The 114,982-nt window shown below is 72.5% G+C and carries 99 protein-coding genes and 1 riboswitch (2 of these 100 cut by a window edge); of the genes, 33 read left to right on the top strand and 66 right to left on the bottom strand.

From position 1 onward, the window contains the following. The 5 genes from ACFZAT_RS06760 to ACFZAT_RS06740 form a co-directional block, all read right to left on the bottom strand. Positions 1-1,396 carry the 5' portion of a DEAD/DEAH box helicase gene (locus tag ACFZAT_RS06760; RefSeq protein ID WP_391261096.1) on the bottom strand. 131 nt of this gene lie to the left of the window's left edge, so 1,396 of the gene's 1,527 nt are visible here — the first part of the coding sequence; its start codon is at positions 1,394-1,396; the stop codon falls past the left edge of the window. A gap of 89 nt (positions 1,397-1,485) precedes the next feature. After that, entirely contained in the window at positions 1,486-1,689 is a 204-nt protein-coding gene (locus ACFZAT_RS06755) for a cold-shock protein (RefSeq protein WP_018104519.1), read from the bottom strand. Between the two features lie 206 nt (positions 1,690-1,895). Beyond that, positions 1,896-2,390, bottom strand: coding sequence for a pyridoxamine 5'-phosphate oxidase family protein (locus tag ACFZAT_RS06750; protein WP_391261093.1), 495 nt, complete (start codon positions 2,388-2,390; stop codon positions 1,896-1,898). A 41-nt stretch (positions 2,391-2,431) separates the two neighbouring features. Continuing rightward, entirely contained in the window at positions 2,432-2,845 is a 414-nt protein-coding gene (locus ACFZAT_RS06745; RefSeq protein ID WP_391261090.1) for a hypothetical protein, read from the bottom strand. A 40-nt stretch (positions 2,846-2,885) separates the two neighbouring features. Next, positions 2,886-9,383, bottom strand: coding sequence for an RHS repeat-associated core domain-containing protein (locus ACFZAT_RS06740; RefSeq protein WP_391261704.1), 6,498 nt, complete (start codon positions 9,381-9,383; stop codon positions 2,886-2,888). A 263-nt stretch (positions 9,384-9,646) separates the two neighbouring features. Between ACFZAT_RS06740 and ACFZAT_RS06735 the strand changes: the two genes are divergently transcribed. Genes ACFZAT_RS06735 through ACFZAT_RS06725 form a run of 3 tightly spaced genes read left to right on the top strand, consistent with a single transcriptional unit; the run spans position 9,647 to position 13,164 of the window. Beyond that, positions 9,647-10,933 carry a phospholipase D-like domain-containing protein gene (locus tag ACFZAT_RS06735; RefSeq protein WP_391261087.1) on the top strand — a complete coding sequence of 429 codons (1,287 nt, stop codon included), beginning with the start codon at positions 9,647-9,649 and terminating at the stop codon, positions 10,931-10,933. Positions 10,934-10,981: 48 nt separating this feature from the next. Continuing rightward, positions 10,982-11,905: a rhomboid family intramembrane serine protease gene (locus ACFZAT_RS06730; RefSeq protein ID WP_391261085.1), complete on the top strand. Its 924-nt coding sequence runs from the start codon at positions 10,982-10,984 to the stop codon at positions 11,903-11,905. Positions 11,906-11,943: 38 nt separating this feature from the next. Then, the gene (locus ACFZAT_RS06725) at positions 11,944-13,164 is read left to right on the top strand and encodes an SLC13 family permease (RefSeq protein WP_391261082.1); all 1,221 of its coding nucleotides are present in this window, start codon (positions 11,944-11,946) and stop codon (positions 13,162-13,164) included. A gap of 118 nt (positions 13,165-13,282) precedes the next feature. Here the strand turns inward: ACFZAT_RS06725 and ACFZAT_RS06720 are convergent, their stop codons facing one another. From ACFZAT_RS06720 to ACFZAT_RS06710, 3 genes are all read right to left on the bottom strand, one after another. Continuing rightward, positions 13,283-14,743 (bottom strand): glutamate synthase small subunit, encoded by a 1,461-nt coding sequence (locus ACFZAT_RS06720; protein ID WP_391261079.1) that lies wholly within the window; start codon positions 14,741-14,743, stop codon positions 13,283-13,285. After that, positions 14,736-19,295 carry a glutamate synthase large subunit gene (gene gltB / locus ACFZAT_RS06715; protein ID WP_391261077.1) on the bottom strand — a complete coding sequence of 1,520 codons (4,560 nt, stop codon included), beginning with the start codon at positions 19,293-19,295 and terminating at the stop codon, positions 14,736-14,738. Before gltB ends, ACFZAT_RS06720 begins: the two co-directional genes overlap by 8 nt. Before the next feature lie 411 nt (positions 19,296-19,706). Then, positions 19,707-20,441 (bottom strand): VIT1/CCC1 transporter family protein, encoded by a 735-nt coding sequence (locus ACFZAT_RS06710; protein ID WP_018518742.1) that lies wholly within the window; start codon positions 20,439-20,441, stop codon positions 19,707-19,709. 392 nt (positions 20,442-20,833) lie between these two features. Between ACFZAT_RS06710 and ACFZAT_RS06705 the strand changes: the two genes are divergently transcribed. Genes ACFZAT_RS06705 through ACFZAT_RS06675 form a run of 7 tightly spaced genes read left to right on the top strand, consistent with a single transcriptional unit; the run spans position 20,834 to position 28,698 of the window. Then, positions 20,834-22,117: an ADP-ribosylglycohydrolase family protein gene (locus ACFZAT_RS06705; RefSeq protein WP_391261701.1), complete on the top strand. Its 1,284-nt coding sequence runs from the start codon at positions 20,834-20,836 to the stop codon at positions 22,115-22,117. Continuing rightward, positions 22,114-23,307, top strand: coding sequence for an ADP-ribosylglycohydrolase family protein (locus tag ACFZAT_RS06700; RefSeq protein ID WP_391261073.1), 1,194 nt, complete (start codon positions 22,114-22,116; stop codon positions 23,305-23,307). Before ACFZAT_RS06705 ends, ACFZAT_RS06700 begins: the two co-directional genes overlap by 4 nt. After that, on the top strand, positions 23,234-24,436 hold the full coding sequence (locus ACFZAT_RS06695) for an ADP-ribosylglycohydrolase family protein (protein ID WP_391261072.1): 1,203 nt from the start codon (positions 23,234-23,236) through the stop codon (positions 24,434-24,436). Before ACFZAT_RS06700 ends, ACFZAT_RS06695 begins: the two co-directional genes overlap by 74 nt. Further along, positions 24,433-25,812 carry an ADP-ribosylglycohydrolase family protein gene (locus ACFZAT_RS06690; protein WP_391261068.1) on the top strand — a complete coding sequence of 460 codons (1,380 nt, stop codon included), beginning with the start codon at positions 24,433-24,435 and terminating at the stop codon, positions 25,810-25,812. The genes ACFZAT_RS06695 and ACFZAT_RS06690 overlap by 4 nt, the downstream gene beginning before the upstream one ends. Further along, complete coding sequence (rbsK, locus tag ACFZAT_RS06685; protein ID WP_391261066.1) at positions 25,809-26,693, top strand: ribokinase; 885 nt, start codon at positions 25,809-25,811, stop codon at positions 26,691-26,693. The genes ACFZAT_RS06690 and rbsK overlap by 4 nt, the downstream gene beginning before the upstream one ends. Then, entirely contained in the window at positions 26,690-27,889 is a 1,200-nt protein-coding gene (locus ACFZAT_RS06680) for a CoA transferase (protein ID WP_391261064.1), read from the top strand. Before rbsK ends, ACFZAT_RS06680 begins: the two co-directional genes overlap by 4 nt. Continuing rightward, a complete protein-coding gene (locus tag ACFZAT_RS06675) occupies positions 27,886-28,698 on the top strand; it encodes an aldolase/citrate lyase family protein (protein WP_391261061.1) in 813 nt (270 codons plus the stop codon). The genes ACFZAT_RS06680 and ACFZAT_RS06675 overlap by 4 nt, the downstream gene beginning before the upstream one ends. A 155-nt stretch (positions 28,699-28,853) precedes the next feature. Here the strand turns inward: ACFZAT_RS06675 and lgt are convergent, their stop codons facing one another. The 11 genes from lgt to hisI form a co-directional block, all read right to left on the bottom strand. Next, the gene (lgt, locus tag ACFZAT_RS06670) at positions 28,854-29,819 is read right to left on the bottom strand and encodes a prolipoprotein diacylglyceryl transferase (protein WP_391261058.1); all 966 of its coding nucleotides are present in this window, start codon (positions 29,817-29,819) and stop codon (positions 28,854-28,856) included. A gap of 105 nt (positions 29,820-29,924) precedes the next feature. After that, a complete protein-coding gene (locus ACFZAT_RS06665; RefSeq protein ID WP_391261055.1) occupies positions 29,925-30,743 on the bottom strand; it encodes a thioredoxin domain-containing protein in 819 nt (272 codons plus the stop codon). Between the two features lie 75 nt (positions 30,744-30,818). Then, a complete protein-coding gene (gene trpA, locus ACFZAT_RS06660; protein ID WP_391261053.1) occupies positions 30,819-31,631 on the bottom strand; it encodes a tryptophan synthase subunit alpha in 813 nt (270 codons plus the stop codon). Beyond that, a complete protein-coding gene (gene trpB / locus ACFZAT_RS06655) occupies positions 31,628-32,914 on the bottom strand; it encodes a tryptophan synthase subunit beta (RefSeq protein ID WP_391261051.1) in 1,287 nt (428 codons plus the stop codon). Before trpB ends, trpA begins: the two co-directional genes overlap by 4 nt. 118 nt (positions 32,915-33,032) lie before the next feature. Beyond that, positions 33,033-33,197 (bottom strand): tryptophan biosynthesis modulator TrpM, encoded by a 165-nt coding sequence (gene trpM, locus ACFZAT_RS06650; RefSeq protein WP_365685313.1) that lies wholly within the window; start codon positions 33,195-33,197, stop codon positions 33,033-33,035. Between the two features lie 7 nt (positions 33,198-33,204). After that, positions 33,205-34,014 (bottom strand): indole-3-glycerol phosphate synthase TrpC, encoded by an 810-nt coding sequence (gene trpC / locus ACFZAT_RS06645; RefSeq protein ID WP_391261047.1) that lies wholly within the window; start codon positions 34,012-34,014, stop codon positions 33,205-33,207. 127 nt (positions 34,015-34,141) lie between these two features. Next, complete coding sequence (locus ACFZAT_RS06640; RefSeq protein ID WP_391261699.1) at positions 34,142-34,576, bottom strand: DUF2752 domain-containing protein; 435 nt, start codon at positions 34,574-34,576, stop codon at positions 34,142-34,144. Between the two features lie 146 nt (positions 34,577-34,722). Then, entirely contained in the window at positions 34,723-34,971 is a 249-nt protein-coding gene (locus ACFZAT_RS06635; protein ID WP_391261696.1) for an HGxxPAAW family protein, read from the bottom strand. 122 nt (positions 34,972-35,093) lie between these two features. Continuing rightward, a complete protein-coding gene (locus tag ACFZAT_RS06630; protein WP_391261044.1) occupies positions 35,094-35,750 on the bottom strand; it encodes a TIGR02234 family membrane protein in 657 nt (218 codons plus the stop codon). Between the two features lie 61 nt (positions 35,751-35,811). Beyond that, complete coding sequence (locus ACFZAT_RS06625; protein WP_391261042.1) at positions 35,812-37,299, bottom strand: anthranilate synthase component I; 1,488 nt, start codon at positions 37,297-37,299, stop codon at positions 35,812-35,814. Between the two features lie 11 nt (positions 37,300-37,310). Next, complete coding sequence (hisI, locus tag ACFZAT_RS06620) at positions 37,311-37,694, bottom strand: phosphoribosyl-AMP cyclohydrolase (RefSeq protein ID WP_391261039.1); 384 nt, start codon at positions 37,692-37,694, stop codon at positions 37,311-37,313. Positions 37,695-37,779: 85 nt separating this feature from the next. On the opposite strand from hisI, the gene ACFZAT_RS06615 reads away from it, so the two are divergent. Beyond that, positions 37,780-38,412: a TIGR03085 family metal-binding protein gene (locus tag ACFZAT_RS06615; protein ID WP_391261036.1), complete on the top strand. Its 633-nt coding sequence runs from the start codon at positions 37,780-37,782 to the stop codon at positions 38,410-38,412. A 41-nt stretch (positions 38,413-38,453) separates the two neighbouring features. Here the strand turns inward: ACFZAT_RS06615 and ACFZAT_RS06610 are convergent, their stop codons facing one another. The 12 genes from ACFZAT_RS06610 to hisD form a co-directional block, all read right to left on the bottom strand. Beyond that, a complete protein-coding gene (locus tag ACFZAT_RS06610; protein WP_391261033.1) occupies positions 38,454-39,701 on the bottom strand; it encodes an MFS transporter in 1,248 nt (415 codons plus the stop codon). A gap of 24 nt (positions 39,702-39,725) precedes the next feature. Beyond that, on the bottom strand, positions 39,726-40,313 hold the full coding sequence (locus ACFZAT_RS06605) for a helix-turn-helix domain-containing protein (protein WP_391261031.1): 588 nt from the start codon (positions 40,311-40,313) through the stop codon (positions 39,726-39,728). A gap of 99 nt (positions 40,314-40,412) precedes the next feature. Then, entirely contained in the window at positions 40,413-41,699 is a 1,287-nt protein-coding gene (locus ACFZAT_RS06600; protein ID WP_391261693.1) for a helix-turn-helix domain-containing protein, read from the bottom strand. Between the two features lie 177 nt (positions 41,700-41,876). Further along, positions 41,877-44,579: an AAA family ATPase gene (locus ACFZAT_RS06595; RefSeq protein ID WP_391261690.1), complete on the bottom strand. Its 2,703-nt coding sequence runs from the start codon at positions 44,577-44,579 to the stop codon at positions 41,877-41,879. Positions 44,580-44,706: 127 nt separating this feature from the next. Continuing rightward, positions 44,707-45,462, bottom strand: a complete 756-nt coding sequence (hisF, locus tag ACFZAT_RS06590) for an imidazole glycerol phosphate synthase subunit HisF (RefSeq protein ID WP_391261029.1) — start codon at positions 45,460-45,462, stop codon at positions 44,707-44,709. After that, a complete protein-coding gene (locus ACFZAT_RS06585; protein ID WP_391261026.1) occupies positions 45,459-45,863 on the bottom strand; it encodes a Rid family hydrolase in 405 nt (134 codons plus the stop codon). Before ACFZAT_RS06585 ends, hisF begins: the two co-directional genes overlap by 4 nt. Further along, the gene (priA, locus tag ACFZAT_RS06580) at positions 45,860-46,585 is read right to left on the bottom strand and encodes a bifunctional 1-(5-phosphoribosyl)-5-((5-phosphoribosylamino)methylideneamino)imidazole-4-carboxamide isomerase/phosphoribosylanthranilate isomerase PriA (RefSeq protein ID WP_391261023.1); all 726 of its coding nucleotides are present in this window, start codon (positions 46,583-46,585) and stop codon (positions 45,860-45,862) included. Before priA ends, ACFZAT_RS06585 begins: the two co-directional genes overlap by 4 nt. Continuing rightward, on the bottom strand, positions 46,585-47,226 hold the full coding sequence (gene hisH, locus ACFZAT_RS06575) for an imidazole glycerol phosphate synthase subunit HisH (protein ID WP_073864622.1): 642 nt from the start codon (positions 47,224-47,226) through the stop codon (positions 46,585-46,587). Before hisH ends, priA begins: the two co-directional genes overlap by 1 nt. A 17-nt stretch (positions 47,227-47,243) precedes the next feature. Next, on the bottom strand, positions 47,244-47,411 hold the full coding sequence (locus ACFZAT_RS06570) for a hypothetical protein (protein ID WP_199879176.1): 168 nt from the start codon (positions 47,409-47,411) through the stop codon (positions 47,244-47,246). Next, positions 47,408-48,004 carry an imidazoleglycerol-phosphate dehydratase HisB gene (gene hisB / locus ACFZAT_RS06565; RefSeq protein WP_391261019.1) on the bottom strand — a complete coding sequence of 199 codons (597 nt, stop codon included), beginning with the start codon at positions 48,002-48,004 and terminating at the stop codon, positions 47,408-47,410. Before hisB ends, ACFZAT_RS06570 begins: the two co-directional genes overlap by 4 nt. Beyond that, positions 48,001-49,137, bottom strand: coding sequence for a histidinol-phosphate transaminase (locus tag ACFZAT_RS06560; RefSeq protein ID WP_391261017.1), 1,137 nt, complete (start codon positions 49,135-49,137; stop codon positions 48,001-48,003). The genes hisB and ACFZAT_RS06560 overlap by 4 nt, the downstream gene beginning before the upstream one ends. Next, the gene (gene hisD, locus ACFZAT_RS06555) at positions 49,134-50,456 is read right to left on the bottom strand and encodes a histidinol dehydrogenase (protein ID WP_391261014.1); all 1,323 of its coding nucleotides are present in this window, start codon (positions 50,454-50,456) and stop codon (positions 49,134-49,136) included. The genes ACFZAT_RS06560 and hisD overlap by 4 nt, the downstream gene beginning before the upstream one ends. A gap of 146 nt (positions 50,457-50,602) precedes the next feature. Here hisD and ACFZAT_RS06550 point away from each other — a divergent pair, with 146 nt between their 5' ends. The 4 genes from ACFZAT_RS06550 to ybaK all read left to right on the top strand — a co-directional run bounded on the left by ACFZAT_RS06550 (position 50,603) and on the right by ybaK (position 54,722). Further along, on the top strand, positions 50,603-52,204 hold the full coding sequence (locus ACFZAT_RS06550; protein WP_391261011.1) for an oxidoreductase: 1,602 nt from the start codon (positions 50,603-50,605) through the stop codon (positions 52,202-52,204). 223 nt (positions 52,205-52,427) lie between these two features. Further along, the gene (locus tag ACFZAT_RS06545; protein ID WP_391261008.1) at positions 52,428-53,468 is read left to right on the top strand and encodes a hypothetical protein; all 1,041 of its coding nucleotides are present in this window, start codon (positions 52,428-52,430) and stop codon (positions 53,466-53,468) included. A gap of 5 nt (positions 53,469-53,473) precedes the next feature. Beyond that, positions 53,474-54,217 carry an LON peptidase substrate-binding domain-containing protein gene (locus ACFZAT_RS06540; protein ID WP_391261006.1) on the top strand — a complete coding sequence of 248 codons (744 nt, stop codon included), beginning with the start codon at positions 53,474-53,476 and terminating at the stop codon, positions 54,215-54,217. 4 nt (positions 54,218-54,221) lie between these two features. Next, on the top strand, positions 54,222-54,722 hold the full coding sequence (gene ybaK, locus ACFZAT_RS06535; RefSeq protein ID WP_391261003.1) for a Cys-tRNA(Pro) deacylase: 501 nt from the start codon (positions 54,222-54,224) through the stop codon (positions 54,720-54,722). 173 nt (positions 54,723-54,895) lie between these two features. Here the strand turns inward: ybaK and ACFZAT_RS06530 are convergent, their stop codons facing one another. The 4 genes from ACFZAT_RS06530 to ACFZAT_RS06515 form a co-directional block, all read right to left on the bottom strand. Then, entirely contained in the window at positions 54,896-55,627 is a 732-nt protein-coding gene (locus ACFZAT_RS06530) for an ABC transporter permease (protein ID WP_391261000.1), read from the bottom strand. Positions 55,628-55,661: 34 nt separating this feature from the next. Beyond that, a complete protein-coding gene (locus ACFZAT_RS06525) occupies positions 55,662-56,447 on the bottom strand; it encodes an ABC transporter permease (protein WP_391260997.1) in 786 nt (261 codons plus the stop codon). Then, a complete protein-coding gene (locus ACFZAT_RS06520; RefSeq protein WP_391261687.1) occupies positions 56,444-57,418 on the bottom strand; it encodes an ATP-binding cassette domain-containing protein in 975 nt (324 codons plus the stop codon). The genes ACFZAT_RS06525 and ACFZAT_RS06520 overlap by 4 nt, the downstream gene beginning before the upstream one ends. A gap of 154 nt (positions 57,419-57,572) precedes the next feature. Further along, the gene (locus ACFZAT_RS06515) at positions 57,573-58,913 is read right to left on the bottom strand and encodes an NYN domain-containing protein (protein ID WP_391260995.1); all 1,341 of its coding nucleotides are present in this window, start codon (positions 58,911-58,913) and stop codon (positions 57,573-57,575) included. 222 nt (positions 58,914-59,135) lie between these two features. Here ACFZAT_RS06515 and ACFZAT_RS06510 point away from each other — a divergent pair, with 222 nt between their 5' ends. Next, positions 59,136-59,315 carry a hypothetical protein gene (locus tag ACFZAT_RS06510; protein WP_161206519.1) on the top strand — a complete coding sequence of 60 codons (180 nt, stop codon included), beginning with the start codon at positions 59,136-59,138 and terminating at the stop codon, positions 59,313-59,315. A gap of 81 nt (positions 59,316-59,396) precedes the next feature. On the opposite strand, the gene dnaE is transcribed toward ACFZAT_RS06510, so the two are convergent. Continuing rightward, entirely contained in the window at positions 59,397-62,933 is a 3,537-nt protein-coding gene (gene dnaE / locus ACFZAT_RS06505; RefSeq protein ID WP_391260991.1) for a DNA polymerase III subunit alpha, read from the bottom strand. Positions 62,934-63,124: 191 nt separating this feature from the next. Between dnaE and ACFZAT_RS06500 the strand changes: the two genes are divergently transcribed. Genes ACFZAT_RS06500 through ACFZAT_RS06490 form a run of 3 tightly spaced genes read left to right on the top strand, consistent with a single transcriptional unit; the run spans position 63,125 to position 66,130 of the window. Then, positions 63,125-64,450: a DUF2252 family protein gene (locus tag ACFZAT_RS06500; protein WP_391260988.1), complete on the top strand. Its 1,326-nt coding sequence runs from the start codon at positions 63,125-63,127 to the stop codon at positions 64,448-64,450. A gap of 58 nt (positions 64,451-64,508) precedes the next feature. Beyond that, entirely contained in the window at positions 64,509-65,228 is a 720-nt protein-coding gene (locus ACFZAT_RS06495; RefSeq protein ID WP_391260985.1) for a hypothetical protein, read from the top strand. Positions 65,229-65,278: 50 nt separating this feature from the next. After that, complete coding sequence (locus ACFZAT_RS06490) at positions 65,279-66,130, top strand: thioredoxin domain-containing protein (protein ID WP_391260983.1); 852 nt, start codon at positions 65,279-65,281, stop codon at positions 66,128-66,130. Positions 66,131-66,182: 52 nt separating this feature from the next. Here ACFZAT_RS06490 and ACFZAT_RS06485 read toward each other — a convergent pair whose 3' ends face one another. Then, the gene (locus tag ACFZAT_RS06485; protein ID WP_391260981.1) at positions 66,183-66,761 is read right to left on the bottom strand and encodes a dienelactone hydrolase family protein; all 579 of its coding nucleotides are present in this window, start codon (positions 66,759-66,761) and stop codon (positions 66,183-66,185) included. Positions 66,762-66,798: 37 nt separating this feature from the next. On the opposite strand from ACFZAT_RS06485, the gene ACFZAT_RS06480 reads away from it, so the two are divergent. Then, positions 66,799-67,938 (top strand): mechanosensitive ion channel domain-containing protein, encoded by a 1,140-nt coding sequence (locus tag ACFZAT_RS06480; protein WP_391260979.1) that lies wholly within the window; start codon positions 66,799-66,801, stop codon positions 67,936-67,938. Between the two features lie 2 nt (positions 67,939-67,940). Here the strand turns inward: ACFZAT_RS06480 and ACFZAT_RS06475 are convergent, their stop codons facing one another. The 5 genes from ACFZAT_RS06475 to ACFZAT_RS06455 form a co-directional block, all read right to left on the bottom strand. Then, positions 67,941-69,527, bottom strand: a complete 1,587-nt coding sequence (locus tag ACFZAT_RS06475) for a Na+/H+ antiporter (RefSeq protein WP_391260977.1) — start codon at positions 69,525-69,527, stop codon at positions 67,941-67,943. Positions 69,528-69,635: 108 nt separating this feature from the next. Further along, a complete protein-coding gene (locus tag ACFZAT_RS06470) occupies positions 69,636-70,112 on the bottom strand; it encodes a GNAT family N-acetyltransferase (protein ID WP_391260974.1) in 477 nt (158 codons plus the stop codon). Further along, positions 70,109-71,050, bottom strand: coding sequence for an RluA family pseudouridine synthase (locus ACFZAT_RS06465; RefSeq protein WP_383298506.1), 942 nt, complete (start codon positions 71,048-71,050; stop codon positions 70,109-70,111). Before ACFZAT_RS06465 ends, ACFZAT_RS06470 begins: the two co-directional genes overlap by 4 nt. Before the next feature lie 52 nt (positions 71,051-71,102). Further along, entirely contained in the window at positions 71,103-71,756 is a 654-nt protein-coding gene (gene lspA, locus ACFZAT_RS06460; RefSeq protein ID WP_391260970.1) for a signal peptidase II, read from the bottom strand. A gap of 57 nt (positions 71,757-71,813) precedes the next feature. Further along, positions 71,814-72,470, bottom strand: a complete 657-nt coding sequence (locus ACFZAT_RS06455) for a TraR/DksA C4-type zinc finger protein (RefSeq protein WP_391260967.1) — start codon at positions 72,468-72,470, stop codon at positions 71,814-71,816. Between the two features lie 550 nt (positions 72,471-73,020). Between ACFZAT_RS06455 and ileS the strand changes: the two genes are divergently transcribed. Beyond that, positions 73,021-76,164 (top strand): isoleucine--tRNA ligase, encoded by a 3,144-nt coding sequence (ileS, locus tag ACFZAT_RS06450; RefSeq protein WP_391260964.1) that lies wholly within the window; start codon positions 73,021-73,023, stop codon positions 76,162-76,164. A 261-nt stretch (positions 76,165-76,425) separates the two neighbouring features. Here the strand turns inward: ileS and ACFZAT_RS06445 are convergent, their stop codons facing one another. The 16 genes from ACFZAT_RS06445 to rsmH all read right to left on the bottom strand — a co-directional run bounded on the left by ACFZAT_RS06445 (position 76,426) and on the right by rsmH (position 94,166). Then, on the bottom strand, positions 76,426-77,553 hold the full coding sequence (locus tag ACFZAT_RS06445; RefSeq protein WP_132902200.1) for a DivIVA domain-containing protein: 1,128 nt from the start codon (positions 77,551-77,553) through the stop codon (positions 76,426-76,428). A 49-nt stretch (positions 77,554-77,602) separates the two neighbouring features. Next, positions 77,603-77,887, bottom strand: a complete 285-nt coding sequence (locus tag ACFZAT_RS06440; RefSeq protein ID WP_018104460.1) for a YggT family protein — start codon at positions 77,885-77,887, stop codon at positions 77,603-77,605. A gap of 72 nt (positions 77,888-77,959) precedes the next feature. Beyond that, a complete protein-coding gene (locus tag ACFZAT_RS06435; RefSeq protein ID WP_391260959.1) occupies positions 77,960-78,577 on the bottom strand; it encodes a cell division protein SepF in 618 nt (205 codons plus the stop codon). Between the two features lie 124 nt (positions 78,578-78,701). Then, complete coding sequence (locus tag ACFZAT_RS06430; protein WP_391260956.1) at positions 78,702-79,421, bottom strand: YggS family pyridoxal phosphate-dependent enzyme; 720 nt, start codon at positions 79,419-79,421, stop codon at positions 78,702-78,704. Between the two features lie 6 nt (positions 79,422-79,427). Beyond that, positions 79,428-80,186, bottom strand: a complete 759-nt coding sequence (pgeF, locus tag ACFZAT_RS06425) for a peptidoglycan editing factor PgeF (RefSeq protein WP_391260953.1) — start codon at positions 80,184-80,186, stop codon at positions 79,428-79,430. Then, entirely contained in the window at positions 80,183-81,409 is a 1,227-nt protein-coding gene (gene ftsZ / locus ACFZAT_RS06420) for a cell division protein FtsZ (protein WP_391260950.1), read from the bottom strand. The genes pgeF and ftsZ overlap by 4 nt, the downstream gene beginning before the upstream one ends. 276 nt (positions 81,410-81,685) lie before the next feature. Further along, the gene (locus ACFZAT_RS06415) at positions 81,686-82,480 is read right to left on the bottom strand and encodes an FtsQ-type POTRA domain-containing protein (RefSeq protein ID WP_391260947.1); all 795 of its coding nucleotides are present in this window, start codon (positions 82,478-82,480) and stop codon (positions 81,686-81,688) included. A 51-nt stretch (positions 82,481-82,531) separates the two neighbouring features. Beyond that, the gene (gene murG, locus ACFZAT_RS06410) at positions 82,532-83,626 is read right to left on the bottom strand and encodes an undecaprenyldiphospho-muramoylpentapeptide beta-N-acetylglucosaminyltransferase (protein ID WP_391260944.1); all 1,095 of its coding nucleotides are present in this window, start codon (positions 83,624-83,626) and stop codon (positions 82,532-82,534) included. 6 nt (positions 83,627-83,632) lie between these two features. Then, positions 83,633-84,967, bottom strand: a complete 1,335-nt coding sequence (gene ftsW / locus ACFZAT_RS06405) for a putative lipid II flippase FtsW (RefSeq protein ID WP_391260941.1) — start codon at positions 84,965-84,967, stop codon at positions 83,633-83,635. A 49-nt stretch (positions 84,968-85,016) separates the two neighbouring features. Continuing rightward, positions 85,017-86,444, bottom strand: a complete 1,428-nt coding sequence (gene murD, locus ACFZAT_RS06400) for a UDP-N-acetylmuramoyl-L-alanine--D-glutamate ligase (protein WP_391261683.1) — start codon at positions 86,442-86,444, stop codon at positions 85,017-85,019. Continuing rightward, positions 86,441-87,511, bottom strand: coding sequence for a phospho-N-acetylmuramoyl-pentapeptide-transferase (mraY, locus tag ACFZAT_RS06395; RefSeq protein WP_093709222.1), 1,071 nt, complete (start codon positions 87,509-87,511; stop codon positions 86,441-86,443). Before mraY ends, murD begins: the two co-directional genes overlap by 4 nt. Further along, positions 87,508-88,914 carry a UDP-N-acetylmuramoyl-tripeptide--D-alanyl-D-alanine ligase gene (murF, locus tag ACFZAT_RS06390; protein ID WP_391260938.1) on the bottom strand — a complete coding sequence of 469 codons (1,407 nt, stop codon included), beginning with the start codon at positions 88,912-88,914 and terminating at the stop codon, positions 87,508-87,510. Before murF ends, mraY begins: the two co-directional genes overlap by 4 nt. Positions 88,915-88,918: 4 nt before the next feature. Then, positions 88,919-90,637: a UDP-N-acetylmuramoyl-L-alanyl-D-glutamate--2,6-diaminopimelate ligase gene (locus ACFZAT_RS06385; RefSeq protein WP_391260936.1), complete on the bottom strand. Its 1,719-nt coding sequence runs from the start codon at positions 90,635-90,637 to the stop codon at positions 88,919-88,921. A 17-nt stretch (positions 90,638-90,654) separates the two neighbouring features. Next, a complete protein-coding gene (locus tag ACFZAT_RS06380) occupies positions 90,655-92,628 on the bottom strand; it encodes a penicillin-binding transpeptidase domain-containing protein (protein WP_391260934.1) in 1,974 nt (657 codons plus the stop codon). Between the two features lie 4 nt (positions 92,629-92,632). Beyond that, positions 92,633-93,106, bottom strand: coding sequence for a septum formation initiator family protein (locus ACFZAT_RS06375; protein ID WP_391261680.1), 474 nt, complete (start codon positions 93,104-93,106; stop codon positions 92,633-92,635). 94 nt (positions 93,107-93,200) lie between these two features. Continuing rightward, a complete protein-coding gene (rsmH, locus tag ACFZAT_RS06370) occupies positions 93,201-94,166 on the bottom strand; it encodes a 16S rRNA (cytosine(1402)-N(4))-methyltransferase RsmH (protein ID WP_391260931.1) in 966 nt (321 codons plus the stop codon). A 378-nt stretch (positions 94,167-94,544) separates the two neighbouring features. Between rsmH and ACFZAT_RS06365 the strand changes: the two genes are divergently transcribed. The 4 genes from ACFZAT_RS06365 to ACFZAT_RS06350 all read left to right on the top strand — a co-directional run bounded on the left by ACFZAT_RS06365 (position 94,545) and on the right by ACFZAT_RS06350 (position 100,188). Continuing rightward, positions 94,545-95,075, top strand: coding sequence for a carbonic anhydrase (locus tag ACFZAT_RS06365; RefSeq protein ID WP_391260928.1), 531 nt, complete (start codon positions 94,545-94,547; stop codon positions 95,073-95,075). Positions 95,076-95,334: 259 nt separating this feature from the next. Then, complete coding sequence (locus ACFZAT_RS06360; protein ID WP_391260925.1) at positions 95,335-96,384, top strand: AAA family ATPase; 1,050 nt, start codon at positions 95,335-95,337, stop codon at positions 96,382-96,384. Then, positions 96,384-97,751 (top strand): DUF58 domain-containing protein, encoded by a 1,368-nt coding sequence (locus ACFZAT_RS06355; protein WP_391261677.1) that lies wholly within the window; start codon positions 96,384-96,386, stop codon positions 97,749-97,751. Before ACFZAT_RS06360 ends, ACFZAT_RS06355 begins: the two co-directional genes overlap by 1 nt. A gap of 25 nt (positions 97,752-97,776) precedes the next feature. After that, complete coding sequence (locus ACFZAT_RS06350; RefSeq protein ID WP_391260922.1) at positions 97,777-100,188, top strand: transglutaminaseTgpA domain-containing protein; 2,412 nt, start codon at positions 97,777-97,779, stop codon at positions 100,186-100,188. Between the two features lie 406 nt (positions 100,189-100,594). Here ACFZAT_RS06350 and ACFZAT_RS06345 read toward each other — a convergent pair whose 3' ends face one another. From ACFZAT_RS06345 to ACFZAT_RS06335, 3 genes are all read right to left on the bottom strand, one after another. Continuing rightward, the gene (locus ACFZAT_RS06345; protein WP_018104441.1) at positions 100,595-100,993 is read right to left on the bottom strand and encodes a DUF3040 domain-containing protein; all 399 of its coding nucleotides are present in this window, start codon (positions 100,991-100,993) and stop codon (positions 100,595-100,597) included. 281 nt (positions 100,994-101,274) lie between these two features. Further along, positions 101,275-102,033: a bifunctional 2-polyprenyl-6-hydroxyphenol methylase/3-demethylubiquinol 3-O-methyltransferase UbiG gene (locus ACFZAT_RS06340; RefSeq protein ID WP_265544812.1), complete on the bottom strand. Its 759-nt coding sequence runs from the start codon at positions 102,031-102,033 to the stop codon at positions 101,275-101,277. 97 nt (positions 102,034-102,130) lie between these two features. Then, positions 102,131-102,658, bottom strand: a complete 528-nt coding sequence (locus ACFZAT_RS06335) for an SAV_6107 family HEPN domain-containing protein (RefSeq protein ID WP_391260918.1) — start codon at positions 102,656-102,658, stop codon at positions 102,131-102,133. 166 nt (positions 102,659-102,824) lie between these two features. Here ACFZAT_RS06335 and ACFZAT_RS06330 point away from each other — a divergent pair, with 166 nt between their 5' ends. The 5 genes from ACFZAT_RS06330 (at position 102,825) to ACFZAT_RS06310 (ending at position 108,797) form a co-directional block, all read left to right on the top strand. Next, the gene (locus ACFZAT_RS06330) at positions 102,825-103,589 is read left to right on the top strand and encodes an ATP-binding cassette domain-containing protein (protein ID WP_391260915.1); all 765 of its coding nucleotides are present in this window, start codon (positions 102,825-102,827) and stop codon (positions 103,587-103,589) included. Continuing rightward, positions 103,561-105,648 carry a YhgE/Pip family protein gene (locus tag ACFZAT_RS06325; protein WP_391260913.1) on the top strand — a complete coding sequence of 696 codons (2,088 nt, stop codon included), beginning with the start codon at positions 103,561-103,563 and terminating at the stop codon, positions 105,646-105,648. The genes ACFZAT_RS06330 and ACFZAT_RS06325 overlap by 29 nt, the downstream gene beginning before the upstream one ends. A gap of 29 nt (positions 105,649-105,677) precedes the next feature. After that, positions 105,678-106,289, top strand: a complete 612-nt coding sequence (locus tag ACFZAT_RS06320) for a TetR family transcriptional regulator (RefSeq protein WP_391260911.1) — start codon at positions 105,678-105,680, stop codon at positions 106,287-106,289. A 331-nt stretch (positions 106,290-106,620) separates the two neighbouring features. Next, a complete protein-coding gene (locus ACFZAT_RS06315) occupies positions 106,621-107,250 on the top strand; it encodes a DUF4126 family protein (RefSeq protein WP_391260908.1) in 630 nt (209 codons plus the stop codon). A gap of 38 nt (positions 107,251-107,288) precedes the next feature. After that, positions 107,289-108,797 (top strand): FAD-dependent oxidoreductase, encoded by a 1,509-nt coding sequence (locus ACFZAT_RS06310; RefSeq protein ID WP_391260905.1) that lies wholly within the window; start codon positions 107,289-107,291, stop codon positions 108,795-108,797. A 13-nt stretch (positions 108,798-108,810) separates the two neighbouring features. On the opposite strand, the gene ACFZAT_RS06305 is transcribed toward ACFZAT_RS06310, so the two are convergent. From ACFZAT_RS06305 to ACFZAT_RS06285, 5 genes are all read right to left on the bottom strand, one after another. Next, positions 108,811-109,677: a hypothetical protein gene (locus tag ACFZAT_RS06305; protein WP_391260902.1), complete on the bottom strand. Its 867-nt coding sequence runs from the start codon at positions 109,675-109,677 to the stop codon at positions 108,811-108,813. Between the two features lie 50 nt (positions 109,678-109,727). After that, positions 109,728-110,645, bottom strand: a complete 918-nt coding sequence (metF, locus tag ACFZAT_RS06300; protein WP_391260900.1) for a methylenetetrahydrofolate reductase [NAD(P)H] — start codon at positions 110,643-110,645, stop codon at positions 109,728-109,730. Positions 110,646-110,795: 150 nt separating this feature from the next. Further along, positions 110,796-111,449, bottom strand: coding sequence for a thiamine phosphate synthase (thiE, locus tag ACFZAT_RS06295; RefSeq protein WP_391260897.1), 654 nt, complete (start codon positions 111,447-111,449; stop codon positions 110,796-110,798). A gap of 98 nt (positions 111,450-111,547) precedes the next feature. Beyond that, positions 111,548-111,913 (bottom strand): Rv2175c family DNA-binding protein, encoded by a 366-nt coding sequence (locus ACFZAT_RS06290; protein WP_073968171.1) that lies wholly within the window; start codon positions 111,911-111,913, stop codon positions 111,548-111,550. Between the two features lie 65 nt (positions 111,914-111,978). Next, positions 111,979-113,211, bottom strand: coding sequence for an FAD-dependent oxidoreductase (locus ACFZAT_RS06285; RefSeq protein ID WP_391260893.1), 1,233 nt, complete (start codon positions 113,209-113,211; stop codon positions 111,979-111,981). A gap of 97 nt (positions 113,212-113,308) precedes the next feature. After that, positions 113,309-113,421, top strand: a riboswitch (TPP riboswitch). Here ACFZAT_RS06285 and thiO point away from each other — a divergent pair. The 3 genes from thiO to ACFZAT_RS06270 form a co-directional block, all read left to right on the top strand. Beyond that, positions 113,419-114,594 carry a glycine oxidase ThiO gene (gene thiO, locus ACFZAT_RS06280; protein ID WP_391260891.1) on the top strand — a complete coding sequence of 392 codons (1,176 nt, stop codon included), beginning with the start codon at positions 113,419-113,421 and terminating at the stop codon, positions 114,592-114,594. (Overlaps the previous riboswitch by 3 nt.) Further along, positions 114,591-114,809 carry a sulfur carrier protein ThiS gene (thiS, locus tag ACFZAT_RS06275; RefSeq protein WP_391260888.1) on the top strand — a complete coding sequence of 73 codons (219 nt, stop codon included), beginning with the start codon at positions 114,591-114,593 and terminating at the stop codon, positions 114,807-114,809. The genes thiO and thiS overlap by 4 nt, the downstream gene beginning before the upstream one ends. 2 nt (positions 114,810-114,811) lie before the next feature. Then, positions 114,812-114,982: the 5' portion of a thiazole synthase gene (locus ACFZAT_RS06270; protein ID WP_391260885.1), read on the top strand. Its footprint extends 624 nt past the window's final position; the window shows 171 of its 795 coding nt (coding positions 1-171); its start codon is at positions 114,812-114,814; the stop codon falls past the right edge of the window.

Here is a 114,982-nt window from a genome sequence, read left to right as displayed (position 1 = left end):
GCTTCGGCTGCGTCGGCTGGGGGGCCTCTATGACCACCGCGACGCCGGACGGTTCACGGGCGCCCGTGATGCGGGTCAGTTCCTCGTCGCTCGAGCGGATGCGGGTGGTGCGCGGGGCGATGCCCGCGTCGCGCATCAGGCGGGTCATGTCCCGCTTCTCGTCGGGCAGGACGAGGGTGACGACGCTGCCGGACTCCCCGGCGCGGGCCGTGCGGCCGCCCCGGTGCAGGTAGTCCTTGTGGTCGGTGGGCGGGTCCACGTTGACGACGAGGTCGAGGTCGTCCACGTGGATGCCGCGCGCGGCCACGTTCGTCGCGACGAGGGCGGTGACCTGGCCGTTCTTGAACTGGTCCAGGGTCCGGTTGCGCTGCGGCTGCGAGCGCCCGCCGTGCAGCGCGGCGGCGCGCACCCCGCTGGCGAGCAGCCGCTTCGCGAAGCGGTCGGCGGCACGCTTGGTGTCCACGAACATGATCACGCGTCCCTCACGGGCGGCGATCCGCGTCGCGACGGCCTTCTTGTCGGTCTCGTCCAGGACGTGGAGGACGTGGTGCTCCATGGTGGTGACCGCACCGGCGGACGGGTCGACCGAGTGCACGACGGGGTCGGTCAGGAACATCTTGACCAGGCGGTCGATGTTCTTGTCCAGGGTCGCCGAGAACAGCATCCGCTGGCCGTCCGCCTCGACCTGCTTGAGCAGGGCGGTGACCTGGGGCATGAAGCCCATGTCGGCCATCTGGTCGGCCTCGTCCAGGACCGTGATCGCGACCTGGTCCAGCCGGCAGTCGCCGCGCTCGATGAGGTCCTTGAGCCGGCCCGGGGTCGCGACCAGCACCTCGGCGCCGCGCCGCAGCGTGGCGGACTGCCGGGTGATCGACATGCCGCCGACGACGGTGGCCAGGCGCAGGTTGACCGAGGTGGCGTACGGGGTCAGCGCGTCGGTGACCTGCTGGGCGAGCTCGCGGGTCGGGACGAGGACGAGGGCCAGGGGGGCCTTCGGCTCGGCGCGGCGGCCCGAGGTGCGGGCCAGGAGCGCGAGGCCGAAGGCGAGGGTCTTGCCGGAGCCGGTGCGGCCCCGGCCGAGGATGTCGCGGCCGGCCAGCGAGTTGGGCAGCGTGGCGCCCTGGATCGGGAACGGCTCGGTCACGCCCTGCGCGGCAAGGGTCTTCAGCAGGGCTGCGGGCATGTCCAGCTCGGCGAACGCCTCGACGGCGGGCAGTGCGGGGGTGATGGTCTCGGGCAGCGCGAATTCGCCCTGCGGCGGCGTGGCCCTGCGACGGGGCGACGCCTTTCCGGTTCCCTTGCCGGAACCCTGTGCGGTTGCCTGTGCCCGGTCCGTGCCGCGCGCCCTGGACGGGCGGTTGCGGGCGGGACGGTCCTGGCGTTCGGAGCGGGTCATATCGGGATTGTCCTCCTGGGACAGCACGAGCCGGGGCCCGCACCATGACGGTGCGGGCCCCGGCTGCGAGGTACGCGTCCGGCGAATAATTAGGCCGGGACGATGTTCTCCGCCTGCGGGCCCTTCTGGCCCTGCGTGACGTCGAAGCTGACCTTCTGGCCCTCGACGAGCTCACGGAAGCCCTGGGCGTTGATGTTCGAGTAGTGGGCGAAGACGTCGGCGCCGCCGCCGTCCTGCTCGATGAAGCCGAAGCCCTTTTCGGAGTTGAACCACTTCACGGTTCCAGTAGCCATGTCGATCTCCTAAGGAGGTGCAGTGCCGGAAATTCGCACTTTACGAATTCCAAGTCGCCGCATTGAGCCCCATCCGGAGAAAGCCGGAAAACAATAAAGCGCCTGACGAAGCATTCCCGTCAGGCGCACATAAAGTTCATGGGTACCAAAACTGCAACACGACCACCGTAGCACGTACCGCCGCCGGATGTCGGGAGGCGGCCCGGTCAGCCTTCGTTGCCCCTGCGGATCGTGCGCAGCGGGCGGCCCGGGCGCCAGGTGCTGATGACGATGGTGTCGCCGCCCTCCAGCCCCACCCGCACCACCTCGGTGGGCTCGACGCGGAACAGGTGGAAGGGCTCGGGCGGGGTGCGCTCCTCGATGAAGCGGGCCAGGACGGCGGGGTCGGTGACCTCCACGGCGTGACCGGAGATCCGGACGTCCCCGTCGGCCATCCGGGCGTCCGGCCCGGGGTTGGCGTGCACGGCGAAGCGGGGATCGCGGCGCAGGTCGAGGGCCTTGCGGGAGTTCGGCATCATGCCGAGGTGCGGCTCGCCCTCCCAGAAGTCCACCTCCAGGCCGGTGAGCCGGGGCGATCCGTCCGTGCGGAGGGTGGCGAGGACATGGTGCTTGTACAGCGCGAACCTCCGCCGCACGGTGTCGGCGAAGTCGGGTTCGGCGGTCGCGAAGTCGGTCCAGGTGTGTGTCGTGCTCGGTGTCATGCCGTCATCGAACCAGGGAAAGACGACATCTTCTGTCCGGTTTACCCTGGGCCCGGCGTGAAGTAGCAGGTGGTGTCCTCTTCGTCCAGGTGCATCTTCTCGATGTTGCCCCGGGAGTCGTTGACGAAGTAGAGCGACAGCGTCTTCCCCTTGAACGTCAGGTCGAGGGACGCGGGCAGTGCGCCCTTCCCGCCGCGGTAGAGGTACCACTCGCCGCTGCCGTTGAGCCGGCGCTTGTCGTGCGGCCCCTGCCCCGACGGGAAGTCCGCGAAGGTGAAGCGACCCCCCTCCGCGACATCGAGGGTGGCTCCGCAGTCGCTCCGCCAGTGCCCGAGCAACGCGTCGGACGAGGCAGGTGCCCCGGTGTCCGGCTGGTCCCCGCACCCCGTGGCGGTCGCGACGACCGCCGCCACGGCCACGATCAGTCCGGTCCAGCCGGTTGGCACCTGCCTCATCCCATCCTCTTTCGCTCTCGGTCGGTCGTGCCTGTGCGGGCTAGAAGAAGAGGCTCAGCAGCCACAGCGCCAGGGCCAGCGCGGCAGCGAGCAGACCGCCGCCACCCCCGCCCCCGCCGCCGCCTCCGCCGCCTCCGCCGAAGCCGCCGCCACCTCCACCGGAGCTGGAGGAACCGTAGTGGATCGTCTCCGTCCACGTGATCGTCTGGCTTCGCTTGGACATCACGCTCTTCTTGAACAGCTCGTTGTTGAGCGGTTCAGCGATGTTCTTGTCCCACCAGTCCCCGTAGCCGACCCCCGGAAGGTGGGTCGCGGAGTTGATCGTACTGTTGTTCTTGACCGAGAACCGCACGCGCGCGGTCCCCTCCGACTTGTCGATCGAGGTGACCTTGTAGTTGAGCGTGTACGACCCGAGGAAGGCCGCCGCGGAGTTCCCGGTGAAGTCACCGAAGAGCTTCTTGGCGCTCTGCGCGACCCCGCCGCCCAGGCTGTAGTTCGCCGTGCCGTCGATGTCGGTCTTGCCGGCCCGCAGCATCTGCGTGATCTTGGCGCGCGTCTCCTTCACGTGCGCGTGCGACTTGAGCGTCTTGGTGAAGCGGTTGTTGCCGGTCAGGTCACGGTGGCGCGGCCCCGAGTCGGTGGCCCACTCCCAGCCGATCCGGAAGGCGTTCGGGTCGTCCGGCGGCCCTCCGATGGTGTTGGCGATGGGGTCGGGCAGATCGACGAGGGTGTTGACGGCCTTGAGGCTGTAGCCGACGCCGTGACCGACGACGTTCACCCCCTGCACCCAGGTGGCCTTGAAGACCGCCTTGCCCGTGCCCTTGATGTCGTCCCCGAAGTCGTCCCACGAGTACAGACCGGTCGCGTCGGTCAGATTGACCGGATTGTTCCGGGCGTAGCTGTACAGGTTCAGGGTCTGCGGCTGCTCGGGGGTCGTCACGGGGTCGGTGCTCAGGAACCGGCCCAGGCTCGGGTCGTAGACCCGTGCCCCCATCAGGGACAGCCCGGTGCTGTCGTCCTCGGCCTTGCCGACGAACCCGCGGTCGATCTCGGCCGGCAGACTGGCCGTCGTCCCCCGCTGCTTCCCGAAGGGCGTGGTACGCCTGCGCAGCACCACACCGCCCACCGCTGTGATCATCAGCTGGGTGGACGCCTGTCCGTCGGAGAGCAGCCAGGTGACCTTGCCCTTCGGGTCCGAGTCGGTCGCCGTACGCACGGCGACGTTGCTGCCCTCCACGGAGTAGTAGCGGGTGGCCCTCGTCTTGTCGGTCCGGTGGAGTTCGTGGCCCTCCAGGTAGAGGACCTTCTCCTTGGCCGATGTACGGACGATGGCGGTGCCGTCGGCGTCGTAGACGTAGGTGGAGACCTCGTCCCCGCCCGCCTTCTTCTGCGTCACCTTGGCAAGCTGCCCCCGCGGGTCCCATTCCAGGACGGAGGACACGGAGCCGACGGTGCGGCCCGTCATCCGGCCCGCGTCGTCGTAGCTGTAGCTGTCCGTCCCGCCGCCGCCGCTGCGTGCGACGGACGTCACGGCGTGCGGGCGGGGCTGGTCGGGGGTGTAGGTGGACTCGTCGGCGCTGTAGCCGGGGTACTTGTAGTCGCTGGTGACGGCGGCAGCCGAGGCGGATGCCTTGTCGGTGACCGACTGCAGGTTGCCGATCCGGTCGTAGGAGTAGCTGTTCTGGTACGGGTCCGGGCCGGCGAAGTCCGATGCCGGCGTGGCGGTGCAGCTGGTGGCGGCCGTGGTCCAGGCTCCGGTGAGCCGGCGCAGGTCGTCGTAGGTGAAGCACTGCTGCTGATTGTCCGACCCTTCGCGCAGCGCGGTGACCTCTCCACCGTTGTTGCGCGCGTAGGTGTCGTTCTGCACGGTCTTGGTCGTGCCGCCCGTGGTGGTGTCGGTCGTGATGCTCTTCAGCCAGCCGGAGCCATTGGCGTCCTCGTAGCCGAAGCGCCGCACGACGCTCGTGTCGGTGCCGGCCGTTCCCAGGCTCCGCGACGTCAGGCGGCCGGTGTCGTCGTAGCCGACCCCTGACACGTAGGTGGCCAGGGGGCTCGAGACGCTGGTCGCGCGGCCGTCCTTGTAGGCCGTGGTGACGGTTTCGGCGGGCAGCCCGCCGAGTGCGGGATAGTCGACGGCCGTCACGTGGTCGGCCAGGTCGTAGTGGTACTTCGTCTGGTACGAGCCGTTGAGACCGGACCCGTCGTCGGGCATGACGAAGGTCTTGGCGGTCGCCCGCCCGCGCGCGTCGTAGCCGTCGACCCGGGAGGTGTACGCCTTGCCCCCGCTCCAGCTGGTGGAGGTGGCCTGCAGGCCCTTGCCCGTCGGCACCGTGTCGTAGGTCTTCTCCGTCAGGAGCGTCGATCCCTGCTTGACGGTGGTGGACCGGTTCAGGGCGTCGTATCCGTAGGTGAGAGTGCCCTTCGCGTCGGTGATGCTCTGGATCTGGCCGTTGGCGTCGAAGACGGTGCTGGTCCGGCCGGTGTCGGGCTCCTCACTGAGAACCCGCTCGTTCGCCCAGTCGTACGCGTAGTGGCTCGTGTTGCCCGCCGAGTCGTGGACGTACTTGAGCTGGCCCTTGCGGGTGTATTCGTAGGACGTGGTGAGCTGCTGGGCTCCCAGGTTCTCGATCACCTTGCTCGTGAGGCCGAAGGCGTCCCGCACCGTCTTGGTGGGGCTGCCCGTGGGCGGGAAGACGGTCACCTCGTCGGCGCCCTGGTACTGCGTGACCGTCTTGTTGGACGGCTGCACCACACCCTTGGCCTGGATCTGCGCCACGATGGTGCGCCCCGCCCAGTCGCTCTTGAGGTCGCTGTAGGAGGGGATGGCGGTGACAGCGGGGTTGACCAGGCCGGTGCCGGGGGCCCCGCTGTTGTAGAACTGGCCGGAGGTACCGGCCACGTTGCCGGAGGAGTCGTAGCGGGTGATCATGACGTCCCGCCCGGTGCCGTTCGGGGCAAGCGTCTGCTTCTCACGCTCGCGGCCCAGGCCGTCGCTGTACGCGTAGGACGTCAGGTACGTGGTGCCCGACTGCAGCACGCGCGTGGTGGTGCGCACCGGGTCACCGGTGGCCACCCGCGGCACGCCCGTCTCGGACGCCGCGGTGGGGATCTGGTAGGCGAACGACATGGAGGCGGTGCCGTCCGGGTAGTTCGCCGCCTCGGTCGGCTTGAAGACCTGGGACAGCCGGCCGACCGCGTCGTAGACGAGCCGGGTGGTGCTGCCGTTGGCGTCGACCGTCTTCCACGCCTCGCCCCAGAAGCGGGACAGGTAGCGGGTGGTCGTCAGGGCGGTGCCCGGGCCGGAACCGTCGGGGTCGGGTGTGGTGCTGGTGATGCCGTCCACCGGCCAGGAGGTCGCCGGCTGGTAGGCGATGGTGGTGACCTGGTTCTTCCCGTCCCACGTCTTCGTCTGCCGGCCCGCCGCGTCGAACTGCGCCTTCGCGGTGTGCCAGGCGGTCTCCGCGGTGTAGGTGCGTACCTCGGTGACGTTGCCGTCGACCAGCTTCTGGTCGTTCTCGGCGAAGGACAGGGCGCCGTCGTAGAACGTCGTCACCCTCTTGTCCATGTGGGCGGCGGGGGTTCCGGCGGTCTCGTCGTCGTTCACCGCGCTGCACGAGACGCTGTAGTGGCGCTCGTCGTCCTGGTAGACCATCCAGCGCTTCGCACCGTCGGCGTCGTCGGTCAGGTCGTCGGTGTTGTAGGCGCGGCCGTACTCGGTGCAGCTGTTGTCCGAGACGCCGCTCTCCCCCCAGTCGTCGACGCGCATCGGCAGCCCGAAGACGCTCGACGCCTTCTCGTCGTCCTCGTACTCGGTCTCGACGATGTGTTCGCGCCAGCCCGAACCGTCGGCGGACACGGCGACCTTCTCCAGGTTGCGGACCTTGTCCTCACGCACCATGCGGGCGTCGGGCATGCCCGTGTACTGGGCGGTGTTGTGGGACCAGTACTCGTGCCACTCCCGTTCCTGGGAGTCGCCGTTGTGGTCCCGGCTGGAGGTTTCGAGGGTCTGTCCGGCCAGCCACGCGCTGTCGGTCCACTCGGTCCCGTCGGAGTCCGCCACCTTGACACTCGCGGTCTTGGTCGCGTCGGTCTTCGACGTCCGGCCGCCGTCCAGCCCCCGGTACAGCCAGTGGTAGGTGGAGTGACGGTTCTCGTTGGCGCCTGTGGTGACCAGCACCTTCCCGTAGCCCCGCCAGTCCGACCACGTCTCGTCGTCGTCGTCGACCAGTGGGTCGTCGGTGTAGCGCCAGCCGGGGGCCCCGTCGTACTCGTAGTCCGTGATCATGGGCGGGTCCCCGTCGTTCGCCTTGCCGGGGTCCACCTGGATGCGTTTGGTGACGAACTTCTTGAACCACCCGGTGTGTTCCTCGTCGGCTCCCTCGGGAACCCACTTCTGCCAGAAGCACTCGTAGTGGTTGTCGGACTGGGAGGGGGCGCCGCTCTCGGGACAGGTCCGGTCGATGGCGCCGTCCTCGTCGGTGGCGTGTCCGTACGTGGCGGTGATGGTGGCGCCGGTGTCGGTGAAGACCTTGTTCACCCGGCGGAAGTTGAGTTCCCCAGCGCCGACCTTGTTGTCCTGCCACTCGCCGTTGAAGTTGATCGTCGGCGGGTCGATGTCGTCACCCGAGTAGCCGCGGCGCTGGATGTAGTCCAGCCACAGCTGGTCGCCGACGGCGCCGGACGGATTCATCAGGGCGTACTTGAACTGGTACTGCTTGACCAGGTCCCAGCCGGAGGTGTTGGTGTCCCGGACGTGGATGTTGATGTCCCAGAGCAGATCGCGCTGGAAGAACGTGGGGTAGTACGTCTTCCCCGCGCAGTTCTCCCCGTCCTCGGGCCCGTCGCAGATCAGGTCGACCGGTACGTCCGGGTAGGAGGCCGGCTTGGCGTCGATGGTGGGACAGGCGGCCGGGGTGTTGTTGAGGGGGTCCTTCTCCTCCATGCGCTCGACGCAGCGGTTGACGTGCTGCAGGTCGATCATCGCGGGCAGCTGGGCTCCCGGGATCTGGGAGGACCAGCCGTAGTCGATGCGGGAGAGGTACGAACCGGAGTCGTAGCCGCGGGCCTTGTCGGCGGCGGCGACCGAACGGTAGTAGTTCGTCTCCTTGTTGTAGAAGTAGGAGTTCTCCACCTCGTTCCCGGTCACCACCCGGTCCAGGCTCCAGCGCCACGCCTGCTTGCAGGGCTCCGGGTACGAGCTGTGGCAGGGTTCGCCCTCGTCGTCACCGATGACCGGCACGGTGAGGACGGAGTTCGTCTTCTCCTTGGCGTTGTCGAGGTTGGTGCGCTCGGTACGGCCCCAGCCGAAGTAGTAGCGGGTGCCGTCCTGCTTGGTGACGACCCAGTACTCGTCCGTGTTGTCCGAGCCGTATCCGCCGTTGAGCTTCTGGACCCGCCATCCCGGGTCGTCCTTGATGCGGAAGGAGCCGGTGCCGGTGCCGTCCTGGATGAGCTCGGACGAGACGCCGTCGAGCTGAATCGTGTAGACGGCGCCGTTGGGGTCGGACGTGGAGTGCGGCGAGTCCCAGCACAGGTCGCCGAAGGTCTTGTGACCGTCCTCGGCGCAGTTGATGTAACGGCGCTCGATGGCCCCTACGTTGAGGTCCCACCCCATGCCGACCCAGGACGCCTGGTTGTTGGAGGCGGACGTCCGGCCGTCGACGCTCTGGCTGTTGTACGACAGGGAGAGGTCGGGTGCCATTCCCATGGGGGGCGCCGGAACGTCGATGGGCACGGAGTAGGTGAACGCGCCGGAGGACAGGGCGACATCCCACTTGCCCGAGGGCTTGACCGCGGTCGCCCGGTAGTCACCGGTGTCCGAGGACGAGCCGGAGGCCAGGGCGTAAACGGCGGCGGTGGCCGAAGCACCGGCGGCAGCCGCCTGGACCGGCGCCGTCAGCTTGCCCGACGCGGCGTCGTTGTGCTGCCCCTCGACCGTCCGGGGCACGTCGCAGCCCCGCTTGCGCGGGGTGGTCAGGGCGCAGGACGGGTACTCGACGAGCCGCAGGCGTGAGGCGAAGCCGCCTCCGTACGCCCGGGCGAAGCCCGAGTAGTCCAGCGTCGCGGAGACGATTCCGGCGGACGCAGCACCGTCCGCACGTGTCACCGTCAGCCCCATGCCGATGCCGCCGACGGGCTCGACTTCCGCCCGGTCCAGGACGTCCACCCGCACCGACGCGGGCGGCGAGGACATGGGTCCGACGGCCGACCTGAACACGGCCGAGGTGGCGGCACCGATGGACACCACCGGGTCGGGACCGGCCGACCGGGCTCCCGCCGCACCGCTGCCGGCCACCTCGCGCGGCGCCGCGCCGGCGGAGGGCACGGCGACCGTGGCCGACTGGGCCTGCGGCCAGGTCACCTTCGGCGCGCTGACCATGCCCGGCTCCGCGGGCTGCGTCAGAGCCGCGCCCGTCGACCGGCCCGGGACGCTGGGCATGTGCTCCGCGGCGACGGCCGCGGGCGCCAGCGCGAGTGAGGACACCATCCCGGCCAGCATCATTTTGACCATCGCCAGAGCGGCGGCCCTTCGTCTCACACTCAAGTGGACTTCCCCCATATTTGTACGTTTGTCGACGGTGAGCGCGCGACAGCACGAAAAGCTGTCATGAACTCGGCACACCGGCGCAGGAGGCTACATGCACGAACACGGGATGGTCGAACGGAAAGTTCGTGTGACGAGAGTGACTTGAGTGAATCCTGTGAAAATTGTTGCGTCGTCGGAACGTCTGGCATGATCTCCCCGGCGCACGACCGCTCCGGGGGAGAGAGCGGTGTGCAGGCACCCTGGGAGGGGAACCCATGCGTCTTGGCGCACGCGGGAAGATCGCGTCCACAGCAGTCGCCGCAGCGGTGTCGCTGCTGACCGCCGGAATGTCGTCGGCCACGGCCACGGGCGCCGGGACGGGCGCCACGCCGCTCGCCGTCCAGCAGTCCGGGCCCATCTTCAACAACCCGCTCGGCTCGGCCGCGGAACAGAACGCCATCCGGACCAAGATCCTGGAGTACGTGGGCTCCAGCCCCGCCGGATCGTCGATCAAGGTCGCGCTGTACCACCTGTGGGACAGCGGCGTGGCGCAGGCACTCGTCGACGCCCACGAACGCGGCGTCGACGTGCGCATGGTGCTGGACGAGTCCACGGTGAGCTCACGGACGAGCGACCCCAGCTACGGCCTGCTGCGCGACGCACTCGGGACCGACAGCTCCCAGAACTCCTTCGTCACGCTGTGTCCCGAGGGCAGGTCCTGTCTGGGCCGTCCCGAGTTCGGCACGTCGATCAACCACAACAAGTTCTGGCTCTTCTCGCAGGTCGACGGCGCATCGGACGTGGTGCTCCAGACGTCGTCGAACATGTCGCCCTCGGCGTACAGCGCGTTCTGGAACGACGCGTACGTCGTCGCGTACAACAGCGGCATCTACCAGGCCTACAGCGGGTACTTCTCCGCGCTCGTCGGCAAGGACTGGGAGAACTGGCGCTACACGTCCAGCTCGTGGAGCCCTTACAAGGCCTACTTCTTCCCCTACTACCCGGGCACGGGCAATTCCAAGGACACCATCTGGAACACCCTGGACAACGTCACCTGCACCTACACGCAGGACGGCGCGACCAAGCACACCAAGGTGCGGGTCGCGATGTTCAAGTTCACCCGGCAGGGCGTGGCCGACAAGCTGGTCGAGCTGAAGAAGGCCGGCTGCTCGGTGGAGCTGGTGTACACCTCCACCGACAGCAAGGACGCCACCGGGACCGCCGGCACCTGGGAGACGCTCCACTCGGTGTCGGGCTTCTCCCCCGTCTGCTACTACGACGACCACGACAACGACCCGGCCACGGCGGCCCGCATCGTCCACAGCAAGTACCTGCTGATCGACGGCAAGTACGACGGGTCGGTGAACAAGGTTCTCTGGACGGGCAGCCACAACTACAGCGGTCCGGCCCTCCGTGAGAACGACGAGGCGCTGCTCAAGGTGGACGACTCGGCCGCCCACGACGCGTACGTGGCGAACTTCAACGCCGTCAAGGCTGCCGCCCGCCCCGGCGTGAACGACAACACCCCCGCCTGCAAGGGTGTCGTCAACCAGCCGGAATAGTCCGCCCGCGAGCCCGTACGGACGCTCGTACAGTCGAAGGAGTCGGCCATGGAGGCCGCCGCCACCACGTGCTACCGCCATCCCTCGTACGAGACGTATGTGAGCTGCGTCCGCTGCGAGCGCTTCATCTGTCCGGACTGCATGCGCGAGGCGGCCGTCGGCCACCAGTGCGTGGAGTGCGTGAGGGAGGGACGGCGCTCGGTCCGGCAGGCGCGCACCGCCTTCGGCGGGACGGTGTCGCGGACGGCGGTGCCGGTGGTCACGTACGCGCTGATCGCCCTCAATGCGCTGGCGTACCTCGCGGAGCTGATACGCCCGGGGGTGGTCGACCGGTTCGCGATGACGGGGGCCGGGCTGACCGGCCCGGACGGCGGGCAGTACGTCTACGTGGACGGCGGCTACCCCGGGTTCGATGTGGTGGGGGTGGTGGACGGCGAGTGGTACCGGCTGCTGACCGGGTCCTTCCTCCATCTGCCGCCGGACGGCTCGTCGTTCGGCTCGCTGCCGTTCGGCGTGCTGCACATCGTGTTCAACATGTACGCCCTCTGGAATCTCGGCCGGGTCGTCGAGGAGCAGCTGGGCCGGGTCCGTTCCCTCGCCCTGTATCTGCTGTCCGCGCTGGGCGGTTCTGTGCTGGTGTACCTGGTGGCACCGGGGGACCAGGTGGTGGGCGCGTCGGGCGCGGTCTTCGGTCTGGCCGCCGCGTTCTACGTCATCGGCCGCCGCCTGGGCCGGGACATGCGGGCGGTCAACAACTTCCTGGCCGGGTTCCTGGTGTGGATGCTGCTCTCGGCGGCCTTCACCTCCTGGGAGGCGCACCTGGGCGGTCTGGTCACCGGTGCGGCGGTGACCGTCGTGTACGCCTACGCCCCCGCCGGGCGGCGTACGGCGGTGCAGGCGGCCGGGGGTGTGGTGCTGGCGGCGGTGCTGGTGCTCCTGGTGGTCCTCAAGACGTCGGCGCTGACCGGCTGAAGGGGGGCCGGGCGCTCCCGGTCTGACACGATGAGCGCATGCGGAACGATCACTTCACGGAGCGCTCGCGTGCCCTGGTGCACCGGTTGCATCCCCTGGACTGGCTGGCCGGAGCACTGCTCCTGCTCGGAGTGATCGCCGCGGCGACCGGGCTGCTGCCCGCCGGTCCTGCCGAGGACCAGCTGCGGCGCATCGGGCCGCTGCTGGCGTTCCTGGCGACGGTGATCGTGCTGGCGGAGCTGGCGGGCCGGGCCCAGGTCTTCGACGTGGTCGCGGCGTGGGTGGCGCGGGCCGGGTGGGGGCGCTATCCGCTGCTGTTCGGGCTGTGCGTGGCGTTCGCCTCGCTGACCACGATCACCCTGAATCTGGATACGACGGCTGTGCTGCTCACCCCGGTGATGCTGGCGCTGGCCGGGCGGGTGGGCATCGCTGCGGTGCCGCTGGCGATGACGACGGTGTGGCTGGCCAACACGGCGAGCCTGCTGCTCCCCGTATCGAATCTGACCAATCTGCTGGCGGCGGACCGGGTGGCGCTGTCCCCGGCCGGTCTGGCCGGGGTGATGTGGCTGCCGCAGCTGGCCGCGATCGGGATGACGGCGCTGTGCCTGTGGGTGTTCTACTGGCGCCGGGGCCGGCGGGGCGCCGACTCGTACACCCCGCCGCCGGTGCCCTCGCCCGAGGACCGGGTGCTGCTGGGGGTCTGCTCGGTGGCGTGTGCCGGGTTCCTGCTCGCGATCCTGGTGGTGGACGTGCCGCTGTGGTCGGCCTCGCTGGTGGCGATGGTCGTCGTGGTGGTGGCGTACGCGGTGCGGCGGCGCGAGGAGCTGCGGCTCTCGCTGATCCCGTGGCGGCTGCTGGTCCTGGTGCCGGGGATGTTCCTGGTGGTGGAGACGGTCAACGCGCACGGGCTGCACGAGGTGCTGGTGCGGGGGCTGGGCTCGGACGACGGCCTCGCGGGCATGCTGCGCACCGCCGGGGTGGGCGCCGGGCTCGCCAACGTACTCAACAACCTTCCGGCGTACGTGGCGGGCGAGGCGGTCGTCCCGGCGGACAACCACCATCAGCTGCTGGCCCTGCTGATCGGGGTGAACGCGGGCCCGCTGGTCACCCCGTGGGGGTCGCTGGCGACGCTGCTGTGGTTCGAGCGGTGCCGGTTCCAGGGGACGCGCATCGGGGTACGGCGCTTCGCGCTGACGGGCCTGGTCCTCGCGGTGACGGCGACGGCGGCGGCGACCTGCGCGCTGGCGCTGACCGTCTGAGCCCCCGGCGTCGCCCGGCTCCGAATGCGCCACGGCGCCTGCCGAATCGTCCGGTCGGGGACGGGCAGGCGCCGCGTTCAGTTCCGCACGCCGTTGTGCGGGACGTCTGTGTGCCGTATCAGACCGTCAGGGCACGGTCCGTCGGGCGGATCGGGGCCGGCAGGGCGCTGGCTCCGGTCAGGAAGCGGTCCACGCCGCGTGCCGCGGAGCGGCCCTCGGCGATGGCCCACACGATGAGGGACTGGCCGCGGCCCGCGTCCCCGGCGACGAAGACGCCGTCGACGTTGGTCGCGTAGTCCTGGTCGCGGGCGATGTTGCCGCGCTCGTCGAGCTCCAGACCGAACTGCTGGACCAGACCGTTGGCCTGGTCGGTGCCGGTGAAGCCCATCGCGAGCGTGACCAGCTGCGCGGGGATGACCCGCTCGGTGCCGGACTTCTGCTCCAGCTTACCGTCCTTGAACTCCACCTCGACCAGGTGGAGGGCCTGGACGTTGCCGTCCTCGTCGCCCTCGAAGTGGGTGGTCGAGACGGAGTAGACCCGCTCGCCGCCCTCCTCGTGCGCGGAGGTGACCTTGTAGAGCATCGGGAAGGTCGGCCACGGCTGGTTGCTGTTCCGCTCCTCGCCCGGCCGGGGCATGATCTCCAGCTGGGTGACGGACAGGGCGCCCTGGCGGTGCGCGGTGCCGACGCAGTCGGCGCCGGTGTCGCCGCCGCCGATGACGACGACGTGCTTGCCCTCGGCGGTGATCGGGGAGACCGTCAGGTCGCCCTCCTGCACCTTGTTGGCGAGCGGCAGGTACTCCATCGCGTAGTGCACACCGTTCAGCTCCCGGCCCGGGACGGGCAGGTCGCGCGAGACGGTGGCCCCGGCGGCGATGACCACGGCGTCGTAGCGGCGGCGCAGCTTCGCGGCGTCGATGTCCCGGCCGATCTCGGTCTCGGTGCGGAACTTGGTGCCCTCCGCGCGCATCTGTTCGATGCGGCGGTTGATGTGCGACTTCTCCATCTTGAACTCGGGGATGCCGTACCGGAGGAGACCCCCGATGCGGTCCGCGCGCTCGTAGACGGCGACCGTGTGACCGGCCCGGGTCAGCTGCTGGGCGGCGGCGAGACCGGCCGGACCCGAGCCGATGACGGCGACGGTCTTGCCGGACAGGCGCTCCGGCGGCTGCGGGGTCACGTCGCCGCGGTCCCACGCCTGGTCGATGATCGAGACCTCGACGTTCTTGATGGTGACGGCCGGCTGGTTGATGCCGAGCACGCACGCCGACTCGCAGGGCGCCGGGCACAGCCGCCCGGTGAACTCCGGGAAGTTGTTCGTGGCGTGCAGCCGCTCGGACGCGGCGGTCCAGTCCTCGCGGTAGGCGTAGTCGTTCCACTCGGGGATGAGGTTTCCGAGCGGGCAGCCGTTGTGGCAGAACGGGATGCCGCAGTCCATGCAGCGGCCGGCCTGCTTGCTGATGATCGGGAGCAGCGAACCGGGAACGTAGACCTCGTTCCAGTCCTTGACGCGCTCGCCGGCCGGGCGGGTCTGCGCGACCTCGCGGCCGGTGGTCAGGAAGCCCTTGGGGTCAGCCATTGGTCGCCGCCTCCATCATCTTCTCGGTGGTCTCCTGCTCGGAGAGACCGGCGAGCTCAGCGGCGTCCTTGGCGGCGAGCACTGCCTTGTAGGTGGACGGGATGATCTTGCTGAAGCGGGCCACCGCGGTGTCCCACTCGGCGAGGAGCTTCTCGGCGACGGTGGAGCCGGTCTCCTCCTGGTGGCGGCGCACGACGTCGTGCAGCCACTGCTTGTCGGTGTCGGTCAGCTCCTCGACCGCGCCGAGGTTGCCGGCGTTGACGTTGTCGCGGTCGAGGTCGATGACGTACGCGACACCGCCGGACATGCCGGCCGCGAAGTTGCGCCCGGTCTCGCCGAGCACCACGGCGTGGCCGCCGGTCATGTACTCGCAGCCGTGGTCGCCCACGCCCTCGGAGACGACGGTGGCGCCGGAGTTGCGGACGCAGAAGCGTTCACCGGTGCGGCCGCGCAGGAACAGTTCGCCGCCGGTGGCGCCGTAGGCGATGGTGTTGCCCGCGATGGTGGAGTACTCGGCGAGGTGGTCGGCGCCGCGGTCGGGGCGGACGACGACACGCCCGCCGGACAGGCCCTTGCCGACGTAGTCGTTGGCGTCGCCCTCCAGGCGCAGCGTGATGCCGCTGGGCAGGAAGGCGCCGAAGGACTGGCCCGCGGAGCCGGTGAAGGTGATGTCGATGGTGTCCTGGGGCAGGCCCGCACCGCCGAACTTCTTCGTGACCTCGTGGCCGAGCATCGTGCCGACGGTCCGGTTGATGTTCCGGATCGCGATCTGCGCGCGGACCGGCTGGGCGGCCTCGGGGCTGTCGGCCTTGAGGGCGTCGGCGGCGAGCTTGATCAGCTCGTTGTCGAGCGCCTTGTCGAGGGCGTGGTCCTGCTCGGTGTTCCGGTACCGGACCGCGCCTTCGGGCAGCTCGGGGACGTAGAACAGCGGGGCGAGGTCCAGGCCCTGCGCCTTCCAGTGCGTGACCGCCCGGTCGGTGTCCAGCAGCTCGGCGTGGCCGACGGCCTCCTCGATCGTGCGGAAGCCGAGCTCGGCGAGGAGCTCGCGGACCTCCTGCGCGATGAACTCGAAGAAGTTGACGACGTACTCGGCCTTGCCGGAGAAGCGGTCGCGCAGCACCGGGTTCTGGGTGGCGATGCCGACGGGGCAGGTGTCGAGGTGGCAGACGCGCATCATGACGCAGCCGGAGACGACGAGCGGCGCGGTCGCGAAACCGAACTCCTCGGCGCCGAGCAGCGCGGCGATGACGACGTCGCGGCCGGTCTTGAGCTGGCCGTCGGTCTGCACGACGATGCGGTCGCGCAGGCCGTTGAGCAGCAGGGTCTGCTGGGTCTCGGCGAGGCCGAGCTCCCAGGGGCCGCCCGCGTGCTTGAGGCTGGTCAGCGGGGACGCGCCCGTGCCGCCGTCGTGGCCGGAGATCAGGACCACGTCCGCGTGCGCCTTGGAGACGCCCGCCGCGACGGTGCCGACGCCGACCTCGGAGACCAGCTTCACGTGGATGCGGGCCTGCGGGTTGGCGTTCTTGAGGTCGTGGATCAGCTGAGCCAGGTCCTCGATGGAGTAGATGTCGTGGTGCGGCGGCGGGGAGATCAGGCCGACGCCCGGGGTGGAGTGCCGGGTCTTGGCGACCCACGGGTAGACCTTGTGGCCGGGCAGCTGGCCGCCCTCGCCGGGCTTGGCGCCCTGGGCCATCTTGATCTGGATGTCGTCCGCGTTGACCAGGTACTCGCTGGTGACACCGAAGCGGCCGGAGGCGACCTGCTTGATGGACGAGCGCCGGGCCGGGTCGTAGAGCCGGTCGGCGTCCTCGCCGCCCTCACCGGTGTTGGACTTGCCGCCCAGCTGGTTCATCGCGATGGCGAGGGTCTCGTGGGCCTCGCGCGAGATGGAGCCGTAGGACATGGCACCGGTGGAGAAGCGCTTGACGATCTCCGAGGCGGGCTCGACCTCCTCGATGTCGATCGAGGGGCGGTCCGACGTGAAGCCGAACAGGCCGCGGAGCGTCATCAGCCGCTCGGACTGCTCGTTCACCCGATCCGTGTACTTCTTGAAGATGTCGTACCGGCGGCTACGGGTGGCGTGCTGGAGGCGGAAGACCGTCTCCGGGTCGAACAGGTGCGGCTCGCCCTCGCGGCGCCACTGGTACTCGCCGCCGATCTCCAGCGCGCGGTGCGAGGCGGAGATGCCGGAGGCCGGGTAGCCCTTGGTGTGCCGGGCGGCGACCTCCTTGGCGACGACGTCGAGACCGGCGCCGCCGATCTTGGTGGCGGTGCCGTTGAAGTAGCGGTCCACGAAGGACTGGTCGAGGCCGACCGCCTCGAAGACCTGGGCGCCGCGGTAGGAGGCGACCGTGGAGATGCCCATCTTGGACATGACCTTCAGGACGCCCTTGCCCAGCGCGTGGATCAGGTTGCGGATGGCGTCCTCGGCCTCGATGCCCTCGATGAAGGTGCCGGCCCGGACCAGGTCCTCGACGGACTCCATGGCGAGGTACGGGTTGACCGCGGCGGCGCCGTAGCCGATCAGCAGCGCGACGTGGTGGACCTCGCGGACGTCACCGGCCTCGACCAGCAGGCCCACCTGGGTGCGCTGCTTGGTGCGGATGAGGTGGTGGTGGACGGCGGAGGTGAGCAGCAGCGAGGGGATCGGCGCGTGCTCGGCGTCGGAGTGCCGGTCGGACAGGACGATCAGGCGGGCGCCGTCCTCGATGGCGGCGTCGACCTCGGTGCAGATCTCCTCGATCCGGGCGGCCAGCGCGTCGCCGCCGCCGTGCACCCGGTAGAGGCCGGAGAGCGTGGCGGCCTTCATGCCCGGCATGTCGCCGTCGGCGTTGATGTGTATGAGCTTGGCCAGCTCGTCGTTGTCGATCACCGGGAAGGGCAGCGCGACGCTGCGGCAGGACGCGGCGCCCGGCTCCAGGAGGTTGCCCGAGGGGCCGAGCACGGAGCGCAGCGAGGTGACGAGCTCCTCGCGGATGGCGTCCAGCGGCGGGTTGGTGACCTGCGCGAACAGCTGGGTGAAGTAGTCGAAGAGCAGCCGGGGGCGGGCCGAGAGCGCGGCGATCGGCGAGTCGGTGCCCATGGAGCCCAGCGGCTCGCCGCCGGTGCGGGCCATCGGGGCGAGGATGACGCGCAGCTCCTCCTCGGTGTATCCGAAGGTCTGCTGGCGGCGGGTGACGGAGGCGTGCGTGTGGACGATGTGCTCCCGCTCGGGGAGGTCCTCCAGCTCGATCTCGCCGCTCTCCAGCCACTCCTGGTAGGGGTGCTCGGCGGCGAGGGACGCCTTGATCTCGTCGTCCTCGATGATGCGGTGCTCGGCGGTGTCCACGAGGAACATCCGGCCGGGCTGCAGGCGGCCCTTGCGGACGACCTTGCCCGGGTCGATGTCCAGGACGCCGACCTCGGAGGAGAGCACGACGAGGCCGTCGTCGGTGACCCAGTAGCGGCCGGGGCGCAGACCGTTGCGGTCGAGGACCGCGCCGACCTGGACGCCGTCGGTGAAGGTGACGCAGGCCGGGCCGTCCCAGGGCTCCATCATCGCGGAGTGGTACTGGTAGAACGCGCGGCGGGCCGGGTCCATCGAGTCGTGGTTCTCCCACGCCTCGGGGACCATCATCAGCACCGAGTGCGGGAGCGAGCGGCCGCCGAGGTGGAGCAGCTCCAGGACCTCGTCGAAGGAGGCGGAGTCGGAGGCGTCCGGGGTGCAGACGGGGAAGATCCGGTCGAGCGGCGCGTCGCCGAAGAGGCCGGAGGCGAGCTGGGACTCGCGGGCCTTCATCCAGTTCCGGTTGCCCTTGACCGTGTTGATCTCGCCGTTGTGCGCGACGAAGCGGTACGGGTGGGCGAGCGGCCAGCTCGGGAAGGTGTTGGTCGAGAAGCGGGAGTGGACCAGGGCGACCGCGGTGGCGAACCGGGGGTCGGAGAGGTCCGGGAAGAAGGGCTCCAGCTGACCGGTGGTGAGCATGCCCTTGTAGACGATGGTGCGGGCGGAGAGCGACGGGAAGTAAACCCCGGCCTCGCGCTCGGCGCGCTTGCGCAGCAGGAACGCCTTGCGGTCCAGCGCGATGCCCGTGTTCTCGCCGTCCGAGACGAAGAGCTGGCGGAACTCGGGCATCGTGGCGCGGGCGCCGTTGCCGAGGATGTCCGGGCTGACCGGGACCTCGCGCCAGCCGAGGACCGTCAGGCCCTCCTCGCCGGCGATCTTCTCCAGCTCGCGGACGGTGCCGGCCGAGTCGTCGGCGGGCAGGAAGGCGATGCCGACGGCGTAGCCGCCGGCCTCGGGGAGCGCGAAGGGGACCTCGGCGCGCAGGAACGTGTCCGGGACCTGGAGCAGGATGCCGGCACCGTCACCGGAGTCGGGCTCCGATCCGGTGGCACCGCGGTGTTCGAGGTTGCGGAGCACGGTCAGAGCCTGCTCGACCATCTCGTGGCCGGGCACACCGGTCAGGGTGGCTACGAACCCCACGCCACAGGCGTCGTGCTCGTTGCGGGGGTCGTACATCCCCTGAGGGGCGGGGCGACCGTCCATGGGCGACCAGGCGTCGGTGCGCATCGGCTCTCCCGTCGTCGTCGTGGCATATGCAGTGCCGAGGGACGACGTTGGCCCTCTGCGAAATTTCGTGCAGATTACATGATGGGGCGCTTCTCAAAAAGCGGATGAACCATTCCAACATGCGGACACCGTCGACGACGGTGGAGTGGGTCGCTGTCGGAGGATCGGCGCCCGGGAGACGCGGAGAGCAGGCGTCGTTGCCTGCGGTGTCTACGGCTCATGCCCGGTGGCGGAGAAAACGAAACCGCCGGGTAGTGGCTACTTATGTGCAGCCCTGCATAGGGACTCATTTTACGGTGCGCGGTGCGGTCGTGCCCAGGGGCGCGGGCCAAGACGTACGTCACACGCATGGCATACGCGTAACGGGCCGATTGCGTGAACCGGCCCGTTACGCGTACGAAGCAAGCGGGGTCAGCCGCCCACCGCCACGCCGAACAGGGCGCCCAGGCCGTACGTGATCGCGGCGGCCGCACCGCCCAGCGCCAGCTGGCGCAGTCCGCTGAACCACCAGCTGCGGGCGGTCACCCGGGCCACCACCGCGCCGCAGCCGAACAGTCCGGCGAGCGCCAGCAGCACGGCCGGCCACAGCGCACTGGCACCGAGCAGGAACGGCAGCACGGGCAGCAGGGCACCCAGTGCGAAGGCGCCGAACGAGGAGAAGGCGGCCACCAGGGGCGACGGCAGGTCGCCCGGGTCGATGCCCAGCTCCTCGCGGGCGTGTATTTCGAGGGCCTGCTCCGGGTCGCGCGAGAGCTGGCGGGCGACCTCGCGGGCGAGCGCGGGCTCGACGCCCCGGGACTCGTAGAGCGCGGCGAGCTCCCGCTCCTCGTCCACGGGGTGCTTGCGCAGCTCGCGCCGCTCGACGTCCAGCTCGGCCTCGACCAACTCGCGCTGGGACGCGACGGAGGTGTACTCACCGGCCGCCATGGAGAAGGCGCCGGCGGCCAGTCCGGCGAGGCCGGTGATCACGATGGTGCGGTGCGAGACGTCGCCGCCGGCGACGCCGGTCATCAGGGCCAGGTTCGAGACGAGGCCGTCCATCGCACCGAAGACCGCGGGACGCAGCCAGCCGCCGTTGACGTCCCGGTGGGTGTGGTTGTCCCGGTGCGCCTCGTGCAGTACGGCGTCGGTCTCGATGATGGCCACGGCTTATCCCTCTCCCCTGGTCCGGGTGTTCCGGAGACGGACCTCCTGCCCGCCCGCCCCCGCTCGACACCATCGAAAATACGCACGAAAAATCGCTCCTGCCAGCAAGGCAGGCCGTACTTACCACCCTGGGTAATCGGATAGGTACGGCTTCCCTTGCTGTCCGGAAGGCTTCATCCGAGTGGCCCTTTTGTGTGGATAACCGGCCTTCGTCGCGGCTCCGCGTGGAACGGATCCCACAGGCACGAGTACTGGCTCGGTACGAGCGAAGGGTCGACGCGATGGAGACGGTCGCAGGAAATCCGACGGAGCCGCGGGCGGGCGGCACACAGACGGCACGGCTTCCGGACGACCCGGCCCCGGGCGGCCCCCGCGACCGGGCCAGGGGCGCGATGCTCGGCCTCGCGGTCGGCGACGCGCTCGGCGCCCCGGCGGAGAACATGCGGCCCTCGGAGATCCGGCGCCGCTGGGGCCGGATCGAGGGCTTCGTCAGCGACGACCCGGCGGGCACCGACGACACGGAGTACGCGATCTTCTCCGGGCTGCTGCTGGCCCGGCACGGCTCGGAGCTCACCGTCACCGATGTCGAGCGGGCCTGGCGGCTGTGGATCGCCGATCTGGACGAGGGGCCGTTCCGGGGCGCCGGCTTCAGCGAGCGCGGCACGCTGGAGAACCTGCGCCGGGGTCTGGCCGCGCCGATCTCGGCCCAGCACCGGCACGCCTGGAGCGACGGCCTGGCGATGCGGGCCGCGCCCTTCGGCGTCTTCGCGGCCGGCCGCCCCGCCGAGGCGGCCCGCCTGGTGGCGGTCGACGGCCGGGTCAGCCACGAGGGCGAGGGCATCTACGGTGGCCAGGCGGTGGCCGCCGGGGTGGCCGCCGCGATGGCCGGCGCCTCGGTCACCTCGGTGATCGCCGCCGCGCTCTCGGTCGTCCCCATGGACTCCTGGACGGCCCGCTCCCTGCGCCGCGCGGTGACGGCGGCCCAGCGCCCGCACCCCGACCGCCTCACCGGCGAACGCGCGGTCCGCTCGGCCGTGGTGGTCGGCGGCTACCCCTGGACGGACCTGGCCCCGGAGGCGGTCGGCCTCGCCTTCGGCGCGTTCGCCTCGGCCCGCGGCGACTTCCGTACGGCGGTGCTCATGGCGGTCAACATGGGCCGCGACGCCGACACGACGGCCGCGGTGGCGGGGGCCCTCTCCGGCGCCCTGCACGGCGCATCGGCCATCCCCCGCCTCTGGGCGGACGCGATCGGCCCGGTCCGCGGCAGCTGCCTGCCGTCGATGCGCGGATACCACGTGGCGGACGTGGCGGACCTGCTGGTGGCGGGAACCGCCGGGACGGCCACGGCCGGACCACCGCCCCGCACCCCGGCACGGGCCGCGGGTCCGGCCCGGTCGACTGCCCCGGCCGGCCACGCGGGGCACGCCCCGCCGGACACGGACCACCCACCGCACCACACCCCGGCACCGGCCAACACGCCGTACCGGGCGGACCCGGCAGCGCCGCCGAGAGCGGCCGACGCGGCAACAGCCCCCGCCGCCCCGGCGGGCCACGTCGCGGCGGTCCCCGTGGCACCCCCCGGCGGCCCGCCGGGCCACGCGCCGTCCGCCGGGCCGGCGGCGCTCCCCGCCGGGGAGCCGCACCGAAACCTCGGCGCCGGCGCGGTGGACCGGTGAGCGGGGACCGGCGCGCCCGCGTCGAAGGGCTGCTCATCGGGCTGGCCGCCGGGGACGCCGCGGGGTGGCCCGCGGCTCGGCACCGGGCGGCGCGGATGCCGGAGTGGACCCGGCGCCTCACCCGGGAGCTGGACACCTTCGCCGAGCAGAACGCGACGACCACGCTCCCCGTCCCCATCGCGCTCAACCAGCCCCCCGAGCCGCTGCGGCTCGGCCCGTCCGACGACGCCGAGTGGGCGGCGTTCGCGGCGGGGACCGTGCTGGCGGCGGCCGGACCCGGGCGGGTGCGCGCCGCCGTCGCCGGGGCCTGGAACTCCCTCGCCGCCGAGGTCGCCGCCGCCGCGGCGCGCGCCACCGAGGTGGAGGCGGCCGTGCTGCCGCTGCGGGCACGGATCTCGGTGCGGGCCGGGCTCGGGAACCTCGCGGCCGGGCTGCGGCCGCCCGCCACCGGGCACGACAACCCGCACTACTTCGACGACGCGGCGTGCGTCAGGGCGGCCGTGCTGGCGGTCGTCCACCCGGGCGACCCGCTCGCGGCGGCGGAACTCGCGGAGTTCGACGCGCGCTTCACGCAGGACGGCGACGGGGTGCACGGGGCGCGGGCGATGGCCGCCGCGAGCGCCGAGGCGCTGGGCGGGGCGGACGTGGACACGGCCGTGACCGCCGCGCTCGCCCAGCTCCCCGACGGCACCGAGATCGCCCGCAACGCGGCCCACGCGGTCCGGATCGCCCGGGAGTTCGCCGGGGAGCGGGCCGGGGCGTTCGCGCTCGTCCCGGTCCTGGAACACCAGATCGTGGACCACGTCTACAGCTACGGGATCGCCGCCGCCGAAACCGTACCGGTCGCCCTCGCGCTGGCCACCGCGTCGAGGGGCGACATCGCGCAGGCCGTGCCCGCGGCGGCCTGCCTGTCCCGGGTCGCGGACTCCGCGCCCGCCCTGGCCGGGGCGCTGACCGGGGCACTGGGGACCATCCGCTCCGTGCCCGACGGCTGGCGCGAGACCTGCCGGACCCTGGCCGGCTGCGCGCTGCCCCGGTTCGCCGGCATCGATCTGCTGGAACTCGCCGGGCTGCTGGCAGCCACGGAACCGGCCCCCATGGGTGGACAATTCGGGCATGACCTCCACCGTGCCCCTGGCGCCCACGACGTCCCCCTCCCCCACGACAGCCACGACGCCCACGCTCGATGACCGGATCGCCGGCGCTCTCGTCGGCGCCGCCGTCGGCGACGCGCTGGGCGGCCCGGTCGAGGGCCGCTCCCCGGAGCAGATCACGGCCCGGCACGGCGGCAGGATCACCGGGATCGTCGGCCCCTGGGACGGCGACGACTGGCGGACTGCCCGCCCGATCGCCCCGTACCACAAGGGCGATGGGCACGTCACCGACGACACCTTGATGACGCACGCGCTGGTCCGGGTGTACGGGAAGGTGCGCGGCCACCTCGACGCGTACGCGGTCGCCGACCACCTCGTACCGGAGATGATCGGCGAACCGCGCTGGATTCCCGAGCTGGAGGCCGAGGCGCTGCCGCTCCAGCGGGTCTTCCTCGCGGAGAAGTGGATCGTCGCCCGGCTGCACTACGGCCACGTCGACCCGCGCGAGGCGGGCTCCGGAAACATCGTCAACTGCGGTGCGGCGATGTACATCGCCCCGGTCGGCCTGGTGAACGCCGCCCATCCGCGGGCGGCGTACGCCGAGGCGATCGACGTCGCGGGCGCCCATCAGTCGAGTTACGGCAGGGAGGCGGCGGGCGTCTTCGCGGCCGGGGTCGCCGCCGCCTGCGCGCCCGGGGCGACACCCGCCACGGTGGTCGAGGCGTGCCTGGCCCTCGCCAAGGACGGCACCCGCGCCGCGATCGAGGCCGTCTGCGAGGCGGCCTCCCGCCACCGGGACGTCGAGTCGGCGCTCGTCCCGCTGCGCGCGGCCGTCGCCCCCTTCGACACCGTCGGCCCCGACTACCGCGCCCCCTCGCTCGGCGCCCGCCGCCCGTCCCGGCTGCACGCCATCGAGGAGCTGCCGGTCGCCCTCGGCATGCTGCTCGCCGCCGGCGGGGACTACCGGCAGTCGGTCCTCGGCTCGGTCAACTACGGCCGCGACTGCGACTCGATCGCCACCATGAGCGGCGCGCTCGCCGGCGCCCTGCACGGCGAGAGCGCCGTCCCCGCCGACTGGGCGGCCACCGTCGCCGAGGCCAGCCGCCTCGATCTGCGTGCCCCGGCCCGGACCCTGGCCGAGGTGGCCCGCGAGGTGTTCGCCCGGGACACCGCCGCCCGCCGGGCCCACGAGGCCGCCTTCGCCGCGCTGGCGGGCACCCCGTGACCACGGCGGTGCGGGTGACCTGGGTGCAGCCGGAGGACCTGGTGGGCCACGAGCTGCGGCAGGCCGCCGAGGACGGCCGCGACGCGCGCGACATCGCCCGCCGGTGGTACGAGGCCGGCGGCTCCCCCGCCCCGGAGCGCGCCGGAGCCTCGTCCCCCGGCGCCCCGCCCGGGCTGCGCGCGGTCGCCGAACGGCTCCTGGACGAACTCGCCCTGCTGGAATCCCCGCTGGCCGGTGACGAGCCGGACGGCCTGGACGGGATCAGGGCGGCCTGCCCGCAGTGGCCGCACGACCGGCGCGTGCGGCCGGCGGCCCGGGAGCGGCTGCACGCCGCCTGGCTGGGCCGCGCCGCCGGCTGCCTGCTGGGCAAACCGGTCGAGAAGCTGCCGCTGGAAGGCATCCGCGCCCTGGCCCGGGCCACCGGCAACTGGCCGCTGAACACCTGGTTCACCGCCCGGGGCCTGCCCGCCGCGCTGGCCGCCACCTATCCGTGGAACCGGCGCTCCGCACCCACCTCGCTGGCCGAGAACATCGACGGGATGCCCGAGGACGACGACCTCAACCACCCGCTGCTCGCCCTGCTGCTGATCCAGCGTCACGGCACCTCCTTCACCACGGCGGACCTGGCCAGGCTGTGGCTGGACGAGCTCCCGGCCGGGCGCACGTTCACCGCCGAGCGGGTCGCGTACCGCAATCTGCTCGACGGCATCGAGCCCCCGGACACGGCCCGGCACCGCAACCCGTTCCGGGAGTGGATCGGCGCCCAGATCCGGGCCGACGTGCATGGCTGGACCCGGCCCGGCGACCCGGCGGGCGCGGCGGAACAGGCGTACCGCGACGCGGTCCTCACGCACACCGGGAACGGCGTCTACGGCGCGATGTTCACGGCGGCGGCGCTGGCCGAGGCGGCCACCGGCGAGACCGATGTGCACGGCTGCCTGGCCACCGGCCTGCGCGTGGTGCCGCCGCGCTCGCGGTTCGCGGCGGCGGTACGGGACGGCATCGAGGCCGCCCGCGAGGAGCGGGACTTCGATACGGTCGTGGACCGGCTGCACGCGGCGTACGGCAGGTACCACTGGGTGCATGTGCTGCCCAACGCGGCCCTGCTGGCCGCCGCGCTCACCCACGCCGACGGCGACTTCACCGGCTCCGTCTGCAAGGCGGTGTCCGGCGGCTGGGACACCGACTCCAACGGCGCGACCGCCGGTTCGCTCGCCGGACTGCTCGCCGGGCGGCCGGACGCGCTGCCCGACCGGTGGACGACCCCGCTGAAGAACCGGCTCGCCACGTCCGTCCCCGGTTTCGACGGGACCGGCTTCGACACCCTGGCCGCCCTGACCCACCGGCTCACCCACGAGGAGGCACTCCGCCCATGACCAGAATCGCGGTGCTCGGCAGCACCAATATGGATCTTGTGGCCTACGTCGACCGGGCCCCGGAACGCGGCCGGACCGTCACCGGACGGGAGTTCCGCACCGTCCCCGGCGGCAAGGGCGCCAACCAGGCCGTCGCCGCATCCCGCGCGGGCGGTGACGTGCTGATGATCGGCGCGGTCGGCGACGACGAGTACGGCGTACGGATGCGGGAGAACCTGGAGCACTCCGGCGTCGACACCGATCTGCTGCACACCGCCGAGGGCCCCAGCGGCACCGCGCACATCGTGGTCGACGCCAAGGGCTCCAACGCCATCGTGGTCATCCCCGGCGCCAACGGCACCATGACCTCGCTCGGCCCGGGCGAGGTGGCCGCCATCGCCGAGGCGGATCTGCTGCTGCTCCAGCTGGAGCTGCCGATGTCCGCCGTCATCGAGGGCGCCCGCGCCGGTCACGCCCAGGGCGTGCGGACCGTGCTCACCCCCTCCCCCGTGCAGGAGCTGCCCTCCGAGCTCCTGGACCACGTCGACCTGCTGGTCCCCAACGAGCACGAGGCGGCCGAGCTGTCCGGCTACGACGACCCGCACGCGGCGGCGGAGATCCTGCTCGGCCAGGTCCCCGCGGTACTCATCACGCTCGGCTCGAAGGGCAGCCTGTACGCGGCCCGGGGCAGCCGCACCATCCACTTCCCGGCCCCGGACGTCACCGCCGTGGACACCACCGGCGCAGGGGACACCTTCGTCGGCACCCTGGCCGTGGCGCTCGGCGAGGGGCGCCCGATCCCGCAGGCCGTCGCCTGGGCCTCGGCCGCCGCCGCGCTCTGCGTACAGAAACCGGGCGCCTCGGTCTCCATGCCGTACCGCAGCGAAATCGACGGCGCGTGAGCGCCCCCGCGGCGCCGCCGCTCACCGGACTGCGGGTCGTCGACCTCGCCACGCTCTTCGCGGGCCCGCTCTGCGCGACGATGCTGGGCGACTTCGGCGCCGAGGTGATCAAGGTCGAGCATCCGGTCCGCCCCGACCCCTCGCGGGGGCACGGGCCCGCGAAGGACGGCGTGGGCCTGTGGTGGAAGCTCCTCGGCCGCAACAAGCGCAATCTGACGCTCGACCTCTCCGCCCCGGAGGGCCGCGACCTGCTGCTGCGGCTCGCGGCGGACACCGACGTGATCATCGAGAACTTCCGGCCGGGCACGCTGGAGCGGTGGGGCCTCGGTCCCGATGAGCTGCACGCGGTCAACCCCCGCCTGGTGCTGGTGCGCGTCACGGGCTTCGGCCAGTTCGGCCCGTACTCCCACCGGCCCGGCTTCGGGACGCTCGCCGAGGCGATGAGCGGCTTCGCGGCGATCACCGGGGAGCCGGACGGGCCGCCGACCCTGCCGCCGTTCGGCCTGGCCGACTCGATCGCCGCGCTCGCCACGGCGTACGCGGTGATGGCAGCCCTCGCCGGGCGCGACCGGACCGGGGAGGGGCAGGTGGTCGACATGGCGATCATCGAGCCGATCCTGACCGTGCTCGGCCCGCAGCCGCTCTGGTACGACCAGCTCGGTTACGTACAGCCGCGCACCGGGAACCGGTCGCGCAACAACGCCCCGCGCAACACTTACCGCACCTCGGACGGGCAGTGGGTGGCCGTCTCCACCTCCGCGCAGTCCGTCGCGGAACGGGTGATGCGGCTGGTCGGGCGGGCGGACCTGATCGACGAGCCGTGGTTCGCCTCGGGCGCCACCCGCGCCGAGCACAGCGACGAGCTGGACGAGGCCGTGGGCCACTGGATCGCCCGGCACAGCCGGGAGGAGGCGCTGTCCGCGTTCGAGAAGGCGGAGGCCGCCATCGCCCCCATCCACGACGTGCGGGACGTGATGGAGGACCCGCAGTACCGGGCGCTGGACTCGGTCACCGAAGTGGACGATCCGGAGCTGGGTCCGCTGCGGATGCAGAACGTCCTCTTCCGGCTCTCCCGGACCCCGGGCGCGATCCGCTGGACGGGCCGCCCGCACGGGGCCGACACCGAGGAGATCCTGACCGAGCTGGGGCTGAGCGGGCCCGAGATCTCGGCGCTGCGGGCGGAGCGGGTGCTGTGAGCGCGGCGGCCCCCCTCACCCTGCTGTACGTGCCCGGCGACCGGCCGGACGTCGTGCGCAAGGCGGCCGCCTCGGGGGCGGACGTGGTGATCGTGGACCTGGAGGACGCGGTCGCCCCCGACCGCAAGGAGTACGCGCGTGCCGCGACGGTGGAGCTGCTGTCGGACCCGCCGGCCGACACCGCGCCGCCGACGCATGTCCGGGTCAACGACGAGGCGGACGTGCTGGCGCTGGCCGGGCTGCCGGGGCTCGGCGGGCTGCGGCTGCCGAAGATCACCCACGCCGCGTCCGTCCACCACATCGCGGCGCGGGCCCCCGGGGTGGACCTGTGCCCGCTCCTGGAGTCGGCCCTCGGCATCGAGCACGCGTATTCGGTGGCCTCCGCCCACCCCCAGGTCCGCGCCATCGCCCTGGGCGAGGCGGACCTCCGGGCGGATCTGGGGGTACGGGAGGACGCGGGGCTCGACTGGTCGCGCAGCCGGGTGGTGGTCGCCGCCCGGGCGGCGGGCCTGGCGCCGCCCACGCAGTCGGTGTTCGCGGACGTCCGGGACCTGGACGGCCTCTGGTCCTCCTGCGCCCACGGCCGGGCGCTGGGCTTCCTGGGCCGGGCGGCGATCCATCCCCGCCAGCTCCCGGTGATCGAACGCGCCTTCCGCCCGACGCCGCAGGAGGTCGAAGCGGCCTGGGAGATCGTGGAGGCGGCCCGCGACCAGGCAGGCGCCCAGGCCCTCCCGGACGGCCGCTTCGTCGACGCGGCGGTGGTTGCGCAGGCGCGGCGGACGCTGGCGCTGGCCCAGCGGAAGCGGTGACCCGGCGCTCCGCCTGAACGCTGTGTCCTCGATCGCCGGACGGGCTGGATTTCCGCCGCACCCCCACATCGGGCCCGTCCGGCGATCGAGGACACCCCACGACGGCGAAGGGGCCGCCGAATACCTCGGCGGCCCCTTGCTCAGCTTGCGCGGCGTCAGCCCTTCGCGGTCTCCGCCGTACCGTCCGCCTTCGGCGCAACCGCGTCCTCGTCCGCGTCCGCCTTCGGCGCATCGGTGTCCGCCTGCGCGGCCTCCGGCTCGTCCGCCTCGGACGCGTCCGCGTCGTCCGTCTTGTCCGAGGGCTCCGGCGCCCCGGGCTCGACGATCTCCTCGCGGCCCGGGCGGACCTTCGCCGAGACCACGATGTACGTCACCGCGAGCACGAACACGATCAGCGCGGTCCACACGTTGAGCCGCAGGCCCAGGATGTGATGGGCCTCGTCCACGCGCATGTACTCGATCCACGCGCGCCCCGCGCAGTACGCCGCGACGTACAGCGCGAACGCCCGCCCGTGGCCGAGCTTGAAGCGGCGGTCGGCCCAGACCACCAGGAGGGCCACGCCGACGCACCACAGCGACTCGTACAGGAAGGTCGGGTGGTAGGTGCCGGCCACCCGGTTCGGGCCGTCGCTGATCTTCAGCGCCCACGGGACGTCGGTCGCCTTGCCGTACAGCTCCTGGTTGAACCAGTTGCCCCAGCGGCCGCACGCCTGGGCGAGGGCGATGCCGGGGGCGAGGGCGTCGGCCCAGGCGGGCAGCGGGATCCCGCGGCGGCGGCAGCCGATCCAGGCACCGACCGCGCCCAGCGCGATCGCACCCCAGATGCCGAGGCCGCCCTGCCAGATCTTGAAGGCGTCGACCCAGTCCTCACCGTCGCTGAAATACAGCTGGTAGTCGGTGATGACGTGGTAGAGCCGGCCGCCGACAAGCCCGAAGGGCACGGCCCAGACGGCGATGTCGGCAACGGTGCCGGCGGTGCCTCCTCGGGCGACCCAGCGCTTGTTGCCGAACCAGACGGCGACGAAGACACCGATGATGATGCAGAACGCGTAGCCGCGGAGCGGGATCGGTCCGAGATCGATCACGCCGGTCGACGGGCTGGGAATGTAGGCAAGGTTCATGGCAGCGTCGACGCTACCCTGCCGGGCGGGAGGTAGGACAACCCGCCCGGCAACGTCTGGGTAACGAGCGGGTCATCGATCGCCCGACCGGCCCTGCTGCAGGCCTTACGGCGTCGCCGTGGCGGTGGCCGGTTTCTTGCCCTTGTTGGCCTCGGCGACCCACTTCTTCAGATTGGCCACGGTGATCGGCTCGTCGCCCTTCTTCGGGAAGATCGACTCCCCGTTGAGCAGGGCCGTCGGCGTGCCCTGGAAGCCGCCGTCGCTGAAGGCCTTGTTGGACTTCTCCACCCACGCGTCGTGCTTGCCGTCCTCGACACAGCCGCGGAAGTCGGGCGTGTCCAGGCCGGGCACCTTCTTGGCGAGCTCGATCAACTTGTCGTTGTCACCGAAGGCGTCCTCGGTCTCCGCCGGCTGGTTGCTGTACAGCACGTCGTGGTAGGCGGAGAACTTGCCGGCGTCCTGCGCGCAGGCGGCCGCGTTGGCCGCCTTGAGGGAGCCGCTGCCGCCCATGTTGCCGTCGATGATCGTGGCGAGGTGGTAGTCGACCTTGATCTGGCCGTCGCGCTCCATCTCGTGGATCGTGTCGCGGAACGCGGTCTCGAACTGGGCGCAGACCGGGCAGCGGAAGTCCTCCCAGATGGTGAGGGTGGACGGGGCGTCGTCCGCGCCGACCCGGATGGCCAGGGCGTCCTTGCCGGTCGCTCCGGACGGGGCGACGGCGGGGCCGGACGCCTTGGACTTGTCGCTCTTGCCGCCGGTGTTCGCCGCGATCACGCCGACGACGGCGGCCAGGCCCAGGACCCCCACCACGGCCGTGGACACGATCAGCGTGCGGCGCCGGCGGTCGCGCGCCTTCGCCTGCTCGCGCTGCTGGATCAGCCGGTCTCGCGCGGCCCTCTTACCCTGTTCGTTCTTCTCGCTCACACCGCGCAAACGACCCGGGGAGGCACTCGCGTGCCTCCCCGGACCGAGGTCCACCCGTTCGGGTTACCCCAGGTGTCAGCGCTTTCGAACACCTTCGGCAAGCTCGGCCGCCAGTGAACGGACACCGGCGAGCCCGGCCGCCTCGTCGGGGGCGTCCAGCATGCACTTGACGAACGCCGAGCCGACGATGACGCCGTCGGCGAAGCCGGCGACCTCCGCGGCCTGGGCGGCGTCGGACACGCCGAGGCCGACGCAGACCGGCAGCTCGGTGGTGGCCCGGGTCCGCCGGACCAGGTCCTGGGCCTGCGCGCCGACCGAGGCGCGGGTGCCGGTGACGCCCATCAGGGACGCGGCGTAGACGAAGCCGGAGCCCGCGTCGGTGATGGTGGCGATCCGCTCGTCCTTGCTGCTGGGCGCGACGACGAAGACGGTGGCCAGGCCGTGCCGCTCCGCGTGCTCGCGCCACAGCGCGGACTCCTGGACCGGCAGGTCGGGCAGGATGCACCCGGCGCCGCCCGCCTCGGCCAGCTCGGCCGTGAACCGCTCGATGCCGTACCGGTCGATCGGGTTCCAGTACGTCATGATCAGGATCGGCGCCCCGGTGGCCTCGTGGGCCTCGCGCACCGAGCGCATCACGTCGGCGATCCGCACGCCGCCGCGCAGCGCGATGTCGTCGGCGGTCTGGATGACCGGGCCGTCGAGCACCGGGTCGCTGTGCGGCAGCCCCACCTCGATGACGTCGGCGCCGCCCGCGACGGCGGCCTTGATGGCCTCGATGCCGCCGTCGACGGTCGGGAAGCCGGCCGGCAGGTACGCGATGAGCGCCGCCCGGTTCTCGGCCCGCGCGGCGGCAAGCGTGCTGTTCAGCAGTTCGATGTTGCCGCTCACTGCGCGTCCCCCTCGATCTCCGCGTTCCGGCTGCCGGCGTCGGCCTCGACGGCCGCGTCGGTGTCGTACAGCCCGAAGTAGCGGGCCGCCGTGTCCATGTCCTTGTCGCCGCGCCCGGAGAGGTTGACCAGGATCAGCCCGTCCTTGCCCAGCTCCTTGCCGACCTCCAGGGCCCCGGCCAGCGCGTGCGCGCTCTCGATGGCCGGGATGATGCCCTCGGTACGGGAGAGCAGGCGCAGCGCCTGCATCGCCGCGTCGTCGGTGACGGCGCGGTACTCGCCCCGGCCCACGTCCTTGAGGTAGGCGTGCTCGGGGCCGATGCCCGGGTAGTCCAGACCGGCCGAGATGGAGTACGGCTCGGTGATCTGGCCCTCGTCGTCCTGGAGGACATAGCTGCGCGAGCCGTGCAGGATGCCGGGCTCGCCCGCGGTCAGGGTCGCCGCATGCTCGCCGGTCTCCACGCCGTGCCCTGCGGGCTCGCAGCCGATGAGGCGGACGTCCGCGTCGGGCACGAAGGCGTGGAAGAGGCCGATGGCGTTGGAGCCGCCGCCGACACAGGCCACGGCGGCGTCCGGCAGCCGGCCGGCCTGCTCCAGGATCTGCCGTCTGGCCTCGACGCCGATGACGCGGTGGAAGTCGCGGACCATCGCCGGGAAGGGGTGCGGGCCGGCCACCGTACCGAAGAGGTAGTGGGTGCGGTCCACGTTGGCGACCCAGTCGCGGAACGCCTCGTTGATGGCGTCCTTGAGGGTGCGGGAGCCGGACTTCACGGCGATGACCTCGGCGCCGAGCATCCGCATGCGCGCCACGTTCAGCGCCTGGCGCTGGGTGTCGATCTCGCCCATGTAGATGGTGCAGTCGAGGCCGAAGAGGGCGCAGGCGGTCGCGGTGGCGACGCCGTGCTGCCCTGCGCCGGTCTCCGCGATCACACGGGTCTTGCCCATGCGCCGGGTCAGCAGCGCCTGCCCCAGCACGTTGTTGATCTTGTGCGAGCCGGTGTGGTTGAGGTCCTCGCGCTTGAGGAAGACGCGAGCGCCGCCGGCATGCTCGGCGAAGCGCGTCACCTCGGTGAGGGCGCTGGGCCGTCCGGTGTAGTGGACCATCAGCTCGCCGAGCTCGGCCGCGAACGCGGGGTCGGCCTTGGCCTTCTCGTACTCGACGGCGACCTCGTCCACGGCGGCGACCAGCGCCTCCGGGATGAACTTGCCGCCGTACGCGCCGAAGTAGCCCTCGGCGCTGGGGATCAGACCCTCCGGGTCCGGGATGAAGAAGTCGGAAGACATGCGGAACGTGCTCCTCGTCGTCACAGGGGTGGTCGCACCGTCTGCGCCGTGAGCGGAGCGCCGCCCCGGTCCGGGACCGGGGCGGTTTCGGGCACGCGGGAAGGCGGCCGGGCTCGCTCTACAGCGCGCGTCCCGTGCGCCATCGCATGCCGTTGACCTGACCGGGCTCGGCACCGATCACGTACCGCACCCGCCGGCCGTGCACCCGGCGCGCGGGCGCCCGGCAGCCGCGGTGCCACGAGGGCAGCGCGCAGCGCATCGGCTCGGGGTGCGGGAGGGACACGGCGGGGTCAGCCCCGTCCGTGGCGCAGGGCCGGGTGGGCGCCGGCGGCGACGAGGTCGGCGACGGCGGTCCGCGGGTCGCGGCCGGTGACCAGGGACTCGCCGACCAGCACGGCGTCGGCGCCGGCGTTGGCGTAGGCGATCAGGTCGTGCGGGCCGCGGACGCCGGACTCGGCGACCTTGACGATGTGGTCCGGGATCTCGGGGGCGACGCGCTCGAAGGTGGAGCGGTCGACCTTGAGGTCCTTGAGGTTGCGCGCGTTGACGCCGATGATCCGGGCCCCGGCCTCGGCGGCGCGCTCGGCCTCCTCCTCGTCGTGCGCCTCGACCAGCGGCGTGAGGCCGATGGACTCGGCGCGCTCGATGAGGGAGACCAGCGCCTCCTGTTCGAGGGCGGCGACGATCAGCAGCACGAGGTCGGCGCCGTAGGCGCGCGCCTCCCACAGCTGGTACGAGGTGACGATGAAGTCCTTGCGGAGGACGGGGATGTCGACCTTGGCGCGGACGGCCTCCAGGTCGGCCAGCGAGCCGCCGAAGCGGCGCTCCTCGGTGAGGACCGAGATGACGGAGGCACCGCCGGCCTCGTAGTCCGCGGCGAGCGCGGCCGGGTCGGCGATGGCGGCCAGCGCGCCCTTGGAGGGGCTGGAGCGCTTGACCTCGCAGATGACGGTCACGCCCTCGCCGCGCAGCGCGGCGACGCCGTCCTTGGCCCGGGGGGCACGGGCGGCGCGTTCCTTGAGCTCGTCGAGGCTGACGCGCGCCTGCCGCTCCGCGAGGTCGGCGCGTACGCCGTCGATGATCTCGTCGAGCACACTCACGCGAGCGGCCCCCTTCCGGAACGGTGACAAAAAAACCTAACAGGCCACAGGATCAGCCACTCCGATGTTATCCGCAGGAGGGCGCTGGGCCCGCATCCGGCCTGCGGCTGTCCCACTACCTGGGACTTCACGGAGCGAGCGCGGAGCCGAAGGGAAGGTTCCGGATGACGGTGAAGAGCAGCAGTACGGCGCCGACCGCCCACCAGTGCACGGGTCGCAGCCCGATCCGCAGGGGCTTTCCGCGAGCCTCGCGGATCAGCCATACGGCCCACAGCACGGCGAAGATCCCGTACCCGACGACGGCGAGCGCGTTGGCGCCGAAGGCGGCGGCCAGGTCGCCGGTGGCGAAGTCGTGTGCGCTGCGGAGGCCACCACAGCCGGGGCAGTAGATGCCGGTGAGGCGCAGCAGCGGGCAGACGGGGTAGTGGCCGGGCTCGTTCGGGTCGACGGTGGCGACGTAGGCGAAGGCGCCGACGACGGCAGCGAGCACGCCGGCCGGAACGGCGATCCGCCGCAGCCGCGAGGCACCGGCGGGGGCCGTCGGGAAGAGCGGGGCCCGCACGGGCGCGAAGGGCGGCGGGACCGGGGCGGGGTCCGACGGGGCGGCGGAGGGGGTTGGCGTTGCGTCCACCCGGTGATTGTCGCCGCTGACGCGGAAAGGCGCAGCCCGGTCCGGGCCGCGCCTTTCCGGCGTACGTGGTGCGGGGGTCAGGAGGTCTGCGCCTGGCCGGCGCGCGCCCGGGCGGCCGTCAGCTCGGCCGGCTCCTTCGGCATGCCGAGGCCCGCGGCCTTCATCCCGAGGCCGACGACACCACCGAGCAGGACGACGGCCATGCCGGCCCAGAAGCCGAGCGGGTTGGCCGCGACCATGAAGACGCCCGCGACGCAGAAGCCGATGAAGGCGATGATGACACCGGTCCAGGCGGCCGGGGTGTGTCCGTGGCTGCTGCCCGCCATGAGTTGCTCCTCGTTGGTGTTGCGCTGTTGGAATCGCTCGGGTCGCTGTACCGACGGCCCGTGCCGCTGTGCCAGCTCACCGTCATTGTCCCGTACGTGCGGGTAGGACGTGAGCTGGGGGGTCATGCCTCGCGCGTCGGGTCCTCGCCGCGGTCCAGGGCCTTCCACAGGTCTTCGGGCCGGTCGGGGTCGAGCGGGCGCGGGGCCTTGCGGGGGCGGGGGGTGCCGTCGCGTTCGTAGCGGCCGGACATCGTGGGCCACCGGCTGCCGTAGCGCAGGGCGAGCAGCCCGGCGAGCAGGATCAGCAGGCCGCCGGTGGCCGTGACGTACGGCCAGGCGGTGTGGCTGAGGGCCGTGATGGTGGCGGCGCTGTCGCCGCTGGTCTGCGCGGCCTTCTCGTCCAGCGCCCCGCTGTCGGACGCGCCGATGAAGGCGCTGAGCGCGGCGCCGAGTCCGCTGAGCGCGAGGAGTCCGGCGACCACGCGCCGGCCGCCGCCGCGTACGGCGAAGACGGCGACGAGGGCGGCCAGGCCGACGATCGCGAGGGCGGCCGGGAGTCCGGTGACGTCCTGCCCGTCGGCGCTCAGCGGGAGGCTGCCGCCGCCGACGGGGGCCTTGCCCTCGGCCCAGGTCTGCCCGGAGGCGAGCAGGACGACGGTCGCACCGGCCGCCCCGAGGAGCAGGCCGGCTGCCAGGGTGCGGCGGCTCCCCGCACTGTCGGGCGCGGCGGCGGCTTCGGTACGGGGCTGGGGTACGGGGACGGCACTCACGTACTCCACTATCCCTCACCGGCCCGCAACGCCCCACCGCGCCCCTGGCCGGGACGCGTGGGGGTGGGGCTCAGGCGCCGCCGAGGCGGTTGGCGGTGTGGACGGCGCGGAGGACGGCCGCCGCCTTGTTGCGGCACTCGGTGTCCTCGGCGACCGGGTCGGAGTCGGCGACGACACCCGCGCCCGCCTGGACGTACGCGGTGCCGTCGCGGAGCAGGGCGGTGCGGATGGCGATGGCGGTGTCGGAGTCCCCGGCGAAGTCGAGATAGCCGACGCAGCCCCCGTACAGGCCCCGGCGGGTGGGTTCCAGCTCCTCGATGATCTGGAGCGCGCGGGGCTTGGGGGCGCCGGAGAGGGTGCCGGCGGGGAAGCAGGCGGTCAGCACGTCGAAGGCGGTGCGGCCCTCGGCGACCTTGCCGGTGACGGTGGAGACGATGTGCATCACGTGCGAGTAGCGCTCGATGGACATGAAGTCGACCACCTCGACGCTGCCCGGTTCGCAGACCCGGCCCAGGTCGTTGCGGCCGAGGTCGACCAGCATCAGGTGCTCGGCGCGCTCCTTGGGGTCGGCGAGGAGTTCGTCGGCGAGAGCCTGGTCCTCCTGCGGGGTGGCGCCGCGGTGCCGGGTCCCGGCGATGGGGTGGACCATGGCCCGGCCGTCCTCGACCTTGACCAGGGCCTCGGGGCTGGACCCGGCGACGTCGAAGCCGTCGAACCGGAAGAGGTACATGTAGGGCGAGGGGTTGGTGGCGCGCAGCACCCGGTAGACGTCGAGGGCGCTCGCGGTGCACGGGGTCTCGAAGCGCTGGGAGGGCACCACCTGGAAGGCTTCGCCGGCCCGGATGCGCTCCTTCACGTCCTCGACGGCGTCCTGGTAGGCCGGGCCGCCCCAGAGCGCGGTGTACGGGGGCAGCTCGGAGGGCGGCAGGGCGGCGGGGGCGTTCTCGACGGGGCGCCGCAGGTCGCGCTCCATCGCGTCGAGCCGGGCGACGGCGTCGGTGTGCGCCTCGTCCACCCCGGTGGCCAGGTCGTTGTGGTTGATGGCGTTGGCGATGAGCAGGACGCTGCCGTCCCAGTGGTCCAGGACCGCCAGGTCGGAGGTGAGCAGCATGGTGAGCTCGGGCAGTTTCAGGTCGTCGCCGCCGCTCTCGCCGATCTTCTCCAGGCGGCGCACGATGTCGTAGCCGAGGTAGCCGACCATGCCGCCGGTGAAGGGCGGGAGGCCGGATTCCCGGTCGTGCGGGGTGTGCAGGGCCTCGATGGTGGCGCGCAGGGCGTGCAGCGGGTCGCCGTCGACGGGGACGCCGACGGGCGGGGTGCCGAGCCAGTGGGCCTCGCCGTCGCGGGTGGTCAGCGTGGCGGCGCTGCGTACGCCGATGAAGGAGTAGCGCGACCAGGTGCGGCCGTTCTCGGCGGATTCCAGGAGGAAGGTGCCGGTGCGCTCGCCCGCCAGCTTGCGGTAGAGCCCGACGGGGGTGTCGCCGTCCGCGAGGAGGCGGCGGGTGACGGGGATGACGCGCCGGTCGACGGCCAGCTTGCGGAAGGTGTCGAGGTCCATGGCGGGAGACCCTACTGTCCGAGAAAGAGGACGTCGGCGTCGAAGCAGGTGCGGTCGCCGGTGTGGCAGGCGGCACCGGTCTGGTCGACCTTGACGAGGACGGTGTCGGCGTCGCAGTCCAGGGCCACGGACTTGACCAGCTGGATGTGGCCCGAGGTGTCGCCCTTGACCCAGTACTCCTGGCGGCTGCGGGACCAGTAGGTGCAGCGGCCGGTGGTGAGGGTGCGGTGCAGCGCCTCGTCGTCCATCCAGCCCAGCATCAGTACCTCGCCGGTGTCGTACTGCTGGGCGACGGCCGGGACCAGCCCGTCGGCGCCGCGCTTGAGGCGGGCGGCGACGGAGGGGTCGAGGTCGCTGGCGGTGCGGGGGGTGCCGGGCTGGGGCGTGCTGCTCATGGGCTCCATTGTGCCGTGGTGGCGAGGGGTGTCCGGGCGGGCGTCCACTGGGCGGACGGGGCACGGCGGTCGTACGCTGGCGGGCATGTCGACCCATGCGAAGCGCGAACGTCTTCTGCTCGCCGACCTGTTGGAGGCGGCGGGTCCGCAGGCCCCGACGCTGTGCCACGGCTGGACGGCCCGTGATCTCGCGGCCCATGTGGTGGTGCGGGAGCGGCGGCCGGACGCCGCGGCGGGGACGCTCATCGGGCCGCTGAAGGGCCGCCGGGACCGGGTGATGGCCGAGTTCACCGAGAAGCCGTACGAGGAGCTGATCCAGCTCATCCGGACCGGCCCGCCCCGGATGTCCCCGTTCGGCCTGAAGCAGCTGGACGAGGCGGCGAACACGGTGGAGTTCTACATCCATACGGAGGACGTGCGCCGGGCGCAGCCGGAGTGGACGCCCCGTGAGCTGGACCCGGTCTTCGCGGACGCGCTGTGGGCGCGTACGGAGAAGGCGGCGCGGATGCTGGGCCGGAAGGCGCCCGTGGGCCTGGTGCTGCGCCGCCCGGACGGGCAGACCGCGGTGGCGCACCGGGGGACGCCGGTGGTGACGGTGACCGGTGAGCCGGGCGAACTGCTGCTGTTCGCGTTCGGGCGGCAGGACGCGGCCCGGGTGGAGCTGGAGGGCGAACCGGACGCGATCGGCCGGGTGACCCGGGCGAAGCTCGGCATGTGACCCGCGTACGCCCCGGTCCGTGACCCGCGTGCACGCCCCGGTCAGCGGGGGAGTTCCGCCCGGCGGAGCGGGGCGAGGACGAGGCCGGTGACCGCACCGGCGGCGCACAGGGCGGCGCTGGCGACGAAGACCGGGCCGGTGCCCCAGAGGGCGACGGCGGCGCCGGTGACGGGGTAGCTGAGCGGCGCGAGCGCGTGCGTGAAGAGCGTGGAGACCGAGGTGACGCGGCCGAGGTAGGCCGGGTCGGTGACGGTCTGCGTGAGCGCGCCGCAGAGCGAGCCGCCGAGACCGGCGAAGAGTCCGACGAGGACCGCGACGGCCGCGGCGAGCGGTACGGACGGCACGTACGCCAGGGCCGCGATGGCGAGGGCCCCGACGAGGACGGTCAGGCACATGACCAGTCCGGCCCTGGGCACCCGGCCCCGTACGGCGAGAAGGAGGGCGGAGGCGCCCGCGCCGACGCCGAAGGCGGCGACGACCCAGCCCATGCCGGAGGCGCCCCAGCCGCGTTCGCCGCTGAGCAGGATGAGGCCGAGGTTGAGGGGCCCGACGAAGCCGAGTTCGCTGACGGCGACGACGAGCATCAGGGGCCCGAGGAGCGGGTGGCGGCGGATGTGGCGCAGCCCGTCCGCCAGTTCGCGCCAGGCCGTGCCGGTGGGCGCCGCCGTTTCCGGTGCGGGCAGCGGGCGCATGCGTACGGCCAGCAGGAGCGGGAGCGACACGGCGAAGAGGATGCCGGCCGCGCCGAAGGCGAGGACCGGGCCGCCGAGGGCGACGGCGACGCCGCCGAGCGGGGCGCCGACCACGTTGGCGGTCCGGGCGGCGAGGCCGCGCATGCCCTGGACGCGGGCGAGCTGGGACGCGGCGGTGATCCGGGGCGGCAGGGCGCCGACGGCGGGCAGGAAGAGGGCTTCGACGGCGCCGAAGACGAGCGCGACGGCGATCAGCATCCACACCGTGGGCGAGGTGAGGAGCAGGGCCCCGGCGAGGCCGAGGATGACCAGGCAGCGGGCGGTGTCGCTGCCGACGACCACGCGGCGCGGCCCGAACCGGTCGGCGAGCACTCCCCCGCCGAGCAGGAGCGCGGCCCGGGGTATGGAGCCCGCGGCGAGCACGAGGCCGGTCTGCGAGGCGTTGCCGGTGCGGGCGGCGGCCCAGGCGAGGGCCATGTAGTACACGCTGTCGCCGATCATGGACGCGGTGTACGCGCCGAGCCAGCGCAGGACGTTGCCGTCGCGGTGGGCCGGGCGGGTGGTGGCCTCGGCGGGGGCGGGCAGGGTCGCGGTCACGGTCTCGTCCTCTCGGGGGGCGGGTCAGGTGCGGAACGGGAAGCCGTACACGTGGAATGCGACGTTCTCGCGGTTCTCGCCGTCGCCGGCCTCCTCACGGGTGCGGCCCTGCTGCTCGTAGCGCTTGATGAGGTCGTTCATCTCCGACGCCAGCGCGGCGAGTTCGTCGGCGGTCAGCCGGGCGAGGAATTCGGAGCTGAAGGCGGCGCGGCGCCACTCGGCGGGCCAGGCGCGGTTCGCGTCGAGGTGGCGGCGGTACATCTCGACGTGCTGGTCGAAGGAGAGCCGGGTGACGGCGGAGTGCGTCGCGGCCTTCTCGGGCGCGTCGCTGAAGTCCTCGTCGTGGAAGGTCAGCCCCTCCGAGGCGGGCTGCCACCAGCGCTCGCGGCCGTCCCGGCCCTGCCGGTCGGCCTCCTCGATCAGCCCGTGGTCGGCGAGCTTGCGCAGGTGGTAGCTGACGAGCGAGACCGCCTCGTCCACCTGCTCGGCGAGCTGGGACGCGGTGGCCTGCCGAGCGATGTAGAGGGCCCGGTAGAGCTTCATCCGCAGGGGGTGCCCGAAGGCCTTGAGGGTGCCGAGGTCGGAGACCCGGCGTGATGCGTCGCTTGCCATGCCCCGATCGTAGATACGAAAGGAAACTTGCGCAATATTTGTTGCGAAAGAAATGTTGCGCTTCCTGGTATGCGGCCGACGGGCGGATCTCGCGGGGTCTCAGCCCGCCAGCAGGCGGCGGGCCGTCAGGGCCAGGGAGACCTCGGTCGCGTCCGAGGGGCGGGTCAGACAGCGGCCGGTGAGCTGTTCGAAGCGGCGGAGGCGGTTGAGGACGGTGTTGCGGTGGCAGTAGAGGCGGGCGCCCGCCCGGGGCGCCGAGCCGTCCGCGTCGAACCAGGCGGTGAGCGTGTCGATGAGCACGCCCCGGTCGGCCGCGTCCAGCCGGTCCAGGGGGCCGAGGACCCGGTCGGCGAGGGCCGCGCCGAGCACCGGGGACGAGACGACCAGGGCGGCGGGCAGCTGCTCGTCCAGCAGGACGGTCCCGCCGCCCGCCGGGCAGGCCCGCAGCGCCGTGTCCGCGAGGCGGCGGGCGTCCCCCACCGCCGCGAGACCGTCCACCGCCGAACCGATACCGGCCCGGGCCCCGGGCGGCACGCACAGTCCGGCGGCCAGCTCGGCGAGTCCGTCCGCCGGGTCCGCGCCGTCGGCCCGGCCCAACGACAGGACGGCGTAATCCGCTTCGGCCCCCGCGTGCCACACCGCCTCGGTGCCGGCGGGCAGTTCGAGGGGCGGGTGCGCCGCGCCGTGCGGGGAGCGGCGGGCGTCGCACAGCGCGAGCACCGCGTACCGGCCGTCCTCCGGCATGCCGAGGGCCGCCGCCGTGTCCGGGAGGTCGGCGACCCGGGCGGTGCCGTCGAGCAGCGCGGCCGTCATCAGGCGGTGCCGGTTCTCCCGGCGCCAGGCGAGGCGGCGCTCGGCCCCGCGATAGGCGTCCGCGACCACCCCGCAGTGCTCGTCCACGAAGTTCCACACGTCCGCGGCGACATGGACGAGGAGCCGGATGTCCTCGGGGTGGCGGCGGGCCGTCTCGTCCACCAGGTCCTGCCAGACCATCGCCCCGCCCATCCGGAACGCGTGCAGCACCGCGTCCAGCGGCACCCCCTGCTCGGCCCGGACCTCGCCGATCCGCCGCGAGGTGCGGTGCGCGGCCTCCCGGAACTCTCGGGGCTGGATGAGCGAACCGACGTTGTGGCGCAGCGACTGGTGCACCTCCTGCCGGATCTCCGCCGGGTCGGCCTCGATCGCCGCGCGATAGCCGGGCTCCCGCTCCCGCAGCGCCTCCACCATCCGGTCCGTCAGCTCCGGGAGCGCCGCCACCAGCACCCGGGCGGCCCGGTGCAGGACGGCGACGGCCTCGCGGTCGGCCAGCGAACGGAAGCGGCGCGGGGCCGGGGCGGCGGGCGGCGGCGCGTGCAGCGCCCTGAGTGGACGTACGACCTGCGGCATGGCGGCCTCCACCGGGATGCGGCCGGTTCGGTGCACGGCCGGTTCCGGCACGCCCCGCCCGGGACGGGGCCGCGGGCGCACCGAATGATCCTGACGCCCGCAGAATGGCATACCGCCCAGTCGGTACCTAGAGGTGTGCGGCCTCCTTCTCATCACGTTCCCGCAACTCCGGTGGTGTCAGCGCCCGTTCCCCAGCAGCCCGGCCAGCTCCGTCCGTGAGCGCACGCCCAGGGCGGCGAAGACGTTGCGCAGGTGGTGGTCGACGGTCCGGGTGCTCACCGAGAGCCGCCGTGCGACCTCCCGGTTGGTGGCCCCTTCGGCCACGCACCGGGCGATCCGCGCCTGTTGCGGGGTGAGCCCGGCCAGCGGCGCCCCGGCCCCGGACGGCCCCGGGGCCTCCACCGCCGCCCCGGCGGCCCTCAGTTCACCGCTCGCCCGGGCCGCCCAGACCGGGGCCCCGCACCGCTCGAAGCCGACGAGCGCGTCCCGCAACGGCTCGCGGGCCTCGCGGGTGCGGCGGCGCCTGCGCAGCCAGGACCCGAACAGCAGCCGGGTCCGGGCCTGTTCGAAGTCCCCGCCGGCCCGGTCGTGGTGGGCGAGGGCCTCCTCGTACCGCCCGTCGGCCTCGGCGTCCGGCGCCAGCAGGGCCCGGCAGCGCGCGAGTTGGGCGGGGACCTGGGGGTCCGTGGTGCGCGTCGCCCACACGGCGAACTCCGCCACCGCCTCGGCCACCGCTCCCCCGTCCCGGACCGCCCGCCCGGCCGGCACGGACGCCTCGACATAGCAGGGCACGGCGAGCATCCGGGTCGCGAAGTGGCCGCGCCGGGGCCCGGGCCGGACGAGCGGATCGAGCCGTGCCGCCGCCTCCGCGGGGCGCCCGGCCGCCAGATCGGCGCGGGCCGTCGCCCAGGTGGCCAATGTCTCCGCCTGGACGAGCCCGTGCGGTGCGGCGCCCGCGAGCGCGGCCTCGGCGTGCGCCGCGCACTCCCGGGCCCCGGCCTCCACGGACGCCGCGAGGGCGAGTACGGCGTGCAGATGGGCGGCGGTGTTGGGCCGCCCGGTACGGCGTGCGGCGCGCAGGCCGTCCAGCGCGTGGGCCCGGGCGCGGGCGTGCCGTCCGGCGCGCAGCTCCGCGTAGGCCAGGTGCTCCAGGACCTGCGGCAGCAGGGCGTCGGCCCCGCTCGCTCGTACGGCGGCGAGGGCGCGGGTCCCGGCCCGGCAGGCGGCGTCGAGGTCGCCGAGGACCAGACCGGCCGCCCCGGCCCGTAACAGCGCCCCCGGCTCGCGGGCGCCGGAGTCGAGACAGCGGCGCAGCAGCAGGTGCCCGGCACCGATCCGCCCGCGCAGCACGGCGCGCATCCCGTCCCGGTAGTGGGCCAGGTCCCGGTCGGCGGCGTCCCCGGGGATACGGGTCAGCGCGTCGAGGTACCCGAGGGCGTCCCCCGCCGCCCAGGCGGCCTCGGCGGCCCCGAGCAGGGCGTCCCGGGCGCGCCCGGGGTCGTGCGGGGCGAGCAGGGCGGCGGCGGTGAGCAGGGCCTCGTGGGCGTCGGGGACGGGCCCGTCGGCGAGGGCGAGCAGGCCCCGGGTGTGGTGGGCGGGGCCGTGGCCGGGCGCGGCGGCCGCCCGTGCCAGCAGGGCGCGGGCCCGCCCCGGGTCCCCCGCGAGCCGGTGCTCCTCTGCCGCCGCCACCCATCGGGCGGACCTCGCCGCTTCGTCTGGGGTCAGCGCCGCCGCGTGGGCGAGGGCGGTCGCGCGGTCGGCGTGCGGGCGGGGCGGGGCGGCGGCGGCCTCCAGTGCGGCGGCGAGCGGGGCGTCGGGGCCGGGGGACGCGCAGGCCCGCTGGATCAGGGCGGCGTACCCGGGCGGGAGGAGACCGGCGAGCAGGGCGTGCACCGCGCGGCGGCGGTCCGGGGGCGCGCGGTGCAGGAGGGCGCGGCGCATCAGGGGCTCGGCGAAGTGGACGCGGTCGCCGGTCCGCCGGAGCACACCGGCCGTGCCGCCCGGGGTGTGGAGGGCGAGGTCGGACGCGGCGGGCGGAACGGCGGCCGAGGCGGCGGCCCGGCGTACGAGGGCGAGGTCCGCCCCCGTGCCCTCGGGCTCGTGCGCGTGGGCGGCCGCCGCGACGAGGAGCAGGGTCCGGGTGGCGGCGGGGAGGTGGCCGACGCGGTCGGCGTGGGCGGCCAGGACCTCGTCGCCGCCGGGCAGTGGATGGGGCAGCGGGGCCCGCCCGGCGAGCTGGTCCGGGGTGAGGCGGGCGGTGAGGGCGGTGAGCAGCCCGGGGTTCCCGGCCGCCTCCCGGAGCAGCGCGTCCCGCACGACCGGGTCGGTCGGGTCCGCCCCGGTGAGCCGGTCCAGGAGCCCGGAGGCCGCCTCGTCGTCCAGGCGGCCGGGGCGGAGGGCGGGCAGCCCGGCGAGGCCGGCCTCGTCCCCGGCGGCGATCAGCACGGCGACCGGGGTGCCGGGACCGAGCCGGCGGGCGGCGAAGGCGAGGGCGGCACGGGAGTCCGGGTCCCAGAGGTGGGCGTCGTCCACGCACACGAGGAGCGGCCGCCCGCCGCCGAGCCGCCGGAGCAGGGTGAGGAGGCCGTCGCGCGGCACTCGGGCGGGGGCGCCGGGCGCGGGGCCCGCCGCGCACCGCAGCGCGTGCAGCCCGCTGTACGGCACCCACCGTTCGTCGGGGGCGCCGACGACGTGGAGGACGGGCCCGCCGCCCCGGTCGCGGTGCGCCGCGACGGCGTGGGCCAGCAGGGCCGTGCGGCCCGAGCCCGGCGGGCCCGTGAGGACCAGCGCCGCGCCTTCGCCGCGCCGAAGACGCGTCAGCAGGGCTTCCAGGGCGCCGGTTTCACCGCTGCGGCCGTACAGCCGGAGCGGACGGTGCACGGTCGTGGGGGGAGTCACGCCCGGCACGCTAGGCCCGTGTGCCGGGTCCGTGAAGGTGCGCGTACGACGGTGGGGCGCCCTCCCAGGGGAGGACGCCCCATGTCTGTGCACGCGCACAGCCGGCCGGTCAGCGCACCGGGTGCCCGGCCTCCGCGAGCGCGCCCTTGACCTCGGAGATGCGCAGGTCGCCGAAGTGGAAGACGGACGCGGCCAGGACCGCGTCGGCCCCGGCGTCGATGGCCGGTGCGAAGTCCGCGAGCCGGCCGGCGCCGCCCGAGGCGATGACGGGGACGCGGACGTGCTCGCGGACGGCGGCGATCATCTCGGTGTCGTAGCCGTCCTTCGTGCCGTCGGCGTCCATCGAGTTGAGCAGGATCTCGCCGGCGCCGAGCTCCGCCGCCCGGTGGGCCCACTCGACGGCGTCGATGCCGGTGCCCCGGCGGCCGCCGTGCGTGGTGACCTCGAAGGTGCCCTCGGGGGTGCGGCGGGCGTCGACCGAGAGCACCAGGACCTGGCGGCCGAAGCGCTCGGCGATCTCCCGGATCAGCTCCGGCCGGGCGATGGCCGCCGTGTTGACGCCCACCTTGTCCGCCCCGGCCCGCAGCAGCTTGTCGACGTCGTCCGGGGTGCGGACGCCGCCGCCCACGGTGAGCGGGATGAAGACCTGCTCGGCGGTGCGGCGCACCACGTCGTAGGTGGTCTCCCGGTCGCCGCTGGACGCGGTGATGTCCAGGAAGGTCAGCTCGTCGGCGCCCTCGGCGTCGTACAGCTTCGCCATCTCGACGGGGTCGCCCGCGTCCCGCAGGTTCTGGAAGTTGACGCCCTTGACGACCCGGCCGTTGTCCACGTCGAGGCAGGGGATGACGCGTACCGCGAGGCTCATCGCGCACCCGCCCGGTAGGCCTCGACCTCGACCTCGACGACCAGGCCCGGGTCCACGAAACCGGAGACCACGACCATGGTGGCGGCGGGGCGGACGGCGTCGAACAGCTCCTTGTGGGCGCGGCCGACCTCGTCGGTGTCCCTGGCGTGCATGACGTACATCCGGGTGCGGACGACGTCCTCGCGGCCGAGGCCCAGCTCCTTCAGCGCGTCGAGGGCGACGCCGAACGCGGTGACCGTCTGGTCGTACGGGCCGCCCGCGGCGATCTCGCCGCCGACCACCGACGTGCAGCCGGAGACGAGCACCAGGCCGTTCGGCAGTTCGACGGCGCGCGCGTAGCCGAACTTCTCCTCCCAGGGGGCGCCGGAGGAGACGCGGCGCACGGATGCGGAATCGGTCATACGGAGACCGCCTCCAGCGCCTCTTCGAGGGTGAACGCCTTCGCGTACAGGGCCTTGCCGACGATCGCGCCCTCGACGCCCGCCGGGACCAGCGAGGCGATGGCGCGCAGGTCGTCCAGCGAGGAGACGCCGCCGGAGGCGACGACGGGCTTGTCGGTGGCGGCGCAGACGTTCTTCAGGAGCTCCAGGTTGGGGCCCTGGAGCGTGCCGTCCTTGGCGATGTCGGTGACGACGTAGCGGGTGCAGCCCTCGGAGTCGAGGCGGGCCAGCGTCTCGTAGAGGTCGCCGCCGTCGCGGGTCCAGCCCCGGCCGCGCAGGGTGGTGCCGCGCACGTCGAGGCCGACGGCGATCTTGTCGCCGTGCTCGGCGATGACCTTGGCGACCCACTCCGGGGTCTCCAGGGCGGCGGTGCCGAGGTTGACGCGGCGGCAGCCGGTGGCGAGGGCGGCGGCGAGCGAGGCGTCGTCGCGGATGCCGCCGGACAGCTCGACCTTGATGTCCATGGCCCCGGCGACCTCGGCGATGAGGTCGCGGTTGTCCCCGGTGCCGAAGGCGGCGTCCAGGTCGACCAGGTGCAGCCACTCGGCGCCGGCGCTCTGCCAGGCGAGTGCGGCCTCCAGCGGGGAGCCGTAGGAGGTCTCGGAGCCGGACTCGCCGTGCACCAGGCGGACCGCCTGGCCGTCGCGGACGTCTACGGCGGGGAGCAGTTCAAGCTTCGGCATTACAGCGTCTCGATCCAGTTGGTCAGCAGCTGGGCGCCGGCATCGCCGGACTTCTCGGGGTGGAACTGGGTGGCCCACAGCGCGCCGTTCTCCACGGCCGCCACGAACCGTTCGCCGTGCGTGGCCCAGGTGACCCTGGGGGCACGGATCTTCGGGTTGGTGACTTCGAGGTCCCAGTCGTGCGCCGCGTACGAGTGCACGAAGTAGTACCGGGCACCGGCGTCGAGTCCGGCGAACAGCTGGGAGTCCTCGGGGGCTTCGACGGTGTTCCAGCCCATGTGCGGGACGACGTCGGCCTTCAGCGGGCCGACCGTGCCGGGCCACTCGTCCAGGCCCTCGGTCTCCACACCGTGCTCGATGCCGCGCTCGAACAGGATCTGCATGCCGACGCAGATGCCCATGACGGGGCGTCCGCCGGCCAGCCTGCGGCCGATGACCCACTCGCCGCGGGCCTTCTTCAGCCCCTCCATGCACGCCGAGAACGCCCCGACGCCGGGCACGAGCAGCCCGTCCGCGTTCATCGCGGCGTCGAAGTCGCGGGTGATCTCGACGTCCGCGCCGACGTGGGCGAGGGCGCGTTCGGCGGAACGGACGTTGCCGAAGCCGTAGTCGAAGACGACGACCTTCTTCTTCGTATCCACGTGTCGCTCGTCGCTTCCTAGTCCCAGAGACCTTGAATGCGCAGGACGCCCGCCACCAGGCACATCAGCGATGCGATGGAGAGCAGGACGATGACGCCCTTGGGCATGCCCTGCTTGGAGAAGGAGTAGACCCCGCCGGCCAGGAACAGGCCGAGCAGGATCAGGATGGTGTTGAGGCCGGTCACAGCGCGCCCTTCGTGGACGGGAGGATTCCGGCCGCGCGCGGGTCGCGCTCGCTGGCGTAGCGCAGGGCGCGGGCGAGCGCCTTGAACTGGCACTCCACGATGTGGTGCGCGTTGCGTCCGTACGGGACGTGGACGTGCAGGGCGATCTGCGCCTGGGCGACGAACGACTCCAGGATGTGCCGGGTCATCGTCGTGTCGTAGGCGCCGATCATCGGCGCCATGTTCTCGGGCTCGGTGTGCACCAGGTAGGGGCGGCCGGAGAGGTCGACGGTGACCTGGGCGAGCGACTCGTCCAGCGGGACGGTGCAGTTGCCGAAGCGGTAGATGCCGACCTTGTCGCCGAGGGCCTGCTTGAAGGCGGCTCCGAGGGCGAGGGCGGTGTCCTCGATGGTGTGGTGCGAGTCGATGTGCAGGTCGCCGTCGGTCTTGACGGTGAGGTCGAACAGACCGTGCCGGCCCAGCTGGTCGAGCATGTGGTCGTAGAAGCCGACCCCGGTCGCGACGTCGACCTTGCCGGACCCGTCGAGGTTGATCTCGACGAGGACGGACGTCTCCTTCGTGGTGCGTTCCACGCGGCCTGTGCGGGGGTTCATGCGTCGTGCTCCTTCTTCAGTCCGCGCACCGCATCGAGGAACGCGTCGTTCTCTGCCGGGGTCCCCGCGGAGACCCGCAGCCATCCCGGTACGCCGTTGTCCCGGACCAGGACGCCCCGGTCGAGGATCTGCCGCCACGCGGCGTGGCTGTCGGCGAAGCGGCCGAACTGGACGAAGTTGGCGTCCGATTCGGTGACGTCGAAGCCGAGTCCGCGCAGTTCGGTGACGATCCGGTCGCGCTCGCTCTTGAGCTGCGCGACGTACCCGAGGAGCGTATCGGTGTGCTCCAGGGCGGCGAGCGCGGTGGCCTGGGTGACGGAGGACAGGTGGTACGGCAGCCGGACCAGCTGCACCGCGTCGACCACGGCCGGGTCGGCGGCCAGATAGCCGAGGCGGAGCCCGGCCGCGCCGAACGCCTTCGACATGGTGCGCGAGAGCACCAGGTGGCGACGGCCCTCGATCAGTGGGAGCAGCGAGGGGTGGTGGCTGAATTCGCCGTACGCCTCGTCCACGACGACCATCGACGGCTTGGCGGCCTGCGCGGCCTCGTACAGCGCGAGGACGGTGTCCGCGTCCACGGCGGTGCCGGTGGGGTTGTTGGGCGAGGTGATGAACACGACGTCCGGGCGGCGCTCGGCGATGACGGCGCACGCGGCGTCGACGTCGATGGTGAAGTCCTCGTTGCGCGGACCGGAGATCCAGCCGGTGCCGGTGCCGCGCGCGATGAGGGCGTGCATCGAGTACGAGGGCTCGAAGCCGATCGCGGTGCGTCCGGGCCCGCCGAAGGTCTGGAGCAGCTGCTGAAGGACCTCGTTGGAGCCGTTGGCGGCCCAGACGTTGGCGGCCTCGACGCGGTGCCCGGCGGTGCGGGTGAGGTAGCGGGCCAGCTCGGTACGCAGCTCGACGGCGTCCCGGTCGGGGTAGCGGTTGAGGTTCCGGGCGGCCTCGCGGACCCGTTCGGCGATGCGGTCGACCAGGGCGTCGGGCAGCGGGTAGGGGTTCTCATTGGTGTTGAGCCGTACGGGAACGTCGAGCTGGGGCGCGCCGTACGGGGACTGGCCGCGCAGTTCGTCGCGGAGGGGCAGGGTGTCCCAGGGGTTGGCCGTGGGGCCGCCCGCGTTGTTCTTCGTCACTGCTGGGGAACCTTCCACCCGAACCTGGCCTTGAGCGCGGCGCCGTGGGCGGGGAGGTCCTCCGCCTCGGCGAGGGCCACCACGTGGTGGGTGACCTCGGCGAGCGCGTCGCGCGTGTAGTCGACGATGTGGATGCCGCGCAGGAAGGACTGCACGGACAGGCCCGAGGAGTGGCAGGCGCAGCCGCCGGTGGGCAGCACGTGGTTGGAGCCGGCGCAGTAGTCGCCGAGCGAGACGGGCGACCAGGGGCCGACGAAGACCGCTCCGGCGTTGCGGACGCGGTCGGCGAGCGCGGCGGCGTCGGCGGTCTGGATCTCCAGGTGCTCGGCGGCGTACGCGTTGACGACGGTGAGGCCGTCCTCCAGGTCGTTGACGAGGACGATCGCGGACTGCCGGCCGGCCAGGGCGGGCTCGATGCGCTCCTCGACGTGCTTGGTCGCGGCGACCTGGGTGACCAGCTCGGCCTCGGTGGCGGCGGCCAGTTCCTCGGAGTCGGTGACGAGGACGGCGGCGGCCATCGGGTCGTGCTCGGCCTGGCTGATCAGGTCGGCGGCGACGTGCACCGGGTCGGCGGTGGCGTCGGCCAGGATGGCGATCTCGGTGGGCCCGGCTTCGGCGTCGATGCCGATGCGGCCCTTGAGGAGGCGCTTGGCGGCGGCGACGTAGATGTTGCCGGGGCCGGTGACCAGGTCGACGGGCAGGCAGTCCCCGGTACCGTACGCGAACATCGCGACGGCCTGGGCGCCGCCGGCCGCGTAGACCTCGTCCACGCCGAGGAGGGCGCAGGCGGCCAGGATCGTCGGGTGCGGCAGTCCGCCGAACTCCTTCTGGGGCGGCGAGGCGACGGCGAGACCGGGGACGCCCGCCTCCTGGGCCGGGACGACGTTCATCACGACGGAGGACGGGTAGACCGCGCGGCCGCCCGGCACGTAGAGCCCGACGCGGTCGACGGGCACCCACTTCTCGGTGACCGTGCCGCCGGGGACGACCTGGGTGGTGTGCGTGGTACGGCGCTGGGCGCGGTGGACGAGGCGGGCGCGGCGGATGGACTCGTCGAGGGCCGCGCGGACGGCCGGGTCGAGCTCGTCCAGCGCCCGGGCGAGGGCGGCGACGGGCACCCGGACCGATTCCAGCCGGACGCCGTCGAACTTCTCCCCCCAGTCGATCACTGCCGCCGAGCCACGATGGCGTACGTCCTCGCAGATGGGCCGCACCGTCTCCAGGGCGGCTTCCACGTCGAACTCGGCACGGGGCAGCAGGTCGCGCAGGGCGCCACCCTCGGGGAGGGCATCGCCGCGCAGATCGATTCGAGAGATCACACCGCAATTCTCGCAGACCGCCGCACGCGGCCGGACGGCCGTATCACTGGCTGATACATGCCGACGCTGTGACGGCTGACTATGTGCGTTCATTCCGTCACTCAGAGGGAATAACGGGATCACGCCTCCGAACGAAAGGGGCACCGGTGACGGAGCGGCACGACGATGATCTCCCGGACGGCCTCAGCGCGGCGGAGCTGGGCATGTGGCAGTCCTTCCGGAACGGCACGACCTACGACCTCCGGTCCCGGGACCGGGCCCTCGACGACCCCTTCGCCCCGCACGAGTGGGGCCCCGAGCGCAGTGTGGCGGCCCGGGTCGTCGCCCGGCTGCTGCTGAGCGGCCCGCCGGCCCGGCCGGGCCGGGTGACGGCGCTGAAGCTCTGGGGCGTACGGATCACGGGGAAGCTGGACCTGGCGGGCGGGCGTGTCGATCCGTACGTGGAGCTGACCGGCTGCCGGTTCGACGAGGAGGTGACGTTCCCGGAGTGTCACTTCACGACCCTGCGGCTGGTGGGGTGCGCGATGCCCCGGTTCGACGCGGCCCGGCTGCGCACCGAGGGCGATCTGCATCTGCCGCGCTGCCGGGTCGAGCACGGCATCCGGCTCACGGACGCCCAGATCGGCACGGACCTGCTGGTCAACCAGATCGAGGTGGGCCCGGACCGGCAGGGGCGGGCGCTGCTCGGGGACGGACTGGCGGTCGCCCAGGACCTCCAGGCCGAGATGGCCGACATGCTGGGCGAGCTGAGTCTGCGCGGGGCGAAGGTGGGCGGTTCGCTGAGCCTGCGCGGCAGCCGGCTGCGCGCGGCCCGGGGCCGCCGCGCGCTGAACGCCCCGCAGCTCAGCGTCGAGCGCACGCTGTACATGAGCGAGGCGTGGGTCAGCATCGACACAGGGAACCAGGGCACCACTCCCCCGTACGGCATCGCCACCTCGCCGACCCCGGCGCACGGCACCCGTTCGCAGGTGTTCCGCTGCCGGGGCGGGGTGCGGCTGGACGACGGCAGGTTCGGTGACGCGGTGGACCTGCACAAGGCGGTCTTCGTGCTGGACACGCACGAGGAGCTGTCGCTGCGCCGGACGGTCACCCCGGAGCTGCGGTTCAACCCGGAGCGGCCGGTGCGCGGCCGGGTGGTGCTCAACGGCGCGAAGGTCGTCACGCTGATCGACATCTCCACGAGCTGGCCGGGCCCGGGCGGCCTCGCGATGGGCGGGTTCGTGTACGAGAACCTGGTGCCGTACGGCCACTTCCCGCTCTCCCGGCGCCTGGAGTGGGTGGCGGCGGCGACCCCGGAGTACGTGCCGGAGCCGTACGAGCGACTGGCGGCGGTGCTCCGCAGCTGCGGCGAGGACGCGGACGCCCGGGAGGTGCTGCTCGCCAAGCAGCGCCGCCGCCGCGAGACCCTGCCGCCGGCCGGGAAGCTGTGGGGCTACCTCCAGGACTGGACGGTGGCGTACGGGTACCGGCCGGGGCGGGCCGCGGTGTGGATGGCGGTGCTGTGGGCGGCGGGCACGCTGGCGTTCTCGCGGTACGACCCGGCGTCGCTCAAGGGCGCGGAGCACCCCCAGTGGAACGCGGCGCTGTACGCGCTGGACCTGCTCATCCCGGTGATCGATCTCGGCCAGCAGGGCTACTGGCGGCTGGAGGGCGGCTGGCAGTGGATGGCGGCCGGGCTGGTCCTGGTGGGGTGGATACTGGCCACCACGGTCGCGGCGGGCGCCTCCCGGCTGCTGCGCCGGGGCTGACCGCCGGTCGCCGGGGCGCGGGCCGCCTGCGCCGGGGCGGCGGGCCGTACGGGCGCCTGGTGCCGCCGGGCAGACTACGGACCTTCTGCCCACCACCCACGAGAACCAGCCAGAAACCCCGGATTCCTTTACCGCTCCTTGACCGGCTGCCGGGCAACCCATCCGCTCGGCACAAATGCTTCACAGCGCACCCCCTGGCGCCCGCCTCCACCAGCGCTTTTGAATGGTCTGCACCATGCCTTTCCTCCGCGCTCTGCTCCGAACCGCGCGCGTGATCCGGCACACCCCGGTGCTCTCCACCGGGGTGCCCGCGGACCACGCGGTGCTGCTCGACGCCCCCGACGAACGGCTGTCCCCGGCGCTGGTGGCCGCCGCGGCCGGGGAGTACGAACCGGCCGCGAAGCTCCTGGCGACCACCCGGGACGCGGCCGAGTGGGAGAGCCGGGACCGCTATCTGAGACGGCTCGTCGCGTTCGCCCGCAACCGGGACGGCTGGCTCGCGGACTGGCTGGCCGCCGCGCCGCACGATCCGGACGCGCTGCTCGTCAAGGCGCAGCTCGCGGTCGACCGTGCCTGGGAGTCACCGGCGCGCGCGGAGCAGCTGCGCGAGGTGGGGCCGCTGATCACGGCGGCCGCGGCGGGTGATCCGCGCGACCCGGTGCCCTGGCGCCTCGCCCTGGACCACGCCCGGGGCACCCAGGCCACGCACACCACCTTCGAGGCGCTGTGGGAGCAGGCCCTCCAGCGCTCCTCGCACCATTACGGCTGCCATGTGGCCGCCCTCCAGTACCTCTCGGCCGCCTGGTACGGCTCGCACCGCGAGTGCTTCGACTTCGCCGAGCGGGCCGCCGAGGACTCGGCGCCCAGCTCCCTGGTGCAGGCGCTGCCGCTGCGCGCGGCCTTCGCGATGCTGACGGAGGGCCCCTGGGACACCCGGTCGACCTCGGTGCAGCAGGAGCGGATCGACGCGGCGGCGGATCTGGCCATCTCGCTGTCGGCCGCCTTCGCCCCGGGCGACCCGTGGCCGGCCGAGGTCCGCAATCTGCTCGCGTATGTCCTGGTGGCACGGGGCCGGTGGGCGGAGGCGCTGGAACAGTTCGGCCGGATCGGCCCGCACGCGTCCTCGTTCCCGTGGGCTTCGGTGTCCGGCGATCCGCTGGGCCGGTTCCTGGACGCACGGGACAGCGCACGGCTGCGGGTGGCCTCCGCGACCCCGCTGAGGCAAGGCTCAGGACGAGGGCGGGCGCGCGGCCATTACGCTTGACCGCTGTGACCACCGCTCGCCTGCCTCTGTTCCCGCTGAACGCGGTGCTGTTCCCGGGCCTCGTGCTGCCCCTCAACGTCTTCGAGGAGCGATATCGCGCCATGATGCGTGAGCTCCTGACCATCGACGAGGACGAACCGCGCCGGTTCGCCGTGGTGGCCATCCGGGACGGCCGGGAGACCGCCGTGACGGGTCTCGGCATGCCGGAGGCGGTCCGCAAGCCCGTCGAACGCGGCCCGGCCGACGGCTTCGGACCCGACCCCCTCCAGTCGCTGCACCGGGTGGGCTGCGTCGCCGACGCCGCGACCATCCGGGAGCGCGCGGACGGCAGCTTCGAGGTCCTGGCCACCGGCACCACCCGGGTCCGGCTCCTGTCCGTGGACGCGACCGGCCCCTTCCTCACGGCCGAACTGGAGGAACTGGAGGAGGACCCGGGCGACGAGGCGGGCCCGCTCGCGGAGGGCGTCCTGCGGGCCTTCCGCGGCTATCAGAAGCGCCTGGCGGGCGCGAGCGAGCGCACCCTCACCACGGGCGCGGAGCTGCCGGACGACCCGTCGGTCGTCTCGTACCTGGTCGCCTCCACGGTGGTCCTGGACGTGCCCGCCAAGCAGCGGCTCCTCCAGGCCCCGGACACCGCGACCCGCCTCCGCGAGGAGCTGCGCATCCTGCGCGCGGAGACCGCGGTCATCCGGCACCTGCCGTCCCTCCCGGCGGTGGACCTGACCGTCGCCCCGACGCATCCCAACTGAGGCCATGGCCAAGAAGCAGAAGAAGTCCCCGTCCGGCGGCACCCCCGCCACGGTCGCCCTGACGGCGGCGGGCACGGCGTTCACCGTGCACGCGTACGAGCACGACCCGGCGTCGCCGTCCTACGGCGAGGAGGCGGCCCAGGCCCTGGGGGTCTCCCCCGACCGCGTCTTCAAGACCCTGGTGGCCGACGTGGACGGCCGCCTGACGGTCGCGGTCGTCCCGGTCGCGGGCTCCCTGGACCTGAAGGCGCTGGCCGCGGCGGCGGGCGGCAAACGCGCCACGATGGCGGACCCGGCCGCGGCGGAACGCACCACGGGCTACGTCCGCGGCGGCATCTCCCCCCTGGGCCAGCGCAAACGCCTCCCCACGGTCCTGGACGCGTCGGCCCGCACCCACCCCACGATCTGCGTCTCGGCGGGCCGCCGGGGCCTGGAGGTGGAGCTGTCCCCGGAGGACCTGGCGGCCCTGACGGGCGCGATCTTTGCGGACATCGGCCGGGGTTGACGCGAGGCGCGGGACCCCCGACGCACCGGTTCCGTCCTCAATCGCCGGACGGGCTCACAAGTAGCCCGGGGCGGAGCCGAACCCCCAGCCCCGCCGGCGTTTGAGGCGCGGGGTCCGGGGCGGAGCCCCGGTTTCGGGAAGGGGCGGGTAGGGGAAAGCCCCGCGCAGCGGCCCTACGCCCCGTCGGACCCGGAAGACGGCACCCCGGACGACGGCGCCGAAGGCGCCCCCGGCGCCCCGGGCCCCCACCCCCCGTAAGACGCCCACTCACCCTCAAAATCCCGCGGCCCCCAAGCCGCGGTCAACGCCAGATGCACCACCATCGCCGCCAGCCCCCAAGCCAGCAGCACCCCATGCGCGTGCATCTCCAACGGCGCGTCGAACACGACCCCCTTGCCGACCTCCCGCGCATGCGCGACCACATCGGACGTAGGCCCCAGCCGCGTCCCGAGCTGCCACGCCAGCAGCGACCCGAGCACGCTGCCCACCGCGAGCCCCACCGTCAGCCAGATCTCGCCGCGCCGGTGGAACCAGAAGACCAGCCCCGCCGACACCGCCCCGAACGCCAGCCCGAGCAGGGCGAACGTGCCATCGGCCCCGATCGCCTCCTCGCCCTCGCTGTCGTTGAGGAACACCGCGGTGTTGTCGGAGATGAGCGGCACCCGGGGCGCCAGCCACAGCCACAGCAGCCCCATCAGGACGCCCGCGACGGTCACCACGGCCGCGACGACGCCCGCCCGCCGCAGATCGGCGCGCAGTTCCTCCCGGTCCACGCCGGGCGAGGCCGCCAGGTGGGAGCCGTGCAGAGCGACGGGACCGCCCGGCGCACCCCCTGGAGCCGGCTTCTGCCAGTCGTGGTGGTCGTCGGGCGAGGGCCGGTTCGGCGGTGTCAGAGGCGCGGTCACCGTGCCATCGTGCCAGGCGCCCGCGAGCCGCGCCTCACCGGACCGCCGCCCTGCGGTACGCCCAGGTGGCGACGGCGAGCGAGACGACGCCGACGGCGGCGCAGACCGCGAGGTCGAGCGCGACGACGGCCCAGTCGGGATGGGCCCCGAAGGACCGGGCCAGCGCCTCCACCCCGTAGGTGGACGGCAGCAGATCGCGCGCCCAGTCCACCGGCTCCGGCAGCCGGTCGGCCGGCAGGACGCCGAGCAGGAGCGCGGCGGACATGCCGAGCTGCCCGAGCAGCGTGGCCAGCTCCTGGCGCGGCGCGAGGAGCCCCAGCGCCGCGCCGAGCCCCGAGAGCGCCGCGCCGGACAGCGGGACGACGGCCACGAGGACCCACAGATGCGCCATCGGCAGCCCGAACAGCACGCTGCCGGTCACCGCGGTGACGACGGTGCCGGGCACGGTGAAGGAGGCGTACGCTCCCGCCGCACCGAGCACGACGGCGGCGGGCGGCACGGGCAGGGTGGCGTAGTGGTCGAGCCCGCCGCCCGCCCTCAGCTGCCCGAAGTACTGGGCGAGGAGGTTCAGCGCGACGAAGGCGACGACCAGGACGCTGGACCCGGCGACGACGGCCCGCGCCTCGGAGCCGCCGTCCACCACCCCGCGCATGAGGATCATGATGCCGATGGACTGGAAGGTCGCCACGAACAGCAGCGGGATGCGGGCCACCCGGGCCCGGGAGAGCTGGGCGCGGTAGACGGCCGCGAGGGAGGGGAACAGCCGGGCCCGGGGGGCGAGCGTCGCGGCCGCCCCGGCCACCGCGCCGATTCCGCTCATGCCTTCACCAGTCCTTTGGTCGCGCCGCCGCCGAGCGCGAGGTAGACGTCCTCCAGGCTCGGCGTCGCCAGGCTGAAGTCGTCGAGCTGCGCGAAGGCCGCGCCCCCGGTCACCGCGGCGACCGCCGCCCGCGCCTCGTCGGGCGCGAGCCGCAGCGCCCAGCGCCGCCCGGACTCCTGGGCGCACCCGCGCAGGGCCGCGACCTCGGGGATGTCCAGCGGGGCGCGCTCGCGCCACACCAGCTCGACCCGGACCTCCCCGGCGACGCGCTCCTTGAGCCCGGCGGGGGTGTCGCAGGCGATGACCTTGCCGCGTTCGATGACGGCCACCCGGTCGAGGACGGTCTCCGCCTCGATGACGTTGTGGGTGACGAGCAGGACCGTGGCGCCGCGCTCGGCGCGCCGCCGGTCGACGGCGGCCCAGACGGCGCGCCGGGCGACCGGGTCCATGCCGGTCGTGGGCTCGTCCAGGACGAGCACGGGGCGTTCTCCGACGAGCGCGGCGGCGAAGCAGGCGAGGCGCCGCTGGCCGCCGGAGAGCTTCTTCAGCGGGCGGCCCGCGAGGTCGGTGAGGCCGAGCTCGTCCAGGACGGCGTCGCGCTCGGCCCGGGCCGCGCGCACCGGGAGCCCGCGCAGCCGCCCGGTGGTCTCGGCGGCGAGGGCGACGGTCAGCTCGTCCAGGGCGGTGGACTCCTGCCCGAGGTAGCCGATCAGCCGGGAGGCCCGCTCGGGGTGGCGCACGAGGTCGTGGCCGAGGATGTCGACGCTGCCGGAGTCGGGGCGCATCAGCCCGGTGAGCTGGCGTACGAGGGTGGACTTGCCGGCCCCGTTGGGCCCGAGCAGTCCGAAGATCTCACCGCGCCGGACGTCGAGGCTGATGCCGTCGGTGGCGCGCACTTCGGGGGTCGCGGGCGCGCCGCGGCGGCCCCGGGCCGGGGGGTAGGTCTTCACCAGATCGCGCACCGCGCACACGGTGCCGCTCGCCGTCGGCGCCTGTACTGTCCCCGTACTCACGAGGTACGAGGGTACGGGGTCCGGGGACCGGCATTACGCCCGGGGCCGCACCGATCGGACATCGGCGCCACCGACCGCGGCCGGGTCGAGCGGCCCTCGGCCCGATGTGGACTCAGTCTCCACCGGGCCCGGATTTCCCGGCCCTCTCCGCGGTCCGCTCAGCCGGCGGGACGTGGTCGGCGGCGGCCCGTACGTCGATCTCGCGCCAGAAGCCCGCCCGGATCGCGTACCGGTCGTGCTCGTCGATCTGGTCGTCCTTGTGGGCGAGGAGGCCGAAGCGGGCCGCGTACCGCAGGAGTTCGCCGTCGATGCGGTGCGGGATGCGCGGGTAGAGCGCGGAGAGCTTCTGGAGGTGGCCGGTCTCCGGCAGCCGTTCCATCCAGCGCCGGGCGAAGACCTGACCCACCTCGAAGGGGTCGCCGCCGACCGTGGTGATGTCCTCCTCGCGGTCGGCCCAGCGCTGTTCGGCGCTGGTGAGCTGGGCGAGCGTCGGCAGGGACGCGGTCTCCGGGGGTTCGCCCAGCGGACCGCCACGCTCCACCCAGCCCCGGTCCGAGGACCAGCGCAGGGTCGCCGCGGGCTGCGGGGCGGGCTGCTGCCGCTCGGCCGGTCCGGCGGGCCCGGCGGGTCCGCGCAGGGTGCCGGCGAGGTCCTTCGGGGTGGGCACGCCCCTGGTGCCGTGCCCGGGTCCCTGCCCATGCCCGTGCGCGGGCGGGTCGGGGGCGTCACCGGGCCGGGGGGCCGCCTCCTCGTCGTCGCGGGCCGCACCGGCCTGCGCGGCGGCCCTGGACGCCCGCTCGGCGGAGGCGGCGAGGGCCGATTCGGGCAGCGGGGCGGAGAGGATCGCGGCGATCTCGGGGCGCGGGGCGGGCGGCGGGGCGCAGGGGCCTCCGGTCTCCTTGGCGCGGACGGCCTGGGTGATCCAGGCCCGGTCGAGGACGCGGCGCTCGTCGGCCTCGGCGACCAGGTCCTCGGACTGGTTGTAGTCGCCGTCGGCGGCCTGGACGGCCCAGAGGTGGACGGCGACACCGTGCTCCTTGGCGGACATCAGGCCGGGGAGCAGGTCTCCGTCGCCGGTCACCAGGACCACGTCGGAGCAGGCGCGGTTGCGGGCGAGCTCGGTGAGCTCGGCGTGCATCGCGGCGTCGACGCCCTTCTGCGCCCAGCGTCCGTCACTGCGGGTGAGGGCGCCCAGCCGAACGGTGACCCGGGGCATCACGCGCAGCCTGCGGTGCTCGGGCTGCGGGACGCGGTCGGGGGCGCCGTCGAACCAGTAGATCCGCAGCAGCGGCTGCGCGGTGTCGGCCTCGGCGCGTTCGCGCAGCTGCTGGATGAGGGCCGCGTGGTCGACGGTGATGCGGGACCGGGCGGGCTCTCCTGCCAGCAGACTCGCGGCTGCGCCCAGCAGATAGCCGGCGTCCACCAGGACGACGCAACGGTCCACGCGTTCCACCCTCTTCCAGGCATTCGGGATCGGGTTTTCTCAGGGTTCCTTCGAGTCTGCCCGACCGCGCCGGGGTTAACGGCCGGAACTCGATCATCGGCGTGGCGGATCACGAAAAGCGCGCATCATACTCCGTCACTACGCACGGTAATGATCCGACATGCGATGTTTATCCGATTATGTGAATCTGACGGTGGTCCTGGCCCCGAGAGTCCTTATAGGAGGAACACCATGGCCAAGAACAAGAACCGCAAGCAGGGCAGCCAGCAGGACCGCGCTTCGCAGGCGGAGCGCGGTGCTCAGGAGGCACGCTCGACGGCCACCGAGGCGCGGAGCTCGATGGAGTCGCAGGCCCAGGGCAGCCCTGCCGATGTTGCGCGTAAGCATCAGCGGCGCTTCGGCCACAACTGACCGGACTCCCGGTAAGGCCGGCACACCGAGAGGGGCGACCCCGCGCAAGCGGAGCCGCCCCTCTCGTACGCGTACCGGAACTCAGCCGGCCAGGCAGGACGGCCCGAGCAGCACCTTCAGGTCTCCGAAGAGCGCCGGGTCCGGCTTCACCCGGTGCCGGTCGAGCCGGAGCACCGTGGTCTTTCGGGGGCCCTGGAGCCGGATGCGCACCTCGGTGTCGCCCCGGTGGCTGTTCAGCACCTCGCCGAGCCGGCTGACCATCGGCGGGGTGACCCGGACCGTGGGGATGGTCAGGACGACGGGCGCGTTGGTCCCCGCGTTGGAGATGTCGGGGACCTGCATCTCCATGGCGACCAGGCGCGGCACGTCCTCGCGCTTGTCGAGGCGCCCCTTGACGAAGACGACCGTGTCCTCGACGAGCTGGGTGGAGACCAGCTGGTAGGTCGCGGGGAAGAACATGCACTCGATGGAGCCCGCCAGGTCCTCCACGGTGGCGATGGCCCAGGCGTTGCCCTGCTTGGTCATCTTGCGCTGGAGGCCGGAGATGATGCCGCCCACCGTGACGATCGCACCGTCGGCGTGCTCACCGCCGGTGAGCTGCGAGATCGACGCGTCCGACTTGTCGGACAGGACGTGCTCCAGACCGAACAGCGGGTGGTCGGAGACGTAGAGCCCGAGCATCTCGCGCTCCTGGGCCAGCAGATAGGACTTCTCCCACTCGACGTCGGAGAACTCCACGTCGAGCCCGAAGCCCGGCTCGTCGCTGTCCTCCTCGCCGCCGCCGAAGAGGTCGAACTGCCCCTCGGCCTCCTTGCGCTTGACCTGCACCACGTTGTCGATCATGGGCTCGTGGTGGGCGACGAGCCCCTTGCGGGTGTGGCCCATCTCGTCGAAGGCGCCCGCCTTGATGAGCGATTCCACGGTCCGCTTGTTGCAGACGACCGCCTCGACCTTGTCCAGGAAGTCGGGGAAGGTGCTGTACTTCCCCTTCGCCTTGCGGCACCGGATGATCGAGTCCACGACGTTCTGGCCGACATTGCGGACGGCCGTGAGCCCGAAGAGGATCACGTCGTCGCCCTGGGCGGCGAAGTTGGACTCCGACTCGTTGACGTTCGGCGGGAGCACCTTGATGCCCATGCGCCGGCACTCGTTGAGGTAGACCGCGGACTTGTCCTTGTCGTCCTTGACCGAGGTCAGCAGGGCGGCCATGTACTCGGCGGGGTAGTTCGCCTTGAGGTACGCGGTCCAGTAGGTGACGAGCCCGTACGCGGAGGAGTGCGCCTTGTTGAACGCGTACCCGGCGAACGGGACCAGGACGTCCCAGAGCGCCTTGATCGCCGCGTCGGAGAAGCCCTTCTTCTTGGCGCCGGCCTCGAAGAGGACGAAGTTCTTCGCCAGCTCCTCGGGCTTCTTCTTGCCCATCACGCGGCGCAGAATGTCGGCCTCGCCGAGCGAGTACCCGGCGACGATCTGGGCGGCCTTCTGCACCTGCTCCTGGTACACGATCAGGCCGTAGGTGAGGCCCAGGACCTCCTTGAGCGGCTCCTCCAGCTCAGGGTGGATCGGAGTGATCTCCTGGCGGCCGTTCTTGCGCTCGGCGTAGTTCGTGTGCGAGTTCATGCCCATCGGGCCCGGCCGGTAGAGGGCCGAGACGGCGGAGATGTCCTCGAAGTTGTCGGGCTGCATCTGGCGCAGCAGCGAGCGCATCGGCCCGCCGTCGAACTGGAAGACGCCGAGCGTGTCACCGCGGCACAGCAGCTCGTAGGTCTTCGGGTCGTCCAGCGGGAGGGCGAGCATCTCCAGGTCGATGCCCTTGTTGGACTTCACCATCTTGATGGCGTCGTCCATGATCGTCAGGTTGCGCAGCCCCAGGAAGTCCATCTTGAGGAGGCCGAGCGATTCGCACTGCGGGTAGTCCCACTGCGTGATGGTGACGCCGTCGGTGTGCCGCACCCAGACCGGGGCGTGGTCCACGATCGGCTCGCTGGACATGATGACGCCGGCGGCGTGCACGCCCATCTGCCGGACCAGGCCCTCGACGCCCTTGGCGGTGTCGATGACCTTCTTGACGTCCGGCTCGTTCTCGTACATCCCCCGGATCTCGCCCGCCTCGCTGTAGCGCGGGTGGCTGGGGTCGGTGATGCCGTTGAGGTCGATGCCCTTGCCGAGGACGTCGGCGGGCATGGCCTTGGTGAGCCGGTCGCCCATGGCGTACGGGTAGCCGAGGACGCGGGCGGAGTCCTTGATCGCGTTCTTGGCCTTGATCTTGCCGTAGGTGCCGATCATGGCGACCTTGTCGGCGCCGTACTTCTCCGTCACGTACCGGATGACCTCGACGCGCCTGCGCTCGTCGAAGTCGATGTCGACGTCGGGCATGGAGACGCGTTCGGGGTTGAGGAACCGCTCGAAGATCAGCCCGTGCTCGATCGGGTCGAGGTCGGTGATGCCCATCGCGTACGAGACGATCGAACCGGCCGCGGACCCTCGGCCGGGGCCGACCGCGATGCCGTTGTTCTTGGCCCACATGATGAAGTCGGCGACGACCAGGAAGTACCCCGGGAACCCCATCTGGATGATGATGTCCATCTCGTACTCGACCTGCTTCTGCCGGTCCTCCGGGATGCCGTTCGGGAAACGGCGGTTCATCCCGGTCCGGACCTCCTCCTGGAACCAGGTGATCTCCGTGTAGCCCTCGGGGATGTCGAACTTCGGCATCAGGTCGCGCTTCTCGAACATCCCTGAGGTGTCGATCTGCTCGGCGACCAGGAGGGTGTTGGCGCACCCCTCCTGCCAGGCGTCGGAGGAGTCGACGCCGTACATCTCGTCCGTGGTCTTGAGGTAGTAGCCGGTGCCGTCGAAGCGGAAGCGGTCCGGGTCGGAGAGGTTCTTGCCGGTCTGGATGCAGAGCAGGGCGTCGTGCGCGGTCGCCTCGGAGGCGTACGTGTAGTGCGAGTCGTTCGTCACGAGCGGCGGGATGCCGAGCTTCTTGCCGATCTCCAGGAGCCCGTCGCGGACCCGGCGCTCGATCTCGATGCCGTGGTCCATCAGCTCCAGGAAGTAGCGTCCCTCGCCGAAGATGTCCTTGTAGTCGGAGGCGGCCTTGACCGCCTCGTCGAACTGGCCGAGCCGCAGCCGCGTCTGGACCTCGCCGGAGGGGCAGCCGGTGGACGCGATCAGGCCCTCGGACCACTGGGAGATGGTCTCCTTGTCCATACGCGGCCACTTCTGGAGCCAGCCCTCGGCGTAGGCGTCGGAGGACAGCTTGAAGAGGTTGTGCAGACCGGTGCTGTTGGCCGCCCAGATCGTCTTGTGGGTGTAGCCACCGGAACCGGAGACGTCGTCGCGCTTCTGGTGCGGCTGCCCCCACTGGATCTTCCGCTTGTGCTTGCGCGACTCGGGCGCGACGTACGCCTCGATGCCGATGATCGGCGTCACGCCCGCCTTCTGCGCCGAGTGGAAGAAGTCGTACGCCCCGTGCAGGTTGCCGTGGTCCGTCATCGCGATATGGGTCATGCCCATGTCGTTGCACGCGGTGAACATGTCCTTGAGCCGCGCGGCACCGTCCAGGAGTGAGTACTGGGTGTGGACGTGAAGGTGCGTGAAGGGCGGCTTGGTCACGGCGCTGTGCCTCCGGGGAAATGGGGACGACGGGACGGGGGATGTCTGGGGGGACAGCGTGGAAGTCTACGTCTCCGAGGGACGCGGCGACGGGCACTCCGCGATACGGTCGCGCGTTGGAAGGGCGGGACCACCCGTCCCTTTTGTCATGCACGTCATCACCCAGGTCAGGTACCAGGAGGCAGTCACAGATGTCGGACACGCAGACCGGCGCGGAGCGGCGCGGGGAGCAGATTCTCGAGGTCTTCGACGCCGCCTTCGGGCAGCTCCTCGCGGCCGATCCGGCCGCCTTCCGGGTCAAGTTCCGCAAGATGGCGGGCTCGGCCTTCGCGTTCTACCGGGGCACGGCCTGCCTGTTCTACAACGACCTGGAGCAGGAGCGGCACGGCGGCCCGTATCTGGACGAGCGCACCGGCCGGGTCTGGATCCACGGCGACCTGCACGCGGAGAACTTCGGCACCTACATGGACGCCAACGGCCGCCTCGTCTTCAATGTGAACGACTTCGACGAGGCGTACGTCGGCCCCTTCACCTGGGACCTCAAGCGCTTCGCCGCCTCGGTCGCCCTGCTGGGGTACGCGAAGGCGCTGGGCGACGAGCAGATCACCGAGCTGGTACGGATCTACGCGGCGGCCTACCGCGAGCGCATCCGCGCCCTGGCCACGGGCGCCAAGAACGACGAGGTGCCTCCCTTCACGCTGGACACCGCCGAGGGCCCGCTGCTCGGCGCGCTGCGCACCGCCCGCTCGCTGACCCGGTTCTCGCTGCTCGACTCGATGACCGAGATCCGCGACTTCGAGCGCCGGTTCGCCGAGGGCGGCGGCGCGATCGATCTGGACGCGGCGACGCGGTACAAGGTGCTGGCCGCGTTCGACGGCTATCTGGAGACGCTGCCGGAGTCGAGCCTGACCCGGCCGGACTCCTACCGGGTCAAGGACGTCGTGGGCCGGCGCGGCATCGGTATCGGCTCGGCGGGCCTGCCCTCGTACAACATCCTCCTGGAGGGCAACAGCGACGCCCTGGAGAACGACGTCGTGATCTATCTCAAGCAGGGCCAGACCCCGGCCGTCTCCCGGCACATCACGGACCCGGCCGTGCGCGGCTACTTCCGGCACGAGGGACACCGCACGGTGATCTCGCAGCGCGCCCTCCAGGCGCACGCCGACCCGTGGCTCGGCTGGACCGAGCTCGACGGCGCCGGCCAGCTCGTCGCCGAGGTGTCGCCGTACGCGGTGGATCTGGACTGGTCCGACATCGACGAGCCCGACGAGATCGCGGCGCTCGTCGCCGACCTCGGCCGGGCCACGGCCACGATGCACTCGGCGGCGGACGACGAGAGCGGCCACTCCCTGGTGCCGTTCTCCACGGAGCGGGCGATCGACGCCGCCATCGCGGCCGATGAGGAAGGCTTCGGGGAGCTCCTGGTGGACTTCGCCCACAGCTACGGCGCCCGGGCCCGCGCGGACCACCAGATCTTCGTGGACCTGTTCCGCAACGGTCGCATCCCGGGGCTGTAGCCGGCGAAACGGAACCTTTAGGGGTCGCTTACAGGTTCGCATGCGACACTCCTGGGCGATGGACATATCCGGGACGCAGCTCAGAGCGGCACGCGCGGCGCTTTTCACAGCGCTCGTCGTGACGCTCTCCGCCGCGTCCCACGTCCTGCTCTCCCAGGTCGCACTGCCCCTGGTCCCCGTCGCCGTGCTGGCCGGGGCCGTCTTCGCGGCGGCGTACGCCCTGGCCGGCCGCCAGCGCGGCTTCGGGGCCATCGCCGGGCTCCTGGTCCCCCTGGAGCTGGCCGCCGACACCTTCTTCACCACCGGCCAGCACCTCTGTTACGGAGCGGCGGGCGGCCCCATAGCGGGCCCCCTGCGCTCGGTGGGCGTCGACGTCCTGTGCGGCGGCGGCGACCTCGGGCCCGGCACCGCACAGCTCGGCGACGTCGGCACCCCGCTCGCCTCGGTGACCGCGGGCGGCCAGGGCGCCGCCGCGCTGCTCGCCTCCCCCGGCCCCCTGGTCCCCTGGCTGCTGCTGGCCGCCCATGTCACGGTCGGGCTGCTCGCCGCCGCCTGGCTGCACCGCGGGGAGCTGGCGCTCGCCGGGCTGCTCCGGGCGGGCGCGCTGCTGGCGTTCCGGCCGCTGCTGATCGCGGTGGCCGTGGTGCGCGCGGCGGGCCGTCCGCCGCGGACCGGGGCCCGCTCCGCCGCGGCCTGGCCGCTGCTGCCGGGCCGCGCCCGCCTCCTCGTGCACTCCGTGGGACGGAGGGGGCCGCCGCTCGGGGCCTGTGCCCTCTGAGCAACGCGAGCCCCGCACCGTACGACCCCACTCCACGGAGAAACACCACCATGAGCAAGCGCAACAGCCAGGCCAACAAGTCCGCCGCCCGCGAGCGGCTGCGCGCGGAGCGCGAGCGCCAGGCGAAGAAGGACAAGGCCCGCCGGCAGGTCGTCGTCGGCGTCTCGGTCGTCGCCGGTCTCGCCGTCGTCGCGGGCATCAGCTACGCGGTGATGCAGCTGAACAAGCCGTCCCACTGGGACTCCCTCAAGGACGAGAAGACGGTCGTCGCGCCCAAGAACACCTCGGGCAAGGACGGCACCACCGTCGTCATCGGCAAGGACAGCGCGAAGAAGACCCTGAAGCTGTACGAGGACTCCCGCTGCCCGATCTGCGCCTCGTTCGAGCAGACCGTCGGCTCGACCGTCACCAAGGACGTCGCGGACGGCAAGTACAAGATCCAGTACATAGGCGCGTCGTTCATCGACGGCGACAGCCTCGGCGGAGACAAGCCGTCCGTCGGCACCCGCGGCGAGGGCTCCAAGAACGCCCTGAGCGCGCTGGGCGCGGCGCTGAACGTGAGCACCGACGCCTTCCTGGAGTACAAGAGCGCGCTGTACTCGGCCGAGTTCCACCCGGACGAGTCGGACGACAAGTTCAAGGACGACAGCTACCTGATCAAGGTGGCCGACTCGGTGAAGGACCTCAAGGGCAACAAGGAGTTCCAGAAGGCCGTCGAGGACGGCACGTACGACGCCTGGGCCCTGAAGATGTCCAAGGCCTTCGACGAGAACAAGGACGACGTGACCGGCACGCCGACCCTCGTCATGGACGGCAAGAAGATCACCGGCAGCGACGGCAAGAACGCGCCGATGACGGTCGAGGACTTCAACACGGCGATGACCGCCGCGCTGAAGGGCTGACCCGCACCCTTCGAAGGGCTCCGCGCGGCCACCGCGCGGAGCCCTTCGCGCGTCACAGCGTGGCGAGGAACCCGATCGCGACCTTCCAGGCCAGCTCCGCCGCCTCCCGGTCGAAGTCCGGCAGCTCGGGGTCGGTGAAGAGGTGGCCGGCGCCCGGGTAGCGGTAGACCTCCACGTCCGCCCCGGTCCGCTGCATGTCCAGGTACCAGGAGTTCAGCCAGTCGGCCGTCTCGTACGGGTCGGGGTCGGCGACGTGCAGCTGTACGGGCAGCTCGTCCACGGAGGCGTTCTCGGCGATGTCCGAGGTGCCGTGCAGGAGCAGCAGCCCGCGCGCCTTCTCGTCGCCGAGCGCCAGCGTCTGGGCGACCGAGGCGCCGAGCGAGAAACCGGCGTAGACGAGGCCCTGGTCGGAGTAGGGCGCGGCGGCGAGCACGGCCCGCTTGAGCAGCTCTTCCTTACCCGTCTCCTCGCGGAACGCCTCCGCTTCCTCCACCGAATCGAAGGTGTGCCCCGCGAACAGATCGGGCACGCGCACCTCGTGCCCCGCGGCGCGCAGCCGGTCGGCTGCGGCGTGCACGGCGGGGCGCAGACCGTACATCGAGTGGAAAAGCATGATGTTCATGACGCCCATGGTGCCAGTTGCGTTCGAAGGGATGGAGAGCGACAGCATGGAGAGTGTTCTGCGGCCGTTGATCGTCCTCGGCGGTTCGGTGGTGATCACCCTGGCAGCGGGCTGGCTCTTCGACTTCCTGCTGAGGCGCGCCGACGCCAGACACCACGAGACCCCCCTGTGGGGCCTGCTGCGGCAGTGCCGGATCCCGTTCCAGCTGGTCATGTGCGCGGCGCTGCTGCGCGGTACGTACGCGAGGACGGGCCTCGGCATGGTCCAGAGCCACCGGGTGGGCATCGGGCGGCTGCTGACGCTGGTGCTGATCGGGGCTTCGGCCTGGCTGGTGGTGCGGATCGCCATCGCGGTCGTGGACTCGGTGTACGCGCGGTACGCGGCGGCCCACAACCGGGACCCGGCGCGGGTGCGGCGGGTGCGGACGCAGGTGACGCTGATCCAGCGGGTGGTCATCGCGGTCGTGACGATCCTGGCCGTCGCGGCGATGCTGCTGACGTTCCCCGAGATGCAGGCGGTGGGCACCTCGATGCTGGCGTCGGCCGGTCTCGTCGGCATCGTGGCCGGTGTCGCCGCCCAGTCCACGCTGGGCAACCTCTTCGCCGGCCTCCAGATCGCGTTCGGCGACATGGTCCGCATCGGCGACACCGTGGTGGTGGACGGCGAGTGGGGCACGATCGAGGAGATCACGCTGACCTTCCTCGCGGTGCGTACGTGGGACGAGCGGCGGATCACGATGCCGGTCTCGTACTTCACGGGCAAACCGTTCGAGAACTGGTCGCGCGGCGGGGCGCAGATGACCGGCTCGGTCTTCTTCCACCTCGACCACTCGGCGCCGATCGAGGCGATGCGCGACAAGCTGCGGGACATCCTCGGCGAGTGCGCTGCCTGGGACGGCCGGAACTGGTCCCTGGCGGTCACGGACACCACCCCGACGACGATCCAGGTGCGCGCGGTGGTCACGGCGAAGGACGCGGACGACATCTGGACGGCGCGCTGCGCGGTCCGGGAGCAGCTGATCGGCTGGCTGCGCGACCACCACCCGTACGCGCTGCCGCGGGTCGCGACGGCCCCCGCGGCGCTCCCGCCCGGCGACGCCTGGCCGTCGGTGAACATGAACGGATCCGGCAAGGACGAGAAGGCCGCCAGCGGCTGGAACCGGACCCCGCGCACCGGCCGGGGCTGAGCTCAGCGCAGGCTGCGTACGTCCAGCTGCCGCAGCACCCGGTCCACGACCTCCGGGTCCGAGCCGGGCTCGCTGCGGGCGGCGAGGACGGCGTGGCGGGCGGCCGACATCATCTCGCGCTGGATCCGGCTGACCGCCTGGAACCGTTCGACGCGCTTGGCGTAGGCGTCGCGCCGTTCGTCGTCCACCATCTCCGGGCTGATCCGCGCCCCCACGTCGTAGGCGAGCCGGTGCAGCCGCTCGGTGACCTCCTCGGGGAAGTCCTCGGTCTCCTCGATCTCCTTGAGCCGCTGCCGGGCCGCCTTGGCCGCCCGGATCGCGAGGTCCTTCTCCAGGGCCGCCTCGGCGTCGGTGTCCGCGCGCACCCCGAGCTTCCGCACCAGCCAGGGCAGCGTCAGCCCCTGGAAGACCAGGGTCACCATGATCACGGAGAACGCGATGAAGACGATCTCGTCGCGGCCGGGGAACGGCTTGCCGTCGTCCGTCTCCAGCGGGATCGCGAGGGCCAGCGCGACGGAGGCCACCCCGCGCATCCCGGCCCACCACATGATCACGGTCTCCCGCCAGCTGGTGGGGATCTCCTCGCTGACGTCCCGCCGGGTGTGCAGCCGCTTCGCGAGCCAGGTGGCCGGCAGCAGGTACAGCAGCCGCACGCCGACGACGACGGCGACGACCGCGAGCCCCCAGCCGGCCATCTCCAGCTCGCGGCCGTTCGCCGTGCCGAACACGTTGTGCAGTTCGAGGCCGATGAGCCCGAAGGCGATCCCGGTGACGAGGGTGTCCACGATCTCCCAGAAGGTGCGTCCGGTGAGCCGGCCGAGGACGTCGTCGGCGTCCGCGGTGTGCTCGGCGAGGAAGATCGCGGTCATCAGGACGGCGAGGACACCGGAGCCCATCAGCTCCTCGGCGAGCACGTAGCTGACGAACGGCACCAGCAGGGTCAGGCCGACCTGGAGAGTGGCGTCGCCGAGCAGCCCCATCAGCTTGATGGTGAGCCAGCCGAGCGCCACGCCCACCGCGACGGCGACGACCGCCGACAGCACGAGCAGCCCGAACGCCTCGGGCCACGAGAAGGTCCCGCTGACGGCCGCCGCGATGGCCACGTGGTACAGCACGATCGCGGTGACGTCGTTGAACAGCCCCTCGCCCTCCAGGATGGAGACGAGCCGCCGGGGCAGCCCGACCGACCCGGCGACGGCGGTCGCGGCGACCGGGTCGGGCGGGGCGACGAGTGCGCCGAGGGCGACGGCGGCGGCGAGCGGCAGCCCCGGCACGATCGCGTCGGCGACCGCGGCGACGGCGGCGGTCGTGAGGAAGACCAGGGCGACGGCCAGCAGGAAGATGGGCCGCTTGTTCGCGGCGAACTGCCGCCAGGAGGTGCGCTGCACCGAGGCGTAGAGCAGCGGCGGCAGCAGCGCGGGGAGGATGATCTCCGGCGGGATGTCCACGTTCGGCACGAAGCTGAGGAAGGCCAGCACGACGCCGAAGAGCGTCATCAGCACCGGCGCCGGCAGCTTCAGCCGGTCCCCCAGCGGGACCGTGACCACGGCCCCGAGCAGCAGCAGGAGCAGCAGTGACATCTGGTCCACGGGGTGCCTTCCGAAGCGCTCCGCCCGGGCCCGGTCCCACGCCCGGCCGATGCCCCTCACCCTGCCATGCGCCGCCCGCCGCCCGGGGTCAGGGGGTGCGGCGGGGCGTCAGATCGTCCGGCGCATCGCCCGGTGCGGGATGCCCGCGTCCATGAACTCGGGGCCGTACGGCTCGTAGCCGAGGCGCTCGTAGAAGCGCAGGGCGTGCGTCTGGGCGTGCAGGTCGACGGCGGTGAGGCCCTGGCTCCTGGCCGCGTCCTCGATGGCCCGCACGAGCGCGGCGCCGACGCCGAGCCCCCGGGCCTCCTTGCTCACGGCGAGCCGGCCGAGCGAGCCGACGGCCGGGTCCCCGCCGGTGTGCGAGGCGGCGGCGGGGCCGTGCAGCAGCCGGCCGGTCCCGAGCGCGGTGCCGTCGGCGGCGACGGCCAGGACGTGCAGCGCGTCCGCGTCGTGGGCGTCGTACTCGATCTCCTCGGGCACGTTCTGCTCACCGACGAAGACCTCCTTGCGCACCTGGAAGCAGGCGGCGCGGTCCTGGTCGTCGGCGGCGGTCCGGGTGGTGTACGCGAGGGGCCCGGCGCTCACTGGCTCTCCGCCGCGATGCGGTCCAGCGCCTGCTGGAGGTCGTCGGGGTAGGTGCTGGTGAACTCGACCCAGCTCCCGTCGGCGGGGTGCTCGAAGCCCAGCTTCACCGCGTGCAGCCATTGCCGGGTGAGGCCGAGGCGCTTGGCCATGGTGGGGTCGGCGCCGTAGGTGAGGTCGCCGACGCAGGGGTGGCGGTGGGCGGACATGTGAACCCGGATCTGGTGGGTGCGCCCGGTCTCCAGCTTGATGTCGAGGAGGCTGGCCGCCCGGTACGCCTCGATGAGGTCGTAGTGCGTCACCGAGGGCTTGCCGTCCGCGACGACCGCCCACTTGTAGTCGTGGTTCGGGTGGCGGCCGATGGGGGCGTCGATGGTGCCGCTCATCGGGTCCGGGTGGCCCTGGACCAGCGCGTTGTACTTCTTCTCCACGACCCGGTCGCGGAACTGGGCCTTCAGCAGCGTGTAGGCGCGCTCGGACTTGGCGACGACCATCAGCCCGGAGGTGCCGACGTCGAGCCGGTGCACGATGCCCTGGCGCTCGGCGGCGCCGGAGGTCGAGATCCGGTACCCGGCGGCGGCGAGGCCGCCGATGACGGTGGTGCCGGTCCAGCCGGGGCTGGGGTGGGCGGCGACGCCGACGGGCTTCACGATCACCACGATGTCGTCGTCGTCGTGGACGATCTCCATGCCCTCGACGGGCTCGGCGACGATCTGCACCGGCGCGGGCGCCTGCGGCATCTCCACTTCGAGCCAGGCACCGCCGTGCACCCGCTCGGACTTCCCGACGACCGAGCCGTCCACCTGCACCTTGCCTGCGGCGGCCAGATCGGCGGCCTTGGTGCGGGAGAAGCCGAACATCCGGGAGATGGCGGCGTCGACGCGTTCGCCCTCCAGGCCATCGGGGACGGGCAGGGTGCGGACCTCGGGTTGCGTACTCACCAGTCGAGTATGCCTTGCCCCCGCCGGTCCCCGTTCCTCGGTCCTCGTTCCCTCAGTCCTTGTGCACGGTGCCGTCGGGGTCCAGGCCCTTGAAGGAGAGGAGCACGATCAGGATGCCGCCGCAGACGATCGCGGAGTCGGCCAGGTTGAAGACGGCGAAGTGGGCGGGGGCGATGAAGTCCACCACCGCGCCCTCGAAGACGCCCGGCGCGCGGAAGATGCGGTCGGTGAGGTTCCCCAGGGCACCGCCGAGCAGCAGGCCGAGCGCGATGGCCCACGGCAGGCTGTACAGCTTGCGGGCCAGCCGCGCGATCACCACGATGACGGTCGCCGCGATGATCGTGAAGATGATCGTGAACGCCTCGCCGAAGCCGAACGCGGCGCCCGAGTTGCGCAGGGCGTCCAGCTTGAGCCAGTCGCCGATGAGCTCGATCGGCTCCTGGTGCTCCAGCTTCGCCACGACGAGCATCTTGCTGCCGAGGTCCAGCAGATACGCGACGACGGCGACGCAGAACAGCAGGATGACGCGGCGCCGGCGGGTGGCCGGCGAGCGGTCGACGGCCGCGTCCGCCGCGGTGGCCCCGGTTTCCCGGGCCTCCGGCGCGCCCGGGTCCGGGGAAGCGGCCGAGCCGTCCGGCCCGCTCTCTCCGCTTCCCTCAGCCCCGGTGATGTCCGGCGTACCGATGATGCGCTCCGCCTCTGCCACGTGAGTCCCTCAACCTAGTTCCCGACTGAGGACGAGAGTACGGCACGCCCGTGCGAATCAGCCGCGTCGCTCCTGCTTCTGTTTGTCCTCGACACACAGCGTGGCCCGGGGGAACGCCTGCATCCGCGCCTTGCCGATCGGCTTGCCGCAGACCTCGCACAGCCCGTACGTGCCGGCCTCCAGGCGGGCCAGGGCGCGCTCGGTCTGGTCCAGCATCTCCTGGGCGTTGGCGGCGAGCTGCATCTCGTGCTCGCGGGTGATGTTCTTGGTGCCGGTGTCGGCCTCGTCGTCGCCCGCCCCGTCGCCGGAGTCACGCATCAGCCCGGCCAGCGCGAGACCGGACGCCTCCAGCTCGTTGCGGAGCCGGGTGGCCTCGCCGGTCAGCTCGTCCCGCGCGGCGGCGACCTCCTCCGGCGTCCAGGGGTCCTCGCCCGGCCGTACCGCCAGGTCTCCCGGCGCCGTGGCGACCCGGGCGGGCGGCACGGGTGCCGCGTCCTCGCCCGGGGTCCGGGTACCGGCCGCGCTCTTCTTGGCTACCACCGTGTGGGCTCCCGTCTGATCGGCGGCCTCGGCCGCCCCCGTGGTCGCCGAGGCCGCGGTGGCCCCGGTCTTCTTCGGCGTGGTCTTCTTCGACGCGGTCTTCTTCGACGCGGTCTTCCGGGCCGCCGCCTTCTTGGCGGAGGTCTTCTTGCCGGGCGCCTTCTTCTCCACCATGGCCGCGGCCCCTTCACACACTGTGATCTTGCTCGCGAGTCGTGCTGGGACGATAAGTCGACCCCCGGCCCGCGGCAACGGGGCACGCCGCCGCATCCCGCCTCCCCGTGTCCGGATCACCGTGTGCCTGCCTCCGTTGTGCCCAGCTCCCCGCCGGGTAATCCGGCTTTCCGGCGCGCTCCGCGCCGCGCTCGGGCCGGGTCAGCCCCGTATGACCATTCGGGTCACGCCCGGGCCCTCCGTAAACCGGTCGGAGGCCGTGCCCCCGGGCCCGTACACTGGCCTCAGCGAGAGGCGTGGATGGGACGAGTAGCGTCGTACGCAGCCAGCAGCGACCCGGGGACGGTGGGAGCCCGGGGGCGAGCGCGTCGTGAAGATCACCCCGGAGCCGCCGGAAGAAAGCCCCGAGGGGCCAGTAGAACCGGCATCGCACCCCAATGAGGGGGCCCGGGGCGCACGCCCGGGGCCAAGGAGGGTGGTACCGCGGGGACCGGCTCGGTTCTCGTCCCTCCGACGGAAGTGGAAGACGTCCGCCGGAGGAAGCCCGCACATGACATCGCCGCAGTACCGCCAGGTACCCGCCCAGGTCGACCTGCCCGCCCTCGAGCACGCCGTGCTCGACTTCTGGCGCGAGAACAAGGTCTTCAACAAGAGCCTCGACCAGTCCGAGGGCCGCCCCGAGTGGGTGTTCTACGAGGGGCCGCCGACCGCCAACGGCATGCCCGGCGCCCACCACATCGAGGCCCGCGTCTTCAAGGACGTCTTCCCCCGCTTCCGCACCATGCAGGGCTACCACGTGGGCCGCAAGGCCGGCTGGGACTGCCACGGCCTGCCGGTCGAGCTGGCGGTCGAGAAGGAGCTGGGCTTCAACGGCAAGAAGGACATCGAGGCGTACGGCATCGCCGAGTTCAACGCCAAGTGCCGCGAGTCCGTGACCCGGCACACCGACGCCTTCGCCGAACTCACGACCCGCATGGGCTACTGGGTCGACCTGGACGACGCGTACCGCACGATGGACCCCGAGTACGTCGAGTCCGTGTGGTGGTCGCTCAAGGAGATCTTCAACAAGGGCCTGCTGGTCCAGGACCACCGCGTCGCCCCCTGGTGCCCGCGCTGCGGCACCGGCCTGTCCGACCACGAGCTGGCGCAGGGCTACGAGACGGTCGTCGACCCCTCGGTCTTCGTGCGCTTCCCGCTCACCTCGGGACCGCTGGCCGGTGAGGCGGCGCTCCTGGTCTGGACGACGACCCCGTGGACGCTGGTCTCGAACACCGCCGTCGCCGCGCACCCCGACGTCACGTACGTCGTCGCGACGAACGGCGAGGAGGGGCTCGTCGTCGCGCAGCCGCTGGTGGAGAAGGCGCTCGGCGAGGGCTGGGAGCTCACCGGCCAGTCGTTCACGGGCCGCGAGATGGAGCGCTGGACCTACGAGCGCCCGTTCGCCCTGCTCGACTTCCCGGCCGAGGCGCACTACGTCGTCAACGCCGAGTACGTGACGACCGAGGACGGTACGGGTCTGGTCCACCAGTCCCCCGCCTTCGGCGCCGACGACCTCCTGGTCTGCAAGGCGTACGGCCTGCCGGTGGTCAACCCGGTCCGCCCCGACGGCACCTTCGAGGAGGACCTGCCGCTGGTCGGCGGGGTCTTCTTCAAGAAGGCCGACGAGGCGCTGACCGAGGACCTCGACGACCGCGGCCTGCTCTTCCGCCACGTCCCGTACGAGCACAGCTACCCGCACTGCTGGCGCTGCCACACCGCGCTGCTGTACTACGCGCAGCCGTCCTGGTACATCCGCACCACGGCGGTCAAGGAGCGGCTGCTCCAGGAGAACGAGAAGACCAATTGGTTCCCGGACTCCGTCAAGCACGGCCGCTTCGGCGACTGGCTGACCAACAACGTCGACTGGGCGCTCTCCCGCAACCGCTACTGGGGCACCCCGCTGCCCATCTGGCGCTGCGAGGAGGGCCACCTCACCTGCGTCGGCTCGCGCGCCGAACTGGGCGAGCTGTCCGGCACGGACCTCTCGGACCTGGACCCGCACCGCCCGTTCATCGACGACGTCACCTTCGCCTGTACGCACGACGGCTGCGGCCTGGAGGCGCGCCGCGTCCCCGAGGTCATCGACGCCTGGTACGACTCTGGCTCGATGCCGTTCGCGCAGTGGGGCTACCCGTACAAGAACAAGGAGATCTTCGAGAGCCGCTACCCGGCGCAGTTCATCTCGGAGGCCATCGACCAGACCCGCGGCTGGTTCTACACGCTGATGGCGGTCGGCACGCTCGTCTTCGACAAGTCCTCGTACGAGAACGTCGTCTGCCTCGGCCACATCCTCGCCGAGGACGGCCGGAAGATGTCCAAGCACCTGGGCAACATCCTCCAGCCGATCCCGCTCATGGACCAGCACGGCGCGGACGCGGTGCGCTGGTTCATGGCGGCGGGCGGCTCCCCCTGGGCGGCCCGGCGCGTGGGCCACGGCACGATCCAGGAGGTCGTCCGCAAGACGCTCCTCACGTACTGGAACACGGTGGCCTTCCAGGCCCTGTACGCCCGTACGTCGGGCTGGGCGCCCTCGGCGGCGGACCCGGCGCCCGCCGACCGCACGGTCCTGGACCGCTGGCTGCTCGGCGAGCTGAACACGCTGGTGGAGCAGGTCACACAGGCGCTGGAGGGCTACGACACGCAGCGGGCCGGCAAGCTGCTCTCCGCGTTCGTGGACGACCTGTCCAACTGGTACGTGCGCCGCTCCCGGCGCCGCTTCTGGCAGGGCGACAAGGCGGCGCTGCGCACGCTGCACGAGGTGGTGGAGACCGTCACGCGGCTGATGGCCCCGCTGACCCCCTTCATCACCGAGCGGGTCTGGCAGGACCTGGTCGTGCCGGTCGCCCCGGACGCGCCGGAGTCGGTCCACCTGTCGTCCTGGCCCCAGGCCGACCCGGCGGCGATCGACCCCGCGCTCTCGGCGCAGATGGCGCTGGTGCGGCGCCTGGTCGAGCTGGGCCGGGCCACGCGTGCGGAGTCGGGCGTCAAGACCCGCCAGCCGCTGTCCCGGGCGCTGGTCGCGGCCTCGGGCTTCGAGGCCCTGTCCGCGGAGCTGCGCGCCCAGATCACGGAGGAGCTGAACGTCTCCTCGCTCGCCTCCCTCTCCGAGGTGGGCGGCTCGCTGGTCGACACCACGGCCAAGGCGAACTTCCGGGCGCTCGGCAAGCGCTTCGGCAAGGGCGTCCAGGCGGTGGCCAAGGCGGTCGCGAACGCGGACGCGGCGGCCCTGTCGCTGGCCCTGCGCGAGGGCACGGCGTCGGTGGAGGTGGACGGCGAGACGGTCACCCTCGCACCGGACGAGGTGATCGTCACGGAGACCCCGCGCGAGGGCTGGTCCGTCGCCTCGGACTCGGGCGCGACGGTCGCCCTGGACCTGGAGATCACCCCGGAGCTGCGGCGCGCGGGCCTGGCCCGTGACGCGATCCGCCTGATCCAGGAGGCCCGCAAGAACAGCGGCCTGGACGTCGCGGACCGCATCGCCGTCCGCTGGACCTCCACGTCCCCCGCGACGGCGGAGGCCCTCACCGAGCATGCGACGCTGATCGCGGACGAGGTCCTGGCCCTGGACTACGCCCAGGGCGAGGCGGACACCACGTACGGCACCCCGTTCGAGGACGAGGGCCTGTCCCTGACGTTCCACCTCCGCAAGGCGTAGCGGACCGGAGTCCCGGGGGCTCTGCCCCCGGGCCCCGCTCCTCAATCGCCGGAGGGGCTTGATCTGGCCGCGCGGCAACCTCCAGCCATGCCGGCGTTTGAGGCGCGGGGTCTGGGGCGGAGCCCCAGTTCCGGGAAGGGGCGGGGTGGGGAACAAGCCCCGCGCAGCGAATCGGGTACGCACAAGGGCCGGGCCCCGGGGAAACCCCGGGGCCCGGCCCTTTGCCTGCCGACGGCTACGCGCTCACCGCGCGAACGCCCGTCAGTTGTCGTCCTCGTCGATCAGGAACCCACGCATCGGCGACGGCGCCTGCTGCATCGGCTGCGGCGCCTGCGGCCGGACCGGCGCCATCGGCTGCGTCATCGCCGGCGACATCTGCTGCTGGCCGCCGTACGACGGGCCACCGCCCATGGACGGGTTGCCCCCGCCCATCGGCTGACCGCCGTGGTTGCCGCCCATCGTGTGCCCCATGGCACCCGCACCGGCCGGAGCCAGCGAGGGCGACGGCGGCAGCGACGCGGCGGCCGGGGTGCGCGGCGGAGCCAGCGAGTCGTCCGCCTGGGTCTCCAGCTGACGCAGCTGGCTCTCCAGGTAGGACTTCAGACGCGTGCGGTACTCGCGCTCGAAGCCCCGAAGGTCCTCGACCTTGCGCTCCAGCGTCGCGCGGGCCGACTCCAGCGAGCCCATCGCCACGCGGTGCTTCTCCTGCGCGTCCCGCTCCAGCGCGTCCGCCTTGGCGCGGGCGTCCCGCTCCAGGCCCTCGGCGCGGCTGCGTGCCTCGCCGACGATCTTGTTGGCCTCGGAACGGGCCTCCGCGATCGCCTGGTCGGCGGTCTGCTGGGCCAGGGACAGGACACGGGCGGCGCTGTCGCCACCGGGGCCCTGCTGCTGCATCTGCGGCGGGGGCTGCATCTGCTGCATCTGCTGCTGCGGGTTGTGACCGCCCATGGGACCGCCCATCGGGCCGCCCATGGGACCACCCTGCATCGGGCCGGGGCCGTGCGGGCCCTGCGGGCCGGGGCCGTGCGGGCCCTGGGGGCCGTGACCGCTGGGACCGGCGGGCAGCTGCGGAGCACCACCGGGCAGCTGGGGGGGACCCATCTGCGGGGGCTGCTGCTGGACCGGCGGACCCGATATGGCGGCGGGCACCGGGGCACCCGGCCGGTCCTGCTGCTCCGGCGGCTTGCGCATACCCTGCTGCTGGTTCTGCGCAGCGGCACGCGTGGCGGCGGCCAGCTTGGCACGCAGGTCCTCGTTCTCACGGAGCAGGCGGGTCAGCTCCGACTCGACCTCGTCGAGGAAGGCATCGACCTCGTCCTCGTCGTAGCCCTCTCGGAGGCGGACCGTCGTGAACTGCTTGTTCCGCACATCCTCGGGAGTCAGCGGCATCTCTTCTTCACCTCTACGTAGTCGTCGGCAGTCGGCAAGACCGTATCGCTCACAGCCTGACCACGATGCTGATCAGGATGGAAACGATGATCATCAGAACGAAGAAGGACAGGTCGAGTGCCACGCCCCCGAGACGCAGCGGCGGGATGAACCGCCGCAGGAGCTTGAGCGGTGGATCGGTGACCGTGTAGGTCGTCTCCAGGACGACCACCATCGGCTTGCCCGGCTGCCATGAACGTGCGAACTGGAAGACGTAGTCCATGACGAGCCGGAAGATCAGCACGATGAGGAAACACATCAACGCGATGTAGACAACACTTTGTGCGACGCCCATCTCTCGCGCTTCCCTCTCCCCTGGCTCTCGTAGCACCGGCCTCTCGGCCGGGTTGTTCCCGGTGTCGTGTTCTCAGCTCTGGTTGAAGAATCCGCCCTCTGCGATGCGGGCCTTGTCCTCCGCCGTGACATCGACGTTAGCAGGCGACAACAGGAACACCTTCTGTGTCACTCGCTCAATGCTGCCATGGAGACCGAAGACGAGTCCCGCGGCAAAGTCGACAAGTCGCTTCGCGTCCGTATCGTCCATCTCCGTGAGATTCATGATCACCGGAGTGCCCTCACGGAAGTGTTCCCCGATGGTACGGGCCTCGTTGTACGTCCTGGGGTGCAGCGTCGTGATCCGGTAGGGCTCGCGCTCGGACACGACCTTGGGCATGATCACCGGTGCGTTCTTCTCCATGTTCGGACGTTCAGGTGTGATGGATGCCACGGGTGCGATCCGGGCGGGTCGCTCACGCTCCGCGGGGATCTGGACCGGCTCCCGCTGCGCCGGCGGCTGGACCGCGCGTACCGGCTCGTCGCGCTCGCGGTCCCGCTCCACCTGATGCGCGGACTGGTGCCGGCGCCGGTCGCGCTCGGGCTCCGGCTCGGGTTCGAATTCGTCGTCGGGGTCGAACCCCGGGCCGTCGTACCCATCGTCCTCCACGAGGCCGAGGTAGACCGCCATCTTGCGCATCGCGCCGGCCATGCTCTGAGTCCTCCGCTCTGTGGTGGATCGGCATCTGTCACCAAGTGCCCGCGATCCACTCCGGTCCTCCCGCGCTGGGCGGTAATGACCATATTTTCTGCTGTGGTCCGACTTCTTGGCGACGTTACCCGAGCCCGGGTCGGACTCCGAGTACCGCAGTACCGACGCGCACATGTGTCGCTCCGGCCGCGATCGCGTCCTCCAGGTCCGCACTCATCCCTGCAGAGACCATGTTCGCAGCCGGATGGTTCCCGCGCAGCCGGGATGAGAATTCCATCAGCCGGTCGAACGCGGCCCGTTGCCGCCCGGCGAAGGGGCCGGCGAGCGGCGCGACGGTCATCAGTCCGTCCAGCCGGAGACCGGGCGCGGCGGCGACGGCGTCCGCCAACTCCTCGATCCCGTCGGGCGCGACGCCTCCGCGGGCCCCCCGCTCACCGCTCTCCGCGTCGAGCGCGACCTGGATCAGGCAGCCGAGTTCGCGCTCGCGTCGCCCGGCCGCCGCCGAGAGGGCGGTCACCAGTTTCGTACGGTCCACGGACTGCACGACATCGGCGTAACCGGCCACGGAACGGACCTTGTTGGTCTGCAACTGACCGACAAAGTGCCAGGAGAGGGAAAGATCTGCGCATTCCGCAGCCTTGGGGGCGGCATCCTGGTCGCGGTTCTCGGCGACCAGGCGCACACCGAGTCCGTGCAGGATCCGCACATCGCTCGCGGGGTAGGTCTTGGTGACCACGATCAGGGTCACCTCCTCCCGCTTGCGACCGGCCGCGACGCAGGCCGAAGCGATCCGTTCCTCCACCCGCGCCAGATTCGCGGCGAGTTGTTCCTTGCGTTCCGTCATGCCCTATCAGTCCAGCCAGACATATCCGGCGAGCCGCCCGGTGATGCGGTCGCGTCGGTACGAGAAGTGGTCGCCCGATTCCAGGGTGCAGAAGGGCGACGCCTGCCGGTCGGTGACGCCGAGCTCCGCGAGCTGGGCGTGCACCCCGCCGGTGACGTCCACCGCGGGGGTGCCCCAGCTGGTCTCGGACCAGGAGCCGGGCACGCGCGCGGCGACCTCGTCCCGCATCGCCGCCGGCACCTCGTAGCACCGCCCGCAGACGGCCGGCCCGGTCCGGGCGGTGATCCGGGAGACCTCTGCGCCCAGCCGGACCATGGCCTCGACCGCGGCCGGCACGACCCCGGCGACCAGCCCCGGCCGCCCGGCGTGCGCCGCGGCGACGACGCCGGCCTCCGGGTCGGCGAGCAGGACGGGGGTGCAGTCGGCGGTCAGCACGGCGAGTGCGAGCCCGCGCCGCGCGGTGACCACCGCGTCCACGGCGGGGATCTCCGCCGCTTCGCCCCAGGGTCCGTCGACCACGGCCACGTCCCGGCCGTGGACCTGGTTCATCCAGACGACCCGCGCCGGATCGAGCCCCCGGGCGCGCGCGGCCCGCTCGCGGTTGGCGAGAACGGCGGCGGGGTCGTCGCCGACCGCGCCGCCGAGATTGAGCTCCGCGTACGGGGCGGCGCTCACTCCGCCCCACCTGTCGGTGAAGGAGAAATGAGCGCCGCCCCGCGAAAAGACGGAGACCGTCGGGTTCACTGCGTCATGCGGACCTATCACTTCAAGAAGTCCGGTACGTCCAGCTCTTCGGCCTGGGAGTCCGAGTAGGGACGGGCCGGCGGGACGTGCGGCGGCGAGACGACCGGCGGAAGGTGGGTCTCACCCGACACCGGAGCCGGCTCGGCCTGTGCCGGCGGCTCATCGCGCGGCGGCACGGACCCGAGTCCGCCGGACGACTGGCGCACCGGCTCGGGCGCGGACCGGACCGGCGTCGGGGCCGGCTCCTCGCGCTTGGCGCTGTTCGCGCCGAGGACGTTCTCCCGCCGGGCCGGCGGCTGTCCGCCGTCGAAGCCCGCCGCGATCACGGTGACCCGCACCTCGTCGCCGAGGGCGTCGTCGATGACCGCGCCGAAGATGATGTTCGCCTCCGGGTGGGCCGCCTCGCTCACCAGCTGGGCGGCCTCGTTGATCTCGAAGAGACCGAGGTCGCTGCCGCCGGAGATGGAGAGCAGGACACCGCGAGCACCGTCGATGGACGCCTCCAGGAGCGGCGAGGAGATCGCCATCTCCGCGGCGGCCACCGCGCGGTCGTCGCCGCGGGCGGAGCCGATGCCCATGAGCGCGGAACCGGCCTCGGACATGACCGACTTGACGTCGGCGAAGTCGAGGTTGATCAGGCCCGGCGTCGTGATGAGGTCGGTGATGCCCTGGACACCCGAGAGCAGGACCTGGTCGGCCGACTTGAACGCGTCGAGCACGCTGACCTGGCGGTCCGAGATGGACAGCAGCCGATCGTTGGGAATGACGATGAGGGTGTCGACCTCTTCGCGGAGCTCGGCGATGCCGTCCTCCGCCTGATTGGCGCGACGCCGGCCCTCGAAGGTGAACGGGCGGGTGACCACACCGATCGTCAGGGCGCCGAGCGAGCGCGCGATGTTGGCGACGACGGGTGCGCCACCGGTGCCGGTGCCGCCGCCTTCGCCTGCGGTGACGAAGACCATGTCGGCCCCCTTGAGGACCTCCTCGATCTCCTCACGGTGGTCCTCTGCCGCCTTACGACCGACGGCCGGGTTCGCCCCGGCGCCGAGGCCGCGGGTGAGTTCGCGGCCGACGTCGAGCTTGACGTCGGCGTCGCTCATCAACAGGGCTTGCGCATCCGTGTTGATCGCGATGAACTCGACGCCCTTGAGACCGACCTCGATCATTCGGTTGATGGCATTGACACCACCGCCGCCGACACCGATGACCTTGATGACTGCGAGGTAGTTCTGCGGTGCTGCCACGTCGAAGGCCTCTCGCCTCGAGTTACGTGTCGTCGCTTCGCGGTGATCCCGCTGCGACGACGGATGCCGATTGGGACGGTCCGAACGCCGACCCAAACCCTAACGTTCAAGTTTAGGGTTACCAGTGTGTCTGCTTCATGGACTCTTCCGAACAGGACACTAAGTCGACAAGTGGCGCACGTTCAACGAACACGCCGAACCTCCCGTTTTTCTTTTCACCCTATGTGATCACCCGTAGCGCTGACCAACCAGGGTGCTGGCCAGGCCAAATGTGCGTCAACCACCCGACACCGCGGGGGCGGTGGGGGCACTCACGTCGAAGTGTCCCGCTTTGGGGGCGGCCTTCATGAGAGCGGTGAGGACTTTCGCCTTCGCCGCGCCCGCTCCGCTGCTTCCCCACATCACCGTGCGATCCCCGCCGAGTTCCAGGGAGATGGCGTCGAACGAGTCCACCCGGACGACCCGGGTGTCCTCGGCGACACCGTCCGGGAGGTCACCCGCGACCCGGACCGCTTCCCGCACCAGCCGGTCACCGCCGAAGCGGCGCGTACTCGCGGAACGGCCCGTGGCCACTTCCAGCAGAGGCACATGCCCGGGCGACTTGTCCACCGTCGCGAAGTGCACGCCCTCGTCGTCCACTTCGATGAACTTTCCGCCCTTTTTCACCAACAGGACCGGCTGTCGTTCGGTCACCTTAAGTCCGATGCCGTGCGGCCATGACCGAACGACATCCACCTCGTCGATACGAGGCAACTTCTGGCGCAACCGTTCTTCGATGGCGCCGGTGTCCGCGGAGACGAGCGGGGCGCCCATCGGCACCGCCGCGGCCCGCTCCACCTCGGCCGGCGTCAGCACCCGGACGCCGGTGATCCTGACCTGTTCGACCCGCAGCCAGGAGGAGCCGTACAGCGCCCAGACGACGCCGGATCCGAGCAGCAGCACGGCTCCGGCGATCAGGAGGAGCAGCCGGCGCCGGGAGACGCGGCGCCCCTCGGGGCGTGGGCGCGGCGGCCGGTCCGGGGCGTCCTCCTGCTTTCCTGCACCGCGCTGGGCGGTCGTCGGTCCGGCCACGCTCGCTCCTTATGCCGGGTCCGGGGGCCACCGCCCCCGGACCCGTCCGCCTCACGCGTTACGGCGCGCGGCAATCGCCTCGTACACCATGCCGACCAGCAGATCGTCGGCGTCCCGTCGGCCGAACTCGGCGGCGGCCCGGGACATTTCATACAACCGGTGCGGATCTGACAGCACCGGGAGGACGTTGCCCTGCACCCACTCGGGGGTGAGCGCGGCGTCGTCCACCAGCAGACCGCCGCCGGCGTTGACCACCGGCTGGGCGTTGAGCCGCTGTTCGCCGTTGCCGATGGGCAACGGGACGTAGGCGGCGGGCAGTCCGACGGCGGAGAGTTCGGCGACGGTCATCGCGCCCGCACGGCAGAGCATCATGTCGGCCGCGGCGTACGCGAGATCCATCCGGTCCACGTACGGTACCGGGATGTAGGGGGGCATCCCGGGCATGTTGTCCACGCGCGGCAATTCGTTCTTCGGCCCGACCACGTGCAGGATCTGGATGCCGGAGCGCTGGAGCAGCGGAGCGACGCGCTGCACCACCTCGTTGAGGTGGCGGGCGCCCTGCGAACCGCCGGAGACGAGCAGCGTCGGCAGATTGGGGTCGAGGCCGAACGCCGCGCGCGCCTCGGGGCGGACCCGGGCCCGGTCGAGGGTGGCGATGGTGCGGCGGAGCGGGATGCCGATGTAGCGGGCGCCGCGCAGCTTGCTGTCGGGCGTGGAGACCGCGACGCCGTGCGCGTACCGCGAGCCGATCTTGTTGGCCAGGCCGGGGCGGGCATTGGCCTCGTGGACCACGATCGGGACACCCACGCGCTTGGCGGCGAGATAGCCCGGCAGGGCCACGTAACCGCCGAAGCCCACCACGCAGTCGGCCCTGGTGCGTTCCAGGATCTGCTCGGCGGCCTTGATGGTGCCGCGCAGCCGGCCCGGGACGGTGATGAGTTCGGGGGTGGGCTTGCGCGGCAGCGGTACGGCCGGGATCAGCGCCAGTTCGTATCCCCGCTCGGGTACGAGTCTGGTCTCCAGTCCGCGCTCCGTGCCGAGAGCGGTGATCCCCACGCTCGGGTCCTGCCTGCGCAGGGCGTCCGCGAGGGCAAGCGCGGGCTCGATGTGGCCGGCGGTCCCCCCGCCGGCGAGTACGACATGCACCGAATTTCACCGCTCTCCGGACGGACGCTTCTTGACGCGCCGTCTCATCGTCTTCCATCTCACCCCGGGCCTCCGCACGGCCAGGGCCGCCTTCGCGGCGGGCTCGTCCCGCGCGAACGCGATCAGCAGCCCGACGGCGAACATGGTCGGCAGCAGGGCCGACCCCCCGTAGGAGAACAGCGGGAGCGGGACACCGGCGATCGGCAGCAGGCCGAGCACCGCACCGATGTTGATCACGGCCTGCGCCGTGATCCAGGTGGTCACACCTCCCGCTGCGTACCTCACGAAGGGGTCCTCCGTGCGTCCGGCCACGCGGATACCCGCATAGCCTAGAGCCGCGAAGAGGGCGAGCACCGACAGCGTCCCCGCCAGCCCCAGTTCCTCCCCGGTGATGGCGAAGATGAAGTCGGTGTGCGGTTCGGGAAGTTGGCCCCATTTTTCCACACTCGCACCGAGGCCGGAACCGAACCATCCGCCTGATGCCAGAGCATAGATGCCGTGCACGGCCTGCCAGCAGGAGCCTCCCGGCCCCGGCTCGCTGGCCCCCATGCAGTCCAGCCTGGACATGCGGTTGGGGCTGGTCTTGATCAGCAGGAATCCGATGAGCCCGGCGGAGGCGAGCACACCGGCGAACAGCCGGGTGGGCGCCCCGGCCAGCCAGAGCAGGCCGAAGAGGATCGCCGTGAGAATGATCGCAGTGCCCATGTCACCGCCGAGCATGATGAGCCCGAGCAGCATGAAGGCGACCGGCACCAGTGGCACCAGCATGTGCTTCCACTGGGTCAGCAGCCGCTTGTCCTGTTTACGGGCGAGCAGGTCGGCCCCCCACAGCACGAGCGCCAGCTTGCCGAACTCGCTGGGCTGGAGCTGGAAGGGCCCGCCCAGGTAGAGCCAGTTGCGGTTGCCGTTGACCGACATCCCTATCCCCGGCACCTGGACCAGCACCATCAGGAAGACGGCGCCCATGAGCAGCGGGTAGGACAGCGCCCGGTGCAGCTTCACCGGCATCCGGGCGGCCAGCGCCATCAGCCCGGCCCCGATCACGGCGGCCAGGAACTGCTTGCGGAAGAAGTAGGTGCCGGGCTTGCCGAGCTCCAGCGCCTTGATCATCGAGGCGGAGTAGACCATCACCAGACCGAGCACGGTGATCAGCAGTCCGGCGCCCAGGATCACGTAGTACGCCGTCAGCGGCCGGTCCCAGGCCCGCCGGGCCCGCTCGTACAGCCGTCGCACTCCGCCGCCGCGCGGGCTGCGGGGGCTGCCGGTGCTCCGGGCCCGCACCGACGCGGGCCGCCGGGCCTCGGCAGCGGGCCTGACCCGCACGCTCTCTTCGGCCGGCATGTCCCTGTCCCCTCCACTGCTCGTGCCCGGGGCGCGGCGGCCGGGCCCGTCAGACGCTCTCGGCGGCGCGTGCGCGGACGGCGTCCGCGAATGCCTCGCCCCGCTTGTTGTAGTTGACGAACATGTCCATCGAGGCGCAGGCCGGGGCCATCAGTACGGTGTCTCCCGGCCGGGCGAGCCGTGCGGCTTCGCGGACCGCCTCGGACATCGCCCCAGTGTCGGTCCGGTCGAGGTCGACCACGGGTACCTCGGGGGCGTGTCGCGCGAGGGCTTCGCGGATCAGGGCCCGGTCCGCGCCCATGAGCACGACGCCCCGAAGCCGCTTGGCGCACCCGGTGACCAGTTCGTCGAAGGTGGCGCCCTTGGCGAGGCCGCCGGCGATCCAGACGATGGAGTCGTAGGCGGCGAGCGAGGCCTCGGCGGCGTGCGTGTTGGTGGCCTTGGAGTCGTCCACGTACGCGACCCCGGCCACGTCCGCGACGTGCTCGATGCGGTGCGGGTCGGGGCGGAAGTTCCGCAGCCCGTCCCGCACGGCGGCGGGCGCGACGCCGAAGGCGCGGGCCAGAGCGGCGGCGGCCAGGGCGTTGGCGATGTTGTGCGGGGCCGGCGGATCGACGTCCGCGACCTCGGCCAGCTCCTGGGCCTGCTTCTGGCGGTTCTGGACGAACGCCCGGTCGACCAGGATGCCGTCCACCACGCCGAGTTGCGAGGGCCCCGGCGTACCGAGGGTGAAGCCGATGGCGCGGCAGCCCTCCTCGACGTCCGCCTCGCGCACCAGGTCCTCGGTGGCCGGGTCGGCCGCGTTGTACACGCAGGCGATCCGGTTGCCCTCGTAGATCCGGCCCTTGTCGGCGGCGTACGCCTCCATGGAGCCGTGCCAGTCGAGGTGGTCGGGGGCCAGGTTGAGCACGGCGGCGGAGTGGGCGCGCAACGAGGGCGCCCAGTGCAGCTGGTAGCTGGAGAGCTCGACGGCGAGCACGTCGTACGTCTCCTCGCCGAGGACGGCGTCCAGCAGGGAGACGCCGATGTTGCCGACGGCGGCGGTGCGCAGCCCGGCGGCCTCCAGGATGGAGGCGAGCATCCGTACGGTCGTGGTCTTGCCGTTGGTGCCGGTGACCGCGAGCCAGGGGGCCGGCTCGCGGCCGTCCCGGCCGCGCAGCCGCCAGGCGAGTTCGACATCGCCCCAGACCGGGACGCCCGCGTCGGCGGCCGCGGCGAACAGCGGCTTGCCGGGCTTCCAGCCGGGGGCGGTGACGATCAGCTCGGTGGACTCGGGCAGGGTGTCGCCGTCGCCGAGGCGCACGGTGATGCCCTGCGCCTCCAGCTCGGCCGCCTGGGCGCGGGAGCGCTCGTCGTCGCCGTCGTTGACCACGGTGACGACGGCACCGAGGCCGTGCAGCACCCGGGCCGCCGGGATTCCGGAGACCCCGAGCCCGGCGACCGTGACGTGCTTGCCCTGCCAGTCCACGTTGCTCACTTCTTGGCTGCCCATCCTGCGTAGAAGAGGCCGAGTCCGACGATCACGCACATGCCCTGGATGATCCAGAAGCGGACCACGACAAGGACTTCGGACCACCCCTTGAGTTCGAAGTGGTGCTGGAGCGGGGCCATGCGGAAGACGCGCTTGCCGGTCATCTTGAACGAGCCGACCTGGATGACGACGGACATCGTGATCATCACGAAGAGGCCGCCGAGGACGGCCATCAGGAATTCGGTGCGCGAGCAGATCGCGAGGCCGGCGAGCGCGCCGCCGAGGGCGAGCGAGCCGGTGTCCCCCATGAAGATCTTGGCCGGCGAGGTGTTCCACCACAGGAAGCCGAAGCAGGAGCCCATCAGCGCGGAGGCCACGACCGCCAGGTCGAGCGGGTCACGCACTTCGAAACAGGCACTCGGGTTCGTCAGGGTGCCGGCGTTGGCGCAGGACTCCTGGAACTGCCAGAGCCCGATGAAGGTGTACGCGCCGAAGACCATCACCGACGCGCCGGTGGCCAGGCCGTCCAGACCGTCCGTCAGGTTCACGCCGTTGGACATGGCGAGGATCATGAACAGCGCCCAGACGACGAAGAGCACCGGGCCGATCGACCAGCCGAAGTCCTCGACGAACGAGAGCTTGTCGGACGCCGGGGTGTTGCCGCGGGCGTCGGCGAACTGGAGCGAGAGCACCGCGAAGGCGATCCCGACTATCAGCTGGCCGGCCATCTTCGCCTTGGCGCGCAGACCGAGCGAGCGCTGCTTGACGATCTTGATGTAGTCGTCCAGGAAGCCGACGAGCCCCATGCCGGCCATCAGGAAGAGGACCAGCACACCGGAGAAGCGCATCTCCTCGCCGGTGATCACCTTCGCCAGGAAGTACGCGATGAGCGTCGCCAGGATGAAGGCGATGCCGCCCATCGTGGGCGTGCCCTTCTTGGACCCGTGGGTACGCGGGCCGTCGTCGCGGATGAACTGCCCGTATCCCTTGCGGGCCAGGAGCTTGATCAGCAGCGGCGTGCCGACCAGGGTCAGGAAGAGCCCGATGGCTCCCGCGAAGAGGATCTGCCTCATCGGCCCGCGACCTCGCCCTCGGTCGCGTTCTCCAGCAGTGCTGTGACGACCTGCTCAAGGCCGACCGACCGGGACGCCTTCACCAGCACCACGTCTCCCGGGCGCAGTTCCCTGCGCAACAGGTCGACGGCAGCCTGTGCGTCGGACACGTGCACCGACTCCTCACCCCACGAACCCTCGTTGTATGCGCCCAGTTGCAGCCAGGAGGCTTCTCTGCCCCCGACCGCGACGAGCTTGCTGACGTTGAGCCGGACGGCGAGCCGTCCGACCGCGTCGTGCTCGGCGAGCGAGGCGTCGCCCAGCTCGGCCATCAGGCCGAGCACCGCCCACGTACGACGCCCCTTCCCCATGGCGACCAGCGCGCGGAGCGCTGCCTTCATGGATTCGGGGTTGGCGTTGTAGGCGTCATTGACGAACGTCACGCCGTCCGGACGCTCGGTGACCTCCATGCGCCAGCGGGAGAGGGTGCCCGCCTCGGAGAGCCCTTCGGCGATCTCGTCTGCGGACAGGCCCAGCTCATGGGCGACGGCGGCCGCGGCGAGCGCGTTCGACACGTGGTGCTCACCGTACAGGCGCATGGTCACCTCGCTGCACCCGGTGGGTGTTCGGAGGCGGAACGCGGGGCGTCCGTCGTCGGTGAGGTGCACGTCTTCGCCCCGTACGTCCGCATCCGCGCCCTCGCCGAAGAGGACGACGCGGGCCTTGGTACGGGAGGACATGGCGCGTACGAGGGGGTCGTCGGCGTTGAGCACGGCGATGCCGTCCTCGGGGAGCGACTCGACCATCTCGCCCTTGGCCTGGGCGATCTGCTCCTTGCCGCCGAACTCGCCGATGTGCGCGCTGCCCACGTTGAGCACGAGGCCGATGCGCGGCGGGACGAGTCCGGTGAGGTAGCGGATGTCCCCGATGTAGCGGGCGCCCATTTCGAGGACCAGGTGCTTGGTCTCGTCGGTGGCGCGCAGCGCGGTGAGCGGCAGGCCGATCTCGTTGTTGAGGTTGCCCTCCGGGTAGACGGTGGGCCCCTTGCGCTCCAGGAGTTGCGCGATGAGGTCCTTGGTGGAGGTCTTGCCCGCGGAGCCGGTGAGGGCGACGACGGTGGCGCCGAGGCGGCCGACGACGGCGCGGGAGAGCGCGCCGAGGGCGGCCACGACGTCGTCCACGACGATCGCGGGCACGCCGACGGGGCGGGTGGCCAGGACGAGGGCCGCGCCCGCCTCGACGGCGCGCTCGGCGTAGTCGTGGCCGTCGGCCCGTTCGCCGGCGAAGGCGACGAAGAGGCTGCCGGGGGTCACCTTGCGGGAGTCGATGACGACCGGTCCGCTGACGGTTACCGACGGATCCGGTATGTCGTGCGTCTGCCCGCCGACGATTTCGGCGATCTCGGCGAGGGAAAGGGCGATCACTTGGTCATCCCTGACTGTTGTTCTCGTGGTGGGAGGCACGGGGTCCGGCGCCCTCGTGCCCCAGGGAGCGCTCGATGGCCTCGCGCAGGACGATCCGGTCGTCGAAGGGGCGGACGACGCCGTGGACGTCCTGGCCCTGCTCGTGGCCCTTGCCGGCGACGAGCACGGTGTCACCGGGCTCGGCCCGGGCCACCGCGGCGGCGACGGCCGCGGCGCGGTCGGCGTCGACCAGGACGTCGCCGCGCTCGTGGACGGGCACCTCGGCGGCGCCCGCGAGCATGGTGGCGAGGATGCCGAGGGGGTCCTCGGAGCGGGGGTTGTCGGAGGTCAGTACGGCGGTGTCGGCGAGCCGGGCCGCCGCCGCGCCCATCGGCGCGCGCTTGGTGGTGTCGCGGTCGCCGCCGCAGCCGAGGACGATGTGCAGCCGGCCCTTGGTGACCTTGCGCAGGGACCGCAGCACGGACTCGACGGCGTCGGTCTTGTGCGCGTAGTCGACCAGGGCGAGGTAGGGCTGTCCGGCGTCGATCCGCTCCAGCCGGCCGGGCACTCCGGGGACGGTCGCGATGCCGTCCGCCGCGGTCTGCGGGTCGATGCCGGCGACGGCGAGTGCGACGATCGCGGCCAGCGTGTTGGCGACGTTGAACGGGCCGGGCAGCGGGGCCTTGGCGGTGGCCCGCTCGCCGTTCGGCCCGACGACGGTGAAACCGGAGCCGAGCTGGCCGACGACGACGTCCTCGGCGCGCCAGTCGGCGTCCGGGTGGCCCTCGGCGGAGAAGGTCGTGATGGGCACCGTCGCCTCGGTGACGAGCCTGCGGCCGTACTCGTCGTCGTAGTTGACGACGCCCCGCTTGCTGCGGCGCGGGGTGAAGAGCTGGGCCTTGGCCTGGAAGTAGTCCTCCATGCCGGAGTGGAACTCCATGTGCTCCGGGCTGAGGTTGTTGAAGACGGCGACGTCGAAGACGCAGCCGTCGACCCGGCCGAGGACCAGCGCGTGGCTGGAGACCTCCATGGTGACGGCGTCGGCGCCGCGTTCGCGCATGACGGCGAACAGGGCCTGGAGATCGGTGGCTTCGGGCGTGGTGCGCTCGGACTTGATGCGTTCGTCGCCGATCCGCATCTCCACCGTGCCGATGAGCCCGGTGGCGCGTCCGGCGCCGCGGAAGCCGCCCTCGACCAGGTAGGCGGTGGTGGTCTTGCCGGAGGTGCCGGTGATGCCGATCTGGAGGAGGCCGGTGCCGGGGTGGCCGTAGATCTCGGCGGCGAGTTCGCCCATCCGGGCGCGCGGGTTCTCGGTGACCAGGACCGGCACGCCGGTCGCCCGGGCGCGTTCGGCGCCGGAGGGGTCGGTGAGGATCGCCGCCGCGCCGAGGCCGGCCGCCTGGGTGGCGAAGTCGGCGCCGTGCAGGCGGGCGCCGGGCAGGGCCGCGTACAGGTCTCCGGGGCGCACCGCACGGGAGTCGTGGGTGATGCCGGTGATGTCGCCGGTGCCCGGCGGTTCAAGTCCGAGCCGTTCGGCCAGCGTGACCAGGGAGGTGGGCCGCAGGCGGTCCGGGCGAGGCGCTCCCGGGTAGTTCACAGGTGCGTCCTTCTGGGTCGTTCGGGGCTGTTCGGCGTGGGGCACGGCGGTGAGCGTACCGGGCTCACCCGGCCTCTCGCGAAGTGAGGGGCCCGGCGGGCGGAGGTTCTCGTTCCGGTTCCCGGGGTCGGGGGTGATGGTTGTCACTGGTGGTCTCCGCGCGTTCACTCGCCGGTTCCGAAGAACACCGGCAGCTTGGCCGGCTCACGGCCGGACGGGGGTGTCTGGAGCGTCTTGAGGGCGAATTCCATGACCTGCTTGTAGATGGGTCCACAGGTCTGGCCGCCGAAGTGGCTGCCCTTGGTGGGGTTCTGGATCGCGCAGTAGACGGTGACCTGGGGGTCGTCGGCGGGGGCGAAACCGGCGAAGGACGCGGTGTAGCCGTGGTAGCCGCCGCGCACCGGGTCGACGCGGTTGGCGGTGCCGGTCTTGCCCGCGACCCGGTAGCCGGGGATCTGGGCCTTGGTGCCGGTGCCCTCCTGGTCGGCGACCACCGATTCGAGCATGGTGGCGAGCGTCTTCGCGGTCTTCTCACTGACCACGCGCGTCTGTTCGGGAGCCTCGGCCGGGGTGAAGCGGCCGTCCGGGCCCCGGGTGCCGCGTACGAGCGTCGGCTGGATCCGTACGCCGCCGTTGGCGATGGTCGAGTAGATCGAGGCGGCCTGCATGGCGTTGAGGGACAGCCCCTGGCCGAACGGGATCGTGTACTGCTGCGAGGTGGACCAGTCCTGCGGCTTGGCGAGGAGGCCGGGCGTCTCTCCGGGGTAATCGAGCCCGGTGGGCGATCCGATGCCGAATTTCCTCAGATAGGAGTACAGCACCTTGTTCGCCTCGGCCTGTGTCTTGCCGAGCTGGCCGGTGGCCATGATGGTGCCGATGTTGCTGGACTTGGCGAGTACGCCGTTGAGCGTGAGCTGCCAGGTGGCGTGGTCGATGTCGTCCTTGAAGAGGCGGTCGCCCCGGTGCAGCCGGTTGGGGACCGTGACGTGCGTGAGGGGCGTGGCGGCGCCCTCTTCGAGGACGGCGGCCATGGACATCACCTTGCTGGTGGAGCCGGGCTCGTAGACGTCCTGGAGGGCCGCGTTGCCGAGCGAGGCGGCGTCGGCCTGCGAGAGGTCGTTGGGGTCGAAGCCGGGGGCGTTGGCCATGGCGAGGACCTCGCCGGTGCGGGTGTTCTGCACGATGACGTAACCGCGGTCGGCCCCGGACTTCGACACCTGCTCGGAGATGGCCTTCTGGGCGGCCCACTGGATGTCGCGGTCGATGGTCAGCTCGATGTCGGAGCCGGGGACCGCGGGGACCTCCTTGGTGCCCGCCGTGGGCACCCTGCGTCCGCCGGACTGGGCGTACTTGATGGTGCCGTCCTCGCCCGCGAGCTCCTTGTTCAGCTGGGATTCGAGGCCGCCCGCGCCCTTGCCCTCGGCGTTGACGTAACCCAGTATCCCGGCGGCCAGGCTGCCGTTGGGGTAGATCCGCTTGGTGGTGGACTCCTGGAAGACGCCCGCCAGCACATTGGCGCCGGGCCCGCCGGCCGCCTTGTCCTTGGCGGCCTTCTCGGCGAAGACGGACTTGAGGTCCTTGATCTGCTTCCAGACCTGCGGGGTCTGCCTGCGCGCCAGGACCGCGTAACGGCTCTTGGGCTTGGAGAGCTTCTTGACGAGACCGTCCGCCTCGACGCCGAGGATCGGCGCGAGCAGGGCGGCGGCCTGCTGGGGGGCGTCGGGCGCCTTGCTGTCGGCCGGCGTGAACATCTTCGGGTCGGCCGTGATGTCGTACGCGTCCACGCTGGTGGCCAGCGCGATGCCGCTGCGGTCGGTGATCTCCCCGCGTTCCGCGGCGACCGTGTAGCTCAGGTAGCGGTTCGTCTCGGCCTTCGCGGCGTACGCGTGCGCGTCGACGGCCTGGACCTGGAGGAGCCGCACGACGAACGCGATCATGACGAGCGTCAGGGCGAGGCTGACCAGCCGCAGCCGGGGGCGCGGGCTGCCCAGCCGCAGCGGCCGCCGGGTGCGGGCGCGCTGCGCGGCGGACGGGGGCCGGCGGCGCTGCTGGGGCCGGGGGCGGCCGGACCCCGGGGAGGCGTTACGGGGACGCGCGGGGCCGGGTACCCGGCGGCGCGGCGGTTCCTTGGGGGGCACTGCGTCACCTGCCGGGGCTCGTGGAGGGCTGGGCTGCCGGTGTGCCGGAGGGCGTGGACCCGGTGGGTCCGGGCGCCGGAGTGGCGGCGGCCGGGCCGGCCGGAGTGGGCGTGGGGGTCGGCGTGGGCGTCGGCGTGCTCGGCGGGGGCGCGACGACCGGGGCCGGAGCGGCCTTGGACGGGACGCCCCGGACCCTGCCGTCCGGGCCGAGGAAGGCGGGGCTGCCGCCGGGGACCATGCCCAGCTCACGCGCGCGACGGGCCAGCGCGTCCGGCTCGAAGGAGGCGTCGACGTCGTGCTGGAGGGCCTGCTGCTCGTCGGTGAGTTCGGTGGTCCGCTTCTTCAGCTCGCTCAGCTCGAAGGAGCCTTCGTTGAGCGCGGAGTTGAGCAGGAGCAGCGTGATCAGGCCGCCGCCGAGGAGCACCACGACCAGCAGGACGAACGGGGTCCGGGCCGCAGTGCTCGGCCCGGCGGGCATCAGCCGGGTGAGCCGTGCGACGCGGCCCTTGGGCTGCCCGGCCGGTTTGCTCACCGCGCCGCTCCGTCCCCGGCGCGCGCGGCGGTCCGCCGGCTCACCGCTCGTCCTCGCGGATGCGCTGGGCGCCGCGCAGCCGGGCGGGGGCGGCGCGCCGGTTCTCGGCGACCTCCTCCTCGGTGGGGAGTTCGGCGCCCCGGGTGAGGAGCTTCAGCCGGGGCTGGTAGCGCTCGGGGACGACGGGCAGGCCGGGCGGGGCGGTGTTGGCGGCGCCCGCCGCGAGGACCTGCTTCACGAGCCGGTCCTCCAGGGACTGGTACGAGAGGACCGCGATGCGCCCGCCGACGGCGAGCGCGGCGACGGCGGCCGGGATGGCCCGCTCCAGGACGGTGAGCTCCCCGTTGACCTCGATGCGCAGGGCCTGGAAGGTGCGCTTGGCGGGGTTGCCGCCGGTGCGCATGGCGGCCTGCGGCAGGGCTTCGCGGATGAGTTCGACCAGCCGGGCGCTGTTGGTGAAGGGCTCCTTCTCGCGCTCGCGCACGACGGCGGAGACGATGCGCTTGGCCTGCTTCTCCTCGCCGTACGCGCGCAGGATGCGCACCAGTTCGCCCGGCGGGTAGGTGTTGAGGACCTCGGCGGCGCTCACGCCGGTCGTCTGGTCCATGCGCATGTCGAGCGGTGCGTCGCGGGCGTAGGCGAAGCCCCGGTCGGACTCGTCCAGCTGCATCGAGGAGACGCCGAGGTCGAACAGGATGCCCTGCACCTTGGGGATGCCGAGCCGGTCGAGCACCTCGGGCAGTTCGTCGTAGACGGCGTGCACCAGGGTCGCGCGGTCGCCGTAGGGGGCGAGCCGCTCGCCGGAGAGGCGCAGGGCCTCCTTGTCCCGGTCCAGGGCGATCAGCCGTGCGGTGGGGAAGGCGGCGAGCAGCGCCTCGCTGTGGCCGCCGAGGCCGAGGGTGCAGTCGACGACCACGGGGGGCTGCGGGCCGGGGGCCTCCAGAGCCGGTGCCAACAGGTCCAGGCATCGCTGGAGCATCACCGGGACGTGTCGGGTCTGGCTCATGCGCCCTCTCAGGCTCAGCTCCCGGGTGGCGGGACGTACGGCCTGGTCCCCGCCCGCTCGCGAAGGGGAGGTCCGCCGGCGCCGGGGAAGGGGCGTCAGCCGACCGGCGAGCGGGAGAGGGCCGGGCCGTACGTACGCCGCGCACACGGGTAAAAGTTCGAAATGTGCAGGGTGTCGGTAACTTCCCGTCACTTTAGTCCACCCTGCCACTCGATCGATTCCCGATCAATCAACCCGACAGCGCGTCGGCCGTCGCGCGTTCACCCGCACGGGTGGCCGGAGGCGGGCTTGTGGATTACCTCACAACAAGCACCGTTGACGTTTTTTGTCCGCTTCCCTCTCGCCCGGGGGCAGGGGGCGAGGGCTAACGTCTTGGGCATGTCGACTTCCGCGCACTCCCCCGCCTCCACCCCCACCGTCACCGACCGCCTGGTCGAGGCGAACAGCCTTTACGCAGCAGACTTCAAGGACCCCGGCATGGACGCCAAGCCGGTGCTCCAGGTCGCCGTGGTCGCCTGCATGGACGCCCGTCTCGACCTGCACAAGGCGCTCGGCCTCTCGCTGGGCGACTGCCACACCATCCGCAACGCGGGCGGCGTGGTCACCGACGACGTGATCCGGTCGCTGGCGATCAGTCAGCGGGCGCTCGGCACCCGCAGCATCGTCCTGATCCACCACACCGGCTGCGGAATGGAGTCGATCACGGAGGACTTCCGCCAGGAGCTGGAGCACGAGGTCGGGCAGCGGCCGTCCTGGGCCGTCGAGGCGTACACCGACGCCGACCAGGACGTGCGGCAGTCGATGCAGCGGGCCCGCACCTCGCCGTTCCTCAAGCACACCGACGACGTGCGCGGTTTCGTCTTCGACGTGACCACCGGCAAGCTGCGCGAGGTCCTGCCCGCCTCCTGACCGAAGGCCCGGGGGACACCGGACCACCACCTTCCGGTGATGAAATCCTCACCCAGTCCGACAAATCGCCCCCGGTTGTCCACAGGCGAGTGACACGAAGCGGTAACGGCAACAAGAATGCGTGAGTGACACCCCGCCGGACCTCGTCCGGCGCGGTGTCCGCACATTCGGGGTGGGCCGGGCCGCACGAGGGCACCGGCCCGTGACTGGGGAATCCCCTGCTCCTGGCGAGCGTGGGGCGGGGCCGAGGAGGGCCGGGGTGACGACCTATGACGATCGAGCGAGCCTCACAGATCTGACCACCACCGTGGACCGGGTGCGCAGGTCGATGGAGGCCGTGATCGAGGGGAAGCCCGAGGTCGTGCGGCTCTCGCTGACCGTGCTGCTCGCGGAGGGGCACCTCCTGATCGAGGACGTCCCGGGCGTCGGCAAGACCATGCTGGCCAAGGCGCTGGCCCGGTCCGTCGATTGCTCGGTGCGGCGCATCCAGTTCACGCCCGACCTGCTGCCCTCGGACATCACCGGGGTATCCATATACGACCAGCAGCGCCGGGACTTCGAGTTCAAGCCAGGTGCGATCTTCGCGCAGGTCGTGATCGGCGACGAGATCAACCGCGCCTCCCCGAAGACCCAGTCCGCGCTCCTGGAGTCGATGGAGGAGCGCCAGGTCACCATCGACGGGCACACCTACGAACTGCCCGACCCCTTCATGGTCGTGGCGACGCAGAACCCGGTGGAGATGGAGGGCACGTATCCGCTGCCCGAGGCCCAGCGCGACCGGTTCATGGCCCGGGTGTCGATCGGCTACCCCAGCGCGGAGGCCGAGCTGCGGATGCTCGATGTGCACGGCGGCACCTCGCCGCTCGACGACCTCCAGCCCGTGGCGCACGCGCACGACATCGTGAAGCTGATCGAGGCGGTGCGCACGGTCCATGTCGCCGAGGCCGTGCGCAGATACGCGGTCCAGCTCGTCGCGGCCACCCGCGGCCACCTCGACCTCCGGCTCGGCGCCTCGCCACGCGCCACCCTGCACCTGCTGCGCGCCGCCAAGGCGTCCGCGGCGCTGGCCGGCCGGGACTACTGCCTGCCGGACGACGTGCAGGCCCTGGCCGTCGCGGTGCTCGCCCACCGGCTGCTGCCCACCGCGCAGGCCCAGCTCAACCGCCGCACCGCCGAGCAGGTGGTGCTGGAGATCCTTCAGCAGACCCCGGTGCCCACGGCCTCGGGCGGCTCCGGCCCCCAGGCTCCCGCGTATCCGGCGGGCCCGGCGTACGGCGGCCAGCAGCAGCCCGGCACGCGGCGTCCGTGATGGCCGCGTCGGGGCCCGTCGCGGTGGACGGCGACGACAGGGGCGGGCTGCGGGCCGCGCTCGGCGGGCTGACCACCCGTGGCCGGTCCTTCCTCGCGGCCGGAATCGCGGCGGCGGTCTGCGCCTATGTGCTGGGCCAGGGCGACCTGCTGCGGGTCGGACTGCTGCTCGCCGTGCTGCCGCTGGTCTCCGTGACGGTGCTCCACCGGACCCGCTACCGGGTCACGGGCACCCGCAGGCTCTCCCCCTCGCGCGTCCCGGCCGGCTCGGAGGCCCGCGTCCACCTGCGCATGGACAACGTCTCGCGGCTGCCCACGGGTCTGCTGATGCTTCAGGACCGGGTGCCGTACGTGCTCGGGCCGCGGCCCCGCTTCGTGCTGGACCGGGTGGAGGCGGGCGGGCGCCGCGAGGTGTCCTACCGGGTCCGGTCCGACCTGCGCGGGCGCTATCCGCTCGGCCCGCTGCAACTGCGGCTGAGCGACCCCTTCGGCATGTGCGAGCTGACCCGCTCGTTCAGCGCCTACGACACCCTGGTCGTGATCCCCCGCACCGAACCGCTGCCCCCGGTGCCCCTGGCCGGTGAGTCCTCCGGATACGGCGAGGGGCGCCAGCGGTCCCTGGCGCTGGCCGGTGACGACGACGTGATCCCGCGCGGTTACCGCTACGGGGACGATCTGCGCCGGGTGCACTGGCGTTCCACCGCGCGCTACGGGGAGCTGATGGTGCGCCGCGAGGAGCAGCCGCAGCGCGCCCGGTGCACGGTCCTGCTGGACACCCGCAGGACCGCCTACCGGGGGTCGGGGCCGGACTCCGCGTTCGAGTGGGCCGTCTCCGGGGCGGCGTCCGCGCTGGTGCACATGCTGGAGCGCGGCTTCGCGGTCCGGCTGCTGACCGACGCGGGGAACGCGGTGCCGGGCGAGGGCGAGGGCGGTTTCGCCGGTGCCACGCAGGCCACGGCGGACGCGGCGGGGCTGATGATGGACACCCTCGCGGAGATCGGGCGCTCCGACGGCGGGGGCCTCTCCCGCGCCCATGACGTGCTGCGCGGGGGCGGCGAGGGGCTGCTGATCGCCTTTCTCGGCGATCTGGACGAGGAGCAGGCCGCTATGACCGCCCGGATGCGGCAGCGCAGCGGCGGGGCCGTGGCCTTCGTCCTGGACAGCGCCGCCTGGGTGAGCGGTGAGTCGCCCGCCGGCCGGGAGGCGGCGGAGCGGCGGCTGCGGCTGTTGCGCGAGGCGGGGTGGACGGTGGTGCCGGTGGAGCCCGGCGCGCGGCTGGCCGAGTTGTGGCGGCTGGCGGGCCGGCACGGTGCGGTGGCCGGGTCCGGCAGTGCGGCCGGTCCGGCGGGATTCGGGGGTTGGTCATGAGGGGGCTGGGCTTGAGGGGGAGGTCATGAGCGGTCGGGGCAGGCTGGCGCTGGCCGCCTTCGCGGCGACGCTGATGGCGTCCTGTTCGATGCTGCCGCTGGTGGACCCGGTGAGCTGGCTCGTGCAGGCCGCGTTCCTGCTCGCCGTGCAGTGCGGGGTGGGGGTGCTGGGGCGCCGGGTGCCGTTGCCCCGGCTGCTGACGGCCGCCGCCCAGGCGCTGGTCATGGTGGTGCTGCTGACCGTGGCGTTCGCCCGCGAGCAGGCGGTGGCGGGCGTGCTGCCCGGACCGCAGGCCGTGCGGCAGCTGGTGGACCTGCTGACGGCGGGCGGGGACGACGTCGGGCAGTACGCGATCCCGGCGCCGGCGACTCCGGGCATCCGGCTGATGCTGGTGGGCGGTGTCCTGCTGGTCGGTCTGCTGGTGGACACGCTGGCCGTGACGTTCCGCAGCGCCGCGCCCGCCGGGCTGCCGCTGCTGGCGCTGTATTCGGTGGCCGCCGGGCTGGCGGAGGGCAGTGCGGGGTGGCTGTGGTTCCTGCTGGCCGCCTGCGGCTATCTGCTGCTCCTGCTGGCCGAGGGGCGCGACCGGCTCTCCCAGTGGGGCCGGGTCTTCGCGGGCGCCGCGCGGCCCCGGGGTTCGTCCGCCGGGCTCGACACCTCGGGCGGCGGCCGGGCGCTGGCCCCGGTGCGCACGGGGCGCCGGATCGGGGCGGTGGCCCTCGGGATCGCGCTCGTCGTGCCCGCGGCGCTGCCGGCGCTCGACGGCGGCCTGCTGGCCGGTGCGGGCGGCGGGGGCGGCAGGGGGGGCGGGGGCGGCACGATCTCCGCGGTGAACCCGCTGGTCTCGCTCCAGGACAACCTCAACCAGCCGGAGAACCGGCAGGTGATGTCGTACCGCACCAACGCGAGCAGCCCGGGCGACTTCTATCTGCGCATCCTGGCCCTGGACCAGTTCAACGGGAACGAGTGGCGTGCCTCGACGCGCCGGCTCCAGGACGTGCCGAAGCGGCTGCCGGCCCCGGCCGGGCTGTCCTCGTCCGTCGCGGTCGCGGAGATCAGGTCGACCGTCTCGGCGTCGGCCTCCTACAAGCAGACGTATCTGCCGCTGCCCTATCCGGCGTCCGAGGTGCGGGTCGGCGGCCGGTGGCGCTTCGAGCCGGAGGGCCGCACCCTCGTCGGTGACGACGGGGAGACCACCGGCGGCGCGCAGTACACGGTGACCAGCCTCGACGTGCAGCCGACGTCCGACCAGCTGGCCCGCGCGGGCGCGGTGCCGCCGGACCTCCTGCGCGAGTACACGCAGGTGCCCGATTCGCTGCCGAAGGTGGTCGCGCGGACGGCCGACGAGGTCACGAAGGGGGCCGCCAACTCGTACGAGCGGGCGGTGAAGCTCCAGGACTACTTCTCCACCGACGGCGGGTTCCGGTACGACACCTCGGTCGACTCCGGCACGGGCAGCGCGGCGATCGCCCGCTTCCTGAAGGACAAGCAGGGCTTCTGCGTCCACTTCGCGTTCACGATGGCGGCGATGGCCCGGACGCTGGGCATCCCGGCCCGGGTCGCGGTGGGCTTCACCCCGGGCAGCGCGCAGGCGGACGGTTCGTACTCGGTGGGTCTGCGCGACGCGCACGCCTGGCCCGAGTTGTACTTCGAGGGGATCGGCTGGACGCGCTTCGAGCCGACGCCGACGCGGGGCTCCGTCCCGTCGTACACGCTGCCCGACGCGCCGACCGGTGACACGGCGGACCCGGCGCGGCCGGAGGCGGACGCCTCGGCGCCGGTCGCGGCCACGCCGTCCGCGTCGGAGAGCTGCCCGGCGCAGATGCGCAAGCAGGGCGAGTGCGGGCAGTCCGCCGCGCCCGGTGCCGCCGCGCCGACGGACCCGGGGACGCCGACGGGGACCGTGCTGGGCGTGGCCGCCGCGGTGGTGCTCGTCCTGCTGCTGCCGCTGCTGCCGATGTTCTGGCGGCTGCGGGCGCGGGCTCGCCGCCTGGGTTCCTCGGGCGGCCGCACGCCTGCCGACGCGACCGCGCGGACGCTGGCCGTGTGGCGGGAGGTCACCGACACGGCGTGGGACCACGGCATTCCCCCGGACGAGGCGCTGACCCCGCGCCGGGCCGCCGAGCGGCTGGTGCGTCTGGGCCGGCTGGACACGGAGGCGGCGGACGCGGTGCACCGGGTGGCGGGAGCGGTGGAGCAGGTGCTCTACGCCCCCGAGCCGCGCCCGGCGTCGGGCCTCGCCGAGGACGCACGGGCGGTACGGACCGGTCTGGCCCTGTCGGCCGGCCGCCCGGCCCGCCTCCGCGCGCTCCTCGCCCCGCGCTCGTCCGTACGAGTGGCCTGGGCCCTGTCCAAGCGCCGAACGGCCTTGTCGGCCCGCTTCCGCCTCCCGCCCCGCCCGGCATGGACCCGGCGCCCGTCCCGCCAGGAAGGCTAGGGGGCCGCGGGGCCCGGGGCCTACGGGTCCGCCGGACCGGGACCCGGGCGGTGTGCGCCCCGGTCCGGGACGGCCGCCCGGGCCTGCGGCCGAGAGGCTCGCGAGCCGCGTTCCGGCCCGTGCGGGCACCGAACGTCCGGAGCCCCACGCGGCCCGAGGCCGGACGGGGAGGCACCTGCGGCCCGGAGCGACCGCCGACGCCCCGTCCGCCAGGCCGCCGACACCCCGGGGCCGCACGGCCCGGGGAGGCGGAGGTGGCCGGGGAGGCGGAGGTGCGCCTCCCGCCTCGGGCGGCCGGGAAGAGGGCAGTGCGCGGGCGGTGCGCAGCCCGCAGCCAGGGCGGCCATACGCGTGAAGGGGCGGCCGCCCACATCGCGGCCGCCCCTTCAGCTGAAGCGTTCTGTGTCTACTGGCCCTGCTCGTCGCGGCGGCGCTGCCACCGTTGTTCGATCCGGTTCATCACGGACCGGCGCTGCCGGGACTGCCTGCGGTCACCCGCGCCGCCCGTGCGCACCGACTGCTGTTCGCCCGGCTTGGGCGCCTTGCGCCATCCGGTAACCGCGAGCACCGCGCAGCCCAGCATGACGAGGAAGCCCACCACGCTGATCCAGATCTGCTGAGCGACCATTCCGGCCATGAGGAGCGCGATACCCACCAGAAAGCCAGCGATCGCCTGGTAGACCCGTCGCCGGGTGTACGTACGCAGCCCACTTCCCTCGAGCGCTGTCGCGAACTTGGGATCTTCGGCGTACAGCGCTCGCTCCATCTGCTCGAGCATTCGCTGCTCGTGCTCCGAGAGCGGCACGGAGTCCTCCTCGTCGTCGGCCGCGGGGGGCGGCCGGTATGCGGCCCTTCCAGGATAGGCAGGGAATCGCCCCCGTGAAACCCGCCCTCATTGCCAAACAGCCAGTCCGGGCCGCCACGACGGCTCAGCTGCTGAGTTGATTCCCCAACCTCCGATCCGTCATGCCGGATGGTGTCCCCCGATCATACGGGGCCGGAGCGCCGAACGGGGCGGTCGGTGCGTACTCCGTCTGCCGCTGCGTCGCTGATCAGCCGCGCTCCCGCCGGTAACCCCCCGGGGGTTCAGCCCCGCTTGGTGCCCAGGACGTGCAGCTGGGTGGCCACGGAGTGGAACGCCGGCAGTTCGGCGGCGGCGGCCTCCAGCCGGAGCAGGGCCTCCATCGCGCCCGGCTCGGTGTCCACCAGCACCCCGGGGACGAGGTCGGCGAAGACCCGGACCCCGTGCACGGCGCCCACCTCGACATCGGCGGCCGTGACCAGCTCGGTCAGCTGCTCCGCGGTGTACCGCCGGGGCATCGGGTCCCCGTCGCCCCACCGGCCCTCGGGGTCGCCCAGCGCGTGCCGCGCCTCGTTGAAGTGGCCGGCCAGCGCGCGGGCCAGGACGGCGCCGCCCAGACCGGCGGCGAGCAGGCTCAGCGCCCCGGCCGGACGGAGGGCCTCCACGGCGTGCCGCACGCCCTCGGCGGGGTCGTCCACGTACTCCAGGACGCCGTGGCAGAGCACCGCGTCGTAGCCCCCGCGCTCGACCACGTCGAACAGGCCGAGGATGTCGCCCTGCACCCCGTGCACCCGGTCGGCGACCCCGGCCTCGGCGGCGCGGCGCTCCAGTGCGAAGAGCGCGTTGGGGCTGGGGTCGACCACGGTGACCCGGTGGCCGAGCCGGGCGGCGGGCACCGCGAAGTTGCCCGTGCCGCCGCCGGTGTCCAGCACGTCCAGGGCGTCCCGGCCGGTCGCCTTGACCCGGCGGTCGAGGGCGTCCTTCAGGACCTCCCAGACCACGGCGGTACGGAGGGAGGCACGGGGGCGCAGCGGGTCGGACACGGCAGTTGACTCCTCGGCACGGGCCGCCCTGGGGCGGAGCGTGAACAGCGCAGGTAACAGGTACCGCCCACCCTATGGCCTGGCGCCGCCCACGCGGTCACCCCGCGTCGGGCCGCTCCCCGCGCGGCTGCGGCAGCACCGGCTGGAGCGCGAGCAGCCGCTCCACGAGGCGCAGGAACATGGCGGCGTCGCGCAGCAGATCGTCGGCCTGCCGCCGGCTGGCCGCCCCGGGTATGCCCGCCTCGGCGCGGGCCCGCCGGGCGGCACCGGAGGCGAAGAGGGCGCTCCACTCGGCGAGTTCGGGCGCCAGCTCCGGAAGGATCTCCCAGGCGCTGCGGATCGGCTCCCGGCGCCGGCGCGCGGGCTCGGGGCGGGCCCGTGCGGCGAGGACGGCGGCCGCGGTGCGCAGGGCGGCCAGATGCGCGGTGGCGTACCGCTCGTTGGGCACGGAGAGGACAGCTGCCTCGTCCAGGCCTGCGCGGGCCTGGGCGAGGAGATCGAGGGCGGCGGGCGGTGCGGTGGTACGCCGGACGACGGGGTGGACATCGCGGGCCGGGCCGGTCGGTGAGGGAGCAGGGCCGTCTGCGCGGCGTCGCGGAGCGGCGGCTGCGGACGAGTGGGCCATGACAGAACCTCCTGTCTCGGTGACGACTCTGTGGCCGTCTGTATCCATCGTGACCGCCCCCACTGACAATTAACCTCTGCACCGCCCTGACCTGGCCTTTTGCTTCGATCGCAAGTTCGGGCTACTTTTTGAACTGACCAGTCAGTTCAAATGAGGGGTGGGGTGCGTGGAGAGTCCGCACGGGGCGGCCGTCACCGCCGAGGACCTGGGTCTCGAAGGGCCGCGCGGCTGGGCCTTCCGGGGCGTGAGCCTCCGCGCGGAGCCCGGCGCCCTGATCGCCGTCGAAGGCCCGTCCGGCTCGGGCCGCACCTGCCTTCTGCTCGCTCTCACCGGCCGCATGCGCCCCACCGAGGGCGAGGCCGCGACCGCAGGCCTCGCCCTGCCGCGCCGGGCCGCCGCCGTCCGCCGCCTCGCCGCCCTGGGCCCGGTGCCCGGGGTCAGCGAACTGGACCCGGCGTTCACGGTCGCCGAGCACCTGCGCGAGCGGGCCCTGCTCCTGCGCCGCTACGACGGCTCCCCGCGCGCCCTGCTGCGCCGGCCCCGGGCGCGGGCCGCCGCCGCCCGCGCCCGGATCGGCGCCGCCCTGGAAGCCGCCGGGCTCGACCCCGCCACGCTGCCCAAGGCCGAGCGCACCGCCGTACGGGACCTGGAGCGGACCGAGGCGCTGCGGCTGTCCGTGGCCCTCGCACTGATGGGCCGGCCCCGGCTGCTCGGGGTGGACGACACCGATCTGAAGCTGTCCGACGACGAGCGGGCCGAGGTGTGGGAGCTGCTGCGCTCCGTCGCCGCCGCCGGCACCACCGTCCTGGCCGTCTGCAGCGAGGCCCCCGAGGACGCCGTCACCGTACGCACGGGCACCGCCCCGGAAACCCACGCCACCACGCACGAGGAGGAACCGGCCGATGCGTTCGCCGAGACTGGCCGCGCTTGAGCTGAGGCGCTTCGGAAGGGGCCGGCTGCCGCGCGCCGCCCTCGCCGCGCTCCTGCTGCTCCCCCTGCTCTACGGCGCCCTGTACCTGTGGTCCTTCTGGGACCCGTACGGCAGGCTGGACCGCATCCCGGTCGCCCTGGTCAACGACGACAAGGGCGCCACCGCCGACGGCAAGCGGATCGCGGCCGGGGACCGGATCACCGGCAAGCTCCTCGACTCGAAGACCTTCGACTGGCACGAGGTGAGCGCCGAGGAGGCCGACCGGGGCGTCGAGAACGGCACGTACTACCTCTCGCTGCGCATGCCCGCCGACTTCAGCGCGCGCATCGCCTCCAGCGCCGGTGACTCCCCCGAGACCGGCGCGCTCCAGGTGCGTACCAACGACGCGAACAACTACATCGTCGGGCAGATATCCCGGACGGTGTTCTCCGAGGTCCGCACGGCCGCGTCGGCCAACGCCTCGCGCGGGTTCCTCGACCGGATCTTCATCAGCTTCTCCGATCTGCACGACCGGACGGCGAAGGCGGCGAAGGGCGCGGCCGACCTCAAGGACGGGATCGGCAAGGCGAAGAAGGGCTCGAAGGACCTCGCGGACGGGCTGAAGGACGCCAAGGCCGGCAGCAAGAAGCTGGCCGGCGGGATCGTGAAGCTGGACAAGGGCGCGGGCGACCTGGAGACCGGCTCGCGCCAGGTCGCCGACGGCACCCAGCTCCTCGCCGACAAGGTCAACGGGGTCGCCGCCGACGTGCGCCCGTTCCTGAAGGACAACGGGAAGACCATCGGTGACACAGCCCGGCTGGTCGCCGACTCGTCGAAGACCGTGCGGGACAATCTGGACCTGCTCGTGAAGGCGGCGCCCACCGCCGCCACCGCCGCGCACACCGCCGCCGACGACCTCGCCGACGTCCACCGCACCCGCTGCCAGGAGCAGCCGGTCCCCGACCCCACCGTCTGCCCGCCGCTGAAGCGCGCCGTGACCGCGGCGGCCGACGTCGCCGCCGTGGCCGACGACGTGAACACCCTGGTCAAGAACCAGAACGGCGACCTGAAGAAGCTGCGCACCCAGCTGACCACGCTGGAGACGCAGGCGAACGGCCTCGCCGCGCGCTCCCCGCACCTGGACGAGGACCTGGGAGCCGCGGTCAGGAAGATCAACGCGCTGAACACCGGCGCGCACAAGGTCGCCACCGGCGCGGACCGGCTGCACACCGGGCTGGGCACGGCGAAGACCGGCTCGTCCGACCTGGACACGGGCGTCGGCAAGCTCAAGAAGGGCGCCACCGGCCTCGACAGGGGCCTCGTCCGCCTCAAGGACGGGTCCACCACGCTCGCCCAGGGGCTCGGCGACGGCGTCGACAAGATCCCCGACTACGGCAAGAAGGACCGCGACGCCCGCACGGAGGTCATGGCCGACCCCGTACGGCTGGCCTCGCGGTCGCTGCACTCCGCCCCGAACTACGGCACGGGCTTCGCGCCCTACTTCATCCCGCTCTCCCTCTGGGTCGGCGCGATGGTGGCGTACATGCTGATCCAGCCGCTCAGCGGGCGGGCCCTGGCGGCCGGGGCACCGGCCCGGCGGATCGCCCTCGCGGGGTGGCTGCCGGTGGCCGGGATCGGGCTGCTCCAGACGGCCGCGCTGATGTCCGTCCTGCACTGGGGCCCCGGCCTGGACATGGCGCACACCGCCGGGACGCTCGGCTTCCTGGCGCTGGTCACCTGCTGCTTCGCGGCGATCGTGCAGTGGCTGAACGCCTGCTTCGGCGCGGCCGGGCGCATCCTCGTCCTCGCGCTGCTGATGCTCCAGCTGACCTCGGCCGGCGGCACCTACCCCGTACAGACCAGTCCCGGCTTCTTCAACGCGATCCACCCGTACCTGCCGATGAGCTACGTCGTGGAGGGGCTGCGCCGGCTCATCACGGGCGGCGGGCTCGGCCCGGTCTGGCAGGGCTGCGCGGTGCTGGTGGCCTTCACCGCCGGGGCGCTCGCGCTGACCGCCCTGTCGGCCCGCCGCAAGCAGATGTGGACACTGGAGCGGCTGCATCCGGAGCTGAGCCTGTGACCGTGCCGGGACCTGTGAGAATCAGGTCCATGGAAAGCAGTAGCAGCGCGCGCCGCCAGGCCACCCGGCAGAGGCTCTACGAAGCAGCCGTCACCCTCATCGCCGAGAAGGGCTTCTCGGCGACCACGGTGGACGAGATCGCCGACCGGGCCGGGGTCGCCAAGGGCACGGTCTACTACAACTTCAAGAGCAAGACCGAGCTCTTCGAGGAGCTGCTGCGCCACGGCGTCGGCCTGCTCACCTCCTCGCTGCGCGCGGCAGCCGAGGAGACCGGCGCCCGCGGCGGCAGCCGGGTCGAGGCGCTGGACGCCATGATCCGGGCCGGTCTGGTCTTCATCGACCGCTACCCGGCCTTCACCCAGCTGTACGTGGCCGAGCTCTGGCGCACCAACCGCGCCTGGCAGTCCACGCTCCTGGTGGTGCGCCGCGAGGCGGTCGCCGTGGTGGAGGGCGTCATCGCGGAAGGCGTGGCGAACGGCGAGCTGAGCGAGGAGATCGACGTGCCGCTGACGGCGGCGGCGCTCGTCGGGATGGTGCTGGTGGCGGCGCTGGACTGGCAGGCGTTCCAGCCGGAGCGCTCGATCGACGATGTGCACTCGGCGCTGTCCCTGCTGCTGCGCGGCCGCGTCAGCGGGCGCTGAGCCCCCTGTACGCACGAAGGCGCCGGTCGCGCGTGGCCCGTCCCCCGAGCCCGCCCGACCGGCGCCTTCCGTGCTGCGGAGGACCGTCCCCCGTGACCCCGTGTCCCCCGTGGTCCCGAAGTCCTCCGTCGCGCACCCCCGTTCGGAAGGGAGCGACCGCCCCGCCCCGCCGCCCCGTGCCGGCGCCCCTTCCGTGGACACCCACTCTGCCGTTCCAGCAGGTCACGGCCCATCCGTGCGGCTACTCATCCCGCGCTCTGAGTACGGATACTCAGAGCTGGGTTTCCCGCGCCCTGCCGGAGGGCCGGACCCGCTGGCTACGATCGCCTGCGTGTCGGTACTCCCTCTGGTGTTCACAAGCGGCTGGGCGAGCGGGATCAACGCGTACGCGGTGGTCCTCCTGCTCGGCATATTCGGCGCGACCGGTGTCAGCGACGAGGTGCCCGCCTCGCTCCAGCGCACCGACGTGCTCGTCGTCGTCGCGGTCCTCTTCCTCTGCGAGGTGGTCGCCGACAAGGTCCCCTATGTCGACACCGCGTGGGACGCGGTGCACACGGTCGTCAGGCCGGTGGCGGGCGCGGTGGTCGCGGCGCTGCTGGCCGGCGAGAGCGGTTCGCTCCCGGAGATCGCGGCCGGTGCCATCGGGGGCTCGACCGCCCTGGTGAGCCACCTGGTGAAGGCCGGGACTCGGATGGCGGTCAACACCTCACCCGAGCCGTTCAGCAACATCGCGCTGAGCGCCGTCGAGGACCTGGGCGTCGCGGGGGTCGTCACCTTCGCGATCTTCCATCCGTGGATCGCCGCCACCCTCGCCGGGACGTTCCTCGTCGTGGGCCTCGCGATCGTGATCTTCCTGGCCTCCCGGATCCGCAGGTTCTGGCGCCGCAGGGCGGAGCGCCGTGCGGCGAAGCGCGGCGGGCAGCAGCCCGTCCTCCCCTCGGCCAACCCTCCCTGGGGCTGACGGCGGGTCTTCCGGTGGCGGCCGTTAAGGTCGCCTGCATGGCACGAATTGCGGTGATCGGCGCCGGGATGGGCGCGATGGCGGCGGCGGCCCGGCTGGCCGTGGCAGGCCACCGGGTGACGGTGTACGAGCGGTCGGAGACGTACGGCGGCTCGCTCGGGCAGCACGCCGAGGAGGGCTTCGTGTTCGACACCGGGCCCGGGCTGCTCCCTCTCCCCGCGGTCTACCGCGACCTGTTCGTGAAGACCGGCAAGGAACCGCTGGAGCGGTGCGTCACGCTGACCCAGGTGGACCCGGCGAGCCGGCACCTCTTCGCGGACGGCACCGCCGTCTCGCTGCCGAACGCCTCGCGCGCCGGGACCGTCGCCGCCCTGGACACCGCGCTCGGCGGTGGCGCCGGCGCGAAGTGGGGGGCCTTCCTCGACCGGGCCAGGGACGCCTGGGACCGCTCGCGGCGGCCGCTCCTGGAGGAGCCCCTGCGCCCCGACTGGCAGGTGCTGGGCCGTGATCCGTATCCGGCCGAGGAGCGCAAGCGCCTGCTGCGCCCGGCGCGGCGGGCCGGGACGGTGGCGGAGATCGGGGCCTGGGAGCTGGCGGACCCCCGGCTGGCGGCCCTCCTCGACGGATACGCCCTCGCGTACGGCCTCGACCCCGCGCGCGCCCCGGCGGGCGCGGCCCTCCTGCCGTACATGGAGGAGACGTTCGGCACCTGGTACGTGAGCGGCGGCATGCGGGCGCTGGCCCGGGCGGTGTACGAGCGGTGCCTGGCCCGGAAGGTGGAGTTCGTCTTCGGCGCCGAAGTGGCCCGGGTCGTGGAGAAGGACGGCCGTGCGGCGGGCGTGGAGCTGGCGGACGGGACGGTCGCGGAGGCCGCCCATGTGGTGCTCGGGGCCCGGCCGTGGCCCGGTCTGGTGCCGGGTCAGGAGCTGTGGGCGGACGGGGAGGTGACGGTGCGTGCGGACGCGGCGGGGGCCGGCCGGTTCGTGGTGATGCTGTCGCTGCGCGGCGGGCGGCCCGCGGACGCCGTGCACCGGACCGTGGTGCACCCGGCGGACGGGGCGGCCGAGCGCGAGGCGGTGTTCGGGGGCCGGATCGCCGCGCACCCGACGGTGACCGTGCTGCGCCCCGACGATCCGTCGACCCGCCCCGACGCGGAGCACGAGGCGGTGACGCTGGTGGCGACGGTGGCCCCGCACGGCCCGGTGGACTGGACGGACGAGGCGGTGCGGGCCCGGTTCGCCCGGACGCTGACCGAGGCGGCGGGCGCGGCGGTGCCGGGGCTGCGGGAGCGGGTGCTGCGGACGCGGGTGCGGACGCCCGCCGAGACCGCCGCGGACACGGGCGCCGAGGGCGGTGCGGTGCCGCCGCCGGCGCTGGGCGGTGCCGGGGGCGCGTTCCTGCATCCCGCCAACCGGACCCGGCTGCCGGGTCTGTTGCTGGCCGGCGGCTGGTCGCATCCGGGCGGCGGACTCGCGCACGCGGGCATGTCCGGGGCGTTGGTCGCGGGGACCGTGGTGGAGGGGGACGGCTTCCGCGGCTCGCAGTGAGCCCGGGGGCGCCTCAGTAGCGGTACTGCTCGTTGTAGCCGGTGTCGTAGCCGTTCGGGTACGGGGCCGGCTGGGCGGCGGGCTGCTGCGGATAGTGCTCGCCCTCGCGCTGCTGCGGCACCCAGACACCGCCCGGCGGGGTCTCCGAGCCGTAGGTGTCGCCCTGCGCGTACGGGTCGGGGTACTGCTGCTGGCCGCCGTAGCCGTCGTAGTTCCCGTAGCCGTCGTACGTGCCGTACTGCGGGGTGCTCGCGGTGGTGCCGATGTACGGGTCGGAGTAGGCGGCGTAGCTCTGCGGATCGGTGCCGTAGTCGTACTGCCCGGCCCCGGCATAGGTGTCCTGGCCCTGGGGCTGCTGGACCGGGTAGCCGTAGGGGTCGTACGCCTCGTGGCTCTGCGCGGCCGGCGGCTCCTCGGCCGGGCGGGGCGGGACGGGGTCGCTGTAGACGCCGTACTGGCCGGTGTCCTCGTCCATCGGTTGGGTCGCGTAGACGGCGGGGGCAGGGGCGGACGGCGGGTCGGACGGGGCCTCGGGGGCTCCGCCCTCGTACTCCACCTCCAGGTCCGAGACCTCCAGGGTGGGCTTGCGTGCGGCGGCGCCACGCCGGCGGCGGCTCTCACCGGGCTTGCCCCCGATCGCCCAGCCGGTGGAGAAGCCCTTGCGGAACGAGAGCGTGACGTAGGTCTGGCCGGTGGCGAAGGCGACCGCGCCGAGGGCGATGACGGGCACGGACGGCATCAGGACGCCGACCACCACACCGAGGAAGCCGGTGAAGGCGAGGAGGCGCCAGCGCAGCCGCGCCTTGTACTGCAGCAGCACTTCGCCGAGCAGCCACAGCGCGACGACACCGAACGCGATGTAGAGGACCGTCCAGCCCATGCCCGCCCCCTTCTACGGCCACCGCACCGGTTGGTGGCGGGTACGGCCGGTCACGACTGCTTGTGCAGTCCGAGATTCTCGTAGATCTCGAGCGTCGCAGTCGAGTTGTTCAGCGTGATGAAGTGCAGTCCGGGCACGCCCTCGGAGAGCAGCTTCGCGCTGAACCGCGTTGCGAAGTCGATGCCAATGGAGCGTACAGCGGCGGCGTCGTCCTTGGCAGCGAGGATGCGCTCTTTCAGGTCGTCGGGCAGCGCCGCGTCGCTGAGCTGGGAAAGCCGCTCCAGCTGACGGACGTTGGTGACCGGCATGACCTCGGGGATGATCGGTGTGTCGCAACCGGCGGCGACCACCCGGTCACGCATCCGGAGATACGCCTCGGGGTCGAAGAACATCTGCGTGATCGCGTAGTCGGCGCCCGCGCGGCACTTGTCCACGAAGTGCCGGATGTCGGTGTCCCAGTCGCCGGAGCGCGGGTGCCGCTCGGGGAACGCCGCGACGCCGACGCAGAAGTCGCCGGCCTCCTTGATCAGCCGGACCAGGTCCGCCGCGTACTTCACGCCCTGCGGGTGCTCGACCCAGGGGCCCATCGGGTCGCCCGGCGGGTCGCCGCGCAGGGCGAGGATGTTGCGGATGCCGGCGTCCGCGAACTGGCCGACCATGTTGCGCAGTTCGGCGACCGAGTGGTTGACGGCCGTGAGGTGCGCGACCGGGGTGAGCGTGGACTCGGCGGCGATGTCCTGGGTGGCCTTCACCGTGCCGGAACGGGTGGAGCCGCCGGCCCCGTACGTCACCGAGACGAAGCTCGGGGCGACGGCCTCGACCCGGCGCAGCGCGTTCCACAGGTTGCGCTCGCCCTTCTCGGTCTTGGGCGCCCAGAACTCGAACGAGTACGAGGTCGCGCCGGTCGCGAGCATCTCACGCACGGTGCGCGCGTGATCTGTCCTGGTGGAAGGTGTGCCAAGGGCCATACGGGCAGGTTAACCAGGGCGGGGCGGGCCCCCAACCGAACCGGAGGCATTTGCCGGAATTGACTGATTCTTGTCCATCCTTCGGACAGATTCGTCCCAGGCCGGTACCGGCCGGTGCCGGACCTCCGCTCCGGAGGCGGCTCTCCGCCGTCAGGCTCCGGCGCGCTCGCGGACCCGTCGTGCCAGCTCAGCGGCGGCACCACCGGGGTCGGACGCCTCCGTGACGGCCCGTACGACCACGACCCGCCGGGCCCCGGCGTCCAGCACCTGGTCGAGGTTGTCCGCGTCGATGCCCCCGATGGCGAACCAGGGGCGGGCCGGGGCGAGCGAGGCGGCGTACCGCACGAGGTCCAGGCCGGGCGCGTGGCGGCCGGGCTTGGTGGGGGTGGGCCAGCAGGGGCCGGTGCAGAAGTAGTCCACGCCGGGCTCGGCGACGGCGGCGTCGACCTCGGCCTCGGCGTGCGTGGAGCGGCCGATGACCGGCTCGGCGCCGATGATCGCGCGGGCCGCCGGGACCGGCAGGTCGCCCTGGCCCAGGTGCAGCACGTCGGAGCCGATGGCGTGGGCCACGTCCGCCCGGTCGTTGACGGCGAGGAGCTTGCCGTGCCGCTTGCAGGCGTCCGCGAAGACGGCCAAGTGGTCCAGCTCCTCACCGGCCTCCATGCCCTTGTCGCGGAGCTGGACGATGTCCACCCCGCCGGCGAGGACCGCGTCGAGGAAGTCGGGCAGGTCTCCCTGGCGCCTGCGGGCGTCCGTGCACAGGTAGAGCCGGGCGTCGGACAGCTGGGCGCGAGGCGTGGACATGGTGCGGTTCCCCCCGGGGACGGTGATGGCGGATCGGTGGTGCGGCGCGGGGAAGCGGGCCGCCCGCTCGTGCGGTGCGGCCCGCTTCCCCGGGCGGTTCAGACGGCGAGCGCCTGGGCGCGGCGCTTCACCTCCGTGCCGCGATTCTCACTCAGTGCCTGCGCGGGGGTGCCGGGCAGGGTCGGGTCGGGGGTGAAGAGCCATTCGAGCATCTCCTCGTCGGAGAAGCCGTCGTCCTTCAGGAGCGTCAGGGTCCCGGAGAGGCCCTTGACCACCTTGTTGCCGTCGATGAAGGCGGCGGGCACCTGAAGTGCCCGGTTCTCCCCACGGCGTACGGCGATGAGCTGGCCCTCCTTGACCAGCTGCCGCACACGCGTCACCTCGACATCGAGCATTTCCGCGATGTCGGGCAGGTGGAGCCAGGCAGGGACGAGAGCATCGATCTTTGCGTCAATCTCGGTCACGGGACAAGCCTGCCATCCCGGACTGACAGCCGAAACCCGGACTCGGCCCTTCAGGTCCCGGGCCGTTACGGCAGGACCGCCGACTTCAGCGGTACGGAGGGGTCCCCGCCCCGGTCCGCGTCGAGCCGGGCCCCCGCCTCGATGAGCCGGCGCCCCTGCGCCAGGTCGCGCGGGCGGCCGACCGCGACCACCGCGACCAGGGCGCCTTCGCGCAGCCAGCACACGGACCAGGCGGGTTCGGCCGGGTCGCCGCGCCACAGCAGGGTGTCCGCGTCCGCGTGGTGCCCGGCGTACTGCACGAAGCGGCCGAACTGCTCGGACCAGAAGTAGGGCACCGGGTCGTACGGCGGGATGTCGGCGCCCTCCGTCGCGATGTGGGCGGCGGCGGTCCTGGGCCCCTGGAGGGCGTTGTCCCAGTGGTGGACGACCAGGCGGGTGCCGTAGCGGGCCGAGGGGAAGGAGGCGCAGTCGCCGACCGCGTACACGTCGGGCAGCGAGGTGCGCAGCGCCGCGTCGGCGGTCACCGAGCCCTCGGGCCCGAGCGCGATCCCGGAGCCGGCGAGCCAGCCGGTGGCGGGGCGGGCGCCGATGCCGACGACGACCGCGCCGGCCGGGAGGGTGCGTCCGTCGGTGAGGACCACCGTGCCGGGCTCGACGCGGGCGACCCGGGCGCCGGTGAGGAGCCGGGCGCCGCTCTCCTCGTACCAGGCGGCCATCGGGGCGGCGACCTCGGCGGGCAGGGCGCCGGCCAGGGGGCGGTCGGCGGCTTCGACGACGGTGACCTCGCAGCCGGCGGCACGGGCGGCGGTGGCGAACTCGGCGCCGATCCAGCCGGCGCCGACGACCACGACGGGGTGCCCGGCCTCCAGGACGGGCCGCAGCCGGGCCGCGTCGTCGAGGGTGCGCAGCAGATGCACGCCGGGGATGCCTTCGGAGCCGGGCAGGGCGACGGGTTCGGCGCCGGTGGCGAGGACCAGGACGTCGTAACGGACCGGGCCCCCGGAGGTGTCGAGTTCATGGGCGCCGGCGCGGACCCCGGTGACCTCGCAGCCCAGCCGCAGGGTGATGTCCAGCCCCTCGAAGTCGATGTCGAAGGCGGACTCCTCGGCCTTGCCCAGCAGCACCGCCTTGGACAGCGGTGGCCGGTCGTAGGGCTGGTGGGGTTCGGCGCCGATCAGGGTGACGGGGCCGGTGAAGCCCTGTTCCCGCAGGGCGACGGCGGTCTGCACGCCCGCCATGCCCGCGCCCGCGACGACGACCCGGCGTTCGGTCCGCTCTGCCCGCTGCTGCTCGCTCACCTGATCCACCTTACGTACCTGACGGGACGTCAAGAAAGGGCGCCCCCTCCCCCGGCCCTCCCTACCCGGTCCGCCGGGCGGGGTTTAGGGTGGCCACCGTAAGACACGCGGGAGCCCGGACGGACCGGGCTGAGAGGGAGGCTGGACGGCCTCCGACCGTACGAACCTGATCCGGGTCATGCCGGCGAAGGGAGGGGCTGGACGCCCATGCGCACCCATCCCACCGAAGGGTCCGACGTCCTCGTCATCGGGGGCGGCATCATCGGCCTGGTGACCGCCTGGCGGGTCGCCCGGCGCGGCCTGGCCGTCGCGCTCGCCGACCCGGGGCCGGGCGGCGGAGCGGCCCGGGTCGCGGCCGGCATGCTGGCCGCCGTCACCGAGCTGCACTACGGCGAGGAGACGCTGCTCGGGCTCAACCTCGCCTCCGCCCGGCGCTATCCGTCGTTCACGGCGGAGCTGGAGGAGGCGAGCGGGCAGGACATCGGCTTCCGCGCCTGCGGCACCCTGGCCGTCGCGCTCGACGCCGACGACCGCGCCCATCTGCGCGAGCTCCACGAGCTGCAACGCCGCTCGGGCCTGGAGTCGGAGTGGCTGACCGGGCGCGAGTGCCGCCGCCTGGAACCGATGCTCGCCCCGGGCGTGCGCGGCGGCCTGCGGGTGGACGGCGACCACCAGGTCGATCCGCGCCGCCTCGCCGCCGCGCTGCTCACCGCCTGCGAACGGGCCGGAGTGGTCTTCCACCGCCGCCGGGCCGACCGCCTCTCGGTGGTCGCGGACCGGGCCGCGGGAGCCGTGCTCGACGACGGTACGGAGCTGGCCGCCGGCCAGGTCGTGCTCGCCGCGGGCAGCCTCAGCGGCCGGCTCGCCGGGGTCCCCGCCCATGTCCTGCCGCCGGTCCGCCCGGTCAAGGGCCAGGTGCTGCGCCTCACCGTGCCCCCGGCGTACGCCCCCTTCCTCTCGCGCACCGTGCGCGCGGTGGTCCGGGGCAGCCACGTCTATCTCGTGCCGCGCGAGAACGGCGAGCTGGTCGTCGGCGCCACCACCGAGGAGATGGGCTGGGACACCACCGTCACGGCGGGCGGGGTCTACGAGCTGCTGCGCGACGCCCACGAGCTGGTGCCCGGGATCACCGAGCTGCCGCTCACCGAGACCCGCGCCGGTCTGCGCCCCGCCTCCCCCGACAACGCCCCGCTGCTCGGCCGCACCGCGCTGCCCGGCCTCCACCTCGCCACCGGCCACGGCCGCAACGGCGTGCTGCTCACCCCCGTCACCGGGGACGCCATGGCGTCGCTGCTGGCCGACGGCGAGCTGCCCGAGGCGGCCCGCCCCTTCTCCCCCGGCCGGTTCGCCCCGGCCCCCGCATCCCAGGAGCAGCCCGCATGACCGACCCGACCCCGCTCACCGTGTCCGTGAACGGAGCCCCGGCCGCCGTCGCGCCGGGCACCACCCTGGACGCCCTCGTCGCGACGCTGACCGACGCGACGGCGGGGGTGGCCGCCGCGCTCAACGAGACCGTGGTGCCGCGCGGCCAGTGGTCCGCCGCAGCGCTCGTCGACGGCGACCGGGTCGAGGTCCTGACCGCGGTCCAGGGAGGCTGACGATGTCCGACGACCTGTTCACCCTCGGCGGCACCGACTTCGCCTCACGGCTGATCATGGGCACCGGCGGGGCGCCCAGCCTGGACGTGCTGGAGCGGTCGCTGATCGCGTCCGGCACCGAGCTGACCACCGTCGCGATGCGCCGCCTCGACCCGACCGTGCAGGGCTCGGTG

This window comes from Streptomyces sp. NPDC008163, assembly GCF_042956885.1.
Lineage (GTDB): Bacteria > Actinomycetota > Actinomycetes > Streptomycetales > Streptomycetaceae > Streptomyces > Streptomyces drozdowiczii_A.
The sequence above is the reverse complement of the archived record's forward strand: the minus strand, read 5'-3'. Positions and strand labels throughout refer to the sequence as shown.

Coding starts and splice junctions, on each gene's coding strand:
- ACFZAT_RS06755 (WP_018104519.1), bottom strand. CDS start 1,689: ATGGCTACTGGAACCGTGAAGTGGTTCAACTCCGAAAAGGGCTTCGGC.
- ACFZAT_RS06750 (WP_391261093.1), bottom strand. CDS start 2,390: ATGACACCGAGCACGACACACACCTGGACCGACTTCGCGACCGCCGAA.
- ACFZAT_RS06745 (WP_391261090.1), bottom strand. CDS start 2,845: ATGAGGCAGGTGCCAACCGGCTGGACCGGACTGATCGTGGCCGTGGCG.
- ACFZAT_RS06735 (WP_391261087.1), top strand. CDS start 9,647: ATGCGTCTTGGCGCACGCGGGAAGATCGCGTCCACAGCAGTCGCCGCA.
- ACFZAT_RS06730 (WP_391261085.1), top strand. CDS start 10,982: ATGGAGGCCGCCGCCACCACGTGCTACCGCCATCCCTCGTACGAGACG.
- ACFZAT_RS06725 (WP_391261082.1), top strand. CDS start 11,944: ATGCGGAACGATCACTTCACGGAGCGCTCGCGTGCCCTGGTGCACCGG.
- ACFZAT_RS06720 (WP_391261079.1), bottom strand. CDS start 14,743: ATGGCTGACCCCAAGGGCTTCCTGACCACCGGCCGCGAGGTCGCGCAG.
- gltB (WP_391261077.1), bottom strand. CDS start 19,295: ATGCGCACCGACGCCTGGTCGCCCATGGACGGTCGCCCCGCCCCTCAG.
- ACFZAT_RS06705 (WP_391261701.1), top strand. CDS start 20,834: ATGCTCGGCCTCGCGGTCGGCGACGCGCTCGGCGCCCCGGCGGAGAAC.
- ACFZAT_RS06695 (WP_391261072.1), top strand. CDS start 23,234: ATGACCTCCACCGTGCCCCTGGCGCCCACGACGTCCCCCTCCCCCACG.
- rbsK (WP_391261066.1), top strand. CDS start 25,809: ATGACCAGAATCGCGGTGCTCGGCAGCACCAATATGGATCTTGTGGCC.
- lgt (WP_391261058.1), bottom strand. CDS start 29,819: ATGAACCTTGCCTACATTCCCAGCCCGTCGACCGGCGTGATCGATCTC.
- trpB (WP_391261051.1), bottom strand. CDS start 32,914: ATGTCTTCCGACTTCTTCATCCCGGACCCGGAGGGTCTGATCCCCAGC.
- ACFZAT_RS06635 (WP_391261696.1), bottom strand. CDS start 34,971: ATGGCGGGCAGCAGCCACGGACACACCCCGGCCGCCTGGACCGGTGTC.
- ACFZAT_RS06625 (WP_391261042.1), bottom strand. CDS start 37,299: ATGGACCTCGACACCTTCCGCAAGCTGGCCGTCGACCGGCGCGTCATC.
- hisI (WP_391261039.1), bottom strand. CDS start 37,694: ATGAGCAGCACGCCCCAGCCCGGCACCCCCCGCACCGCCAGCGACCTC.
- ACFZAT_RS06615 (WP_391261036.1), top strand. CDS start 37,780: ATGTCGACCCATGCGAAGCGCGAACGTCTTCTGCTCGCCGACCTGTTG.
- ACFZAT_RS06605 (WP_391261031.1), bottom strand. CDS start 40,313: ATGGCAAGCGACGCATCACGCCGGGTCTCCGACCTCGGCACCCTCAAG.
- ACFZAT_RS06600 (WP_391261693.1), bottom strand. CDS start 41,699: ATGCCGCAGGTCGTACGTCCACTCAGGGCGCTGCACGCGCCGCCGCCC.
- hisF (WP_391261029.1), bottom strand. CDS start 45,462: ATGAGCCTCGCGGTACGCGTCATCCCCTGCCTCGACGTGGACAACGGC.
- ACFZAT_RS06585 (WP_391261026.1), bottom strand. CDS start 45,863: ATGACCGATTCCGCATCCGTGCGCCGCGTCTCCTCCGGCGCCCCCTGG.
- priA (WP_391261023.1), bottom strand. CDS start 46,585: ATGCCGAAGCTTGAACTGCTCCCCGCCGTAGACGTCCGCGACGGCCAG.
- hisB (WP_391261019.1), bottom strand. CDS start 48,004: ATGAACCCCCGCACAGGCCGCGTGGAACGCACCACGAAGGAGACGTCC.
- ACFZAT_RS06545 (WP_391261008.1), top strand. CDS start 52,428: ATGGTCTGCACCATGCCTTTCCTCCGCGCTCTGCTCCGAACCGCGCGC.
- ybaK (WP_391261003.1), top strand. CDS start 54,222: ATGGCCAAGAAGCAGAAGAAGTCCCCGTCCGGCGGCACCCCCGCCACG.
- ACFZAT_RS06525 (WP_391260997.1), bottom strand. CDS start 56,447: ATGAGCGGAATCGGCGCGGTGGCCGGGGCGGCCGCGACGCTCGCCCCC.
- ACFZAT_RS06510 (WP_161206519.1), top strand. CDS start 59,136: ATGGCCAAGAACAAGAACCGCAAGCAGGGCAGCCAGCAGGACCGCGCT.
- ACFZAT_RS06500 (WP_391260988.1), top strand. CDS start 63,125: ATGTCGGACACGCAGACCGGCGCGGAGCGGCGCGGGGAGCAGATTCTC.
- ACFZAT_RS06495 (WP_391260985.1), top strand. CDS start 64,509: ATGGACATATCCGGGACGCAGCTCAGAGCGGCACGCGCGGCGCTTTTC.
- ACFZAT_RS06490 (WP_391260983.1), top strand. CDS start 65,279: ATGAGCAAGCGCAACAGCCAGGCCAACAAGTCCGCCGCCCGCGAGCGG.
- ACFZAT_RS06485 (WP_391260981.1), bottom strand. CDS start 66,761: ATGGGCGTCATGAACATCATGCTTTTCCACTCGATGTACGGTCTGCGC.
- ACFZAT_RS06480 (WP_391260979.1), top strand. CDS start 66,799: ATGGAGAGTGTTCTGCGGCCGTTGATCGTCCTCGGCGGTTCGGTGGTG.
- ACFZAT_RS06455 (WP_391260967.1), bottom strand. CDS start 72,470: ATGGTGGAGAAGAAGGCGCCCGGCAAGAAGACCTCCGCCAAGAAGGCG.
- ileS (WP_391260964.1), top strand. CDS start 73,021: ATGACATCGCCGCAGTACCGCCAGGTACCCGCCCAGGTCGACCTGCCC.
- ACFZAT_RS06445 (WP_132902200.1), bottom strand. CDS start 77,553: ATGCCGCTGACTCCCGAGGATGTGCGGAACAAGCAGTTCACGACGGTC.
- ACFZAT_RS06440 (WP_018104460.1), bottom strand. CDS start 77,887: ATGGGCGTCGCACAAAGTGTTGTCTACATCGCGTTGATGTGTTTCCTC.
- ACFZAT_RS06435 (WP_391260959.1), bottom strand. CDS start 78,577: ATGGCCGGCGCGATGCGCAAGATGGCGGTCTACCTCGGCCTCGTGGAG.
- ACFZAT_RS06430 (WP_391260956.1), bottom strand. CDS start 79,421: ATGACGGAACGCAAGGAACAACTCGCCGCGAATCTGGCGCGGGTGGAG.
- ftsW (WP_391260941.1), bottom strand. CDS start 84,967: ATGCCGGCCGAAGAGAGCGTGCGGGTCAGGCCCGCTGCCGAGGCCCGG.
- mraY (WP_093709222.1), bottom strand. CDS start 87,511: ATGAGGCAGATCCTCTTCGCGGGAGCCATCGGGCTCTTCCTGACCCTG.
- ACFZAT_RS06375 (WP_391261680.1), bottom strand. CDS start 93,106: ATGCCCGCCGGGCCGAGCACTGCGGCCCGGACCCCGTTCGTCCTGCTG.
- rsmH (WP_391260931.1), bottom strand. CDS start 94,166: ATGAGCCAGACCCGACACGTCCCGGTGATGCTCCAGCGATGCCTGGAC.
- ACFZAT_RS06365 (WP_391260928.1), top strand. CDS start 94,545: ATGTCGACTTCCGCGCACTCCCCCGCCTCCACCCCCACCGTCACCGAC.
- ACFZAT_RS06355 (WP_391261677.1), top strand. CDS start 96,384: ATGGCCGCGTCGGGGCCCGTCGCGGTGGACGGCGACGACAGGGGCGGG.
- ACFZAT_RS06350 (WP_391260922.1), top strand. CDS start 97,777: ATGAGCGGTCGGGGCAGGCTGGCGCTGGCCGCCTTCGCGGCGACGCTG.
- ACFZAT_RS06335 (WP_391260918.1), bottom strand. CDS start 102,658: ATGGCCCACTCGTCCGCAGCCGCCGCTCCGCGACGCCGCGCAGACGGC.
- ACFZAT_RS06325 (WP_391260913.1), top strand. CDS start 103,561: ATGCGTTCGCCGAGACTGGCCGCGCTTGAGCTGAGGCGCTTCGGAAGG.
- ACFZAT_RS06320 (WP_391260911.1), top strand. CDS start 105,678: ATGGAAAGCAGTAGCAGCGCGCGCCGCCAGGCCACCCGGCAGAGGCTC.
- ACFZAT_RS06310 (WP_391260905.1), top strand. CDS start 107,289: ATGGCACGAATTGCGGTGATCGGCGCCGGGATGGGCGCGATGGCGGCG.
- ACFZAT_RS06305 (WP_391260902.1), bottom strand. CDS start 109,677: ATGGGCTGGACGGTCCTCTACATCGCGTTCGGTGTCGTCGCGCTGTGG.
- metF (WP_391260900.1), bottom strand. CDS start 110,645: ATGGCCCTTGGCACACCTTCCACCAGGACAGATCACGCGCGCACCGTG.
- thiE (WP_391260897.1), bottom strand. CDS start 111,449: ATGTCCACGCCTCGCGCCCAGCTGTCCGACGCCCGGCTCTACCTGTGC.
- thiO (WP_391260891.1), top strand. CDS start 113,419: ATGCGCACCCATCCCACCGAAGGGTCCGACGTCCTCGTCATCGGGGGC.
- thiS (WP_391260888.1), top strand. CDS start 114,591: ATGACCGACCCGACCCCGCTCACCGTGTCCGTGAACGGAGCCCCGGCC.